This window comes from Bradyrhizobium sp. Kon10, from assembly GCF_055807395.1.
In genome coordinates this window covers 1-113,369 of record NZ_JBVVOZ010000019.1, presented here as the reverse complement: position 1 = coordinate 113,369, position 113,369 = coordinate 1, and the positions used below count along the sequence as shown (strand labels likewise).

General features: G+C 64.2%; 101 protein-coding genes (1 of these 101 running past the window's edge). 46 read left to right on the top strand and 55 right to left on the bottom strand.

The genetic code is table 11. The features are described from left to right. Positions 1-1,101, top strand: partial view of an acyl-CoA dehydrogenase family protein gene (locus AC0L2O_RS24555; RefSeq protein WP_473371509.1) — the 3' portion only. 117 nt of this gene lie to the left of the window's left edge; only the last 1,101 of its 1,218 coding nucleotides appear in the window; the start codon falls outside the window, past its left edge; it ends in the stop codon at positions 1,099-1,101. A 10-nt stretch (positions 1,102-1,111) separates the two neighbouring features. Here AC0L2O_RS24555 and AC0L2O_RS24550 read toward each other — a convergent pair whose 3' ends face one another. The 3 genes from AC0L2O_RS24550 to AC0L2O_RS24540 all read right to left on the bottom strand — a co-directional run bounded on the left by AC0L2O_RS24550 (position 1,112) and on the right by AC0L2O_RS24540 (position 2,840). After that, positions 1,112-1,318, bottom strand: a complete 207-nt coding sequence (locus AC0L2O_RS24550; RefSeq protein WP_369725266.1) for a hypothetical protein — start codon at positions 1,316-1,318, stop codon at positions 1,112-1,114. A 368-nt stretch (positions 1,319-1,686) separates the two neighbouring features. Beyond that, entirely contained in the window at positions 1,687-2,370 is a 684-nt protein-coding gene (locus AC0L2O_RS24545; RefSeq protein WP_473371508.1) for a hemerythrin domain-containing protein, read from the bottom strand. Positions 2,371-2,477: 107 nt separating this feature from the next. Beyond that, positions 2,478-2,840 (bottom strand): hypothetical protein, encoded by a 363-nt coding sequence (locus tag AC0L2O_RS24540; protein ID WP_369725263.1) that lies wholly within the window; start codon positions 2,838-2,840, stop codon positions 2,478-2,480. A 148-nt stretch (positions 2,841-2,988) separates the two neighbouring features. On the opposite strand from AC0L2O_RS24540, the gene AC0L2O_RS24535 reads away from it, so the two are divergent. Further along, complete coding sequence (locus tag AC0L2O_RS24535) at positions 2,989-4,500, top strand: hypothetical protein (RefSeq protein WP_473371507.1); 1,512 nt, start codon at positions 2,989-2,991, stop codon at positions 4,498-4,500. A gap of 78 nt (positions 4,501-4,578) precedes the next feature. Here AC0L2O_RS24535 and AC0L2O_RS24530 read toward each other — a convergent pair whose 3' ends face one another. Continuing rightward, positions 4,579-6,318 (bottom strand): methyl-accepting chemotaxis protein, encoded by a 1,740-nt coding sequence (locus AC0L2O_RS24530; RefSeq protein ID WP_473371506.1) that lies wholly within the window; start codon positions 6,316-6,318, stop codon positions 4,579-4,581. Positions 6,319-6,632: 314 nt separating this feature from the next. Here AC0L2O_RS24530 and AC0L2O_RS24525 point away from each other — a divergent pair, with 314 nt between their 5' ends. The 4 genes from AC0L2O_RS24525 (at position 6,633) to AC0L2O_RS24510 (ending at position 13,139) form a co-directional block, all read left to right on the top strand. Further along, positions 6,633-8,015 (top strand): ethanolamine ammonia-lyase subunit EutB, encoded by a 1,383-nt coding sequence (locus AC0L2O_RS24525; protein ID WP_473371518.1) that lies wholly within the window; start codon positions 6,633-6,635, stop codon positions 8,013-8,015. A gap of 181 nt (positions 8,016-8,196) precedes the next feature. Next, positions 8,197-9,783: a B12-binding domain-containing radical SAM protein gene (locus AC0L2O_RS24520; protein ID WP_409189523.1), complete on the top strand. Its 1,587-nt coding sequence runs from the start codon at positions 8,197-8,199 to the stop codon at positions 9,781-9,783. Then, positions 9,780-10,565 (top strand): ethanolamine ammonia-lyase subunit EutC, encoded by a 786-nt coding sequence (gene eutC / locus AC0L2O_RS24515; protein WP_473371505.1) that lies wholly within the window; start codon positions 9,780-9,782, stop codon positions 10,563-10,565. Before AC0L2O_RS24520 ends, eutC begins: the two co-directional genes overlap by 4 nt. Positions 10,566-10,772: 207 nt before the next feature. Further along, entirely contained in the window at positions 10,773-13,139 is a 2,367-nt protein-coding gene (locus AC0L2O_RS24510; RefSeq protein WP_473371504.1) for an efflux RND transporter permease subunit, read from the top strand. Between the two features lie 27 nt (positions 13,140-13,166). On the opposite strand, the gene AC0L2O_RS24505 is transcribed toward AC0L2O_RS24510, so the two are convergent. Together AC0L2O_RS24505 and AC0L2O_RS24500 are read right to left on the bottom strand one after the other, a co-directional pair. Further along, positions 13,167-14,009, bottom strand: coding sequence for a hypothetical protein (locus AC0L2O_RS24505; protein ID WP_473371503.1), 843 nt, complete (start codon positions 14,007-14,009; stop codon positions 13,167-13,169). A 64-nt stretch (positions 14,010-14,073) separates the two neighbouring features. Continuing rightward, positions 14,074-14,571, bottom strand: a complete 498-nt coding sequence (locus AC0L2O_RS24500; protein ID WP_369726477.1) for a hypothetical protein — start codon at positions 14,569-14,571, stop codon at positions 14,074-14,076. A gap of 462 nt (positions 14,572-15,033) precedes the next feature. Between AC0L2O_RS24500 and AC0L2O_RS24495 the strand changes: the two genes are divergently transcribed. The 7 genes from AC0L2O_RS24495 to AC0L2O_RS24465 all read left to right on the top strand — a co-directional run bounded on the left by AC0L2O_RS24495 (position 15,034) and on the right by AC0L2O_RS24465 (position 21,625). Further along, positions 15,034-15,267, top strand: a complete 234-nt coding sequence (locus tag AC0L2O_RS24495; RefSeq protein WP_148743383.1) for a hypothetical protein — start codon at positions 15,034-15,036, stop codon at positions 15,265-15,267. Positions 15,268-15,461: 194 nt separating this feature from the next. Next, positions 15,462-16,346 carry a squalene synthase HpnC gene (gene hpnC / locus AC0L2O_RS24490; RefSeq protein WP_473371502.1) on the top strand — a complete coding sequence of 295 codons (885 nt, stop codon included), beginning with the start codon at positions 15,462-15,464 and terminating at the stop codon, positions 16,344-16,346. Further along, positions 16,336-17,175, top strand: a complete 840-nt coding sequence (gene hpnD, locus AC0L2O_RS24485; protein WP_473371501.1) for a presqualene diphosphate synthase HpnD — start codon at positions 16,336-16,338, stop codon at positions 17,173-17,175. Before hpnC ends, hpnD begins: the two co-directional genes overlap by 11 nt. Continuing rightward, positions 17,175-18,431, top strand: a complete 1,257-nt coding sequence (gene hpnE, locus AC0L2O_RS24480) for a hydroxysqualene dehydroxylase HpnE (RefSeq protein WP_473371500.1) — start codon at positions 17,175-17,177, stop codon at positions 18,429-18,431. The genes hpnD and hpnE overlap by 1 nt, the downstream gene beginning before the upstream one ends. A 64-nt stretch (positions 18,432-18,495) precedes the next feature. Further along, the gene (gene shc, locus AC0L2O_RS24475; RefSeq protein ID WP_473371499.1) at positions 18,496-20,448 is read left to right on the top strand and encodes a squalene--hopene cyclase; all 1,953 of its coding nucleotides are present in this window, start codon (positions 18,496-18,498) and stop codon (positions 20,446-20,448) included. Then, the gene (locus AC0L2O_RS24470) at positions 20,445-21,194 is read left to right on the top strand and encodes a phosphorylase (RefSeq protein WP_369725251.1); all 750 of its coding nucleotides are present in this window, start codon (positions 20,445-20,447) and stop codon (positions 21,192-21,194) included. Before shc ends, AC0L2O_RS24470 begins: the two co-directional genes overlap by 4 nt. 155 nt (positions 21,195-21,349) lie before the next feature. Then, the gene (locus AC0L2O_RS24465) at positions 21,350-21,625 is read left to right on the top strand and encodes an AbrB/MazE/SpoVT family DNA-binding domain-containing protein (RefSeq protein WP_473371498.1); all 276 of its coding nucleotides are present in this window, start codon (positions 21,350-21,352) and stop codon (positions 21,623-21,625) included. 235 nt (positions 21,626-21,860) lie between these two features. Here AC0L2O_RS24465 and AC0L2O_RS24460 read toward each other — a convergent pair whose 3' ends face one another. The 4 genes from AC0L2O_RS24460 to ispH form a co-directional block, all read right to left on the bottom strand. Beyond that, entirely contained in the window at positions 21,861-22,391 is a 531-nt protein-coding gene (locus tag AC0L2O_RS24460; protein WP_473371497.1) for an REP-associated tyrosine transposase, read from the bottom strand. Between the two features lie 126 nt (positions 22,392-22,517). Then, positions 22,518-23,585: a DUF4062 domain-containing protein gene (locus tag AC0L2O_RS24455; RefSeq protein ID WP_473371496.1), complete on the bottom strand. Its 1,068-nt coding sequence runs from the start codon at positions 23,583-23,585 to the stop codon at positions 22,518-22,520. 486 nt (positions 23,586-24,071) lie between these two features. Then, positions 24,072-25,232: an adenosyl-hopene transferase HpnH gene (hpnH, locus tag AC0L2O_RS24450; protein WP_409189518.1), complete on the bottom strand. Its 1,161-nt coding sequence runs from the start codon at positions 25,230-25,232 to the stop codon at positions 24,072-24,074. 36 nt (positions 25,233-25,268) lie between these two features. After that, positions 25,269-26,195, bottom strand: coding sequence for a 4-hydroxy-3-methylbut-2-enyl diphosphate reductase (ispH, locus tag AC0L2O_RS24445; protein ID WP_473371495.1), 927 nt, complete (start codon positions 26,193-26,195; stop codon positions 25,269-25,271). Positions 26,196-26,656: 461 nt separating this feature from the next. On the opposite strand from ispH, the gene hpnN reads away from it, so the two are divergent. After that, positions 26,657-29,245 (top strand): hopanoid transporter HpnN, encoded by a 2,589-nt coding sequence (gene hpnN, locus AC0L2O_RS24440; RefSeq protein ID WP_473371494.1) that lies wholly within the window; start codon positions 26,657-26,659, stop codon positions 29,243-29,245. Here the strand turns inward: hpnN and AC0L2O_RS24435 are convergent. Then, positions 29,213-29,836 carry a DUF2147 domain-containing protein gene (locus AC0L2O_RS24435; RefSeq protein WP_409189517.1) on the bottom strand — a complete coding sequence of 208 codons (624 nt, stop codon included), beginning with the start codon at positions 29,834-29,836 and terminating at the stop codon, positions 29,213-29,215. The genes hpnN and AC0L2O_RS24435 overlap by 33 nt on opposite strands. Positions 29,837-29,978: 142 nt before the next feature. Between AC0L2O_RS24435 and hpnO the strand changes: the two genes are divergently transcribed. Then, positions 29,979-31,370 (top strand): aminobacteriohopanetriol synthase HpnO, encoded by a 1,392-nt coding sequence (gene hpnO, locus AC0L2O_RS24430; RefSeq protein ID WP_369725241.1) that lies wholly within the window; start codon positions 29,979-29,981, stop codon positions 31,368-31,370. A gap of 65 nt (positions 31,371-31,435) precedes the next feature. On the opposite strand, the gene AC0L2O_RS24425 is transcribed toward hpnO, so the two are convergent. The 5 genes from AC0L2O_RS24425 to AC0L2O_RS24405 all read right to left on the bottom strand — a co-directional run bounded on the left by AC0L2O_RS24425 (position 31,436) and on the right by AC0L2O_RS24405 (position 35,997). Then, positions 31,436-32,200 carry an anti-sigma factor family protein gene (locus AC0L2O_RS24425; RefSeq protein WP_473371493.1) on the bottom strand — a complete coding sequence of 255 codons (765 nt, stop codon included), beginning with the start codon at positions 32,198-32,200 and terminating at the stop codon, positions 31,436-31,438. Then, positions 32,197-32,745 carry a sigma-70 family RNA polymerase sigma factor gene (locus tag AC0L2O_RS24420; RefSeq protein ID WP_473371492.1) on the bottom strand — a complete coding sequence of 183 codons (549 nt, stop codon included), beginning with the start codon at positions 32,743-32,745 and terminating at the stop codon, positions 32,197-32,199. Before AC0L2O_RS24420 ends, AC0L2O_RS24425 begins: the two co-directional genes overlap by 4 nt. A gap of 139 nt (positions 32,746-32,884) precedes the next feature. Further along, the gene (locus tag AC0L2O_RS24415; RefSeq protein WP_369725237.1) at positions 32,885-33,223 is read right to left on the bottom strand and encodes a cupredoxin domain-containing protein; all 339 of its coding nucleotides are present in this window, start codon (positions 33,221-33,223) and stop codon (positions 32,885-32,887) included. 24 nt (positions 33,224-33,247) lie between these two features. After that, entirely contained in the window at positions 33,248-34,192 is a 945-nt protein-coding gene (locus tag AC0L2O_RS24410; protein WP_409189513.1) for a metallophosphoesterase family protein, read from the bottom strand. Between the two features lie 185 nt (positions 34,193-34,377). After that, the gene (locus tag AC0L2O_RS24405; protein WP_473371491.1) at positions 34,378-35,997 is read right to left on the bottom strand and encodes a GMC family oxidoreductase; all 1,620 of its coding nucleotides are present in this window, start codon (positions 35,995-35,997) and stop codon (positions 34,378-34,380) included. A gap of 175 nt (positions 35,998-36,172) precedes the next feature. On the opposite strand from AC0L2O_RS24405, the gene AC0L2O_RS24400 reads away from it, so the two are divergent. Both AC0L2O_RS24400 and AC0L2O_RS24395 read left to right on the top strand, forming a co-directional pair. Continuing rightward, positions 36,173-37,342 carry a M20 aminoacylase family protein gene (locus AC0L2O_RS24400; RefSeq protein WP_473371490.1) on the top strand — a complete coding sequence of 390 codons (1,170 nt, stop codon included), beginning with the start codon at positions 36,173-36,175 and terminating at the stop codon, positions 37,340-37,342. Positions 37,343-37,661: 319 nt separating this feature from the next. Beyond that, positions 37,662-38,834, top strand: a complete 1,173-nt coding sequence (locus AC0L2O_RS24395) for a M20 aminoacylase family protein (RefSeq protein ID WP_473371489.1) — start codon at positions 37,662-37,664, stop codon at positions 38,832-38,834. Between the two features lie 77 nt (positions 38,835-38,911). Here the strand turns inward: AC0L2O_RS24395 and AC0L2O_RS24390 are convergent, their stop codons facing one another. Both AC0L2O_RS24390 and AC0L2O_RS24385 read right to left on the bottom strand, forming a co-directional pair. Beyond that, a complete protein-coding gene (locus AC0L2O_RS24390) occupies positions 38,912-40,534 on the bottom strand; it encodes an inorganic phosphate transporter (RefSeq protein ID WP_473371488.1) in 1,623 nt (540 codons plus the stop codon). 125 nt (positions 40,535-40,659) lie between these two features. Further along, entirely contained in the window at positions 40,660-42,057 is a 1,398-nt protein-coding gene (locus tag AC0L2O_RS24385) for a UdgX family uracil-DNA binding protein (protein WP_473371487.1), read from the bottom strand. Positions 42,058-42,223: 166 nt separating this feature from the next. On the opposite strand from AC0L2O_RS24385, the gene AC0L2O_RS24380 reads away from it, so the two are divergent. From AC0L2O_RS24380 to AC0L2O_RS24370, 3 genes are read left to right on the top strand one after another with little or no spacing between them, the layout of a single operon-like run. Further along, the gene (locus AC0L2O_RS24380; RefSeq protein ID WP_369725226.1) at positions 42,224-43,015 is read left to right on the top strand and encodes an ImuA family protein; all 792 of its coding nucleotides are present in this window, start codon (positions 42,224-42,226) and stop codon (positions 43,013-43,015) included. After that, complete coding sequence (locus tag AC0L2O_RS24375) at positions 42,909-44,492, top strand: Y-family DNA polymerase (RefSeq protein ID WP_473371486.1); 1,584 nt, start codon at positions 42,909-42,911, stop codon at positions 44,490-44,492. Before AC0L2O_RS24380 ends, AC0L2O_RS24375 begins: the two co-directional genes overlap by 107 nt. Further along, positions 44,489-47,947 (top strand): error-prone DNA polymerase, encoded by a 3,459-nt coding sequence (locus tag AC0L2O_RS24370; protein ID WP_473371485.1) that lies wholly within the window; start codon positions 44,489-44,491, stop codon positions 47,945-47,947. Before AC0L2O_RS24375 ends, AC0L2O_RS24370 begins: the two co-directional genes overlap by 4 nt. A 168-nt stretch (positions 47,948-48,115) precedes the next feature. On the opposite strand, the gene AC0L2O_RS24365 is transcribed toward AC0L2O_RS24370, so the two are convergent. Then, positions 48,116-48,886 carry an SDR family NAD(P)-dependent oxidoreductase gene (locus AC0L2O_RS24365; RefSeq protein WP_473371484.1) on the bottom strand — a complete coding sequence of 257 codons (771 nt, stop codon included), beginning with the start codon at positions 48,884-48,886 and terminating at the stop codon, positions 48,116-48,118. A gap of 60 nt (positions 48,887-48,946) precedes the next feature. After that, positions 48,947-49,234 (bottom strand): hypothetical protein, encoded by a 288-nt coding sequence (locus AC0L2O_RS24360; RefSeq protein ID WP_369725220.1) that lies wholly within the window; start codon positions 49,232-49,234, stop codon positions 48,947-48,949. A gap of 147 nt (positions 49,235-49,381) precedes the next feature. Between AC0L2O_RS24360 and AC0L2O_RS24355 the strand changes: the two genes are divergently transcribed. From AC0L2O_RS24355 to AC0L2O_RS24345, 3 genes are all read left to right on the top strand, one after another. Continuing rightward, positions 49,382-50,782: a CoA transferase gene (locus AC0L2O_RS24355; RefSeq protein ID WP_473371483.1), complete on the top strand. Its 1,401-nt coding sequence runs from the start codon at positions 49,382-49,384 to the stop codon at positions 50,780-50,782. Between the two features lie 145 nt (positions 50,783-50,927). Further along, entirely contained in the window at positions 50,928-52,172 is a 1,245-nt protein-coding gene (locus AC0L2O_RS24350; protein WP_473371482.1) for an efflux RND transporter periplasmic adaptor subunit, read from the top strand. Between the two features lie 30 nt (positions 52,173-52,202). After that, positions 52,203-55,319 (top strand): efflux RND transporter permease subunit, encoded by a 3,117-nt coding sequence (locus tag AC0L2O_RS24345; protein WP_473371481.1) that lies wholly within the window; start codon positions 52,203-52,205, stop codon positions 55,317-55,319. Positions 55,320-55,324: 5 nt separating this feature from the next. On the opposite strand, the gene AC0L2O_RS24340 is transcribed toward AC0L2O_RS24345, so the two are convergent. The 5 genes from AC0L2O_RS24340 to AC0L2O_RS24320 form a co-directional block, all read right to left on the bottom strand. Beyond that, the gene (locus AC0L2O_RS24340; RefSeq protein ID WP_473371480.1) at positions 55,325-56,287 is read right to left on the bottom strand and encodes an amidohydrolase family protein; all 963 of its coding nucleotides are present in this window, start codon (positions 56,285-56,287) and stop codon (positions 55,325-55,327) included. 51 nt (positions 56,288-56,338) lie between these two features. After that, positions 56,339-56,896 (bottom strand): P-loop NTPase family protein, encoded by a 558-nt coding sequence (locus AC0L2O_RS24335; RefSeq protein ID WP_473371479.1) that lies wholly within the window; start codon positions 56,894-56,896, stop codon positions 56,339-56,341. Positions 56,897-56,967: 71 nt separating this feature from the next. Beyond that, complete coding sequence (locus AC0L2O_RS24330) at positions 56,968-57,318, bottom strand: addiction module antidote protein (protein ID WP_369725212.1); 351 nt, start codon at positions 57,316-57,318, stop codon at positions 56,968-56,970. Next, on the bottom strand, positions 57,318-57,608 hold the full coding sequence (locus AC0L2O_RS24325) for a type II toxin-antitoxin system RelE/ParE family toxin (protein ID WP_369725211.1): 291 nt from the start codon (positions 57,606-57,608) through the stop codon (positions 57,318-57,320). The genes AC0L2O_RS24330 and AC0L2O_RS24325 overlap by 1 nt, the downstream gene beginning before the upstream one ends. Before the next feature lie 107 nt (positions 57,609-57,715). Continuing rightward, on the bottom strand, positions 57,716-59,146 hold the full coding sequence (locus AC0L2O_RS24320) for a TolC family outer membrane protein (RefSeq protein ID WP_473371478.1): 1,431 nt from the start codon (positions 59,144-59,146) through the stop codon (positions 57,716-57,718). A gap of 217 nt (positions 59,147-59,363) precedes the next feature. Between AC0L2O_RS24320 and AC0L2O_RS24315 the strand changes: the two genes are divergently transcribed. Next, positions 59,364-61,220, top strand: a complete 1,857-nt coding sequence (locus AC0L2O_RS24315) for an acetyl-CoA hydrolase/transferase C-terminal domain-containing protein (protein ID WP_473371517.1) — start codon at positions 59,364-59,366, stop codon at positions 61,218-61,220. 57 nt (positions 61,221-61,277) lie between these two features. Here AC0L2O_RS24315 and AC0L2O_RS24310 read toward each other — a convergent pair whose 3' ends face one another. After that, a complete protein-coding gene (locus AC0L2O_RS24310) occupies positions 61,278-62,057 on the bottom strand; it encodes an enoyl-CoA hydratase (RefSeq protein WP_369725207.1) in 780 nt (259 codons plus the stop codon). Positions 62,058-62,155: 98 nt separating this feature from the next. Beyond that, positions 62,156-62,821, bottom strand: a complete 666-nt coding sequence (locus tag AC0L2O_RS24305) for a hypothetical protein (protein WP_473371477.1) — start codon at positions 62,819-62,821, stop codon at positions 62,156-62,158. Positions 62,822-63,108: 287 nt separating this feature from the next. Between AC0L2O_RS24305 and AC0L2O_RS24300 the strand changes: the two genes are divergently transcribed. Together AC0L2O_RS24300 and AC0L2O_RS24295 are read left to right on the top strand one after the other, a co-directional pair. Further along, positions 63,109-63,654: a sigma-70 family RNA polymerase sigma factor gene (locus tag AC0L2O_RS24300; protein ID WP_473371476.1), complete on the top strand. Its 546-nt coding sequence runs from the start codon at positions 63,109-63,111 to the stop codon at positions 63,652-63,654. Positions 63,655-63,656: 2 nt separating this feature from the next. Further along, positions 63,657-64,295: an NrsF family protein gene (locus tag AC0L2O_RS24295; protein WP_409189498.1), complete on the top strand. Its 639-nt coding sequence runs from the start codon at positions 63,657-63,659 to the stop codon at positions 64,293-64,295. Here the strand turns inward: AC0L2O_RS24295 and AC0L2O_RS24290 are convergent. Both AC0L2O_RS24290 and AC0L2O_RS24285 read right to left on the bottom strand, forming a co-directional pair. Continuing rightward, positions 64,292-65,395 (bottom strand): DUF2336 domain-containing protein, encoded by a 1,104-nt coding sequence (locus AC0L2O_RS24290; RefSeq protein ID WP_369725201.1) that lies wholly within the window; start codon positions 65,393-65,395, stop codon positions 64,292-64,294. The genes AC0L2O_RS24295 and AC0L2O_RS24290 overlap by 4 nt on opposite strands. A gap of 63 nt (positions 65,396-65,458) precedes the next feature. Next, on the bottom strand, positions 65,459-66,616 hold the full coding sequence (locus tag AC0L2O_RS24285; RefSeq protein ID WP_473371475.1) for a GGDEF domain-containing protein: 1,158 nt from the start codon (positions 66,614-66,616) through the stop codon (positions 65,459-65,461). A gap of 451 nt (positions 66,617-67,067) precedes the next feature. On the opposite strand from AC0L2O_RS24285, the gene AC0L2O_RS24280 reads away from it, so the two are divergent. The 4 genes from AC0L2O_RS24280 (at position 67,068) to AC0L2O_RS24265 (ending at position 71,180) form a co-directional block, all read left to right on the top strand. Next, positions 67,068-67,637 (top strand): sigma-70 family RNA polymerase sigma factor, encoded by a 570-nt coding sequence (locus AC0L2O_RS24280; protein WP_369725197.1) that lies wholly within the window; start codon positions 67,068-67,070, stop codon positions 67,635-67,637. Then, positions 67,634-68,329 carry a hypothetical protein gene (locus AC0L2O_RS24275; protein WP_473371474.1) on the top strand — a complete coding sequence of 232 codons (696 nt, stop codon included), beginning with the start codon at positions 67,634-67,636 and terminating at the stop codon, positions 68,327-68,329. The genes AC0L2O_RS24280 and AC0L2O_RS24275 overlap by 4 nt, the downstream gene beginning before the upstream one ends. 16 nt (positions 68,330-68,345) lie before the next feature. After that, a complete protein-coding gene (locus AC0L2O_RS24270) occupies positions 68,346-70,103 on the top strand; it encodes a S8 family serine peptidase (protein ID WP_473371473.1) in 1,758 nt (585 codons plus the stop codon). A 480-nt stretch (positions 70,104-70,583) separates the two neighbouring features. Beyond that, positions 70,584-71,180, top strand: coding sequence for a TIGR03809 family protein (locus AC0L2O_RS24265; RefSeq protein WP_473371472.1), 597 nt, complete (start codon positions 70,584-70,586; stop codon positions 71,178-71,180). Between the two features lie 21 nt (positions 71,181-71,201). Here AC0L2O_RS24265 and AC0L2O_RS24260 read toward each other — a convergent pair whose 3' ends face one another. The 14 genes from AC0L2O_RS24260 to AC0L2O_RS24195 form a co-directional block, all read right to left on the bottom strand. Then, the gene (locus AC0L2O_RS24260; RefSeq protein ID WP_473371471.1) at positions 71,202-72,572 is read right to left on the bottom strand and encodes a TIGR03808 family TAT-translocated repetitive protein; all 1,371 of its coding nucleotides are present in this window, start codon (positions 72,570-72,572) and stop codon (positions 71,202-71,204) included. Between the two features lie 203 nt (positions 72,573-72,775). Next, positions 72,776-73,432 (bottom strand): pyroglutamyl-peptidase I, encoded by a 657-nt coding sequence (locus AC0L2O_RS24255; RefSeq protein ID WP_473371470.1) that lies wholly within the window; start codon positions 73,430-73,432, stop codon positions 72,776-72,778. Further along, complete coding sequence (meaB, locus tag AC0L2O_RS24250; protein ID WP_473371469.1) at positions 73,429-74,418, bottom strand: methylmalonyl Co-A mutase-associated GTPase MeaB; 990 nt, start codon at positions 74,416-74,418, stop codon at positions 73,429-73,431. Before meaB ends, AC0L2O_RS24255 begins: the two co-directional genes overlap by 4 nt. Positions 74,419-74,552: 134 nt before the next feature. After that, entirely contained in the window at positions 74,553-75,539 is a 987-nt protein-coding gene (locus AC0L2O_RS24245) for a Bug family tripartite tricarboxylate transporter substrate binding protein (protein WP_473371468.1), read from the bottom strand. A 130-nt stretch (positions 75,540-75,669) separates the two neighbouring features. Beyond that, positions 75,670-76,446, bottom strand: coding sequence for an RsiV family protein (locus AC0L2O_RS24240; RefSeq protein ID WP_473371516.1), 777 nt, complete (start codon positions 76,444-76,446; stop codon positions 75,670-75,672). Positions 76,447-76,516: 70 nt separating this feature from the next. Continuing rightward, the gene (gene scpA / locus AC0L2O_RS24235; RefSeq protein WP_473371467.1) at positions 76,517-78,673 is read right to left on the bottom strand and encodes a methylmalonyl-CoA mutase; all 2,157 of its coding nucleotides are present in this window, start codon (positions 78,671-78,673) and stop codon (positions 76,517-76,519) included. Then, positions 78,670-78,897 carry a hypothetical protein gene (locus AC0L2O_RS24230; RefSeq protein WP_369725188.1) on the bottom strand — a complete coding sequence of 76 codons (228 nt, stop codon included), beginning with the start codon at positions 78,895-78,897 and terminating at the stop codon, positions 78,670-78,672. The genes scpA and AC0L2O_RS24230 overlap by 4 nt, the downstream gene beginning before the upstream one ends. Then, positions 78,890-79,354, bottom strand: coding sequence for a GFA family protein (locus AC0L2O_RS24225; protein WP_473371466.1), 465 nt, complete (start codon positions 79,352-79,354; stop codon positions 78,890-78,892). The genes AC0L2O_RS24230 and AC0L2O_RS24225 overlap by 8 nt, the downstream gene beginning before the upstream one ends. Beyond that, positions 79,351-81,222, bottom strand: coding sequence for a methylmalonyl-CoA mutase family protein (locus AC0L2O_RS24220; protein WP_473371465.1), 1,872 nt, complete (start codon positions 81,220-81,222; stop codon positions 79,351-79,353). The genes AC0L2O_RS24225 and AC0L2O_RS24220 overlap by 4 nt, the downstream gene beginning before the upstream one ends. Positions 81,223-81,303: 81 nt before the next feature. Next, positions 81,304-81,795 carry a 2-amino-4-hydroxy-6-hydroxymethyldihydropteridine diphosphokinase gene (folK, locus tag AC0L2O_RS24215; RefSeq protein ID WP_409189488.1) on the bottom strand — a complete coding sequence of 164 codons (492 nt, stop codon included), beginning with the start codon at positions 81,793-81,795 and terminating at the stop codon, positions 81,304-81,306. A 1-nt stretch (position 81,796) separates the two neighbouring features. Further along, the gene (gene folB / locus AC0L2O_RS24210; RefSeq protein WP_369725180.1) at positions 81,797-82,165 is read right to left on the bottom strand and encodes a dihydroneopterin aldolase; all 369 of its coding nucleotides are present in this window, start codon (positions 82,163-82,165) and stop codon (positions 81,797-81,799) included. Continuing rightward, the gene (folP, locus tag AC0L2O_RS24205) at positions 82,162-83,022 is read right to left on the bottom strand and encodes a dihydropteroate synthase (RefSeq protein ID WP_473371464.1); all 861 of its coding nucleotides are present in this window, start codon (positions 83,020-83,022) and stop codon (positions 82,162-82,164) included. Before folP ends, folB begins: the two co-directional genes overlap by 4 nt. Before the next feature lie 201 nt (positions 83,023-83,223). Then, the gene (locus AC0L2O_RS24200; protein ID WP_369725177.1) at positions 83,224-83,631 is read right to left on the bottom strand and encodes a DUF4332 domain-containing protein; all 408 of its coding nucleotides are present in this window, start codon (positions 83,629-83,631) and stop codon (positions 83,224-83,226) included. Between the two features lie 26 nt (positions 83,632-83,657). Further along, positions 83,658-84,023, bottom strand: coding sequence for a DUF2267 domain-containing protein (locus AC0L2O_RS24195; RefSeq protein WP_473371463.1), 366 nt, complete (start codon positions 84,021-84,023; stop codon positions 83,658-83,660). Positions 84,024-84,376: 353 nt separating this feature from the next. On the opposite strand from AC0L2O_RS24195, the gene AC0L2O_RS24190 reads away from it, so the two are divergent. The 3 genes from AC0L2O_RS24190 (at position 84,377) to AC0L2O_RS24180 (ending at position 88,960) form a co-directional block, all read left to right on the top strand. Then, on the top strand, positions 84,377-85,999 hold the full coding sequence (locus AC0L2O_RS24190) for a helicase HerA-like domain-containing protein (protein ID WP_473371462.1): 1,623 nt from the start codon (positions 84,377-84,379) through the stop codon (positions 85,997-85,999). Between the two features lie 277 nt (positions 86,000-86,276). After that, complete coding sequence (locus AC0L2O_RS24185) at positions 86,277-87,506, top strand: glycosyltransferase family 87 protein (protein ID WP_473371515.1); 1,230 nt, start codon at positions 86,277-86,279, stop codon at positions 87,504-87,506. Between the two features lie 59 nt (positions 87,507-87,565). After that, a complete protein-coding gene (locus AC0L2O_RS24180) occupies positions 87,566-88,960 on the top strand; it encodes a M20/M25/M40 family metallo-hydrolase (RefSeq protein WP_473371461.1) in 1,395 nt (464 codons plus the stop codon). A 180-nt stretch (positions 88,961-89,140) separates the two neighbouring features. Here the strand turns inward: AC0L2O_RS24180 and AC0L2O_RS24175 are convergent, their stop codons facing one another. Together AC0L2O_RS24175 and AC0L2O_RS24170 are read right to left on the bottom strand one after the other, a co-directional pair. Continuing rightward, positions 89,141-89,920, bottom strand: a complete 780-nt coding sequence (locus AC0L2O_RS24175) for a class II aldolase/adducin family protein (RefSeq protein WP_369725170.1) — start codon at positions 89,918-89,920, stop codon at positions 89,141-89,143. A 181-nt stretch (positions 89,921-90,101) separates the two neighbouring features. After that, on the bottom strand, positions 90,102-91,751 hold the full coding sequence (locus tag AC0L2O_RS24170; protein ID WP_473371460.1) for an ArnT family glycosyltransferase: 1,650 nt from the start codon (positions 91,749-91,751) through the stop codon (positions 90,102-90,104). Between the two features lie 309 nt (positions 91,752-92,060). On the opposite strand from AC0L2O_RS24170, the gene AC0L2O_RS24165 reads away from it, so the two are divergent. Next, on the top strand, positions 92,061-92,930 hold the full coding sequence (locus tag AC0L2O_RS24165; RefSeq protein WP_473371459.1) for a DUF308 domain-containing protein: 870 nt from the start codon (positions 92,061-92,063) through the stop codon (positions 92,928-92,930). A gap of 161 nt (positions 92,931-93,091) precedes the next feature. Then, positions 93,092-93,508: a Ros/MucR family transcriptional regulator gene (locus AC0L2O_RS24160; protein ID WP_409189480.1), complete on the top strand. Its 417-nt coding sequence runs from the start codon at positions 93,092-93,094 to the stop codon at positions 93,506-93,508. Positions 93,509-93,637: 129 nt separating this feature from the next. Here AC0L2O_RS24160 and AC0L2O_RS24155 read toward each other — a convergent pair whose 3' ends face one another. Together AC0L2O_RS24155 and AC0L2O_RS24150 are read right to left on the bottom strand one after the other, a co-directional pair. Continuing rightward, positions 93,638-94,066 carry a SufE family protein gene (locus AC0L2O_RS24155; protein ID WP_473371458.1) on the bottom strand — a complete coding sequence of 143 codons (429 nt, stop codon included), beginning with the start codon at positions 94,064-94,066 and terminating at the stop codon, positions 93,638-93,640. Between the two features lie 68 nt (positions 94,067-94,134). Next, on the bottom strand, positions 94,135-94,557 hold the full coding sequence (locus AC0L2O_RS24150; protein WP_369725133.1) for a DUF5330 domain-containing protein: 423 nt from the start codon (positions 94,555-94,557) through the stop codon (positions 94,135-94,137). Positions 94,558-94,943: 386 nt separating this feature from the next. Here AC0L2O_RS24150 and AC0L2O_RS24145 point away from each other — a divergent pair, with 386 nt between their 5' ends. The 3 genes from AC0L2O_RS24145 (at position 94,944) to AC0L2O_RS24135 (ending at position 97,902) form a co-directional block, all read left to right on the top strand. Further along, complete coding sequence (locus tag AC0L2O_RS24145; RefSeq protein ID WP_473371457.1) at positions 94,944-96,794, top strand: PAS domain-containing sensor histidine kinase; 1,851 nt, start codon at positions 94,944-94,946, stop codon at positions 96,792-96,794. After that, positions 96,787-97,485, top strand: coding sequence for a peptidoglycan-binding domain-containing protein (locus AC0L2O_RS24140; protein ID WP_473371456.1), 699 nt, complete (start codon positions 96,787-96,789; stop codon positions 97,483-97,485). The genes AC0L2O_RS24145 and AC0L2O_RS24140 overlap by 8 nt, the downstream gene beginning before the upstream one ends. A 72-nt stretch (positions 97,486-97,557) precedes the next feature. Continuing rightward, positions 97,558-97,902 carry a DUF1491 family protein gene (locus AC0L2O_RS24135; RefSeq protein ID WP_473371455.1) on the top strand — a complete coding sequence of 115 codons (345 nt, stop codon included), beginning with the start codon at positions 97,558-97,560 and terminating at the stop codon, positions 97,900-97,902. Between the two features lie 140 nt (positions 97,903-98,042). Here AC0L2O_RS24135 and AC0L2O_RS24130 read toward each other — a convergent pair whose 3' ends face one another. After that, a complete protein-coding gene (locus tag AC0L2O_RS24130) occupies positions 98,043-99,020 on the bottom strand; it encodes a DUF2336 domain-containing protein (protein WP_473371454.1) in 978 nt (325 codons plus the stop codon). 253 nt (positions 99,021-99,273) lie between these two features. Here AC0L2O_RS24130 and AC0L2O_RS24125 point away from each other — a divergent pair, with 253 nt between their 5' ends. From AC0L2O_RS24125 to AC0L2O_RS24115, 3 genes are all read left to right on the top strand, one after another. Continuing rightward, positions 99,274-99,462 (top strand): hypothetical protein, encoded by a 189-nt coding sequence (locus tag AC0L2O_RS24125; RefSeq protein WP_369725125.1) that lies wholly within the window; start codon positions 99,274-99,276, stop codon positions 99,460-99,462. A 15-nt stretch (positions 99,463-99,477) separates the two neighbouring features. Next, entirely contained in the window at positions 99,478-100,239 is a 762-nt protein-coding gene (locus AC0L2O_RS24120) for a hypothetical protein (RefSeq protein WP_473371453.1), read from the top strand. Positions 100,240-100,436: 197 nt separating this feature from the next. Beyond that, a complete protein-coding gene (locus AC0L2O_RS24115; RefSeq protein WP_473371452.1) occupies positions 100,437-100,835 on the top strand; it encodes a VOC family protein in 399 nt (132 codons plus the stop codon). 209 nt (positions 100,836-101,044) lie between these two features. Here the strand turns inward: AC0L2O_RS24115 and AC0L2O_RS24110 are convergent, their stop codons facing one another. From AC0L2O_RS24110 to AC0L2O_RS24100, 3 genes are read right to left on the bottom strand one after another with little or no spacing between them, the layout of a single operon-like run. Beyond that, positions 101,045-102,115: an ABC transporter substrate-binding protein gene (locus AC0L2O_RS24110; RefSeq protein WP_473371451.1), complete on the bottom strand. Its 1,071-nt coding sequence runs from the start codon at positions 102,113-102,115 to the stop codon at positions 101,045-101,047. Between the two features lie 56 nt (positions 102,116-102,171). Further along, complete coding sequence (locus AC0L2O_RS24105; protein ID WP_473371450.1) at positions 102,172-103,554, bottom strand: sensor histidine kinase; 1,383 nt, start codon at positions 103,552-103,554, stop codon at positions 102,172-102,174. Next, positions 103,529-104,218 (bottom strand): response regulator transcription factor, encoded by a 690-nt coding sequence (locus tag AC0L2O_RS24100; protein ID WP_369725115.1) that lies wholly within the window; start codon positions 104,216-104,218, stop codon positions 103,529-103,531. The genes AC0L2O_RS24105 and AC0L2O_RS24100 overlap by 26 nt, the downstream gene beginning before the upstream one ends. A gap of 417 nt (positions 104,219-104,635) precedes the next feature. Here AC0L2O_RS24100 and AC0L2O_RS24095 point away from each other — a divergent pair, with 417 nt between their 5' ends. After that, complete coding sequence (locus tag AC0L2O_RS24095; protein WP_473371449.1) at positions 104,636-106,162, top strand: porin; 1,527 nt, start codon at positions 104,636-104,638, stop codon at positions 106,160-106,162. A gap of 363 nt (positions 106,163-106,525) precedes the next feature. Then, on the top strand, positions 106,526-107,851 hold the full coding sequence (locus AC0L2O_RS24090; protein ID WP_409192929.1) for a 2-hydroxycarboxylate transporter family protein: 1,326 nt from the start codon (positions 106,526-106,528) through the stop codon (positions 107,849-107,851). A gap of 68 nt (positions 107,852-107,919) precedes the next feature. Here the strand turns inward: AC0L2O_RS24090 and arsC are convergent, their stop codons facing one another. The 4 genes from arsC to AC0L2O_RS24070 all read right to left on the bottom strand — a co-directional run bounded on the left by arsC (position 107,920) and on the right by AC0L2O_RS24070 (position 110,705). Next, positions 107,920-108,321, bottom strand: a complete 402-nt coding sequence (gene arsC / locus AC0L2O_RS24085; RefSeq protein WP_409189472.1) for an arsenate reductase (glutaredoxin) — start codon at positions 108,319-108,321, stop codon at positions 107,920-107,922. Further along, entirely contained in the window at positions 108,318-109,019 is a 702-nt protein-coding gene (locus AC0L2O_RS24080) for an aquaporin (protein WP_473371448.1), read from the bottom strand. The genes arsC and AC0L2O_RS24080 overlap by 4 nt, the downstream gene beginning before the upstream one ends. A gap of 69 nt (positions 109,020-109,088) precedes the next feature. Then, on the bottom strand, positions 109,089-109,451 hold the full coding sequence (locus tag AC0L2O_RS24075; RefSeq protein ID WP_473371447.1) for an ArsR/SmtB family transcription factor: 363 nt from the start codon (positions 109,449-109,451) through the stop codon (positions 109,089-109,091). Between the two features lie 141 nt (positions 109,452-109,592). Beyond that, a complete protein-coding gene (locus AC0L2O_RS24070) occupies positions 109,593-110,705 on the bottom strand; it encodes a Cj0069 family protein (RefSeq protein ID WP_473371446.1) in 1,113 nt (370 codons plus the stop codon). A 455-nt stretch (positions 110,706-111,160) separates the two neighbouring features. Here AC0L2O_RS24070 and AC0L2O_RS24065 point away from each other — a divergent pair, with 455 nt between their 5' ends. The 3 genes from AC0L2O_RS24065 to AC0L2O_RS24055 all read left to right on the top strand — a co-directional run. Beyond that, positions 111,161-112,099 carry a DUF1259 domain-containing protein gene (locus AC0L2O_RS24065; RefSeq protein ID WP_473371445.1) on the top strand — a complete coding sequence of 313 codons (939 nt, stop codon included), beginning with the start codon at positions 111,161-111,163 and terminating at the stop codon, positions 112,097-112,099. Positions 112,100-112,282: 183 nt separating this feature from the next. Next, complete coding sequence (locus AC0L2O_RS24060; protein ID WP_473371444.1) at positions 112,283-112,576, top strand: hypothetical protein; 294 nt, start codon at positions 112,283-112,285, stop codon at positions 112,574-112,576. Between the two features lie 179 nt (positions 112,577-112,755). Then, a partial coding sequence (locus AC0L2O_RS24055) for an ATP-dependent metallopeptidase FtsH/Yme1/Tma family protein (RefSeq protein ID WP_473371443.1) occupies positions 112,756-113,369 on the top strand: 614 nt, incomplete at its 3' end.

Genomic DNA, 113,369 nt, shown 5'->3' with positions numbered 1-113,369 from the left:
TTGCGCTACAAGACGCCAGCCGTTTTGCAGGACCTGAAGCGGCTGGCGCGGGAGCAGGGGCTGTGGAACCTCTTTCTCTCCGGCGAGCACGGTCCGGGCCTCACCAATCTCGAATACGCCCCGGTGAAGGAGATCATGGGCCGCATCCTCTGGGCGCCCGAGGTGTTCAACTGCTCGGCACCCGATGTCGGCAACATGGAGGTGCTCGCGAACTACGGCACGCCGGCGCAGCAGGAGCGCTGGCTGAAGCCGCTCCTGGAGGGGCGCATCCGCTCCGGTTTCTCGATGACGGAGCCGCAGGTCGCCTCCAGCGATGCCACCAACATCCAGTGCGAGATCAAGCGCGACGGCGGCGACTACGTCGTCAATGGCCGCAAATGGTTCACCTCCGGTGCGATGAACGAGGATTGCGAGATCCTGATCGTGATGGGCAAGACCGCGCCCGACGATCCCGACCGCCATCGCCAGCAATCCATGATCCTGGTGCCCAGGAATACGTCGGGCGTGCGCATCGTCCGCGACATGCTGACTTACGGCTATGACGACGCGCCGGTCGGTCACCCCGAGATCGTCTATGACAACGTCCGCGTGCCCTCGGAGAACATTTTGCTTGGCGAAGGCCGCGGCTTCGAGATTGCGCAGGGACGGCTCGGCCCCGGCCGCATCCACCATTGCATGCGGCTGATCGGCTGCGCCCAGCGTGCGCTGGAATTGATGTGCCGGCGCGCGGTCTCACGCACGGCGTTCGGTAAGCCGCTGGCCGAGCAGGGCTCGGTGCGCGAGGACATCGCACATTCGTTCTGCGAGATCGCCCAGGCGCGGCTGTTGACACTGCAAGCCGCCGACAGGATGGACCGCGAGGGCAACAAGGCCGCGCGCGACCTGATCGCAGCCGCCAAGATCGTGGTGCCCAGCATGGCCGCCCGCGTCATCGACCGCGCCATCCAGATCCACGGCGCCGCCGGCGTCTCGCAGGACACGTTCCTGGCGCGGGCCTATGTCTACGCCCGCTTCATCCGCATCGGCGACGGCCCCGACCAAGTGCATCTGGCTGCGGTCGGCAAGGAGCTGATCAAGCGCGGCGGGGTGATGGCGGGATAGGGCTGCAGGATCACTGGGAGTACGAGAGCTGATCTTCCGTCACCACGCGCTCGACATTGCCCGTTTTGCTCCTGATGCGGTAGCGAAGACGACCGTCGGCCTCGATCGGCATGCATTGAACGATGGTATAGATCACCGGCTGATCAGTCTCGGCACGGCCTTGTGGACCTTGGCGGAGGTGCTGGACGTCTTCATTCAGCTTGTAGGCATATGACATGTGTCTACCTTCGAATTGTCGGTTGCTCTGGCATGACCGTGCGCGATGCACTGCATCCTCCCGGTAAAGCCAACCTGACGAAACCGGGGCGCTGCTTGTTTGGCGCATGGGTGCCTCAATTGCGGCAAGAGATCCAGCTATGATTCGCTCCGGTCATCCAGCGTTCGTCGGCGCGTCCAGCGATCCATCAGAACTCACGCCTCGGATCTGCCGGCGATGGGGGTGCAAGGGCGCTTGGTTCCCCATACTGGGCGCCCTTGTGCTGTGACTCAAGCTCCGCGCCAGACGTGTAGCACGCCTTCGCGACAGCCGCCGACGAAATAATCGAATAAATCCGGTCGCAGGAGGAAGGTGGCTGGAGATCCCGGCTATTGGCGCGGCGTGAATTGGTCCAGGTCGTGAATGCCGATCTGCTGCTCCAGCTGGGCAACGCGGGCCACCATTTTCTCGAAACCGTCTTCCCCGAACAGTTCGTGTTCCTTTTTCTCGAAATCCTCCCCCATCGCGTCGTATTCATTGGAGGACACGACGTCCTTCAGCTTCGGGAAGAGATCGGTGTCCTCGCGGGCCGCGTGCGGCCGATACATCGTGACGAAGGATTGGATCGACCCGACGAGCTGTTTGCGGGCGTCGGCATCGCTCCGGCTCGACGGCGCGAGTTTCAGGATCGTGTTCGTGACCATTCGGCCCGCTTCGTGCTGGCGCAGCAACGTGTCCACCAGATCAGTCATCTTCCCGGCCTTCTTGAAGCGCGGGAAGACGTGCTCTTCCTCCGATTTCTCATGGTAGTTATTGATGAAATCGCGAACGATCTCGGCTGACTGCGTGATCAGGGCGGGATCGAAATCCTCGTTGGACGAGAACTTTCGGAGTCCGGCTTCGTAGACCAGCAGCACGCGGTCGAGCACGCCGTGTTCGCGCATCAAGTCCTCGGGAGGCGTGACCTCCTCGTCCTTTTTCCCCGTGACCATCTCCTTCAGCTTCTCGCCGACTCCGCTCTGTTGGGCGAGAGCCGGCGTCGCGATGACCGCCGGAGCGGCGAGGACCGCCAATGATCCACCAAGCAGGAGCAGCTGGCGCTTGCTGGGCATCACTATTGTCATGGTGAATATTCCTGTGAACCGAGGGCCTCGCAGCTTGCGCCGCGGCGTCGCGAGGATCAGCGCCAGGCCTTTTCGTTCTTCTGTTCGTAATCCTTGAACGCCTTCTCGAGGCCGCCCAAAACCTCTGCGGATGTTTCGAACATCGCCTTCAACTGTGGTTCGTCGACTTTTTGAATGTCCTCGCGCAGATGGTTCCGGATATCCTGGAGCGCCTTCTGCATCTTCTGCGTATGGTGTCGGGGATCGCGATCTGCCGCACTTGCCATGTTCAGTCTCCTCGCTGGCAACATTGCTTCGTCGGACCAGCAGCGTCCGGCAAGACGGCGCGTTAACGGTCGGGGGAAAACGTCGTTCCAATCACGAATCCGGCAGTAGCCGGTCCGGCGCAGACGGAGCTGGCGCTGATAGAGCGGCGGCAAGTCCACCGCTTTGGCCCTGAAACACCATTGTTTCCGATCATTGTAGTACAATAGTAACGACCGCTGATTGAGAGTGGAGCTCCCTGCGCTTTTGGAAGTTCGCGCACGATGAAGGCCAACAGGTCGCTTCGGCTCGAGGAGAGAACTTTTGCCGACGTCAGAAAAGGCCGTCATCCCCCAGGGTGTGCCTGGAAGCGGTTGGGGCATGAATCAGCGTTGGATCATCGTGGCCGCGATCCTCCTGACGGCCTTGCTTGTTCAAATACCCTCCGTTCTCAACCCGGATTTGAGCTGCCTGCTTTCTGAAGGAGAGCAAATCCTGGATGGCCGAAAGTTGGGTGTCGACCTCTTCGAGCTGAATCCGCCGCTGTCGATCTACCTCTACATGCCGGCAGCCCTGCTTGCGCGATTGACCGGCATTGCGCCCGAGATCATCGTGATCGTCCTGGTGATGATCGAGATCATCGGCTCGCTATTTTTGATCGATCGCGCCGCCGCGGCGGCGAAGTTGGGAGCCGGAGAGCGAACTATTTCGACGTGCGTGCTCGCTTTTCTGTTCGCGGTGCTTCCGAACGCCGTATTCGGGCAACGTGAACATATAGCCGTCATTGCACTCACTCCCTTTGTAGCCATCACTGCAATTCGCTGGCGCGGCCTTTCGCCCGGAGCGGTTGCGATCCTGGCAGGACTGGGTGGCGGGCTGGCCATGTGCATCAAGCCCCAGCTTGCTCTGGTGGCAGGCCTTCCGATCATCCTTGGCATCATCCACCAACGTTCTCTCAGGCTGTTGTTCACCCCTGAAGCGTGTGCAGCCGCCGCTATGGTCATCGGCTATGGGGCGGTGGTCGCTCTCGTGTTTCCCGGCTATCTGTTTACCTTTGCGCCGATGGTCGCTGCCACCTATCTTCCAATGAGGAAGAATTTGGCTGGTCTGCTTCCTTTCCCGATCGTTGTGATCACTGCTTCCATTGTGTTTCTGCGCCAAGTCACTCCGCAAGGCCTCAAAATAGGCAGCGACGCAACCCCGTGGCTGGCCGCAGCCGTCGGCGGCGCCGCGAGTTTCCTTCTTCAAGGCAAGGGCTGGACTTACACGCTGTACGCGCTTTGCTTGTTTGCGATTGCTGCGCCCTTGCTACATGTTCGCACAAGGAATCTGCCAGTGTCGGTCAAGATCGGCGGCTTTGCTGGCGTGGTGCTCATCGGGCTCTGTTTGTCCTTGTCGCTCCGAGAGTTTCCGCCGCTGGAGCAGCGTATCCAGTCACATGCAAAGCATCCGCGGCTGCTCACGATTACCGATCACCTCGCTTTAGGGCATCCGCTCGTCCGTCAAATCGGTGGGACTTGGGTGGGCAGTTCGTGTGCCCAGGCGCTGACGGCCGGTGCGATTTTGGCCGAGAACAGCTCACAGCCAACCCAAGCAGAGCGAGCAAAACTGGACGGCATCATGGATTTCGAGCGGCGGCAGTTGTTGGCAGACCTGCGAAACGCTCGCCCAGACGTGATTCTGGTGGATACCTATTTGCAGAGTTCGGTCCCGTTCGATTGGTTGGCTTGGGCCAATTCGGATCCCGAACTCCAAACGGAGTTGCATCGTTACCGTGAAGTCGAGGATGTTGGCCGCGTTCGAATATTTGTCGATCAATCGAGGTCGGAGCGTTAATCGACTCTCGTCGAAAGCGCTTTCGAGCTCTTTCGTCGAAGCGTGACCGCCGCCGGCCTTGCGGGTGGGCGCGCGCCCTTATCCGGCCTTGGCGAGGCGGCTGTCCGCCGACCCCGACCGCAGATTCTGGAAGAACGTTTCCACCTCGCGCGACAGCCTCTCCGCCGTGGCGGTCAGGCTGCTCGCCGCCGTCAGCACGGAGGAGGCCGCCGTGTCGGTCTCGCCGATGGCATCGCGCAGCGACGTGATGTTGGCGACCAGCGTCTCGTTGCCCTGGGCCGCGGATTGCGCATTCGACGAGATCTCGCGCGTGGCGGCGTCCTGCTGGCCGATCGCGCCGGCGATCGCCGCGGTGACGTCGTTGATCTCGCGCACCGCGCCGCCGATCTCGCGCACGGCATCGACCGCGTTGCGAGTGGAGGTCTGGATCATCGAGACGTTCTCGCCGATCTCGGCGGTCGCTTTCGCAGTCTGACCCGCCAGCGCCTTCACTTCATGGGCGACGACGGCAAAGCCGCGGCCGGCGTCACCGGCGCGCGCGGCTTCGATGGTGGCGTTGAGCGCGAGCAGATTGGTCTGCTCGGCGATCGCCTGGATCAGATTGAGCACCCCGTCAATGCGCTGCGTGGCGGCCGCAAGGCTCTCGATCTCGGAGATCGACTTCTCGGTGCGCTGGCCGGTGTGCTCGACTGCGGTTGCGCTCTGCCGCACCTGGCGGCCGATTTCCACCACCGATGCCGACAATTCCTCGGCGGCGCCCGCCACCGCCGTGACATTATGGGAGGCCTGTTCGGTGGCGTTCGCCGCCGTGCCGGCGCGGCTGCTGGCGTCCGCGGTGACGCGCGTGATGGTCTGCGCGGTCTCGCGCATGACGGTGGCGTTATCCGTGAGGCCGCGCATCACCGCACTGATGGCCTCGCGAAACGCCTCCACGGATTGTTCGATGTGGCGGGCGCGTTCCTCGCGCGCGGCGGAATCCTGCGAAACCTGCGAGGCGAGATTGCGGTTGCGTTCCATCGCTTCCTGGAAGACCTGGATCGCGCGGGCCAGCGCGCCAATCTCGTCGGCACGGCCACTGTGCGGCACCACGACGTTCTCGGCGCCATCGGCGACCTGCTTGATGGTTGCGGTGATCGCGGCGAGCGGCCGCGCGATCGAGCGGGCAATGATGATGATGCCGATGACGACGAGTGCCAGTGCCAGGCCGCCGAGGCAGGTCAGCACCAGCGACAGCAAGCGGTTGGTCTCGGTCTGCTGCGCGATCTGCCTGGCGCGCTCGGCATAGACCTTGGAGAGCGCCTCGAGATCCTTGTTCAGCGCCGAGCGAACGGCGCGATTGGCGTCGTTGTCGCCCCATTCGCGGCCCGCGGCCGCGTTGATCTCGATGCCGCGGCGGACCAACTCCTTGCGGAACTCGACGAACTGCTCGATGCGCTTCTTGAAGGTGGCGAACTGCTCGGCATCGTCGGTTTTGACGATGGTTTCCCAGCGCTTCACGACGTCGAGGATCTGCCCGTTGAACTTGAGCAGGCCTTCGCCGTACTTCTTCACGACGGCCGGCTCCGTCGACATGTAGACGCCGCGCGACTCCATCACGACCGCATAGACCAGCGAGTTGACGCGCTCGACGTTCAGCGCCGCCGCATTCGCCGTCTCGATCGCGGCGGTCAGCTCAGCGCCGCGGCGGCTGTTGTAGTCCGACAGCATCGCGATCGCCGCAGTCAGCAGTGCGAACAACGCGAAGATCGCGTAGAGCTTGTTGGCAAGCGTGAGCCGGCCTGCCAGGCCGGCGGCATTCCCAGTTTGGTCGATTGTCATGATGTTCAGGCCCGAATGGCCGGGAGCGGCCGGTGCGCGCGGTCGTATCAAATTCATGCAAAACTATGCAGAATGAAGATGGACGCAGTGTTAACGCGCAAGTTCGGGGTGCACGCTCCCGCTCCAGCCAAACATGAGTGGTCTCAGTGATTTGGAGCGATCCTATCGCTTTCCGGCAGGCGGCCCCGAGGATCTCACGGCCTGCCCCAAACATCTGGGTGCACCGAGGCGGCCAAGTGCGTATTCCCTGACGTCACGCCGCCTTCAAGCTAATCTGAAGTCGGCCATTGACCGACCAGCCTGCGGAGGTGCCTTTGGTCTACCGCCACACCATCGACGCCACGAGCTATACCTTTTCCGACCTGCGCGACCTCCTTGCCAAGGCGACGCCGCCGCGCTCCGGCGACCGGCTGGCCGCAATCGCCGCCGGTAGCGCCGCGCAGATGATCGCAGCGCGGATGGCGCTCGCCGAGGTTCCGCTTCGGCAATTCCTCCAGGAAGCCGTCATCCCCTATGAGGCCGACGAGGTCACCCGTCTCATCATCGACAGCCATGACGCAAGCGCCTTCGCGCCGGTCGCCTCGCTGACGGTCGGCGGCTTTCGCGACTGGCTGCTGTCGGACGCCGCGACGCCCGAAATCCTGCGCAAGCTGGCGCCAGGCGTCACCCCGGAAATGGCGGCCGCGGTGTCAAAGCTGATGCGCAACCAGGACCTGATTCTGGCCGCGCGGAAATGCGAGGTCGTAACCGCCTTCCGCAACACCATCGGGCTGAAGGGACGGATGAGCACGCGGCTCCAGCCCAACCATCCCTTCGACGACGCCAGGGGCGTCACTGCCTCGATCCTCGACGGCCTCCTGCTTGGTGCCGGCGATGCCTGCATCGGCATCAATCCCGCGAGCGACGACCCGGCCGTGATCGCGCAATTGCTGCGGCTGCTCGACGAGGTCATCGCGCGACTGAAAATTCCGACCCAGGGCTGCGTCCTGACCCATGTGACGACGACGCTGTCGCTGATCGGGCAGGGCGTGCCGGTCGACCTGGTGTTCCAGTCGGTCGCCGGCTCTGAGGCCGCCAACCGCAGTTTCGGCATCGACCTCGCCTTGCTGAAGGAAGCGCAGCAGGCCGGGCTGTCGCAAAAGCGCGGCATGGTCGGGCAGAACGTGATGTATTTCGAGACGGGGCAGGGCTCGGCGCTGTCGGCCAACGCTCATCATGGCGTGGACCAGCAGACCTGCGAGGCCCGCGCCTATGCGGTCGCCCGGACCTTTGCTCCTTTGTTGGTCAACAGCGTGGTCGGCTTCATCGGCCCGGAATATCTCTATGACGGCAAGGAGATCATTCGGGCCGGGCTCGAGGATCATTTCTGCGGCAAGCTGCTCGGCCTGCCGCTCGGGGTTGATATCTGCTACACCAACCATGCCGAGGCGGACCAGGACGACATGGATAGTCTGCTGACGCTGCTCGCGGCCGCCGGCGTCACCTTCATCATGGGGGTGCCGGGCGCCGACGACGTCATGCTGAACTACCAGTCGACCTCCTTCCATGACGCGCTCTATGTCCGCGAGGTCTTCGGTGCGGCCCGCGCGCCGGAGTTCGACGACTGGCTGGTGCAAACGGGCATTGCGGGGGCCGATTTCCGGCTTGCCGGCGATGCAGGCCTGTTGCCCGATTTTGCCTCACGGCTGATCGCATGAAGGGCAGAGGCCGGACAGCCCCGCGAAAACTTCCACCCGCCGCTGTGAACCGGGGAAACCATTGGCACGTCTCACGAATTAGTTCGTCGCCACAATATTGAGGAAATTCAGTCCCAGCGTTACGTTATATGTCTGGTGATCTCGTCAGTACCGTTCGTAGAACGTGGTTGGGGAAAGTTCGATGCGCGCTGAAAGCAACGGAACGAGCCGGCATGTCCTCTGCGTCTTCCCGCGCTACACATCCTCGTTCGGTACGTTCGAGCATTCCTATCCGTTGACCGACGGTGTCCGCGCCTTCATGCCGCCGCAGGGGCTGTTGCTGCTCGCCGCCTATCTGCCGAAGGAATGGCAGGTGAAGTTCGTCGACGAGAACCTCCGGCCCACGACACAAGACGAGTTCGAATGGGCGGAAGTTGTCTTCGTCAGCGGCATGCACATCCAGCGCCAGCAGATGAATGACATCTGCCGCCGCGCCCATGAATTCGATCTGCCGGTCGCCCTCGGCGGCCCGTCGGTCAGCGCGTGTCCGGACTATTATCCATCCTTCGACTATCTCCATGTCGGGGAACTCGGCGACGCCACCAACGAGCTGATCGAGATTTTGGCGCGCGACACCTCGCGTCCTGACGAGCAGGTGGTGCTGACCACCAAAGACCGGATTCCGATGACGGAGTTTCCGATTCCGGCCTACGAGCTTGCCGACGTGAAGAAATACTTCCTCGGCAGCATCCAGTATTCCAGCGGCTGTCCCTACCAATGCGAGTTCTGCGACATCCCCGGCCTCTACGGCCGCAACCCGCGCCTCAAGTCGCCGGAGCAGATCATCGCCGAGCTCGACCGCCTGCGCGAATGCGGGATGACCGACACGGTCTATTTCGTCGACGACAATTTCATCGGCAACCGCAAGGCCGCGATGGACCTGTTGCCGCATTTGATCGAATGGCAGAAGCGGACCGGCTATGTCGTGCGGCTCGCCTGCGAGGCGACGCTCAACATCGCCAAGCGCCCCGAGATCCTCGAAAAGATGCGCGAGGCCTATTTCATCACCATCTTCTGCGGCATCGAGACGCCGGATCCCGACGCGCTGAAGGCGATGCACAAGGACCACAATATGATGGTCCCGATCCTCGAGGGCGTCCGCACCATCAACTCCTACGGCATGGAGGTGGTGTCCGGCATCATTATGGGCCTCGACACCGACAAGGCGAACACGTCGGAAGCGCTGCTCGCCTTTGTCGAGGAGTCGCGGATTCCGCTGCTCACCATCAATCTGCTTCAGGCGCTGCCGAAGACCCCGTTATGGGACCGGCTGGAGCGCGAGGGTCGCCTGGTCGAAGACGACGCCCGCGATTCCAACGTCGACTTCCTGTTGCCCTATGACGAGGTCGTGGCATCCTGGAAGCACGCCATGGGCGTCGCTTACGAACCGGCTAAGGTCTACGCGCGCTTCCAGTATCAATGCGACCACGTCTATGTGCACCGCCTCAAGATGCCGGTGCCGGACGAGATGAAGACCTGGCCCAACATCCGGCGCGGGCTGGTGATGCTGCGCAACATCTTCTGGAAGGTCGGCGTGCTCGGCAATTACAGGCGCGTGTTCTGGAAGTTCGCGCTGGGGCGGATCCGGCGCGGCGACCTCGAAGGCCTGATCGGGTGCACCCTGATTGCGCATCATCTCATCACCTTTGCGCGCGCGGCCTCCAGCGGTGAGACCAATGCATCGAACTATTCGCTGCGATTGCGCGAGGCTGCCGTTCCGGCCGAATGACCGACAAGCCCGTTCCGGCTCGCCCGACCCTCGACCTGCGCTCGTTCACGCCTGCGCGGGTCGCGCTCGGGCGCAGCGGCGCCAGCCTGCCGACCAAGGCGCTGCTCGATTTCACGCTGGACCATGCCCGCGCCCGGGATGCCGTGCACGCCGCCTTTGATTCGCCGCGGCTCGCCAGCGGGCTCGGCGAACTCGGCCTTGCCGTCACGGAGGTGAGGAGCCGGGCGGCCGACCGCGGGGATTATCTGCGGCGGCCGGATCTGGGGCGGCAGCTCGATCCGGGATCCGCCGAGACCCTGGCGCAACGCGCCAGCGGGCCCGGCCAGCTCGTGATCGTCATCGGCGACGGATTGTCGGCGGCGGCGGTCCATGTGCACGCGGTTGCGCTGGTCAAGAGCCTCTCGGCTCTGCTTGCAGCCGACAATGGTGTCGCGATCGGACATGTCGTGGTCGCCTCAGGCGCGCGCGTCGCGCTCGGCGACGAGATTGGCGCCATTCTCGGCGCGCGCATGGTGGTGATGCTGATCGGCGAGCGGCCAGGCCTGTCCGCGCCCGACAGTCTCGGCGCCTACCTCACTTTTGCGCCGAAGCCGGGCTTGACCGATGCCGCGCGCAACTGCGTCTCGAACGTCCACCACGCCGGGTTGAGCTATGACGAGGCGGCCTTCAAGATCGCCTGGCTGGTCCGCGAGGGACTGGCGCGGGAAATCACCGGCGTCGCGCTCAAGGACGAGAGCGCGGACCGGGCGCCGCGTCGAATCGGCAAAGCGGCGGCGGGATGAGCAGCATCGAGGTCGGAAATCGCCGCATCTTGATGTGTTTGATGACGCTTCGCCTGCTTGCGAGGGGGGCTATTGACCTGCTAAACCCCTGACGGCGATTTTCCGCGTATTTTCAAAGGGCAAGCCTCCCCATTTGTATGGCGTTTTCAAGCCGTTCGCGGGGCGCAATAAGCTCACTGACCGAACCGATTAGGAACTGGACAAGGCATGCTCGAAAAGCACCGCGAGAGTGAGGTTCATGTCGACAAGGTCGAGCAGGGGCCCACGTCCTCCATCGCCTTCGGGCTGGAGCGCATCGGGCTGGTCGCGGTCCGGGCGCCGATCGTCTCCTGCGTCATCCTGCTCGCGCTGATCGTCGGCGCCATCTTCGGGATCGAGCGGATCAAGATTGACGATTCGCTGTCGCAGCTCTTCCGCTCCAATTCCCGTGAATTCCACCAGTACGAAGAGGTCACGAAGAAGTTCCCGGCGGAAGAATTCGACGTTCTCGTCGTGGTCGAGGGCAAGAACCTGCTGGCGCGCAACAACCTCGAGAAGCTGCGCGACTTCGTCACCGATCTGCAACTGGTCGAGGGCACCCGCGGCCTGGTCTCGCTGTTCTCCGCGCGCCAGGCGCCGGCGCCCGGCAAGCTGCCGGCGGCGTTGTTCCCGAGCGAGCTGCCCGAGGGCGCGGCCTATGACAAGTTCATCGAGACCGTCAAATCCAACGAGATCATCCGCGGCAAGCTGCTGTCGGAGGACGGCACGCTCGCGCTGATCGTGCTCTCGCTCGATCCGGAGGTGGTCGCCTCCAGCAAGCTCACCAAGACCGTGGGCGACATTCGCGCGTTGATGAAGGAGGATCTCGGCGACACCGGGCTCAGCGTGCAGCTCTCCGGCGTGCCGGTGATGCAGCTCGAGATCCGCAACGCCGTCGAGCGCGACGGCCTCACCTACAACATCCTCGGCATCCTAGCCGGTTGCATCATCGCCATCATCTTCTTCCGGAAAATCTCCTTCATGGTGGTGGCGGCGTTCCCGCCGATGATCGCGATCCTGCTGGCGCTCGGCGCGCTCGGCTGGGCCAATTTCAATCTCAACATGTTCCTGAACGTGATGACGCCGCTCATCATGGTCATCAGCTTCTCGGACTCGATGCAGCTTACCTTCGCCGCACGCGACCGGCTGATTGCGGGGCAGGACAAGTTCACCGCGTTCAAGAACGCGGTGCTCGTGGTCGGCCCGGCCTGCGTGCTGACGCACGGCACCGCCGGCATTTCCTTCATCGCGCTGCAGTTCTCCGATTCCGACCTGATCCGCAAGTTTGGCGAGGCGGGCCTGGCCGCCACCATCATCGCGCTGGTCGCGGTGTTGTCGCTGGTGCCCGTGTTCGGCGTGCTGTTGGTGCGCAACGAGAATGTCTTTGCGACCAAGTTCCAGAGCGCGGATGCCGGCGTCCAGGCGCTGCGCAATTTCTGCTACTGGATCGCGGTGCGGATGGTGGGCCGCCCCGGCCTGTTCAGCCTGATCGCGGTGGTGTTCGTCGCCAGCCTCGGCGTCGTCTACGCCCATCTTCAGCCGCGCTACCGGCTCGCGGACCAGGTGCCGGACAAGCGCCAGGCCGTGGCCGCGAGCAACCGGCTCGACGCCAAATTGACCGGCGCCAATCCGGTCAACGTCCTGATCCAGTTCCCGAAGGGTGAATCGCTCTACTCTCCGGAGACCCTGCAAACCATCGCGGACGTTCACGCGACCGTGGAGAAGACCGCCGGCGTCGGCAACGTCTGGTCGCTCGAAACCCTGCGCCGCTGGCTTGCGGAAAAGGCCGGCAGCGGCGACGTCGCGACGCTGAAGGAATATGTCAACCTCATTCCGGAGCATCTGGTGCGGCGCTTCATCGATGCCGACCAGGATGCCGTCGTGGTCGCAGGCCGCGTGCCGGATATCGACTCCAGCCAGCTGTTGCCGGTGGTGGACAAGCTCGATGCCGAGCTCGATGCCGTTCGCAAGAAACATCCCGGCTATGAAGTCGCGGTCACCGGTCTGGCGGCCATTGCCGCGCGCAATTCGGCCGGCATGATCGAAAAGCTCAACCGCGGCCTCACCGTCGAATTCGCGCTGGTCGCGATCTTCATCGGGCTGGCGTTCCGCTCCTGGGTCGTGATGTTCGCCTGCATCCTGCCGGGCATCTTCCCGGTGGTGATGTCGGGGACGGTGCTGTGGGCGATGGGCGAGGGGCTGCAATTCGCCAGCGTCGTGGCGCTGACGGTTTCGTTCGGCCTCGGCCTGAGCGCGACCATCCACTTCCTCAACCGCCTCAGGCTGGAGAGCAAGCCCGGCGTCGGCTCGGCGCTCGCGGTGGAGCGCGCGACCGTGCTGGTCGGCCCGGCGTTGATCCTGACCACGCTGGTGCTGGCGTGCGGCCTCGTGGTCACTGTGTTCTCAGACCTGCCTTCGCTTCGGCTGTTCGGTTGGCTCAGTGCCTTCTCGATGGTGGCGGCGCTCGTCGCCGACCTCTTCATCCTGCGCCCGACGGCGATGTGGCTGATCAACCTGCACGCCAGGCTTCAGGGCCCGGACAAGCCCGCGATCTGAGCGGGGCGGCTTAAGCCGCCTCGTTTCTCACGCCTCGACGTGGACGATCCCGTGGGGATTGAATTTGAAGTCGTCCTCGGCGTAGTCCGATTGGCGTGAGAGGCTGAGCCTGCGATCAGCGAGCGTCGCATCGATGCCGCGCTCGCTCATTGCGCCGGCGATCTCGTCGATCAGACGCGCCGCATCGCGGTCGCTGCCGCGGGATTTTGCGACATAGATCTCCGGAAGTCCGACGAGATGAAAGCCGACGCTTTCGTGGTAGGCCGCGCCGTCGACCGGACGCTTGGCAAAGGCGAGGCGGCAGGTCCGACTCATGGCGGCCGTCACGGCGAGGCCGTGGTTCGTCGTCGCCGCTGCCTTGCATTCGCCGGCGAGTTGGATCCATCGCTTCAATCCGTGGGCAACGCCGGCGCTTTCGCCTTTCACGGCGGTGGCGCCGGCCTCGATCATCTCTTCGACGATGCGCAGGGCCGCCGCCGAATAGGCGACCGCCTTGTGCTGCTCCATCGGCGGGCTCAGCACGTAGAGCACAGCCTTGTGGTTGGCGACGGCGGCTTCGTCGGCGGCGGACCACGCATTGGGAAACACGCGATCCCAGCAGACCGCGAACGATCGCTCCATGTGCGGATCGGGTTGGGCTTGCGAATAAGTGCGGTCGATCTCGAAGCCGAAATCGGCGATCGTCCTTGCGACCGCCTTTGACGGTTGCAGCAGGCCTTCATCCTTGCCGAGGAAGCAGAGTACGTGGCGCGGCTTCACCGACGAAGGCTGCATGTCGGCTTCTCGTTGCGAATGTTGATCGTTGGCCCAGGCGCGATTGGCCGCGAACAGCCCGAATCCCCAAAGCAGATGTCTTCGAATCTGGTCCATGTCAGCAAAAAGCCCCCGGCTCGCGAGAACCGGGGGCCATGATCCCTTCCGGTCGGGAACGGCCTCAGCTCTTCGTCATGGTGATGTTGACGCCGCGGATCTCGCCCTTGGAGGAGATCTGCACCGTCTGCTTGGTGCCGTTGGTGCGCAGCGTCAGGTTGGCGGCAAAGCCGTTGGCCTCGACGAACACGTCGATCTGGCCGCCGCCGGCGGTGCCCTGGAGATTGCCGAAGATGTTGCGACTGGCCTCGCTCCAATTGCCGGAGATGCGGTCGCCCTGGCTGGTCACGTCGCTGGTGAGGTCGAACTTGTAGCTGTCGGACGCGCAGTGCAGGGCCTGCTTCAGGTTAAGGCCGGTGCCGCCGACCTTGTAGTCGGCCTTGCAGCGGATGTGCTCGGTGGAGCCGTCGGACAGCGCCACCGTGCCGGTGCCGGTCCACGCACCGTCGAAACCGGCAAACGGTCCGGACGACTGGGCCTGGCTTGCCGCCACCGAGAACAGCAGCGTAGCCCCAATGCCGGCCGCCTTGATCGCCTGTCCGGATCGCCCAAAAAATATCATCATGAATATCCCGTTTTGGAACGACGTCCGCCTAATGTCAGGACGTCTCGCCACATCGAAAGTTTAGTGTTCCGAGCCTGAGTCAGGTTCAAAGCCTCGCCGTCCACGATGTCGGGCACGCAAAGCGCTCTCGCGACCGTCAGCCCCCGGATTTCCTCGTGTTTCCGCGTATTTCTGGCGGAAACGGCGGGTCGGACAGATGCAGCTCTGCAACAGCTGCCGAGTAAAACGCGAGGTGCCGGGATTATGTCGTCGTATCAACCGCTTACATCTGCCAAATGAAGCTCGGGGGAAGCCCTGATTTGGTAGAGGTGGTGCCAATTTGGCCGCATTTACCAGCGCTTGTGCCACCTCCGGTGCCGCTGTTTCCGCGGCAACTTGCCATCAGAACAATCCGATCCCGTCGTCCGCCTTGTGCTGTCCCGGATCGGTGCGATTCTGCCGTCAGAATGAAGGAATACAATGCGTAAGCTTCTCGTCGCTCTCACCCTGCTGTCGGCATCCCTTTCTACGGCTGCATTCGCCCAGCAGGGGCGTGGCACGGATTCTGAGCAGAAGGCCTGCACGCGCGATGTGCAGAAGTTCTGCCGTCCGGTCATCGACCAGGGCGATTTCACCGTCCTGGCCTGCCTCAAGGAGAACCGGGCCAAGATCTCGCAGGCCTGCGACCAGGTCCTGAAGAACCACAACCAGTAAGCTCGGCCGCTGGCCGACAAAAGCGGGTCCGGGGTCACCTTTTCAGGCCCGGATCCGCCAGGGGCAGCTATCGTGCGACAGGATTGGTTTTGCGGCCGTATTCCCCTATATGGGGGCCGCGGCGGGCACTGCCGACGCGAGCCCGTGCGGGCCAAAAAAGCCTTCCTGTCCAAACGATTGTTGACCAGCCCTCGATGACCTCTGCGAGCGAATTGCGATCCGGCAAGGGTGAGCGCGACGAGAATTTTCCCGTCGCGTCCTGGATCATTCATCCGCGTCATCGCGCGCTGATCCTGGCCTATTACAATTTCGTCCGCACCGCCGACGATATCGCCGACCACGCGACCTTGCCGCCCGATGAGAAGCTCGCTTACCTCGACCTGTTCGAGGCGGAACTGCTCGGCAAGGGCGACACCCAGGCCGAAGCGGTCACCTTGCGGCGTGCGCTCGCCGAGCGCGGCATGGCGCCGCGCCATGCGCTGGACGTGCTGGTCGCGTTCCGCATGGACGTGACCAAGCTGCGCTACGAGACCTGGGAAGAGGTGATCCACTATTGCCGCTATTCGGCGATGCCGGTCGGCCGCTTCATGCTCGACGTCCATGGCGAGAGCACCTCGACCTGGGCCGCCTCGGATGCGCTTTGCGCGGGCCTCCAGATCAACAACCACCTCCAGGATTGCGGCAAGGATTTTCGCGAGCTCAATCGCGTCTATCTGCCGCGTGACGCGCTGGCCGCGAGCGGCGCCTCGGTCGAGCAGCTCGGGCTCGCCTCCTCGCCGCCGGCGATGCTGGCCTGTCTTCAGGCGCTCGCCGCGCGCAACGAAGCCCTGCTCGAGCAGGGCAAGTCGTTGAGCGCGGAGATCCGGGATGTCCGTCTCGGCATCGATGTCGCGGTGATCCAGGCCTATGCCGATCGGATCGTGCGCCTGTTGAAGGTGCGCGATCCCCTGCGCGAGCGGGTGCATCTCAACAAGTTCGAGCTGCTCACCTTCAGCGTCGCCGGGATGATCGGCGAGCTTGGCCGCCGCGCCATCGGCCGCAAAGCCATCTCCAGACCGGGGACTGCGCATGACGCTTGAGGCGACCACGCCCGGCGCCAATTATGGCTCGACCGCATCCGGCAGCTCCTTCTATGCCGCGATGCGCATCCTGCCGCGCGCCCAGCGCGAGGCGATGTTCCAGATCTACAGCTTCTGCCGCCAGGTCGACGACATCGCCGATTCCGACGGCCCGCGCGACGAGCGGCTCGCCGCGCTCCAGGTGTGGCGCAACGACATCGATGCGCTCTATCAGGGCCATCCGCCGGAGCGCCTGAAGGACTATGTCGCGTCGGTGAAGACGTTCGGGTTGAAGCGCGAGGACTTCCTCGCGATCGTCGACGGCATGGAAATGGACGTGCCGCAGGACATCCGCGCGCCCGACATGGCGACACTGGATCTTTATTGCGATCGTGTCGCGAGCGCGGTGGGGCGGCTGTCGGTGCGGGTGTTCGGTCTGCCCGAGGAGGACGGCATCCTGCTTGCCCATCATCTCGGCCGCGCGCTGCAGCTCACCAACATCCTGCGCGACATCGACGAGGACGCCGGCCTCGGCCGGCTCTACCTGCCGCGCGAGGCGCTGCTGCATGCCGGAATCACCTCGAACGATCCGAACCGCGTGATCGCCGAGCGCGCGCTGCCGAAGGTGTGCCTGCCGCTGGCGCAGCGCGCGAAAGCGCATTTCGAGCAGTCGGACGAGATCATGAAACGCAACAGGCGCCGCGCGGTGCGTGCGCCGCGGATCATGTCGAAATACTATCACGCCATTCTGGACCTCCTGATCGCGCGCGGCTTCAGCGCGCCGCGCGAGCCGGTGCGTGTGTCCAAGGTCACACGCTTCGTGATCCTGTTCCGCTACGCTTTCATCTGATGCAAAACACAGCTCACATCATCGGCGCCGGAATTTCCGGCCTCTCCGCCGCCGTGCGGCTCGCCAATGCCGGCTTCAAAGTCGCCGTGCACGAGGCGACGCAGCAGGCCGGCGGCCGCTGCCGTTCCTATTTCGACGGCGCCACCAATCTGACCATCGACAACGGCAATCATTTGCTGCTGTCGGGCAACAGCCACGCGCGCGCCTATGCGCGCTCGATCGGCACCGAGGCGGGCCTGGTCGGGCCGGAGCGTGCGCAGTTTCCGTTCGTCGACATCAAGACCGGGCAGCGCTGGCAGATCGATCTCGGCGATGGCCGGCTGCCGACCTGGGTGCTCGACGAGAGCCGTCGCGTCCCCGACACCGGCCTGACGGACTACCTCAAGCTGGCGCCGCTGATCTGGGCGCGGGAACAGACGCTGGTCGGCAAGTCGATTCCCTGCGAAGGCACGCTGTATCACCGCTTGGTGCAGCCGCTGCTGCTCGCAGCGCTCAACGTCGATCCGCCCGAGGGTTCGGCCGGGCTTGCCGGTGCGATCGTGCGCGAGACGCTGCTGGCGGGCGGCCAGGCCTGTCGTCCGCTGATCGCGCGCGACGGCCTCAGCGCCGTGCTGATCGAGCCCGCGGTGAAATTCCTCGCCGAGCGCGGCCACTCCGTGCTGCTCGGCCATGAGCTGCGCTCCTTTGTCAGCAATGATGGCAAGGTCGGCGCGCTGAATTTCGGCGGCGACGACGTGATCCAGCTCGGTGCAGGCGATATGGTCGTGATGGCGGTGCCGCCGCGCGCGGCTGCGAGCCTGTTGCCGGGCCTGAAGACGCCGACCGAATTCCGCGCCATCGTCAACGCGCATTTCCGCATTGAGCCGCCGCCGGGCTCGGCGCCGATCCTGGGTGTGATCGGCGGGACCGTCGAATGGCTGTTCGCGTTTCCGAACCGGCTGTCGGTGACCATCAGCAATGGCGATCGCCTGGTCGACATGCCGCGCGAGGAGCTCGCGCAGGCGATCTGGAACGACGTCTGCACGGTAGGCGGCGTCTCGGGCGAGCTGCCCCCGTGGCAGATCGTGCGCGAGCGCCGCGCCACGTTTGCCGCTACGCCCGCGCAGAATGCCCTGCGTCCGGGGCCGGTCACCACGCTGAAAAACCTGTTTCTCGCCGGCGATTGGACTGCTACGGGATTGCCTGCAACGATCGAGGGATCGGTCCGGTCCGGTGATCGCGCCGCCGATCTGGTTTTGGCCGCGAAAGGATCCTGACAAGCGGCCCCGACGGGCATTTGTGCCGGTCAATTGCAATCAACTATCGGAGTAATCGAGCGAGATGGATTCCGTGAACGCGACTGCCCGCGAAGCTTTGGAATCGAGCATTGCGTCAGCCACGCAAGGCGTCCTCGGCTTTCAGCTATCCGACGGCCATTGGGTGTTCGAGCTCGAGGCCGACTGCACCATTCCGGCCGAATACGTCCTGCTGCGCCACTATCTGGCCGAGCCGGTCGATGCCGTGCTCGAAGCCAAGATCGCCAATTATCTCCGCCGCGTTCAGGGCGCGCACGGCGGCTGGCCGCTGGTGCATGACGGCGCGTTCGACATGAGCGCCAGCGTGAAGGCCTATTTCGCGCTCAAGATGATCGGCGACTCCGTCGACGCGCCGCACATGGTGCGCGCGCGCGAGGCGATCCACGCCCACGGCGGCGCCATCAACAGCAACGTCTTCACGCGTTTCCTGCTCGCAAGCTTCGGCGTCACCACCTGGCGCGCGGTGCCGGTGCTGCCGATCGAGATCGTGCTGCTGCCGTTCTGGTCGCCGTTCCATCTCAACAAGATCTCTTACTGGGCGCGCACCACCATGGTGCCGCTGATGGTGATCGCCGCGCTGAAGCCGCTGGCGAAGAATCCGAAGGGCGTCGGCATCGACGAGCTGTTCCTGCAGGATCCGCGCTCGATTGGCATGACCGCGAAGGCGCCGCACCAGAGCATGGCGTGGTTCCTGCTGTTCCGCGCGCTCGACGGCATCCTGCGGGTGATCGAGCCGATGTTTCCGAACAGCCTGCGGAAGCGCGCCATCGATGCTGCGCTCGCCTTCATCGAGCCGCGGCTCAACGGCGATGACGGCATGGGCGCGATTTATCCGCCGATGGCCAACATCGTCATGATGTACGACGCGCTCGGCAAGGACGAGAATTATCCGCCGCGCGCGGTGACGCGGCGAGGCATCGACAAGCTTCTGGTGATCGGCGAGGAGGAGGCCTATTGCCAGCCCTGCGTCTCGCCGGTGTGGGATACGACGCTGACGGCGCATGCGCTGATCGAGGCCGGCAACGCGCAGGCCGTGCCGGCCGCCAAGCGCGGCCTCGACTGGCTGATCCCGAAGCAGGAGCTCGAGGTCAAGGGCGACTGGGCCGTGAAACGGCCCGACGTGCGCCCGGGCGGCTGGGCCTTCCAGTACAACAACGCCTATTATCCCGATCTCGACGACACCGCGGTGGTGGTGATGTCGATGGACCGCATGCGCCGGGAGCACGGCGCGACCAACTATGATCTGGCGATCGAGCGGGCCCGGGAATGGATCGAGGGCATGCAGAGCGACGACGGCGGCTGGGCTGCCTTCGACGTCAACAACCTCGAATATTACCTGAACAACATTCCGTTCTCCGACCATGGCGCGCTGCTCGATCCGCCGACCGAGGACGTCACCGCCCGCTGCGTCTCGATGCTCGCGCAGCTTGGCGAGACCGCGCAGACCAGCAAGCACGTCGCCGACGGGGTCGCCTATTTGCGCAAGACCCAGCACAAGGAGGGCTCCTGGTACGGCCGCTGGGGCATGAACTTCATCTATGGAACTTGGTCGGTGCTCTGCGCCCTGAATATGGCCGGGGTTCCCCACACCGATCCGATGATGCGCAGGGCGGCGGCCTGGCTCGCCTCGATCCAGAACAAGGACGGCGGCTGGGGCGAGGACGCCGTCAGCTACCGGCTGGACTACAAGGGCTGGGAGGCGGCGCCCTCGACCGCCTCGCAAACGGCATGGGCCTTGCTTGCCTTGATGGCCGCAGGCGAGGTTGATCACCCGGCCGTCGCCCGCGGCGTGGAGTACCTGATTGCAACACAGAACGAAAAAGGCCTGTGGGACGAGCAGCGCTACACCGCGACAGGCTTCCCCCGGGTGTTCTATCTGCGGTATCACGGTTACCCGAAGTTCTTTCCGCTGTGGGCGTTGGCGCGGTATCGGAACTTGCGGGACACCAACAGCAGGGTGGTAGGGGTCGGAATGTGACTTTGGGGACGGGGGACTATTTGACCGTGGGCAATGCCATTGACCCGCGGCCGGTATTGATCGTGACCGGACTGGTTCAGGAGGCCCGCATCGCGGCCGGGCCCGGAATGGCGGTGATCTGCTCGTCCAGCAGCCCGACCCAGTTGCGGGCGCTTCTGACCGTGGTGGATCCCGAGACGATTCGCGGCGTCATCTCGTTCGGCGTGGCCGGCGGGCTCGACCCGACGCTGCGCTCCGGCGACGTCGTGGTGGCGACCGAAGTGCTCGCGGGCGATGCCCGCTGGGCCGCCGGCCTGTCGCTCGGCGACGACCTCATCGACAAGCTGACCTCCGGCCGCCGCCGCGTGGTGCGCGGCAGCCTCGCCGGCGCCGAAGAGGTGGTCACGGGCAGCACCGGCAAGGCGGCGCTGCATTCGGAGACCGGAGCCTCGGCCGTCGACATGGAGAGCCACATCGCGGCCGCCTACGCCAGTGAAGCCGGCTTGCCGTTCGCCGCGGTCCGCGTCATCAGCGACCCCGCCCATCGCGCGCTGCCCGCGCTCGCCCGTTCCGCGATCAAGCCGAACGGCCAGATCGACCTCGCCGCCGTCCTGCGCGGCATCGTGCGCAATCCGACGGCGCTACATGGACTGGTCTCGACCGGCCTCGACTTCAACCGCGCGCTGCGCTCCTTGCGCGGCTGCCGCGACTTTTTGATCGGGACGGAGCTTGGGGACAGCGAAGCGCTGGTGGCGGAGACGGTTTGAGGCGGGGACGGAGAGCTGACCAACAAAAGGCCCGGTCGCGATTGCGGTCGGGCCTTTTCTTTTGATCTGCACGGTCGTCATGGCCACCGAATGAGCTTGAGTTTAAGCTCAAAGCTATCGATCTTACCTTCGTCTTACGTCAGGAAGGTCAGGCCATGGCCGGCGCGGAAAAGCTCACCACCATTGTTTCCACCAAGGGACAGGTCATCCTGCCGAGCGCTATTCGCCAGCGGCGCGAATGGAGGACGGGAACGCGGCTTACCGTAGAGGACACTCCGGAGGGCGTATTGTTGAAGCCGGCGCCGGCCTTTGCCAAGACGCGGCCGGAGGACGTGTTCGGCGTCTTGGCACACCGCGGCAAGCCGAAAACGCTGGAAGAGATGGATGCCAGCGTTCTTGCCGAGGCCAGGCGGCGGCATGATCGCGATTGATACCGACTTAATCGTCCGCTATCTGACCGCGGACCACGCGACGCAATCCGCAACTGCCCGTGCCTTGATCGACAGTGCGTGTAGCTCGGATGGAGCCCAGCCGTAGGGCGGATTAGCGTTAGCGTAATCCGCCACTTCACTCCGCGAACATCAACGGGTCTCACGACGAGTAACGGCTTCCGTCTTTGCTATCGGCTCGGGCCGACAAATCCCGTGATCCGCGCACAACCGTCTCTTATCGCTCGCCAAAGTCGCCGTCAGATCCGCAATCGCCAGCCCAATCCAGCGGAAACATCCCGGCGCGAACGTCGCGATGAAATGACGAGTGCGCCCAATCGCAGACGCGATTGACCAGACCGTGCTTCACCGGGTTGATGTAGCAATACTCGACGTGACGGGCATAGTCGGCGTCGTCGCGGATCAGGTGTTCCCAGAAGCGCCGCTGCCAGATGCCGCGTTCGTGGCGTTCGATCCTGACGGAGCTGAGGCGCTCATGTTTTGGCAGCGCACGTGCGAAGCGGCTCTTGATGAGCCGCCAGCGAGTCGAGAAATCCGCATCGCCCGGCGGCAGCGTCCAGATCGCGTGCAGGTGATCCGGCAGCACCACAAACGCATCGATCGTGAAGGGACGACCTTGCCGCGTGCGGCCGACCGCATCACGCAGGTCGTCGATATGGTCGACGAGCAGTGTTTGCCGGCGTTCCAGCAGATTGACGGTAAAGAACCAGGAGCCGCCGGGAACGAATGCGCGACGATAGTTGGGCATGGTAGGTACAATAGCGTAGGCGACGGCGCAGTTGTAGTTTGTCGTGGCGGATTACGCTGACCCTAATCCGCCCTACGAGCTACAAGCGTGGCCGGCTAAATATTTCGGCCAAGGAAAGGCCGACGCTTAGGTGTCGAGGAAGTCCCACTCATCGCCCAGGACCCAATTCAGCGCGGACAGCTTTCCGTTCACCATGCCCCAATCGAACGTATCCCAGCCAAGGTTTTTCTTTCCATGTTTGCGCTCAATGCGGCGGGCGGCCTTGCGCGCGGTCGCAAATATGGTCGCTTGGCCCTTCGTGAGCTTGTCCTCACCGCTTGCGAGCTTTTCTAACCAAATCTGGTGACGGTTCCACCAGACCTTCTCCCAAAAATCCTCGCGCGCGGCTAACAGGTCTTTGTCATTTCGCCGCAGGATCATGTGCCACGGTTCGCCATCTGGATCCTCGTCATTCGGCAGCTCTTCAACCTTGTCGCCGTTCTTGAGATAAATAATCGGGTGTCCATTGGGACCAACTTCGCCCGGCTTCACGGGATCGCTGGTTTGAGCCTTGGTCCGGGTAGGTCCCATCATTTGCTCTCGGAATTTTGCGAAATCCTCTGGCGCAATGTTCTCCTGCTTGTGCAGCTTGAACAATTCAGTCAAGCGCTTTGCCTGGTCGAGCCTGTCTCGCTTCGGGCGGGTTGTTTTCAGCTCGCGCACCTGATCGGTGAGGTGACGCATGAGTTGGTCGCGCAATGCTTGGAGCGTGGGAAACTCTCCCGTCAGAGCACTCTTAAGGGTCTGCTTTTTGAATCCTTTCAACTTGGCGTGCTGCTTGGCATCGATCTTGGTCGGATCGATCGGCCGGCGTGAGAAATAGAGCAACGCTGGTTTTGATGTGGCAACGAACTGGTCGATCTCTTCCAGAGTGCCTGACTCTGCGACCCCAGTGTTGGTGCCCAGCCGAGTCCAAAACATCCCAAGCAGGATGTCGCACTTCGACACGAGCTGGTCGTTGATTGCCTGTTGCGGGCGGACACCAACCTGCGGCCGGGCATGTGTCTCCCACCGGATCGGCAGCAAAACCACACTCTTGGCAGCGGCGTGCTGAGCATTCCATTCGTTTATGACCGCGGTCGCAGCATCCCGCTCCTCCGAGAGGTCGGACGGCGACGCAATGAGAACACGGAAGGTCTGGGCAGTGAACGGCATGGCACGCCTGCGGAATCGGTCAAAACGGTAGCCTAGGAGGGTTCCCAAAGACCGCAAAGCAGAAAGCTACATTTGCAGGCTTCGACTCCATCACGCACAAGGCGGCATTCCCGACTGCGGTGGACGACGGCGATATTTTGGTCATGGCGATCTGTGCTCCGATACGAAAAAACCCGCGGCGGATTGCTCCGCGCGGGTGTTACGAACTTTCAATGTTGCCGTTCTGCCAGTGTTTTGCCCGACGTGTCAAAGGCGCACGCGCGCATCCGCTTCGCGTCGCCCGCCGAGGCGCGTTAGTCCAATGATTTCAGTGTCCCGGCTACTGTGCATGGGGTTGTTTTTCACCTTTTGCGGCAGGAGCGAATCGAGGGAGCGAGCGCGGCCCGCGCACTCCCTCTATTCTCCGCCAGGGGCTTGAGCTGAACAAAAGAACAGGCCCGGTCGCGATGGCGACCGGGCCTGTTTCGTTGGTAGCTGCGTGCGCGCTTACGCGGCAGTCGAAGCCTTCGGCGCGGCCTTCGCCTGCGCAGCCAGCGCCTCGTCCTTGCGGATCTCCGACAGGTGCTTCTGCACTTCCGCCGAGAAGATGTACTGCGCTGGACGCTGCTTGCTCATGTCGATCTCGGGTGCCATCGGGCCCGTGGTGCGGATGCCGCGCAGCGACACCCACATCGCCTTCAGCGGGTTGTTCAGCGCAGCGGTCGCCGCCGTCGGCTCGTAGCCGCAATGCGCCATGCAGTCGGCGCACTTCTCGTACTTGCCGGTGCCGTAGGTCTCCCAGTCGGTGGTGTCCATCAGCTCCTTGAAGGTTTTTGCGTAGCCTTCACCGAGCAGGTAGCAGGGCTTCTGCCAGCCGAAGATGTTGCGCGCGGGCATGCCCCACGGCGTGCACTCGTATTCCTGGTTGCCGGCGAGGAAGTCGAGGAACAGGCCGGAATGCATGAAATTCCACTTCTTGCCCTTGCCCATCGCAAAGACGTCGCGGAACAGCTTCTTGGTCTTGGTGCGGTTGAGGAAGTGCTCCTGGTCCGGCGCACGCTCATAGGCATAGCCCGGCGACATCGAGACGCCGACACCGAGCTCGACGGTGAGGTCGAGGAACTTTGCGATCTCCTCGGCCGGATGGCCATCGAAGATGGTGGCGTTGACGTTGACGGTGAAGCCGCGCGCCTTGGCCGCCTTGATCGCGGAGACGGCGCGGTCGAACACGCCCTTCTGCGACACGGCCTTGTCGTGATGCTCCTTCAGGCCGTCGAGATGGACGGAGAAGAACAGGTAGGGCGAGGGCTCGAACAGGTCGAGCTTCTTCTCGAGCAGCAGCGCGTTGGTGCAGAGCGAGACGAACTTCTTGCGCGCCACCAGGCCGCGCACGATCTCGCCGATCTCCTTGTGGATCAGCGGCTCGCCGCCGGGGATCGCCACCATCGGGGCGCCGCACTCGTCAGCCGCGTCCCAGCACTCCTGCGCGGTCATGCGGCGGTTGAGGATCGCATCGGGATAATCGATCTTGCCGCAGCCGACGCAGGCGAGGTTGCAGCGGAACAGGGGCTCCAGCATCAGCACGAGAGGATAGCGTTTGCGGCCAAGCAGTTTCTGCTTGAGCAAATAACCGCCGATACGCAGTTCCTTGAAGAAGGGGATAGCCATTACACGTTTCTTTCTGGGCTTTGAAATTCGGATAGGTCAGCTCGCAGCCAGTTCGGCCGGAAGCCGGAATTCGATGTTTTCCTCGCGGCCGGGGAGCACCGAAACCGTCACCGGTCCGATCCGCCGCAGCGCTTCGATCACGTCATCCACCAGCACCTCGGGCGCCGAGGCGCCGGCCGTAAGGCCGACGGTCCTGGCACCTTTCAACCACTCCGGATTGAGCTCGCGGCCATCGGCGATCAGATAACTCGCGACGCCGGCCTCGGTGCCGATTTCGCGGAGCCTGTTCGAGTTCGAGCTATTGGCAGCGCCCACCACCAAGATCACGTCGACCAGCTTGCTCAGGTCCCTTACCGCAGATTGGCGGTTCTGTGTCGCATAGCAGATATCCCGGATGTCGGGGCCTTGACTATCTGTAAATCTGGCCTGAAGGGCCCCGATGACGTCCCGGGTGTCGTCGACCGACAGCGTGGTCTGGGTGATGTAGGCCACTGGCGTATCTACCGGCAATGTCAGGGCGTTAACCTCCTCGACGCTCTGGACCAGCAGCACGGGGCCGGGAACCTGGCCCATGGTGCCCTCGACCTCGGGGTGGCCGGCATGGCCGATCAGGACCAGGGTACGGCCCTTGGTGATGTAGCGCTTCCCCTGATTGTGAACCTTCGTGACCAGCGGGCAGGTGGCATTGAGCACCGGAAGGTCGCGGGCGGCGGCCTCTTCCTCGACGCGACGGGCCACGCCATGGGCGCTGAAAACGGTCACGGCCTTCGGCGGAACCTCGGACAGCTCCTCGACGAAGATCGCGCCCTTGTTCTTGAGGCTCTCGACCACGTACTTGTTGTGCACGATCTCGTGGCGCACGTAGACCGGCGGGCCATACTTCTCCAGGGCCCGTTCCACGATCTCGATCGCACGCACCACGCCCGCGCAAAAGCCGCGCGGCTGCGCTAGATAAACTTCCATCGGACGTCCATCAGGCAAGTTGCACCAATCCCGCTCAATTGTGCCCGGCGGCACCTAGATACTGCCCGCACTGCAATATCCGCACCATTGCTCTCGCGACCGCGGTAACGGCCCACCGAGGCTCCCGCGCATGCTGGGCCTTTGTGTCAAAAAATCGGCAATAAGGGAAGGTGGGGAACCCTGGGTTCCCGGCAACGCTCATCCCAATGGGACCGCCGCGGTACTATAATGCAGCGATTGGCGTCGGCAAGATTGCACCTTTTGTGCTCACCGCTTCGCCACTTTACCGCCTCAACTCCCCGGCTATACCGGCCGCCCCGGATGATTTTGCCATCGTCTCCCGGCGTTGACGTCGAACCTTGTTCCCGCCGGAACCACTCAAAACAGCAATAGGTTTCGCCCCGGAACTCCGATACACAGCGGGCGTTTTCGGCAAGCTGTTAACACCAGAAAGAAAAGACGTGCTGCAAAGCGTAGTCGTAGTCATCGTCAGGGCCTGTACCCGGTTTGCCTCCCTCGTCGTCGTTCTCGGGCTCCTGCTGGCAGTCGGGGCGGGCTATTACACATCCCGGCACTTCGCCATCAACACCGACATCAATTCGCTGATTGCCCAAAATCTGGACTGGCGCCAGCGCGACCAGCAGTTTGATCGGGCCTTCGACCGCGACGCGACGATTCTCGCGGTGGTCGAGGCAAAGACGCCCGAGATGACGACTGCGGCTGCGGACGCGCTCTATGCCAAGCTGAAGGGCGACAAGACCAACTTCCAGTCGATCCAGCAGCTTGGTACTGGCGAGTTCTTCGAGAAGAACGGCCTGTTGTTCCTGCCGACCGAGGAAGTCGCCAAGATCACCAACCAGTTCGAATCCGCGGCCCCCCTGATCGAGATTATGGCCGGCGATCCCTCGATCCGCGGCCTGACCGGCGCGCTGGAGACCGGGCTTGCCGGCGTCAAGCGCGGCCAGGTCAAGCTCGACAACACCGAGCGGCCGTTCAACCAGATCGCCCAGACCGTCGAGACCGTGCTCAACAAGGGCAACGCGAGCTTCTCCTGGCGCGAGCTCGTCAGCGACCAGCCGCTGCCGGATTCGGACAAGCGCGCCTTCATCGAGTTCAAGCCGATCCTCGACTACAACGCGCTGGAGCCCGGCAAGGCCGCCACCGACGCGATCCGCAAGGCCGCCGCCGATCTGGATTTCGCGACCGAATACCAGGCGCGGGTGCGGCTGACCGGCCCTGTCCCGATCGCCAACGAGGAATACGCCACCGTCCAGGAAGGCGCCATCGTCAACGGCATCGGCACTGTGCTGGTCGTGCTGGTCATTCTGTGGCTGGCGCTGCATTCGGCGAAGATCATCTTCGCGGTGTTCGTCAATCTCTTCGTCGGCCTTGCGCTCACGACCGCGGCCGGCCTGATGATGGTGGGCTCGTTCAACCTGCTGTCGATCGCGTTCGCCGTGTTGTTCGTGGGACTGGGCGTCGATTTCGGCATCCAGTACAGCGTCCGCTACCGGTCGGAGCGCTACAAGCACGACGATCTCTCGGGCGCGCTTGTGCTTGCCGCGAAGCGCTCCGCGGTGCCGCTGTCGCTTGCTGCGATGGCGACCGCCGCCGGCTTCCTCTGCTTCCTGCCGACCGACTACAAGGGCATCTCCGAACTCGGCCAGATCGCCGGCGTTGGCATGCTGGTGGCGTTCTTCTCGAGCATCACCGTACTTCCGGCGATGTTGAAGCTGCTGAACCCGCCCGGCGAGATGGAGCCCGTCGGCTATGCCTTCCTGGCGCCGCTCGATCGCTTCCTGGAGAAGCACCGCGTGCTGGTCGTGGGCGGCACGCTGCTGCTGGCGCTTGCCGGCCTGCCGCTGCTCTACTTCTTGAAGTTCGACTTCAACCCGATGAACCTGCGCAACCCGAAGGCGGAATCGATCGCGACCTTCCTCGATCTGCGCAAGGATCCCAACACCGGCGCCAACGCCATCAACGTGATGACCACGTCCGAGGAGCAGGCGAAGCAGGTCGAGGCCAGGCTGGAGAAGGTGCCGGAAGTGCTGCGGGTGATGTCGCTCGACAGCTTCGTGCCGGAGGACCAGCAACCAAAGCTGAAGCTGATTGCGCAGGGCGCCAAGGTGCTGAACCCCGCGCTCAACCCGGATCAGATCGACGCGGCGCCATCCGACCAGGAAAACGTCGAGGCGCTGAAATCCTCGGTCGACAATCTGCGCAGGACCGCCGGTGATGGCAAGGGCCCGGGCGCAGTCGCCTCGCGCCGGCTCGCCGACGCACTCGAGAAGCTCGCCAATGCCGACGAGACCACGCGCAACAAGGCGCAGGACGTCTTCGTCACACCGATGAAGATCGTGTTCGATCAGCTCCGGAAGGCGATGCAGGCCGAGCCGGTCACTTTGAAGTCATTGCCGCCTGATCTCGTGAACGCCTGGAAGAGCAAGGACGGCATCATCCGCGTCGAGGCGCAGCCCAAGGGTGATCCCAACGACAACGATACGCTGCGCAAGTTCGCCGCAGCGGTACTTGCCGCCGAGCCGACTGCGATCGGCGGACCGGTCTCGATCCTGAAGTCCGGCGACACCGTGGTGAACGCGTTCATTCACGCCGGCATCTACGCGCTGCTGGTGATCGGCCTGTTGCTGTGGGCCACGTTGCGGCGGATCACCGACGTGCTGATGACGCTGGTACCGCTTCTGGTTGCGGGCGCGGTGACGCTCGAGATTTGCGTGCTGATCGGCCTGCCGCTGAACTTCGCCAACATCGTCGCCTTCCCGCTGCTGCTCGGCGTTGGCGTCGCCTTCAAGATCTATTATGTCGTGGCCTGGCGCTCCGGCAGGACAAACCTGCTTCAGACCAGCCTGACGCGCGCGATCTTTTTCAGCGCAATGACGACGGCGACCGCCTTCGGCAGCCTTTGGCTGTCGAGCCATCCCGGCACGTCCAGCATGGGCAAGCTGCTGGCGCTGTCGCTGGTGACGACGCTCGCCGCTGTGCTGCTGTTCCAGCCGGCTCTAATGGGCAAACCCCGCAATCTCAGGGAGTAGGCAGATGTCGCCGACGGGGTCGGCGGCAGTCTTCTGACCGGGCTTGGCCGCGGCAGCGGTTTTCTGAGCTCCGGTCGCCGGAGCTGCGGACCCGGTCGGGGCGGCCTTGGACGCCGTGCCGGTGGTTTTTGGCGCACCCTTGGCCATGGCATTGGCAGGGCTCGAGGGGATCGGCGGCCCGACTCGGGTCCAGGTCTCCCCGCCGCACAGGAAGCCCATCACGCAGCCCTTGATCTCGAGCTGGTCGGTTCCAGCCGGAGTGATGGTCGCGCTGTAGAGCTGCCCGTCCTTCGCGTTGTAGACTTGTCCTTCCCATTGATCGACGCCGGGCTTCTTCTTCATGTCGATCAGGGTGGCCATGCCCAGCGTCGGCCTGTTCTTTTTTGACACATCCGGGTTGTTCTCGTCTCGGCCGCCGGGCTGCTTTTCCCAGGAAACGGCGCCCCACATGCTGCCGCCGCACTGCGCGACGCGAATGTTCGCGACGCCATCGGCGACCCGCCAGTCGCCGGTCGGATCGGCGGCGAGCGCGGGAGTGAGGCAGGTGTAACCACCAGCCAGTATAATTCCGGTGTAAATGGCCAAACGCATGAGTGTTCCTTGGCAGTGCAACATGGTCTAAAGCTGTGCTTGCGAAGATGGTCCGAAAAAGGGCAAAAGGCCGCACAGATCCTTTTCTGTTTACTGACCGTTTTCAGTTGACGAAGCGGCCCTCAACCGAAGTATGTAGCGGATGAACAGTCCAAATCCAGACATGTCTCAGCTATTCGCGGACCGCCAGGCCCAGCGTAGCTCCCTGCATAATCGTTATCTGAACGAGCAGTTCGTCCGGGTTCTCAAGACCATCGGCTACGATGTCGGCTTCCAGAAGGGGCAGGGGCAGTACCTTTTCGATCGCGACGGCGCGCGCTATCTCGACCTTTTGTCCGGTTTTGGCGTGTTCGCGATCGGGCGCAATCATCCGGTGATGCGCGACGCCCTGAAAAGCGTGCTCGATGCCGATCTGCCCAACCTGGTCCAGTTCGACGTCTCGGTGCTCGCCGGCGTGCTCGCCGAGCGGCTTTTGAAATATGTTCCCTATCTCGACAAGGTGTTCTTCGCCAATTCCGGCGCCGAATGCGTCGAGGCGGCAATCAAGTTCGCGCGCGGCGCGACTGGCCGCCCGGGTATCGTCTATTGCGCCCACGGCTATCATGGCCTGACCTATGGCGCGCTGTCGCTGACGGGCGATTCGAACTTCCGCACCGGCTTCGAGCCGCTGCTGCCGGGGTGCACCTCGGTCCCGTTCAACGATCTCGCCGCGCTCGAAAAAGCGCTGGCCTCGCGCGAGGTCGCAGCCTTCGTCGTCGAACCGATTCAGGGCAAGGGCGTCAACATGCCCTCCGACGAGTTCCTGCCGGGGGCGGCTGCGCTCTGCAAGAAGTACGGCACGCTGTTCGTTGCTGACGAGATCCAGACCGGCATGGGCCGCACCGGCCGCTTCCTCGCGGTCGAGCACTGGAACGTCGAGCCCGACATGGTGCTGCTGTCGAAGTCGCTGTCGGGCGGCCACGTGCCGGTCGGCGCCGTGCTGACGCGCAAGAGCATCTTCGACAAAATTTTCAACCAGATGGACCGCGCGGTGGTGCACGGTTCGACGTTCTCCAAGAACGATCTCGCGATGGCCGCGGGCATTGCCACGCTTGATGTCATGGAATCCGAGAAGCTGATCGAGTCCGCCGCGAAGCGCGGCGCCGAGCTTCGACTCGCGCTGACGCGCATGGTGCCCGGCTACGAACTGTTGAAGGAAGTGCGCGGCAAGGGCCTGATGATCGGCATCGAGTTCGGCCCGCCGAAATCGCTGCGTCTGCGGGCCTCCTGGAACGTGCTGGAGGCCGCCAACAAGGGCCTGTTCTGCCAGCTGATCACCGTGCCGCTATTCAAGGACCACAAGGTCCTGACCCAGGTGGCAGGCCATGGCAGCCACACCATCAAGCTGTTGCCGCCGCTCACCATCACCGAAGAAGACTGCAACTGGATCGAGCGCGCCTTCGACGACGTCATCGCCGGCAGCCACAAGGTCCCGGGCGCGATCTGGTCGCTCGGCAAGACGCTGGTGGACAACGCGGTGCGGCGGTCGGCGTAATCACTTGCTGAGACGCTTCGGCAATCGTCGCTTCGCTCCTCGCAATGACGGTGTGGGGTTAGCGTCTACCCCTCCGTATTCGCCTTCATCGCCGCCTCGAACTTGTCGACGAACTCGGCGAGCTCGTCGCCGCCGATGTCGCTGACGGCCCAGAAATTCAGGCCGCGCTCGCCCCAGCGGCGGCAGTTGAAGCCCTGCATGGTCTGCGTCTTCGGCGGCCGATGCTCGGTGCTCGCGGTCTGCGACACGAACAGATTGATGATGTGCTGCCGGCGCCGGTAGACCACCGCACCGATCGCGCGTGCATCGACATAGTCGAGCCGGCCGCCGACCAGCGTGAAGCCTTGCGCGGTGAGATCGATCACGGGCGGGGCGACGTCGAGCTTGCCGTTGAACCACGGTTTCACGGTGTGCTGATCGGTCGAGACCACGTCGATGAGGTGGCCCGCCTGAAGCGAGCGCAGATGGGCGGAGACGACTTCCGAGAGGATGCGTTGCTGGTCGTCCTGGCGCAGCACGACAGCAACGACGCCGGAGGCGGCGAGCGCGGAGACCGCAGACCCCATCGCGAAGCCGCGCAGCACGGAGCGGCGGCTGGGCTGGCGCTGTGGTTGCGGCAGCGACGCCTCGATGCGGGCGCGCAGGCCCACCGGTGCCGTATAGCGCAGCTTGGAATCGGCAAGCATACGCTGCATTTCGCGTTGTGCAGCGAATTCGGCCGTGCAGGACGCGCAGCTTGCAATGTGTGCCTCGACCTCGCGCGCGTGTCCGGCATCGAGCTCGTTGTCGAGCAGGGCGTGAAGCAGGATCTTTGCTTCGTCGCAGGTCATTTCGAGTGCTCCTCTTCCGCCGTCCAGGCTGCGCGCAGCATCGCGCGCGCGCGTGCGAGGCGGGACATCACGGTGCCGACGGGGGCGCCGACGGCCTCGGCTATTTCACGGTAGGACAGGTTGTTGATCTCCCGCAGCACGAAGGTTTCCCTGAACGGTTCGGCGAGCGCGTCGATCAGCTTGCGAATGGCCCCGGCGTCGCGGCTGCGCAGCACTTCGGTTTCCGGGCTCGCCTCGGTCTCCTGCCAGATCGGGGTCTGGTCGGCCGTGCCGGGCGTGTCCTCGATTCCGGCGTGCGAATGCGCGCGTCTTGCATATTCGGCGTTACAGACATTGCGCAGGATCGCGAACAGCCACGGCTTCATCGCGGGGCCGCGATAGCTGTCAAAGTGCTTCAGTGCGCGCAAATAGCACTCCTGCACCGCATCCTCGGCATCGGAGGCGTCGCGCAGCAGATAGCGTGCGAGCGTGTAAACGTCGTCGAGATAGGGCAACGCCGCCTCGCGGAAGCGCTGTGCCTTCTGAAAATCGTCGCTGACGGGCATCGCCTCTCGCTTTGCCTCTTGCTGCGTTTCGTACTGGGTCTCTTCCTTCGCAGCGTCTTTGGATTGGAGCGAAGCCGCGCGAGCCCGGCCGGGGTGGGACCACCGGCCGGGCAGAATAGAGATGCCTTGGTTCGAGACGTTACTCAACCTTGATCATCCCCGTCATGTGCGGGTGCAGCGAACAAAAATACTTGTAGTCGCCCGCATTGGTGAAGGTGAACGAGAACTTGTCGTCGGTATCCAGGGTCTTGGACCTGAACTTGCCGGCCGATACCACGGTATGGGGAATGTCGTCCCGGTTGGTCCAGGTCACCGTCGTGCCGACCTTGATCTTGAGCTCGGCCGGCTGGAAGACGAAATTGTCGATATGGATTTCCATATTGTCGTCGGCACGGGCATTTGTGACGGGCAGCAGGATAGCCGCGGCCAAAGCGAGGCCGAAGTCGACGGCGAAGTCGCGGCGATTGAGTCTCTTCATTGTCAGCTTCCGTTCGAACTTGGATCAACCCTGGAGCGGCGTGTCGATGATGGCGAGCCGCTGCTCGTTCTGCTTGAAGTTGACGCTGGCGACCCCGAGCATCGATCGGAGCTTGGCGTCCTCGACCTTCATTGGTCCGGGCGAGGGCGCGGCGCCCGGCGCCGGTTGCGGGAAGGCGGTGGAGCGCGCGGTGTGGAAGGTGACGTTTCCCTCGACCTTCTGCATCACCTGGTGAATGTGGCCGTTCAGCACGGTGACCGAGCCAAAGCCCTTGACGTATTCGAGCGCGCGGCCGCCGTCCTCGGTGCCCCAGCCCCATTCCGGATAGACGGTCCAGAGCGGGATGTGCGCAAACAATACGACAGGCGTGGATTTCGACTTGCCGCGGAGATCGTCCTCGAGCCAGGCAAGCTGCTCAGCGCCGAGATTGCCGAGACCGCCGGCCTTGAGGTCGACGACGTTGACCAGGCCGATGAAGTGCACACCGCCGGCGTCGAAGGAGTACCAGCCCGCACCCTTGGTGCCGCGGCCGTAGCGCTCGCGATAGAACTTCACCTCTTCGTCGAGGAAATCATGCTCGCCGGGGACGTAGTGCACGTCCAGCTTGGACTGCGAGATGATGCGGTCGGCATTGTCGAACTCGGCGGCCTTGGACAGATGGGTGATGTCGCCGGTATGGATCATGAACGACGGCTTGGCCGGCATTGCATTGATCTTGTTGACGGCCTCCTCAAGCGTGCCCAGCGCGTTGGGGTTAGCCGGCTTGTCGAAGCCGACATGGCTGTCGCTGATCTGGAGGAAGGTCATGCCGGGCGCGGCCGCGGTGGCGGCTTGCGCAGAATCGATGATGCCGAGCGAGCGCGGCACGCCGCCCGTGACGGTCCAGAGCACCCCGGTGCCGGCCCAGGTCATGCATTCGAGCACCTTGCGGCGGCTGACGCCGTCTTCGCCGTGATCGTGTCCGCTCATCGCGCATTTCCTCCGGCCCGGAATTGGGCGTCGGGGAAGTGACCGGGGGAGCAGCGGGTTTATTCCCGGATGCGATGACGATTTCGTGAGCCGGCTGGATGCGCAGCCTGTATGGAGCGTAGCGGAATATGGGATCTATCGTGCGTCCTCTCCCGGATTTCGCCACGCCCGCCCGGGCTACGCATTCATTTCGCATCCTCCAAGATCATCGCCGCGCCCTTCTCGGCGATCATCGCGGTCGGCGTGTTGGTGTTACCTGAGGTGATGGTCGGCATGATCGAGGCGTCGACGATGCGCAGACTGCTCAAGCCGTAGAAGCGCAGGCGCTCGTCAACCACGGCCATCGGATCATTCGGCGCGCCCATCTTCGCAGTGCCGACGGGATGGAAGATGGTGGTGCCGATATCACCGGCGGCTTTGGCGAGCGAGGCATCGTCGTCGCCGACGGAGGGGCCGGGCAGATATTCGCTCGGCCTGTACTTGGCCAGCGCCTTCTGTTGCATCAACCGCCGCGTGGTGCGGATGGCGTCGGCGCCGACCTGGCGGTCGTCGTCGGTCGACAGATAGTTCGGCGCGATGATCGGCTTTTCGTCAGGTGTCGCCGAGCGCAGCCGCACGGTGCCGCGCGAGGTCGGCTGAAGGTTGCAGGCGCTGACGGTGATGGCGGGGAAGCGGTGCAGGGGATCGCCGAACTTGTCGAGCGACAGCGGCTGCACGTGAAACTGGATGTTGGCGCGCGCGCGCGTCGCATCGGAGCGCGTGAAGATGCCGAGCTGCGAGGGCGCCATCGTCAAGGGTCCGCGGCGGCGGAAGGCGTAATCGAGGCCCATCAGGCCACGGCGGACCAGATTGTAATAGGTCTCGTTCAGCGTGCGCACGCCCTCGACCTTGTAGATCGCACGCTGCTGGAGATGGTCCTGCAGATTGCGGCCGACGCCGGGCTTGTCCATCACGACGTCGATGCCGAGCGGCGACAGCCAGTCGGTAGGACCGATGCCCGAGCGATGCAGCACCTGGACCGAGCCGATCGAGCCCGCCGAGAGAACCACCTCGCGCCTCGCGCGGGCTTCGATGATCTCGCCGTTCTGGATGAACCGCACGCCCAGGGCGCGGCCCTGCTCGACAACGAGACGGTCGACCAGCACGTGCTTCTCGAGCCGCAGATTGGGGCGGTTCAGTGCGGGCTTGAGGAAGCCGCGCGCCGACGACCAGCGCCGGCCGCGCTTCTGGTTGACGTGGAAATAGCTCGTGCCTTCGTTGTCGCCGGTGTTGAAATCCGGGATGCGCTTGATGCCCATCTCCTCGGCGGCGTCGCCGACGGCATCGAGAACGTCCCACGACAGTCGCGGCGCCTCGATGCGCCAACCGCCGCCGGCACCGTGATGCTCGCTCGCGCCGAGGAAGTGGTCTTCGAGCCGCTTGAACAACGGCAGCACGTCGTCATAGCCCCAGCCGGTCATCCCAAGCTGGCGCCAATGATCGTAATCGGCGGCCTGTCCGCGCATCGAGATCATGGCGTTGATCGCCGAACAGCCGCCGATCACCTTGCCGCGGGGATAAGCGAGCGCGCGACCGTTCAGGCCCGGCTCGGGCTCGGTCTTGAACATCCAATCCGAGCGCGGGTTGCCGATCGCAAAGAGATAGCCGACGGGGATATGGAACCAGATCCAGTTGTCGTCACCGCCGGCCTCCAGGATCAGCACGCGATTGCCGGGATCGGCCGAGAGCCGGTTGGCGACGATGCAACCCGCCGTGCCGGCTCCGACGACAATGTAATCATACTCACCTTCGAGCCGTCTTGGCATTTTGCGTCACCCGGATGGTCACCTCACGTGCTGTCCTAATAGGCAGAGGCGGCGGACCGGGACAAGCCCGGCCATGTCTGGAGGGCAGGGCCAGGTCCGGCCTGTGGGAGTTGGGTGGACTGCCGCTTGCATGCTAGACGGTCCTCTGTTCCCAACAAAAGCTTGAGATCCCTCCATGCCCATCGTGAACCGCGTCGCCGACCTTCAACCCGACATCCAGGCTTGGCGGCGCGACATCCACCAGCACCCCGAGCTGCTGTACGACGTCCACCGCACCGCAGCATTCGTCGCGGATCGCCTCCGCGAATTCGGCTGCGACGAGGTCGTGACCGGGGTCGGCCAGACCGGCGTGGTCGGCGTGATCAAGGGCAACAAGCCGGCCGGCGAGGGGCTCAAGGTGATCGGTCTGCGCGCCGACATGGACGCGCTGCCTGTCGAGGAACAGACCAACCTGCCTTACGCCTCCAAGATTCCGGGCAAGATGCATGCCTGCGGCCATGACGGACACACCGCGATGCTGCTGGGCGCCGCGCGCTACCTTGCCGAGACCCGCAACTTCGCCGGCGATGCGATCGTGATCTTCCAGCCGGCCGAGGAAGGTGGCGCCGGCGGTGCGGCCATGGTCAGGGACGGCATGATGGAGCGCTTCGGCATCGAGCAGGTCTACGGCATGCACAACGGGCCCGGAATTCCGGTCGGCTCGTTCGCGATCCGGCCGGGTCCGATCATGGCGGCGACAGACGAGGTCGACATCATGATCGAGGGCCTCGGTGGCCACGCCGCGCGCCCGCACAAATGCGTGGATTCCGTGCTGGTCGGCGCGCAGCTCATCACGGCATTGCAGTCGATCGTCGCGCGCAGCATCGATCCGCTCGAATCGGCCGTGATCTCGATCTGCGAATTCCATGCTGGCAACGCCCGCAACGTCATTCCGCAAACTGCTACGCTGAGGGGGACCATCCGCACGCTGTCTCCGGAGGTGCGCAAGCTCGTCGAGAAGCGCGTGCGCGAGGTGGTGGCGGGCGTGGCGCAGATCACCGGCGCGAAGATCGATCTGCAGTACAAGAACAATTATCCGGTGGTGGTCAACCACGCTGCGGAGACCGATGTCGCGACGCGCATTGCGAAGCAGGTCGCGGGCGACGCCAACGTCCTTGAGATGCCGCCGCTGATGGGCGGCGAGGATTTTGCGTACATGCTGGAAGCACGCCCCGGCGCTTTCATCTTCTGCGGTAACGGCGACAGCGCCGGCCTGCATCACCCCGCCTACAACTTCGACGACGAGGCCATCGTCTTCGGCACGTCCTACTGGGTCAAGCTGGTCGAGGAGCAGCTCGCTGCGTGAGCTAATCCCACTTTCCATCCCTTGGTCATGCCGGGGCTTGCCCAGGGCATTTCTTGATCCATCATTTCCAGGGACCGCGTAAAGCATCGAACGCCAATGTGCAGCATCTGGAATCTCAGGATTCCGGATGTGGCGCTCGCGCCGTGCCGAAACGACGGTGCAAATTCAGTGACACTTATTCAAAATTGACACTGTCAAGATTTGGCTTGACGAGCCCCGCGTTCGGCCCCTAGGTATCTTTACGATGTAAAGATTTGTTCGGTTTGACCCGCTCTTGCCTGCTCCACAGGGCCTGCCAACTAGGATCCCAAGAACTACCATGCCCATCGTGAATCGTGTCGTCGACATTCAACCCGACATCCAGACCTGGCGGCGGGACATCCACCAACATCCCGAGCTGCTGTACGAAGTTCACCGTACGGCAGCATTCGTGGCGGATCGCCTGCGCGAATTCGGCTGCGACGCGGTCGTGACCGGCATCGGCCGGACCGGCGTCGTCGGCCTGATCAAGGGCGTGCAGCCCACGAGCGGCGATCTCAAGGTGATCGGTCTGCGTGCCGACATGGACGCGCTGCCGATCGAGGAGCAGACCAACCTGCCTTACGCCTCGGTCAATCCGGGTATGATGCACGCCTGCGGCCATGACGGCCACACCGCGATGCTGCTGGGTGCAGCCCGTTACCTCGCCGAGACCCGCAACTTCGCCGGCGATGCGGTCGTGATCTTTCAGCCGGCCGAGGAGGGCGGTGCCGGCGGCGCGGCCATGGTCAAGGATGGGCTGATGGAGCGTTTCGCTATCGATCAGGTCTACGGCATGCACAACGGCCCCGGCATTCCGATCGGCTCGTTCGCGATCCGGCAGGGCCCGATCATGGCGGCAACCGATGCGGTCGACATCAAGATCGAGGGCCTCGGCGGCCACGCGGCGCGTCCGCACAAATGCGTTGATTCCGTTCTGGTCGGTGCGCAGTTGATCACCGCGCTGCAGTCGATCGTCGCGCGGAGCGTGGATCCGCTGGACTCTGCCGTGATCTCGATCTGCGAATTCCACGCCGGCAATACCCGCAACGTCATTCCACAAACGGCGGAGTTGAAAGGCACGATTCGCGCGCTGACGGCGGAAGCGCGCAAGCTCGCGGAGAAGCGCGTGCGCGAAGTCGTGGCCGGCGTGGCCCAGATCACCGGCGCCAAGATCGACCTGTCCTACAAGAACAGTTATCCCGTGACCAACAACCACGCGGCGCAGACCGAGGTGGCGCGGCGGATCGCCAAGCAGATCGCCGGCGACGGCAATGTGTACGAGATGCCGCCGCAAATGGCCGGCGAGGACTTCGCCTATATGCTGGAAGCGCGGCCCGGCGCCCTCATCTTCTGCGGTAACGGCGACAGCGCCAGCCTGCATCACCCCGCCTACAATTTCGACGACGAGGCGATCGTCTTCGGCACATCCTACTGGGTCAAGCTGGTCGAGGAGCAGCTGGCCGCCTCGTGAGGCCACGATGTCGTAACACGGAAGAAAAGGGCTCGCGCGTGGCGCGGGCCCTTTGACGTCAGTGAGCCAGCGATCTCTCAGAAGACGTGAGAGAAGAAATAATAGAGCGAGCCCGAGATGATCATCGCGGCCGGCAGCGTCAGCACCCAGGCCATTGCGATGTTGCGGATCGTGGACCATTGCAGGCCCGAGCCATTGGCGGCCATCGTGCCGGCGATGCCTGAAGACAGCACGTGGGTGGTCGAGACCGGCAGGCCGTAAATGTCGGCGGCGGCGATGGTGGCAGCCGCTGTGATCTCGGCGCAGGCACCTTGGGCGTAGGTCAGGTGCGTCTTGCCGATCTTCTCGCCGACCGTGACCACGATGCGCTTCCAGCCGACCATGGTGCCCAGCCCAAGCGCGATGGCGACCACGATCTTCACCCAGCCGGGGATGAACTTCGTGGCGCTGTCGAGCGAGCCCTTGTAGGCGTTGAGCACGGCGACGTCGTCGGCGTTAAGCTCGGCTTCCTTGTCCTTCATCAGGAATCGGAGCGCTTCCGAGGCGAGGTACATGTCGTTGCGCGTGTTGCCGACGAGTTCGGCCGGCACCTTAGCGAGCGAGCCGTAGGTGGTCACCTGCTTGGCGATGTCGCGCACCAGCACGGCAAGCGAGGGGAAGGTACCGCCGTTGACTTCGCGGGTCGCGACGTAGCTGGTCACCGCGGGGCGCGGATTGCCGAGCACGCTGTAACCGGCAGCCTTGCCCTCGATGATCTTGCCGGCCGAGTCCGAGTTCTTGACGAAGTGCTCGATCTCGCTCGCGGGCATGGCGCGGTTGAGCGCATAGGCGGTCGGCACGGTGCCGATCAGGATCAGCATGATCAGGCCCATGCCCTTCTGGCCGTCGTTGGAGCCGTGGAAGAAGCTCACCAGCGTGCAGGTGAGGATCAGGATGCCGCGGATCCACCACGGCGGCGGCTGGTCGCCCTTCGGCTCGCCGAACAGAGCGGGCGTGGCGCGCAGCAGCACGCTTCGCAGGATGTAGAGCAGGACCGCGGCGAGCGCGAAGCCGAACAACGGCGACAGCAGCAGCGCCTTGCCGATATTGGTGGCCTGGGACCAGTCGACACCCGAGGTGCCGCTGCGGCCGTGCAGGACCGCATTCATGATGCCAACGCCCATGATCGAGCCGATCAGCGTGTGCGAGCTCGAGGCCGGCAGGCCGAAATACCAGGTACCGACATTCCAGATGATCGCGGCGATCAGCAGCGCGAACACCATGGCGAAACCAGCGCTGGAGCCGACCTGAAGGATCAATTCCACTGGCAGCAGCGAGACGATCCCGAACGCGACGGCACCCGACGAGAGCAGCACGCCGAAAAGGTTGAACATGCCGGACCAGATCACGGCGATGTTGGCGGGCAGGGAGCGCGTGTAGATCACGGTGGCGACCGCATTGGCGGTGTCGTGGAAGCCGTTCACGAACTCGAAGCCGAGCGCGATCAGCAGCGCGATGAAGAGCATGAGGAAGGGAGCGATGCTCTTGATTTGCGTGCCGGTCGCATCGACGTCGGTCCAGATGCTGTAGGCAACGAAGAGCAGTGCGGTGGCGATGACCCCCATATAGATGATGCCGGTCAGCGGGTGGAATCCGCCTTCAAGGTCCGGGCCCTCACGCAAGGCCGGCTCGATCGAGCCGGGTAAAGCAACGTCACTCATCGGAATTCTCCTGTCCCAATGCGCCGACTTTGCGCGCGCCATGTGACAGGCAGTTGAAATGGGCCGGCATGCAGTTGAAATGGCGGGACTACTCCACCGCTTGTTGCCGGGGATGACAGCCCGTGTCAGGCGGCGTGGGCGGATTTCCGCTGCAAGGCGGCGGCGATCTTCAGATCGTCGACAAAACGCCGATATTCCAGCGCCTTGGCCTCGGGATCGGGCAGCCGCAACAGGTAGGACGGATGAACCGTCACCAGCGCCTTGCGGCCGTCGGGAAGGTCGATCAGCCGGCCGCGGTTTTTGCCGATCGGGGTGATCTTGCCGAACACGCTTTGCGCGGCGGTCGCACCCATCGCGACGATGAGATCGGGCTGGATGACGGAGACCTCCCGCTCATACCATTGCCGGCACGCCCGGATCTCCGGCGTGTTCGGCTTTTGATGCAGGCGAATTTTTCCGCGCGGCACGAATTTGAAGTGTTTCACCGCGTTGGTGACATAGACCTTCTTGCGGTTCACGCCGGCCTCCTCCAGCGCGCGGTCGAGCATCTGGCCGGCGGGGCCGACGAAGGGATGGCCGGCGAGGTCTTCCTTGTCGCCGGGCTGTTCCCCGACCAGCATGATGTTGGCGGACTTCGGGCCTTCGCCGAACACGGTCTGGGTCGCGTCCTTGTAGAGATGGCAGGCGCGGCAGTGGGCGGCTTCCTCGCGGAGCGCTTCGAGATCGTCGGCGGCGGTCTTGCGTTTCATCGGAGTCTCCGGCCGCGGGTTCATCCTTCCGCCGGTCCAGCGTTCGGCATCGGCAAGCAGAGGTTCAAGTATCGAAGCTTCCGACAGGTTCCTCCGGTACTTCTGCGGCGCTTCGGGCGTGATCGGGTGGTCATGCCGAAAGTGGCGGCGCCAGGTTTCCTCCAACCGGTTTGGAGCCGGCATCTCCTTCTGGCTGATCCCAGGCGTGAACGAGATCGCGTGGCCGTCCCAATGGGCGCAAATGTCGGGCGTGAGGATGGACCAGGGCATGTCGGCATAACGGCGCGCGAAAAACGGCGCGGCGAATGCCACGATGTGATGTTCCGGCTCGAACCAGGCGGCATAATGCGCCTTCTGCTCGCGTCCGATCTCGCGGAAACGGACGAGATCGCGCATCCGCTGTACATCGCGCTGCACGGCGCCTGCCATCACGGTTGCTTCTGCCACGTCGGGATCGGTCATTGTTGCCAGCAGGTCGTGATCGGCTTTCAGCCGCCAGAGCAGGCGATAGAGCAGCGCAAAACGTGCGCTGTCCCGATGCAGGATCGCGACGCGGGCAAGCTCGACAAAATTGGCCGGAACGTTGAACGTGCCTTCGGTCTCGACGGGCGGAAGGCTTGGCGCTTCGGACAGGCCAGGGGGCACCAGGTCTTTCGCCTGGCCCTGCACGCTCCACGTCACTTCCATCGGCGTGATGTGATGTAGCGCAAGCGCGCGTGCCGCCTTGCGCCAGCCGTCAAAGTCAGTCTCGCTGTCGAGGGCAATCAGGTACATGACACTTGAATCCTCTTGATTCCGCTCATGAATCTACAGGCGCGCCAATTCGATTGACTCTCATGCGCCCGTTAGCTTTATATTAGAACATATCATGAACAAATGAGCCAGCTGCTGGTTCTCTTTTTGAGAGCCACCGGCAATCACCTCTGAAGGAGCGGCGAGCATGAGCGGCGCACGTAGCAGCGCGCTTGCGACCTTGCGCGGCCAGATCGAGCGCATCGAGACGGCGGAGGTCGTGCATCATCGCGATCGCGTCGCGCTCGGCCACGACGGGGCCGACACCGCACTGATGGGCGGGCTCGCGCGCGCGACAATCCACGAGGTGTTTTGCGAGGGCCGCCAGGGCGCCGCCGCGACGGGTTTTGTGAGCGGGCTTGCGGGTCGCGTGACGGCGCGCAAACCGCTTTTGTGGGTGCGGCAGGATTTTTCGGAAACTGAAACCGGCGCGCTGTCGATGAGCGGGCTTGCCGAGCTCGGTCTCGATCCGCGCCGCGTGGTGCTGGTGCGTGCGGCTGACGTGGAGAGTGCGTTACGCACCTCGGCCGACGCGCTTGCCTGCGATGCGCTGGGGGCGGTCGTGCTCGAGCTCTGGGGTGAGACCAGACAGTTCGATCTCGTGGCGAGCCGCAAGCTGACGCTGGCCGCGCAAGCTTCCGGCGTCACCGGCCTGCTGCTGCGGATGGCCGCGCAGCCGCTGCCTTCGACTGCGGAGACGCGATGGATGCTGCGCGCGGCGCATTCGCCGCCGGGGACGACATGGAGTGCCTGGGGCGCGCCGCGCTTCGATGCCGAGCTCTTGCGCAATCGTCATGGCCCGTGCGGCCGCTGGATCATGGAATGGAAGTGTGATGAGTGCCAGTTCTCTGAACCATCGTCGTATCCTCAGTCTGTGGCTGCCGCGCCTGCCTATCGACAGGATCAAGCGGTTCTTGCCGAGCAGCGGCGCGCAGGGTGAACCAAACATCGTTGTCATCAAGGACAACAATGCGCTGGTGATCCACGCGCTCGACGACGCGGCATCGCGTTTGGGGCTGCATGTCGGCCAGCCCCTGGCCAATGCCCGGGCGATGTGCCCGGACTTGAAAGTGTTCGACGCCGACGTCGTGGCCGATGCGAAGACGCTCAGCGACATCGCCGACTGGTGCGATCGCTTCACCCCGCTGGTGGCGCTCGATCCGCCGCACGGGCTGTTCCTGGACATCACCGGTTGCGCGCATCTGTTCGGTGGCGAAGCTGCGCTGTTGCAGACGCTGGTTCGAGCGCTGGCTCGTCAGGATTTTGCCGTCAGCGCGGCGATCGCCGGAACCTCGGTCTGTGCGCGCACGCTGACGCGCCAGGCTTCAGGCGCCATCGTCGCCGATGGCGGGGAGGCGGAAGCGGTCAACCGGCTTCCGGTGTCCGCGCTTGGCGCGGGTGAGGCCATCACCACCGGCCTGCGCCGTGCCGGCTTGAAAACCATCGGCGATGTTGCCTCTCGCGCGCCGCACGAGATCACGGCGCGGTTCGGCGCCCGGTTTTCCACACTGCTTGCGCATGCGCTGGGACAGGGCGATGCCCCGATCAGCCCGCGCAAACCGCTGCCTGATTATATCGTGGAAAAACGTTTTGCCGAGCCGATTGCGACCGACACCATGATCGCGATGACGCTGTCGCGCCTGGCGGACACGCTTGTTACGTCCATGGAGAAGCAGGGCAAGGGCGCGCGGAGGTTGGAGGCCGCGTTCTTCCGCACCGACGGCGTGGTGCGCGCGATCATGGTCGAGACCGGACGGCCGGTCACCCAAAGCAAGGTCGTCGATCGGCTGTTCCGCGAGCGTCTCGACGCGCTCGCCGACCCCCTCGATCCCGGCTTCGGCTTCGACATGGTGCGGTTGTCGGCGAGCCGCACCGAAATCGTGGTGCAGGAGCAGCGCGATCTCGATGCTCACGTCCACGACAATGACGAGCTGGCGGCACTGGTCGACCGCATTGCCGCGCGCATCGGCGGAAAGCGCGTTGTCGTGCACCTGCCGCAGAACACCCATATTCCGGAGTATGCCGTGCTGGCCGCGCCGGCGCAGCATCATCTTGCCGCCGCCATGCAGGCCGAATGGCCGTCGCGCACCGCGAGCGAGCCGCCGCTGCGGCCCTTGCGGCTGTTTGAAAAACCGGAGCAGGTTACGGTGCCGTTCGCGACCGTGCCCGACGGCCCGCCGCATCAATTCACCTGGCGGCGCGCGCAGCATGCCGTGGTGCGGGTGGAAGGGCCCGAGCGTATCGCCATGGAATGGTGGCGGCAGGACGGCAGGCAACTGACGCGGGATTATTTCCGCATCGAGAATGCCGAAGGCCTGCGCTTCTGGATGTTTCGCGATGGTCTCTACGACGAGCTGATTGACGACGAGGGCAAGTCCATTCCCGCCAAATGGTATGTGCACGGTCTCTTCGCATGACGACATCAGCCTATGCCGAGATCGGCATCACCACCAACTTCTCGTTCCTGCGCGGCGGATCGGACCCGCGCGCCTATGTGCATCAGGCTAGCATTTTGGGCATCCCCGCGATCGGGATTGCCGATCACAACACGCTGGCCGGTGTCGTGCGCGCCTACAACGAGCTCGACAACACCGAGGTGTTGCACAAGCCAAAACTCCTGATCGGCGCGCGCATCGTCTTCATCGACGGCACACCCGACATTTTCGTCTATCCGCGCGATCGCGCCGCATACGGCCGGTTGTGCCAGCTCCTCACCAAAGGCAAGCGCGGCGACGAGATCACGCGGATTGAGAAGGGTGAATGCCATCTCACTCTCGCCGATCTCCTTGCGTTTGCCGAAGGCCAGCTCCTGGTCCTGACGCTGCCGCATCGCTTTGACCAAGCGCAAGCGCTGGATATTCTCGCAAAACTCAGGGCAAGCCGCGCCGAGGGCGTGTGGCTGGCGGCGAGCCTGATCTATCGCGGCGACGACCGGCGCCGCCTGGCGCAGCTCGATGATCTCGCGACGATAGCAAAGGTGCCCCTGCTCGCGACCAACGAGGTGCTCTATCACCATCCGGCCCGCCGTCACCTGCAGGACGTGCTGACCTGCATCCGGGAAAAGACCACGATCGAGGCGGTCGGGAGAAGGCTCGAAGCCAATGCCGAACGGTTTTTGAAACCTCCCAGAGAAATGGCGCGGTTGTTCCGCGATTTTCCCGAGGCGATCGCGGAGACCATGCGCTTTGCCGATCGCATTGAGTTCTCGCTCGACCAGCTCAAATACCAGTATCCGGATGAGCCGGTGCCGCCCGGCAAGACCGCGCAGGGCCATCTGGAAGATCTGACCTGGGCCGGCGTGCAGACCTATTTCAACGGCAACATCGACGACAAGCTTCGCGCGACTCTCAAGAAAGAGCTCGCCTTGATCGCCGAGCTGAAATACGCGCACTACTTCCTCACCGTGCACGACATCGTGCGTTACGCGCGCAGCCAGAATATCTTGTGCCAGGGGCGCGGATCGGCGGCGAATTCGGCCGTCTGCTACGTGCTCGGCATCACTTCGGTCGACCCGACCAAGGTCGATCTGCTGTTCGAGCGCTTCATCTCCAAGGAGCGGCTGGAGCCGCCGGATATCGACGTCGATTTCGAGCATTCGCGGCGCGAGGAGGTGATGCAATATGTCTATCGCTGCTACGGCCGCCACCGCGCTGCGATCATCGCCACCGTCATCCATTACCGCCCGCGCAGCGCCATTCGCGACGTCGGCAAGGCACTCGGACTGACCGAGGACGTCACCGCCGCGCTCGCCGACACCGTCTGGGGCAGCTGGGGCAAGGGCCTCAACGACATGCAGGTCAAGCAGGCCGGGCTCGATCCCCAGAATCCCATGATCAACCTTGCGGTCGAGCTTGCGACCGAACTGATCGAATTCCCGCGCCATCTCTCCCAGCATGTCGGCGGCTATGTGCTCACGCAAGACCGGCTCGACACCTATGTGCCGATCGGCAATGCCGCGATGGATGATCGCACCTTCATCGAATGGGACAAGGACGACGTCGACGCGCTCAACATGATGAAGGTCGACGTGCTGGCGCTCGGCATGCTGACCTGCATCCGCAAATGCTTTGATCTGATCGATCAGCACAAGGGTGAGCGCTGGGTTTTGGCGAGCGTCCCGCAGGACGATCCCAAGGTCTACGACATGCTGTGCCTCGGGGAATCGCTTGGTGTGTTTCAGGTCGAGAGCCGCGCGCAGATGAACATGCTGCCGCGTCTGAAGCCGCGGGAGTTCTATGATCTCGTGATCGAGGTCGCGATCGTGCGCCCCGGTCCGATCCAGGGCGACATGGTCCATCCTTACCTTCGCCGGCGAAACGGCCTGGAAAAAGTAAGCTATCCATCCCCGTCGCCGCAGCATGGCGACAAGGACGAGCTTTACAAGGTGCTGCACAAAACCCTCGGCGTGCCCCTGTTCCAGGAACAGGCGATGCGTATCGCGATCGAGGCCGCGAAATTCACTTCCGAGGAAGCCAACGGCCTGCGCCGCTCGATGGCGACGTTCCGCAATGTCGGCACCATCGGCACATACGAGGACAAGCTGATCGGCAACATGGTCGCGCGGGGCTACGATCCCGAATTCGCCAAAGGTTGTTTCGAACAGATCAAGGGTTTTGGCAGCTACGGCTTCCCGGAAAGCCATGCCGCCAGCTTCGCGCAGCTCGTCTACATCTCGTCCTGGCTGAAGCACTACCATCCCGACGCGTTCTGCTGCGGCCTGCTGAACTCGCAGCCGATGGGCTTCTATGCGCCGGCACAGATCGTCAGCGACGCGCGCAAGAACGGCGTCGAGGTGCGCGACATCGACGTGTCCTACAGCTTTGCGCAGAACACGCTGGAAGAGGGGAGCGGCAAATACTGCGCCGTGCGACTGGGCTTTCGCCAGATCGACGGCTTCCACTGGCGCGACGAGGATGAGGAGAGATTAAAAATTATCCAGTCGTCATTCCGGGCCATGCGTAGCGCGAGCCCGGAATCCATTAGGCCGCATACGCCTGGGGGAGGAATGGATTCCGGGCTCGCGCCAAATGGCGCGCCCCGGAATGACGGCGGAGAGTTGGACTGGGCCGACCGCATCGTCGCCGCCCGCAATCGCCGGAGCTTCACCTCACTCGAAGACTTCGCCCGCGACACCGGCCTGCCCAAGCGCGCGTTGATCCTGCTGGCGGACGCCGACGCCTTCCGCTCGCTCGGGCTCGACCGCCGCGAGGCGCTGTGGCAGGTGCGGCGCCTGCCCGACGACGTGCCGCTGCCGTTGTTCGAGGCGGCCACTGCGCGCGAGCAGCCGGACGAGCACGCAAAGCCATTGCCGGTAATGCCGCGCGCCGAGCAGGTGGTCGCGGATTATCAGACCATCCGGCTCTCGCTGAAGGGCCACCCGATGGAATTTCTGCGCGAGATGTTTTCGCGCGAACGAATCGTCGCCTGCAAGGATATCAATCATGAGAACGATCGGCACCGCGTCCGCTGCGCCGGCGTGGTGCTGGTGCGGCAGCGGCCGGGCAGTGCCAGCGGCGTGGTGTTCATGACGCTGGAGGACGAAACCGGCATCGCCAATGTCGTGGTGTGGCCGAAGATCATGGAGCAGTACCGCAAGGAGGTGATGGGCGCGCGCCTCGTCCTGGTCGAAGGCTATATCCAGAGCAGCCCCGAAAAGGTGACGCATCTGATCGCCCAGCGCATGGTCGACCGTTCGCACGATCTGATCGGCCTTGCCAACGACGCCCTCAGCCGCAAGCACCCGGTGCCATCAGGCGCCGCCCTGATCGAGCCGCTCAACGACGACCGTCGCGCCCATCCCGACGCCCCCGCGCAAAAAATCCGCCACCCCCGCAACGTCCGCGTCCTGCCGCCGTCGCGGGATTTTCATTGAAGGCCGTTGTTGTGTCCGCGCCGTCATTGCGAGGAGCTCTTGCGACGAAGCAATCCAGCTGCCTTCGCAGAAACAGTCTGGATTGCCTCGCTGCGCTCGCAATGACGAGCTTGTTGCAATGACTGGGCGCCACACTCTCGCCGGAGCGGGCTTCGAGAACGTAGCCCTCTAAAAATTCACCCGGTTTGAGATCGCGCCATCCACGACGAGATTGGAGCCCGTGGTGAACGACGACACCGGACTTGCCAGAAACACCGCGGCACTTGCGATTTCCTGTGGCGTGGCCATGCGACCCGTCGGATTTCGGCTGATCGCATCCTCGTAGCGCTTGGGCATGTTCTGTTCGATCGTGTTCCAGACGCCGCCCTTGAAATAGACCGTGCCGGGCGAGACCACGTTGACGCGGATCTTCTTCTTCGCATATTGCCGCGCCAGTCCCTTGGCCATGTGGATCAGCGCCGCCTTGATCGGGCCATAGGAGCTCGCCAGATCGGCCTGCGCCGCCGAAATCGAGGAGATGATGACGAAGGCCGCGTCACCGCTCGTCTCACCGCTGGCTTCGAGGAACGGCCGTGCGGCGTCGAACGCATGTACGGCGCCGAGCAGGTCAAGCCGGAAATTCTGCTCCCACGATGCAGCATCGTGGCCTTGCGCCATGGCGCCGGCGTTGGAAAACAGCATATCGATGCCGCCAAGCTCTTTCGCTGCAGCCTCGATCCAGGACTTCAGCGCCGCGCCGTCAGTGACGTCGACCGGGCTGCCGGCCGCGCGAATGCCGCCGGCCTTCAACTCCGCGACGGTCGCGGCAACCTGATCCACATTGCGTGCGCACAGCGCGACGTTGGTGCCTTCACCGGCGAGCGTTGCCGCAATCGCCCGACCGATGCCGCGCGTGCCGCCGAGCACGACAGCGTTCTTTCCTTTGAGACCGAGATCCATGGTTGGCTCCTTTTTGTTGGTCGGAGGAAGTGTAGCCGCTCCAGGAGATACGCAGAAGCCTTACTCCGGCGCAGCGCCGACCGGCGGGCCGCCGGGTGGGCGGTGCAGGAAGGTCAGCGACGCATAGGCGCCGACCCAGGAGCCGATCGCCGCGAAAGCGACATAGAAGGCGTTTTCGGTGTAGCTGATCACGGCATAGGAGGAGAGCAGATACCAGATCGCGCTCCAGCTCGCCGCCGGCACGCGCTTGCGCGCGACCACGGCCGAGGTGAACATCACATAGACCGCGTCGGTGGCCGCCGTTGCGATGAGCACGGCGCCTGCGGTGAGGGGATCGATGGCGGCCATGACATTCCCTTTTGTGCTAGTGGATAGGCGCGAGAAGCTACAGCATGATCCGGACGCTTGCGCAGCGTTTTTTCCTCGCGACAAATGCGGAACGCGTTTGCGCGGAGATCATGCTCAAACAATAACCCGAAACGGAGAGAAGCGGACATGCAAAGCCCAACCGGCGTTCTCAACGATCTCTGGAGCTCGGTTGGCGGCGATGCGGCCGCACTCGAGCGCGTGCGGCTGACCGGCGAAGAGCCGCAGATTCCATCCTCGTTTCGCGTCGCTGTCGCCGGACAAACGACGATCGCGGCCGCCGGCCTTGCCGCCGCCGAGATATGGAAGCTGCGAGGCGGCGAGGCACAGGACGTTCATGTGGATATGCGCCACGCCGTCGTCGAATGCCGCTCCGAACGATATCTTCGCCTCGACGACAAGCCGCCGCCCCCGGCCTGGGACGCCATTGCCGGCGTCTACAGGACCGGCGACAACCGTTTCGTCCGCTGCCACACCAATTTCAAGCATCATCGCGACGCCGTCTGCAAGGTGCTGGCTTGCGAGCCCGAGCGCGAGAAGGTGCAGGCCGCATTGATGCAATGGAAGGGCGAGGACTTCGAGACCGCGGCCTATGCCGCCGGCGGGGTCGTTGCCCTGATGCGCAGCTATGACGAATGGTCGGCGCTGCCGCAGGCGCGCGCGTTGGCGGAGCTGCCGCTGATAGCGATCGAGAAGATCGGCGATGCCCCGCCAAAGCCGTGGCCGAAAGGCGATCGTCCGCTGGCCGGTCTGCGCGTGCTCGATCTCTCCCGCGTCATCGCGGGCCCCGTCGCCGGCCGCACCCTCGCGGCGCATGGCGCCGATGTGCTGCTGATCTCCGGACCCGAGCTGCCGGCCATTCCCTGGCTCACCATCGACACCGGCCGCGGCAAGCTCACCACCTTCATCGAGCTCAAGAGCGAGCCGGGACGGACGCAATTGCGCGAGCTGTTAGAGGGCGCCGATATATTCTCGCAAGGCTATCGTCCGCGCGCGCTCGCAGCCCTCGGCTTTTCGCCGGAGGACGCAGCCAGCATCAATCCCGGCATCGTCTATGTGACGCTGTCGGCTTACGGCCACGCCGGCCCCTGGGCCGAGCGGCGCGGCTTCGATTCGCTGGTGCAGACCACGACCGGCTTCAACCACGCCGAGGGACAGGCCGCCGGCATCGACGCGCCGAAGGAATTGCCGGCGCAGATGCTCGACCACGCCACCGGATATCTGATGGGATTTGGCGCGATGATGGCCAAGGCGCGGCAGGCTCGCGAAGGCGGCAGCTGGCACGTACGCGTGTCGCTGGCACAGACCGGGCGCTGGCTGTGGAATCTCGGCCGGCTCGCGCACGGCCTGAACACCCCGGATATTGCGGGCGAGACCGTACATGCACCGTTCATGGAAACGGTGTCATCTGGCTTTGGCACGCTGACGGCGGTGCGCCATTCTGCCGTGCTGTCGGCAACGCCGGCACGATGGAGCCGTCCGGCGATGCCGCTCGGCAGCCATCCGCCGCAATGGCCGTCACGAAGCTGACGTGAAGCTGACGCGTTGCAGAATTTTAACGCAAACCGAAAGACGCTCCCCGTTTTTTAGGTTGTTTGAAATCTCAATTCGGCACTATTAGCGCGACCGATGAGGCAGTCGTTTGCCGAGATCGTCGCAGACTTGACCGGGCCCCATGGTAGTTAAAAATACCAAGCGATTTCAGTTGTTTACAAAACAACGGATGATCACATCCGTAGTTTTACTGGCGCTTGCCGGGGCCGGCGCCTACGGCTTCCTCTCTGCCGGCGCGAAGGACAAGAGCCACTCCGAAGTCTCCAGCCAGTCGCGCCGGAATGCGCAGAATTTCACGCCCACACCGTCGGAATGGGCGACGCTGACCATCGAGCCGGTCAAGAGCAAAGCCTTCAGGGCCGAATATGTCACCGAAGGCAAGGTCGCGGTCGACGAGGACCGCTCGACGCCGGTGTTCTCGCCCTATGCGGGCCGGGTGACCAAGCTGCTCGCCAAGCCGGGCGAGAGCCTGACGCAAGGTCAGCCGCTGTTCACGATCGAGGCCGCCGACACCGTGCAGGCCCAGAACGATTTCATCGCGGCGATGACGTCGCAGAACAAGGCGAAGTCGGCGGTCGATCTTGCCGACATCCAGTTCAAGCGCGCCAAGGACCTCTATGAGGGCCACGCCGTCCCGCTGAAAGACTATCAGCAGGCGGAGGCGACCCAGGTCCAGGCGCAGAACGACATGCGCTCCTCGGTGACGGCGCTGGAAGCCGCGCGCAACAAGCTGCGCATCCTCGGCTTCACCGACGAGACCATCAAGACGTTCCAGGACAAGGGCGTCATCAACCCGGAGATCACGATCTATTCGCCGATCGTCGGCACGGTCGTGCAGCGCAAGATCGGCCCCGGCCAGTACGTCAATTCCGGCGCCAGCGATCCGGTGTTCGTGATCGGCGATCTCTCCACGGTCTGGCTCACCGCCTTCGTGCGCGAGAGCGACGCCGCTTCCGTCAGCGTCGGGCAGGAGATCAGCGTCAATGTCATGGCACTGCCGGGCCGCCCGCTGACCGCCAAGATCAATTACGTCGCCACCGCGATCGATCCCAACACCCGCCGCCTCCTGGTTCGCGCCACCATCGACAACAAGGACGGCCTGCTCAAGCCGGAAATGTTCGCAAATGTCACGATCTATTCGGCCGGCGATCGCGCGGCACCTGCGGTGCCGAAGCAGGCGCTGATCTATGAAGGAGACCAGGTCCGCATCTGGGTCGCGCGCGAGGACAAATCGGTCGAGCTGCGCCAGATCAAGATCGGCCTCGTCAATGGCAACCTCGTCGAGGTGACCAGCAATCTGAAACCCGGCGAGCAGGTCGTCACCAAAGGCAGCCTGTTCATCGACCGCGCGGCGTCCGGTAGCTGATCGACGACCCAAGAAACTGCGAAGACCCGAATGGATCGTCTCGTCGCCCTTGCCGTCAGCCGGCGCTACCTGATGCTCGGCCTATTCGTCGCCGTGCTCATCGGTGGCCTGATTGCGTTCAACCAGCTCAACATCGAGGCCTATCCGGATCCGACCCCGCCGATGGTCGACATCGTGACGCAGAGCCCCGGCCTCTCGGCGGAAGAGATCGAGCGCTATATCACAATTCCGATCGAGACCCAGGTCGCAGGCCTGAAGAACCTCACGACCATCCGCACGATCTCGCTCTACGGCCTCTCCGACGTCAAGCTCCAGTTCTCCTTCGCCTACACTTATGACGAGGCATTGCAGCAGGTCTTGAACCGCCTGGCGCAGCTCGCGCCGCTGCCGGGCAACGTGCAGCCGCAGATCTCGCCGCTGAGCCCGATTGGCGAAATCTTCCGCTATCGCCTGATCGGCCCGCCGAACTACAGCGTGCTCGACCTCAAAACCATCCAGGACTGGATCCTCCAGCGCCGCTTCCGCTCCGTGCCCGGCGTGATCGACGTCACCGGATGGGGCGGCAAGAGCAAGACCTACGAGCTCCAGGTCGACTTCAACAAGCTGGTCGCCAACGGCCTGACGCTGCCGCAATTGTTGCAAGCGGTCAGCAATTCCAACGTCAATGTCGGCGGCAACACCGTCAATATCGGCCAGCAATCCGCCGTGGTGCGCGGCGTCGGCCTGATCCGCTCGATCGACGACCTCGCCAACACCATGGTGGCGCAGTCCGGTGGCAATCCGGTGCTGGTGAAGGATGTCGCGACCGTCACCGTCGGCCAGAAGCCGCGGCTCGGCATCGCCGGCCTCGACGATGCCGACGATATCGTGCAGGGCATCGTGCTGATGCGCCGCGGCGAGCAGAGCACGCCGACCATCAATCGCGTCGAGCAGCTCGTCGCTGACATCAACAACTCGTCCATCCTGCCGCCAGGCGTGCGCATCGAACGCATCTATGACCGCAAGGACCTGATCGACCTCACCACCCACACCGTGCTGCATAACATGGTCGTCGGCATTCTGCTGATCGTGCTGTTGCAGTGGATTTTCCTCGGTGACCTCCGCAGTGCGCTGATCGTCGGCGCCACGATTCCGTTCGCGCTTTTCTTCGCCGTGATCATCCTGGTGCTGCGCGGGGAATCGGCCAACCTGCTGTCGGTCGGCGCCATCGATTTCGGCTTGATCGTGGACGCCACCGTCATCATGGTGGAAGCCATCTTCCGCCGCCTGACCCAGACCACGCCGCCGGCGGAATCCGAGCAGATGTCGCCCGACACGCTGTTCGGCATGAAGAGCCATGCCATCCTTAGCGCCGCGGCCGACGTGTCGCGCTCGATCTTCTTTGCCGCCGCGATCATCATCGCGGCGTTCCTGCCGCTGTTCACGCTGTCCGGAGTCGAGGGCAATATTTTCGGACCGATGGCGCGCACCTATGCTTACGCGCTCGCCGGCGGCCTGCTTGCGACCTTCACCGTCACCCCGGCGCTGTCCGCGATCATCCTGCCCGCGCATGTCGAGGAGACCGAGACCAGGGTGATGCTGATCCTGCACCGGATCTACATGCCGGTGCTGAATTGGGCGGTCGCCAACCGCAACATCATGCTCGGCGGCGCGGTCGGCCTCGTCCTGATGACGGTTGCGCTCAGCCGGCTGCTCGGTCTCGAATTCCTGCCCAAGCTGGAAGAGGGCAATCTCTGGATCCGCGCGACGCTGCCGCCGACCATCTCGCTCCAGGAAGGCAACACCTACGTCAACGAGATGCGCAAGGTGATCCGCGCCCGGCCCGAGGTCGAATCCGTGGTGTCGCAGCATGGCCGTCCCGACGACGGCACCGACGCGGCCGGCTTCTTCAACGCCGAGTTCTTCGCGCCGCTGAAGCCCGCGAGTGAGTGGCCCGGCACGCGTGACAAGGAAGAGCTGACCGCGCAGTTGCTCAAGCAGCTCGACGACCGCTTCCCCGGCGTCGAATTCAACTTCTCGCAATATCTCCAGGACAACGTTTCCGAAGCCGTCTCCGGCGTGAAGGGCGAGAACTCGATCAAGCTGTTCGGCAGCGATCTCCAGGCGCTTACCGACACCGCCAACAAGATCAAGTCGGTGCTGGCGACCGTGCAAGGCATCACCGATCTTGCGGTGTTCACCTCGCTTGGGCAGCCGACGGTCCAGATCGACATCGACCGCGCCAAGGCCGCGCGCTACGGGCTCGCGCCCGGCGACATCAACGCGACGATCAAGGTCGCGATCGGCGGCGACACCGCCGGCGATCTCTACGAGCCCGGCTCCGACCGCCATTTCCCGATCATCGTCCGGCTCGCGCCGGAATACCGCAGGAGCGCCGAGGCGATCCAGAACTTGCGGATCGGCGCGCCCGGACCGAACGGAACCGTCACGCAGATTCCGTTGAGCGAGGTCGCCACCATCAGCCTCGTCTCGGGTGCCGCCTACATCTATCGCGAGCAGCAGGAGCGCTATTTGCCGATCAAGTTCTCGGTGCGCGAGCGCGACCTCGGCAGCGCCATCCGCGAGGCGCAGCAGAAGATCGCCGAGCAGGTGCAGTTGCCGCCCGGCTCGCACATGGAATGGGTCGGTGAGTTCGGCAATCTCCAGGACGCGATCCGCCGCCTCTCGATCGTGGTGCCGATCTCGCTGGCGCTGATCGGCATTCTGCTCTGGTTCAATTTCGGCTCGATGACCGACACACTGCTCGCCATGAGCGTCATTCCAATGGCGATCTTCGGCGGCGTGCTCGGGCTGTTGATCACCGGCACCGCGTTCAGCGTTTCGGCGGCGATCGGCTTCATCGCGCTGTTCGGCATCGCCGTGATGGACGGCATCATCATCCTGTCGCAGTTCAATCAGTTGATCGACGAGGGCATGGATCGCGTGAGCGCGGTGATACGCACCGGCGAATTGCAGCTCCGCCCGGTGCTGATGACCTGCGTCGTCGCAGGCGTCGGCCTGCTGCCGGCCGCGCTGTCGGGAGGGATCGGCTCGCAGGTGCAGAAGCCGCTCGCGGTCGTGGTCGTCACCGGCATGATGCTGGCGCCGGTCGTGATCCTGGTGACGCTGCCGGTGCTGATCTCGTTCTTCTCGCGCCGCGCGCGATAAGACCGTCAGAACCCGTAGAGCCGCGCCGGATTGTCGACCAGGATTTTCTTGCGCATGTCCGCATCCGGCGCCCACACCGGAAGCTGGTTGAGCAGGCGGCCGTCGTCGATCGGATAGAACGGCGCGATGTCGGTGGCTTTCCGTCCCTCGACATGGCTTGAATCCGGATGCGGCCAGTCGGTGCCCCAGACGATGCGGTCCGGGTTCGCCGCGATCAGCGCCCGCGCATAGGGCACCATGTCCTGATAGTCCGGGGCGAGCTTGGACGAGCGATAGGCGCCGGAAATCTTGACATAGGCCTTGCCGGATTTGACCAGTTCGATCAGGTCCGCGAAGCCCGGCTGCTCGAGCCCGAGCGAGGCTTCGAGACCGCCAAAGTGATCGAACACCGCCGGCACCGGGGCGGCCAGCACGAGGTCCTTGATCGCGGTGATCATCGGCAGCGTGGTGTAGAGCTGGACGTGGCAGCCGCGCGCCTTCATGCGCGCGACCGCTGCGCTGAAGCGAGCACGTCCGACATCGGGATCGCTGATGCCGCCGGTCGCGAGATTGATCCGGATGCCGCGAAAACCTTCCTGCTGCATCGTATCGAGCTGGGCTTCGGTGGTCTTGTCGTCGATCACGGCCACCCCGCGCGCGCTCGTGCCGCGGGCCTTCATGCCGAACAGGGTGGAGGAATTGTCGGTGCCATAGACGCTCGGCGTCACGATGACCACGCGCTCGATATGCAGCGCCTTGTGCAGCGCGGCCATCTCCTCGGGAGAGGCGGGCCCGGGCGTGTAAACGCGCCCTGCGAAGAACGGGAATCTCTCGGGATCGCCGTGGATATGGGTGTGGCAGTCGCAGGCATAGGCCGGAACGTCGAAATTGACCGGCGTCGCGGGCTGCGACGCGCGGGCGTTGGCTCTGTTGGTCATGGCTACTCCGGCGGCAAGGGAGGCAAGCAGAACGCCGCGCCGATTGAGCATGGTTTCTCTCCCTGCTTTTGTTTTGGAAGCGGGCAGCGCGAGAGTATCACATCAGCCGGACAGCTGCTGTGCGTCACTGCATAGCTGCTCGACAAGCTCCGCAAGCGGGCGTGAGCCGTCGACGCGCACGACCGGGCAGGGCAGGCCCGCGAGCCACGCTTCATGTTTTGCGAAACTGCGGCCTTCGCGATCGCCGGCTTCGTAGTGCGAGGCCCATTCGATGAACGACTCAGTCTCATGATGTCGCCAGCCGCCCGGCGCGACGGCATCGGCGCCGAAATGCGTGGCCTCGCGGGCGCGCAGACGCCTCAACCGGATTTCACGCGGCGTGGTCACGTAGATGACGAGATCGAACAACGGGATGAGCTCGTCACCCCAGCCGGTCACGGTCCCGCTCAGCACCCAGTCGGGGCGCGGCAGGAAGATCTCGCGCATGAGACGCAGCCGATCTGCGGCTGGGCGTGTGGTCTGATAGGGCGGCGCGGTCGGCAGCCAGAAATAATCGTCGCTGTCGTGATGCGGCAGCGCAAGTCGGCCGGCGAGCGCACGACCGAGCGACGTCACGCCGGAGCCTGACGCGCCCATCAGATGAATGCGGCGACTTTTCATGTCGTATCCAGAGACTGCCTGATCCGGTTTGGCGCTGACAGCGATCACGACGTTGCACGCGCCGAGCTCCCTCACGCGGCGCGGCGGCGCTTTGAGATCCGTCCGCTGGTCGCGGGTTGGGCTGACAATGTCAGGCCCAACGCTCCGAGAATGCGCATCACCGTGCCGAACTCGGGATTGCCGGTTTCCCCGAGTGCTTTGTACAAGCTTTCGCGGTTCAAGCCGGCTTTCTTTGCGATCGCGCTCATGCCGCGCGCACGTGCGACGAGCCCAAGCGCGTCACGCACGAAATCTGCGTCGCCGGTTTCTAGCGCGGCCGCGATATAGGCGGCCTGACGCTCTTCGGTGTTGAGATAGTCGGCGGCGTCGAAGCGCGTCGTCTTGGATGCCGCTTTGACTGTCGTTTTTGTTGCCCTTGGCATCACAATGTCTCCGCTAGTTGCTGGGCTAGCTTGATGTCTTGTCGCTGCGTGCGCTTGTCGCCGCCACTTAGCAGGATCACAACCTGCGCTCCACGCTGCACATAGTAGATCCGGTAGCCCGGGCCGTAGTCGATGCGCATTTCCCGGACGTTCCGGCCAACGCTTTTGCTGTCGCCAGGATTGCCCATCTCCATGCGGCGAATGCGGACAGTGATCCGGGCAGCAGCACTCGCGTCCTTGAGGCGGTTCAGCCACTCCGAAAACTGCTCGGTTTGCCTCACCTCGATCATGAGGCGACAACTGTAGTCCATGGGCTACAGAATGTCAAAGAACTCCAAACCGGCGCAAGCGGCCGGCGGGCGGTGCAGCGAGCTTGGAGGCGGTGCTTCGCGGACGACTACTGCCCAGACGGCGTGCGCAGGCCGTGCCAGGCGTCGCGGACCTGATGGTAGTGCACCTCTGGCAGATAGTCCGGCGTGTTCAGGCTGAGCGTCTTGACGTCGAGATGGCCGACTGCGCTGAGCAGCGTGTAGGAGGCGATGACGCGGTCGCGGCTGGCGCCGATCAGGCGGGCCTTGGCCTGGATCAGATCGGCCTGCGAGTTCAGCACGTCGACCGTCGTGCGTTGTCCGCCGGCGGCTTCGCGCTGTACGCCCTGGAGCGCGACCGTCGCCGCCTTCACCTCGGACTCCGAGGCCGAAACCGCGATCTTGGCGCCTTCATTGGCCACCCATGCGCTGATGGCCGCCGTGCGCGCCTGGTTGCGCACCTGGTCGAGTACGAGCCGGCTCTGCGCCGTGACTTCCTTGGCCTGGCGGGTTTGCGAGGCGGCCTGGCCGCCGTCATAGATCGGAACGGTGACGTTGGCGACGATCGAGGCCTGGTCTTCGGCGAAGGTGCCGAGCGTCGGGTCGTTGTTGCGGCTCTTGCTGGCGCTGCCCTGGACGCTGGCGCTCGGCAGCAGCGCGCCTTCGGCAACGCGGATGTTGGTGGAGGCGACGTCGACGTCGAAGCCCGCGGCCATCACGGCCGGGTGTTCGCGGATCGCCATGGTCATCGCATCCTCGCGGCTGCGCGGCAGGTAGCGGTCCACCACCTCGGCGGCCCGAAGCGCCGAGGGTGCATTGCCGATCACCTGGGCGTAGGTCGCCTGGCTCACCGCAAGCGCGACTTCGGCGGCGTTGAGATCGGCAAGGCCCCGACTGAGGCGCGCTTCGGCCTGGGCGGTATCGGTCGGCGTGACGTCGCCGGCATTGAGGCGGCGCTGGGTGACGGACAGCGTCTCGCGCAGGAAGGCGACGTTGGAGCGCTGGGCCTCGACCAGGGACTGGTTGGCGAGCACGTTGGTGTAAGCGGTGACCGCATCGAGCAGCACACCCTGACCGACATTGCGCAGCGCCTCGCGGCCCGACTGCACCTGGAGTTCCGCAGCCCGCACGCTGTTGGCGGTCCTGAAACCGTTGAACAGCGTCTGCGTCACGGTGACGCCGATGACCCACGGCTTCAGATTCGCAGTCTGGATGGTGTTATCCGGCAGCAAATTGCGCACCGCTTGCAGTCCGGCGCTGAGGCTCGCCACGATCTGCGGCCGGTAGCCGGCCAGTGCCTGCGGTACGTTCTCGTCGGTAGCGCGCTGCCGCGCACGCTCGGCATTGAGCTGTGGATTGGTTTGGTAGGCCTTGGCCAGAGCTTCGGGCAGGGCCTCCGCCCAAGCCGCGGTGGGCAGTGCGCAGCAAAACGCCAGCGTCGTCCATGCCGCGAGGACAGGACCCACGCCCGATCGACGTCGCGTCGTCACGCGACCAGCTCTGGCGGTACGCCCAATCATGTAATCCCGCAAAATCCCGGCTGTCCGCCCCCGCCGACGGCGCCTCTTACCTGTTTAACCAGCGCCGGTCCCGCAGGCAAACTGCCGCGGGCGAAACCCCCATGAAATCCGTGCTTGTTGCAGGTGCGTCACACACCAACCCCTTCCCAAATGCGCTATAGAATCGCGCAGTCCCATTCTGTCAGGTGCCTGTCATGCGGTCCGGACCCCACGGATGATGCCGAAACTCTTCTCCGACCCCGATGCGCTTGCGGAGGAGATCATTCGCGACGTCGGCCGCGATCTGGTGGTCGGTCTCCCACTTGGCCTTGGCAAGGCCAATCATGTCGTCAACGCCCTCTTTGCGCGGGCCTGCGCCGATCCTGACATCAAGCTGACACTGCTCTCGGCGCTGACATTGGAAAAGCCGAGACCCACTGGCCTGATTGAGCATCGCTTCATCACGCCCGTGATCGAGCGGCTGTTCGGCTTGTATCCCGATCTAGCCTACGCCAGTGCGCTGCGCGAGGGCCGGCTGCCATCCAACATCAACGTCGTCGAATTTTTCTTTCTAGCGGGACGCTGGCTGCACGTGCCGGTCGCGCAGCAGAACTATATCTCGGCCAATTATACCCACGCGGCCGGTTACCTGCTGGCGCGCGGCCTCAACGTGGTGACGCAACTGGTGGCGAAACGCGTCGTTGACGGTGCGCCGCGCTACAGCCTGTCCTGCAACACGGACACGACGCTGGACGTATTGCGCGAGCGGCGCGCCGGACGTGCGTCGTTCAAGCTCATAGCACAGGTGAATTCCGAGCTACCGTTCATGCCGGGCGCGGGCGATCTTCCGGCCGACGAGTTCAGCGCGGTGCTGGAGAGTGCGGCGACGGACTTCCCCCTGTTCGCGCCACCGTCGGAGCCGATCTCCGACGCCAAATACGCCATCGGCCTGAACGCGGCATCGCTGGTCCGCGACGGCGGCACGCTCCAGATCGGCATCGGGCAGATCGGCGACGCACTGGCGCAGGGCCTGATCCTGCGCCATCGCGACAGCGGAGCTTTTCATGACGTCATAACCCGGCTGTCACCGGCGCGACCGGCTGTGGCGCAGGAAGCCGGCAGCTTCGAGACCGGCCTCTATGGCGTCAGCGAGATGCTGACAGAGGCGTTCATCGGCCTGATCGACGCCGGTATTCTCAGACGCGCCGTCGACGGTGTGGTGCTGCACGGCGCCTTCTTTCTCGGTCCAAGATCCTTCTATCGCGCGTTGCGCGAGATGCCGCCGGACCAGATCGCGCGGATCCAGATGATGCCGGTGTCGTTCACCAACGAGCTCTATGGCGAGGAGGAGCAAAAGCGCCTTGCCCGGGTCGATGCTCGCTTCATCAACAACACGATGATGGCGACGCTGCTGGGCGCGGCTGTCTCCGATGGCCTCGACGACGGGCAGGTGGTGAGCGGCGTCGGCGGGCAGTACAATTTTGTGGCGCAGGCTTTCGCGCTTAAGGGGGCGCGATCGGTCCTGACGCTCGAGGCGACGCGGCAAGCCGGCCGAGAGCTGAAATCCAACATCCTCTGGCGCTACGGGCACGAGACCATCCCGCGGCATCTGCGTGATGTCCTGGTCACCGAGTATGGCGTTGCCGATCTCAGGGGACAGTCGGATGCCGACGTGATCGCGAGCATGCTGACGATTGCGGATTCACGCTTCCAGGACGAGTTGGCGCGGGTCGCGAAGGACGCTGGCAAATTGCCGCGCGGCTATGAGATCCCGTCCGCTCACCGCGACAACCATCCCGAGCGAATCGCGGCTGCGCTCAAGCCTGCGCGCGACGCCGGGCTGCTGCCGCGGTTTCCGTTCGGCTGCGATTTCACCGAGGTCGAGCAACGCCTCATCCCGGCGCTGGAGATTCTGCAAGGCGCACAACGATCGCCGCGGGCGCTCGCAGGCTTGCTGTGGCAGGGGCTGATACGAACGCCCGACACTGCCGACGCGGCCTGCCTCGCACGACTCGGCCTCGATCAGCCCAAGACCTGGAGCGAGCGCTTCTATCGCGCGTTGGTCAGCGCGGCCCTCGCGCAGAGCCGCAGCTAAGTGTCGTCCCGGCCGAGTGCGCAATTGCGCACTCGGCCGGGACGACCGAAGAGAACCCTACCGGTTCTTGTTCACCGGCTTGCGCTTCTCGATGAAGGCGGCCATGCCCTCGGAGCGGTCTTCGAGCGCGAAGGTCGCGTGAAACAGGTTGCGCTCGACGCTCATGCCCTCGGCGAGGGTGGTTTCGAAAGCGCGGTTGACCGCCTCCTTGGCCATTGCGGCCGCGGGCTGCGACATCGCGGCGATTTTCTCGGCCGCCGCCATCACCTCGTCCATCAGCTTGTCGGCCGGCACGATGCGGCTGACCAGGCCGCTTCGCTCGGCTTCGGCTGCATCCATCATGCGGCCGGTGAGGCAGAGATCCATCGCCTTGGACTTGCCGATCGCGCGGGTCAGGCGCTGGGTGCCGCCGATGCCGGGGATGGTGCCGAGCGTGATCTCGGGCTGACCGAATTTGGCGGTGTCGGCAGCGATGATGAAATCGCACATCATCGCGAGCTCGCAGCCGCCGCCGAGCGCATAGCCCGCGACCGCGGCAATGGTCGGCTTGCGGCAGCGCGCGACCCGGTCGCCGCCGATCGCGGCAAAATCCTCGGAAAACATGTCGATAAAGCCTTTCGGCTGCATCTCCTTGATATCAGCGCCGGCCGCGAAGGCCTTCTCGCTGCCGGTCACGACGATGCAGCCGATGGCGTCATCGGCCTCGAGATCGTCGACGGCGGCCGCGATCTCGCGGAAAACCCCGAAGGAGAGCGCGTTGAGCAGCTTCGGCCGGTTCAGCTTGATGATGCCGACCGCGCCTTTGCTCTCGACGATGATGTGTTCGAACGTGCTCATGCTCCACCCACGCTTTTGATTGAGCGGGCAATTTGCCCGCTGGCGCGGTGGGCTTCAAGGGGGCCGGGGCGCCGGAGATATGCGCGCCCCGGGACCTGTCAGGCCATGAACATGCGCGCGGCAGAGGCCAACGTCAGCAGCGTGCCGACGCCGATGAAGATCTTGCCGATCAGGGAGCTCTGGTCCCAGGCCGAGTTCGGCTGGCTGCTCGCCATCACCGGCGCCGGACGCGGCTGTGCGTCGGTTGCGGCGATCACCGCTTTCTGCGCGGACGGGTTGTCCTGTTGCAGGGCGCGATCGATATCGTTGAGCTGGTCGGGCGGGACGACTTGGTTCTCGGCGCCCGGGGCGGCGGCGGTATTATCGGCGGCTGCCTGGACATTGTCGTTGGCGCGGCCCGTCATCGCGGAGGCTGCGGCCGAAGTCGGCGTGTCGGCGGTGGCGAGCTGCGCATTGGCGTTGGCCACGTCCGGCGGCATCTGGCTCGAGATCGGGACGTCATTGCCGGCCTTGGCCTCGTCGGTCTGCGGTGCGGCGTCCTTCTTGTCCGCTTTGTCGTCGGAGGATTTCTGCGCCGTCTTGGTGCCGGTGTGGCGGTGAGACGTGTGGCGCCGCTGGCTCGACTTGTCCGCTTCGGCCTGCTTGCTCGTGCTGTCCGGTTTCGAGCTTGCGCTCGAGCTCGGCGCGGCCTGTGCGGCGCCTCCGAGCAGCAGGAATAGTCCGGCCAGAACAATCGATGCCGCGCGCCCGCTGGCTTTCATCATGTTGACGATCTCCCCAATTCACCCATCCCGAAGCGAACAGAGACCCCGGCGCATGACGACAACGGGGCAAAAAATGGGAATCTTCGGGCTAGACCGGGCAAAAACGCGGCAAACCCGATCGCCGACCGGCAGCCGGGTGCAGCGCGCACCGATCGGTGTTATGAGCCCCACTCGGGTTTTTGCGGCCGCATGGGATGCCGGGCCTGCCGTGATCACGATCTCGTGATCACGGCAGGTGCCGGCGTAACAAACTGAAAGAGCGGCCGAATTGCATGATGAGGGCGCGCGTGCGCGGACGTGAGGACGAATGGACCGGCCTGATGCGGTCGGCCATGGCAGGCGATGATGCGGCGTATCATCGCTTGTTGAAGGCGGTCACGCCGGTGCTGCGCGCCGCCGCGAGGCGGGGTCTGGCGCGGGCCGGGCAGCCTCCCGATCAAGCCGAGGATATCGTGCAGGAGATTTTGTTGGCGGTGCATCTGAAGCGGCACACCTGGGACAGCGAAGCGCCCTTCGCGCCGTGGTTGTTCGCGATCGGCCGCAACAAGCTGATCGATGCGCTCAGGCGGCGCGGCAGGCGCGTTTTCGTCAATATCGACGATTTCGCCGAAACGCTGCCGGGCGAGACTCCGCAGGAGACGGCCTCTGCGGGCGAAGTTGCAGCGCAGCTTAACGCCCTGCCGCAGCGCCAGCGCGACGTGTTGCAGTCGATCGCGGTCGACAGCAGTTCGATCAAGGATACGGCGTCGAAGTTTTCGATGAGCGAAGGTGCGGTGCGGGTCGCGCTGCATCGGGGGCTTGCGGCCCTCACGGCCAAACTACGGGACCACTAGTCATGGATACCGACCAACTCATCCGCACGCTTGCGGCCGACAACCCTCACCGCGCCCCCCGCGTCGGCGCGATGTTGACCTTGGCGCTCCTGGTGGCGGCACCCTTGTCGATCCTGATCTTCGCGACCTTCCTCGGCGTGCGGCCCGACGTCATGAGCGCCATGCACAACCCGTTCTTCGACATGAAGTTCGCCGTGACGCTGTCGCTTGCGATCCCCGCCATCATCATCAGCCTGCATCTGTCGCGGCCGGAAGCCTTGATGCGCGGCTGGGGCTGGCTCCTGCTGCTCCCCGTCGGGCTGCTTGCGGTCGCGATCGGCAGCGAGGCGATGATGGCGCCGGCCATGCCAATGACGATGCGGCTCGTGGGCAAGAACTCGCGGTGGTGCCTGTCGGCGATCCCGGCGATGTCGCTGCCGCTGCTCGCGGGCGCGCTGTTCGGCCTCCGCCACGGCGCGCCGTCGCGGCCCGCTCTCGCCGGTGCGCTCGCCGGCCTGTTGTCGGCCGGGCTCGCCGCGACCCTCTACGCCTCGCATTGCACGGACGATTCGCCGTTGTTCGTCGCCACCTGGTACACGATCGCGACCGCGATCGTGACGGCGATCGGCGCTGCGGTCGGCTCCAGGGTGTTGCGGTACTAGGCCGCCGGCGTCGCACCGTGCTGCATGCGGTGGAAGCGCAGCACCTGTTGTGCGGTCGAGCTGCGCAGGGCTTCATAGGCGTCGCGCACCGTCAGCATGTCCGTATGCGAGCCGCCGGAGAGCTTTTCACGCATCGCGATGATCGCGCGCACGCTCGACCACGACATGCCGGCGACCTTGGCGAGGATCATGACGCCCTCGGTGCGGCTCTCGATCATCATGTTCTCCGCCACCTCGACCGAGACGCCTGCGAGCGCCGCGAGCCCCGCATTGGTCTCGTCGAACTTGCCCTGTTCGGCGAACGTCGCGACCTGGAATTCGTTGAGGCGTCCGTCGTTATAAAGCGATTTCACCAGGGCGCGCGCCATCTCGGTCTGCCTGGTCATGTTGGCGGCGCGGATCCGCTGGGCCGCCTCCTGGACCGCGCTCGATACCTCCTCAGCGAGCTCCGGATGGGCGGCTTCGAGCTTCTTGCGCACGCTCGACGAGGCCTTCGCGACCAGCTTCAGATAGTGATGACGCGGCAGGTCGGGGCGCAGGCCGATGCAGGTGGCAAGGTCGTCGTCGCGCTCGGCGCGGGTGACGAGATCGATGAGGGTTCCTTCCGAGAGCTGTGCGCCCGGATTTGCAGCCGTCGATTGCACCACCTCGCCGTTGCCGCGCGTGACCAATACGTCCGTCAGCGCTTCCGAAAGCACCCGCCGCTGTGAGATCGCTTTGAGATGCGCCTGGCTCTTGCTGCGCGCGATCTCGATCAGGGTGGTCTCGTCCAGCCGCTCCGACTTCGACAGCACGGGGCCTGCGACCTCGATGAAATCGTCAAGCGCGAGCGTGCGGATAATCTGGGGCGGCGCGGCTCCGATCGATGCAAGCCGCTCGGCGAGCAGAGCCCTTGCCGAGGTCTCGATCTGCACGATCAGGCACTGAAAGACGTCGTCGAACACTTTGGTGTGCTCGTCGGAATAATCCACCGCGTTGTTGATGAAGAGATCGGTGACGCGGCGCAGCGTTTCGACCCGGCGCGCAACGGTGCCGTGCGAGAGCGCGGCCTGCAATTCGTCGAGCAGATTCTCGGTTGTCACGGCGGATCTGGATGTCATAGCCCTGTCCTGGAGCGTTCGGTCCGGCCGCAGCTTCTGGCGCGCCGACAGCAAATGGATTGATCAATTCGTGGCAATGCGGTTGCGCCCAAGCGCCTTGGCGGAATAGAGCGCGCTGTCGGCGCGCGCGAGAAACGTGTCGGCAGTATCGTTGTCGCGCAGCGTCACGACCCCGGCGGAAATGGTCACGCGCAAGCCGAGGGAGAAGGCGCTCCAGTCGAGCTCGGCGACGATGCCGCGCAGGCGTTCGAGCATGCGCGATGCGGCGTCGCCTTGAGTGCCGGGTAGCAGCAGCAAAAACTCTTCGCCGCCGTAGCGGCCGAAACGGTCGTCGGGACGGATATTGGCGAAGATGGTGATGGCGAAGGTGCGCAGCACCTCGTCGCCGACGGGATGGCCGTGAGCGTCGTTGATGCGCTTGAACCAGTCGAGGTCGATCAGCGCGATGGCGCACGGCGCCGCCGCCTGCCGGGAGTGTTCGATCTCGGCGTCGAGAAGCCGCATGATACAGCCCCGGTTGTAGGTGCCGGTCAGCTCGTCGAGCTCGGCGAGCTCCTCGATGCGCCGATAGGCTTCCTTCAGCTCGATGCTGCGCTGGTACAGGATCTTGCGCAACGTGGCGCCGAACAGGCCGAGGAAGGCGCACTGGCCGATCACCAGCGCGAAGCACAGCATCGAGGCGGTGCGCTGGAGCCTGGTCGCGACGGGCATGCCGATCGGCAGGTCGGAGGCGAGGAATACGGCCGCGAGCGCGCTGGTCGCGATCGCGCAAGTGAGCATTGCCTGGGTCGAGGTCATGCGCAGCGTGCCGAACGCGAAGATCAGGAACAGCACGCTGATGAAGGCAATCCCGATCGTCGGCACCGAGACCAGGAATATGAATTGCAGCGCCATATGCGCCGAGATCTGGAATACGGTGAGATAGTGGTCTTTGTGCCTGTCACCGACGCCAGCCTCCGACATCACGACGAAGATGCCGATGATCAGGAGGCCGCCGACCCAGAACAGCGACGGAACGTTCATGTGAACGGCACCGTCATAGGCGTAGAGCAGCAGCACAGAAGCGCCGAGCGAATAGCTCACGACCTGGCCGAGATACATCTGGCGGCGCTGCCGGATCCGGCGCGCCACCACCTGCGGCGCCGCCGCCTCGTGCATCAGAACGAGATCCGCGGCTTCAGCGGCATTCCTCTCCGGAAATGACGTCGCGGCCGTGCTCATGGTCCCGCCAATGGTGGATGTCAGCGGAAAAAATCTACGTGGCAAGCCTTTAGGTTTGGTATCCTTTCGCACCGAATCCCCCGGTGGGCGGCGCGGGTGAGGGCTTTGCGCGGCGCGGAATTTTGCGGCCAGTTAGGTATCGCGGCCGATATGGCGGACCAAACCCGGCTTCGTGCGACATAAGCTGCACAGGGCTGTGTTATGGATCGGCATCGATCGGGCCATTTGCGCCCGCCAACGAGACCCGCAGGAAAATGGCATCCGCAGGAAAGTGTTCCGTATTATGTTACCGTTCTGGAACGAGGCGGCTGGTCGCCGGGTGGGACAAGGAAAATGCGCGTATGTGGGGTAGATCACACAGATCCCCGTATGAGTGCGGTAGCTTGAAGAATTTCGCGCGTGCCGTCGAACCGTCCGCCGCGTCGCCCCGACCTACTTTGCGAGACGGCCTTTGAGCGTGACACAGGCGGCTACGGACGAGGTCCTGATCGCCAGGATCGCCCAAGGCGACCGGCTCGCCATGCAGGTGCTGTACGGGCGGCACCATGTCAGGGTGTATCGCTTCGGCCTCAGGCTCGTTCGCAACGAGCAGGCGGCGGAAGACCTCATCAGCGAGGTGTTTCTCGACGTTTGGCGCCAAGCCGGCAAGTTCGAGGGCCGATCCGCCGTTTCCACCTGGCTGCTGGCAATCACCCGATTCAAGGCCCTGTCTGCGCTTCGGCGCAGGAAGGATTTTGAGTTGGACGACGAGGCCGCCAATGCGATCGAGGATTCGTCCGACAATCCAGAAACGGCGGTGCAGAAGAAGGATACCAGTGAAGCGTTGCGGGAGTGTCTGACGGGCCTCTCGCCGGACCATCGGGAAATCATCGATCTGGTCTACTACCACGAGAAGTCCGTGGAAGAGGTGGCCGAAATCGTTGGCATACCCGAGAACACTGTGAAGACGCGCTTGTTCTATGCGCGCAAGAAATTGGCCGAACTGCTGAAGGCAGCCGGCATTGAGCGAGGCTGGCCATGATGGCATTGAGCAAGAAGATGCTGGAGCGAGAGCCCAGTGAGATCGAGATGCTGCTGCCGTGGCACGCCGCCGGTACGCTGAACGCGCGCGATGCCCGCCGCGTCGAGGAAGCGCTCGCCAGCGATCCGGAGCTTGCCAGACAGTATGCCGCCATCCGCGGCGAGTACGAAGAGACCATCCATCTGAACGAGAGCTTGGGCGCTCCCTCGGCGCGCGCGATGCAAAAACTGTTCGCGGCGATCGATGCCGAGCCTGCGCGGGCCACCGGCTCGCTGCCGCTGTCGGCCCGCATCTCCAGCTTTTTCGCGAGCCTGTCGCCGCGCACGCTGGCCTGGTCGGCGAGCCTTGGCGCCATCGCGCTCCTGCTCCAGGCGGGCATCATCGGCGCAGTGCTGATGAAGACGCAGACCGCGACGTTCCAGACCGCCTCGCTCTCGACCAGCGCGCCGATCACGCGCGAGCTTGGGGCGACCGCCGCGCCTGCGCGGGCGCTGGTGCGCTTCACGCCGGAGGCGCGCGTTGCCGACGTCACCTCGCTGCTCGACAGCTACCAGGCCTCGATCATTGGCGATGCCAAGGGCGGCATGTTCCGCCTCCAGTTCGACAGGGCGATGAGCCGGGACGAGCTCGCCACGCTGCTCGGCAAGATGCAGCGCGAGAAGTTCGTCAACCTCGCCGTAGCGGCGCCTTGAACGCGCCGCTAAACCGATGACGCGCAAGTCCGAGAATGGGGTAAGAGCCGCGGCCTATGCTTCCTCGGCCGGAGCGGCGCTCCTGCTCGCCGCCTGTCTCGGTATCGAGGTCGCGCACGCCCAGGCGATCATGCGCACGCCCACGATCAGTGTTCCCTCCCGCATTCCGACCGTCTCTCCGAGTGTCGGCGCGCGCGTCAGCCCCGGCGTAGCCGCCAGGGTCAGTCCCGGCGTAGCCACCAGGGTCGGCCCCGGCGTGGCCGCGAGGGTCGGCGGCGGCGACCACGGTCCTCACCTGATCACCACCGCCCCACGGATCTCGGCGCGAATGGCGCCCATCTCCGTGCTGCCCTACGCCCACTACTCGCCGAACCTCTATCCGACTTGCAGCGCGGCCTATCGTGGTGCCGACGGCGAATGTCTTGGGCAGGCGAACGCGGATGGCGACGGCTCCGGCAAATCGGCCGGGAAGAGCGCCGGCAGCGGACGTCGCAATACCACGGCGGTCGCCGCAAATCTGCGCAGCTTCGCCAATGAATTGGTGGCCGAGATCGACAGCGCATTGTCGCCGACGGAAGCCGACGAGCTTGCGCGCCGGCACGGCCTTGCGCGCATTGCATCCGAGAATGTCCCGCTGATCGGAGCCACGATCGGCCTGTTCCGCATCACCGACGGCCGGCCCTACGAGACGGTTCGGCGCGAATTTGCCGCCGACGGCAGCGTACGCTCGGTCCAGCAAAACTTCCGTTACGTGCTCCAGGACCAGAAGTCGACGGTGCCGACCGAGGGCGATCCCGCGCAATACGCGCTGGGAAAGCTGCGCCTGCCGCAGGCGCACACCCTGGCGCACGGCGCCAATGTCACCGTCGCGGTGATTGATTCCGGGATCGACGGCAAACATCCCGAGCTCGCCGATTCTATCGCCGACAATTTCGACGCGCTCGGCAGCACCGAGGGTCCGCACATCCACGGTACCGGCATTGCGGGCGCCATCGTCGCGCATGCCCGGCTGATGGGCAGCGCGCCCGAGGCGCGCATCATCGCCATCCGCGCCTTCGGCGGCACCACCGGCGTCGCCGAGAGCTCGTCCTATGTCATCCTGCGCTCACTGAACTACGCCGCCGAGCACGGGGCGCAGATCGTCAATATGAGCTTTGCCGGCCCCAGGGACGCCGTGATCGAGCGCGCCATCGCTGCGACCGCCGCGCGGGGCCTGGTGCTGGTCGCGGCCGCCGGCAATGCCGGCGCGAAATCGCCGCCGCTCTATCCCGCAGCCAATCCCAACGTGATCGCGGTCAGCGCGACCGACCAGCAGGACAAGCTGTTCACCGCCTCCAACCGCGGCAATTACGTTGCGCTGGCCGCGCCCGGCGTCGACATCTTCCTGCCGGCGCCGGACGGCAAATACCAGATGACCTCGGGGACCTCGTTCTCGGCGGCCTATGTCTCCGGCGTCGCTGCGCTGCTGCTTGAGCGCGACTACGCGCTGAAGCCGGAAGCGCTGCGGATGACGCTGGCGAAGACCGCGCGCGATCTCGGTTCACCCGGGCGTGACGATCTCTTCGGCGACGGCGAGGCCGATGCGTTTGCCGCCGTCATGGCCGTTCCGGCCGACAGCGCGACGCCGGTTGCGGCTGCGTCCGGTACAACAAAACGTGAAGATGTCGACAAGCGTCGCGACGAGCCCGGCATCCGCGCAATCGACCAACCCTCGTTGTCGAGTGCAGGCGATAAATCCGCGATTTCTCAGGCGGATAGGCCGGCGACGCGATAGCGCCTGCGGCAAACTTGCACGCGACGCGAAGCTCAAAAAATCCGACGCCGCGTTGAACGTTCAACCCTCTGCCAACGACCTAAATATGTGGGAGCGGTCATCCCTCCCCATCAGTCATATTAGGCGCGAGCGCCCATCCACCCCAAGCGCCCATATGGCTCGACCCGTCCGGTTGTCCCCCCGGACGGGTCTTTTCTTTTGGGGTGTCTCATTTCTTGAAGTACGTGCGAAATCAGCTTGCGGTCGAGACATCGCCGCTGGCGCATGGCCGCTCGGCCGTGCTGCCGCAGGCGCGCTATGCTTGTGCGAAGCTTGACTCCAAAACCCCTTGAAACTCCGCACGACTACGGTGATCGACGATGAAATCGGTGTCGTTGCTGGACAAGTCAAAACTTTTCCACAAAATATTCATGTCGCGTCTAAATTGATTCGTGCGCGTTGCGTCCCCGCGTCCGTATTTTTCTCCTCACGGGCTGGTTCATGACACATCGCCAAGAATTTGGTCGCGCCGCGGCTTGCGACCCTGACATTGCGGCGCGCTGGTGCGCGCTCGCCGAACAGCGGCTGGAACATCTCTCCGAGATGTTCGAGACCGGCCGTTGGCGCCGCTATCACTCGGAGCTCGCATTCCTTGAAAACATCCAGGAGGCCAAGCGCGCGGTTCAGACCTGGCGCGCACTTGCGAATGGTGGGGACGTCGCTGCGGCTGCCGCGAGCGTAACCTCCACATTCGGGTGGTCGCCAGCGACCATGCCGCGCGTGTTTCCGCGCGAGCAGGCCCAGACCGTGCAGCCGAAGTCCGTGCACATCGCGCCCGAGACCTCCGTTCCGGTCAGGCTCGAGCCGGAGCCGGACGTGCTGGCCGAAATCGTCGAGGCGCCGATAGCGCCGGTCGCCCCGACCGCTCCGATAGTGCCTGCGGCTCTGACCGCGCCGGTGGCGTCGATCGCGTCGTTCTTGCAAACCTTCACGCGGCCGGCCGATGAAACCGTCCCGGCCCCCGAGCGCACGGTCGAATTCACCTTCAGCCTCGACGGCATCGAGGCGAAGTACCCACTGCTGCGGAATACATTCTGACGCGCGGGCGGGGCGTCCCGCCTACTGCCGCACCGCATTCCCGCCGACCACCACCTGCGCGAACTTCTGCGCGCCGTCGGCTGACAGATCGGCGGTCACGGCACGCGCATGGTTCAGCCCGACCACGGCCCCACGGGGGGTTTCCGAGATCATGTTGTTGTTGACGAGCGCAGTCCCCGCGCCAGGCACGACCGAGACGCCGACGCCGGCGAGCGCCTTGCGGATCACATTGCCTGAGATCACGACGTCGCGCAGGTATTTGCCCCAGCCGGCGACGATGCCGTAGGACGGCGCGTTCTCGATCACATTGCCGGTCACCGAGCTATCCGCCTCGATGTAGATGCCGATACCGGCATCGTCATCCGGCGCGGTGCCGATCGGCCGCTTCGGGATCAGATTGCGGATGATGTTGCCCTGGACCACCGCGATGCGGCCGCCTTCGTTGAAATTGCAGACGGAGACGCCGACGGCGGCGCCATCCACGATGTTGTTGGCGATCACCGCGGCCTCGAATGAAAACTCGGAATAGAGCGCGACCTCGCGCACGTCGCTCACACTGTTGCCGGTGATGTGGATGTTGGAGGCCGAATTGCCGCGCACCGCGGAATAATCGCAATTCCGGATGCGATTGCCGCGCACGATCACATTGCCGGCGCGGAATGCGTTGATCGCATTGCCATACTGGCCGGAGCCGCCGGGGCCGGCCTTGATGTCCTCGATGCGGTTGTCGACGACCAGCGTGCCGTCATCGCCGATGGCGGTGCGCAGGATCTCGATGCCGTTGTCGTTGGTGCCTGCAATGGTATTGCGCGCGACGCTGAGGCCCCTGGCGTCGAACGAGACCACCGCCGACACCGCGATGTTGGCGAAAATGTTGCCGGAGATGTCGCCGGACACCTGCTCGAGCCAGATGCCGCTGCCGCCGGATCCCGTGATCTCGCAATCGGTGATGCGGACGTCGCGGCCTCCGAGCACATGGATCAGCCCGCGCCGCGTCGGCAGCGGAATGCCGCTCCCGTCGAAGCTGATGCCTGTGAGGCCGACCGCATCGGAGCTCTCGCTCTGGATCGCCGAGGCGCCGCCGGTGAAAATCAACTTGGTGGCACCGCGCACGCCGATCAGTTGCGCGCCGTTGGCAAGACGCAGCAATCCGCTGCGGTAGACCCCCGGCGGCAGGGCCAGCGGCATCCCCGCCCGCGCGGCCTCGTCGATGGCGCGCTGGAGCACGCGGGTCTGATCCTCGCTGCTGCCGGGCCGTACGCCATATTGGGTCGCATCGCGACCAAGCAGCGATGTCAGCGGCGCTGCGCGTGCGGCGTCGGCCGGCATGGCCAGCGCACCGGCAATGCCTGCAGTCGAAGCTCCGATGAGATGACGACGATTGAGGTTCATGACGCGTCCTTGCGCGGACGCGGGCCGTGTCCGCGATGGATTAGGTAGCGCAGCGCGGCCGGTGCGGTGAGGATTGTTCGCGGTAGGGTTAAATGTTTACCGCAAAGACGGTGCTGTAGGGTGGGAGAGCGAAAGCGTGCCCACCACTTTCACCGCAGATCGGATCGAGATGGTGGGCACGCCGCAAGTGCGCCTTTGCCACGCTAAGAGGCTTGCGCGTTCCTCGCCTTCCGCGCCAATTGCACCATCTCCATCAGCATGGCTTCGCCAGCGTCCACGAGTTCCTCCAGCGTGATCCGGGCTGCGCCCTTGCGCCGGACCGCGCCGCTTCGCGCAAGCAGCGGAATGTGAATGAACGCCGCCAGCTGCGGTCTGCCGCTCCTCACGTTCTCGATCGCGCGCCAGCTCAGATAATTGCAGAGATAGGCTCCCGCATCGCGAGAGGGGCGCGCATCGGCGCCGGTGAGGCGCGCGGCGCGCAGCAGGCGCGCGGTGTGCGGGCCGAACATCATCGCATCCGCATCGGTGGCGATGCCGCGCTTGCTCGCGCGGGTGTTGGCGGCGTCGGGCCAGAGCATGGTGACGGCATTGCGCGCGCGGGTCTCGATGCGCAGGTAGGAGGTCCGCGCCGCGAGGCCGAACATCAGCAGCGCGTCCGGCTTCTGCGCAGCCAGCACCTCCGGCAATTGCCGATCGACCGCGGCATAGGTCACCGGAAAGATGTGGCTCGCGATCTCGACGTCGTGCAATGCCGGGCGGCGCAGCCGTGCCAGCCGCGCGACCAGTGGCTGCGTCGGATTATGCGGCGCGCCCGGAAACGGTCCGAAGCCGGTGAGGAGAACGCGGAGTTTGTCGCTCATTGCAGCAACTCCATGATCTGCTCGGCAGCAAGCGCCGGTGTGAGATGGCCGTCGGCGACTTCGGCCTCGATCTTCCGGACCTTGGTCCGGACCGGGGCCTCGCTGCGCAGCCGTGAAAGCATGCGGCTCTCCAGCATCGACCACATCCATTTCACCTGCTGCTCGCGCCGGCGCGCCGCGAACTCGCCGGACGCGTTCATCGCGGTGCGGTGATCGAGGATCTTTTGCCAGAGCTTTGTGATGCCGTCGCCCGTCAGCGCCGAATAGGTCTCGACCGGCGGATGCCAGTGCTCGGAGCGCGGCGTCAGGATATGCAGCGCCCCGCGATAATCGGCGGCGGTGATGTTGGCGCGCTTGAGATTGTCGCCGTCGGCCTTGTTGATCGCAATCATGTCGGCGAGCTCGACCAGGCCCTTCTTGATGCCTTGCAGCTCGTCGCCGCCACCCGGCAGCATCAGCGCCAGGAAGAAATCGGTCATGTCGCTGACCGCTGTTTCGGATTGGCCGATGCCGACAGTCTCGACCAGCACGACGTCGAAACCGGCGGCCTCGCACAGCAGCATCGCCTCGCGCGTCTTCGCGGCGACACCGCCAAGCGTACCGGAGGCCGGCGAGGGGCGGATGAAGGCCTCGTCGGATGCCGAGAGCCGCGCCATCCGCGTCTTGTCGCCGAGGATCGAGCCGCCGCTGCGCGCCGAGGACGGATCGACGGCGAGCACGGCGACCTTGTGACCGCGTTCAATGAGATACATGCCGAGCGCGTCGATGGTGGTGGATTTGCCGACGCCGGGTGAGCCGGTAATGCCGACGCGAACCGCCCTGCCGGTCTCGGGCAACAGCATCTGCACCAGTTCGCGCGCGAGCGCCTGGTGATCGCCGCGCCGGCTTTCGACCAGCGTAATGGCCCGCGCCAGCGCCGCGCGGCTGCCGCCACGGAGGTCGCGGGCGAGGGATTTGACGTCCAGGGAAGCCTTCTTCTCAACCATGCCCTGCTTTACAACGGCCGAGGGAAGCAGGCGAGGGCCCTCAGCTCAAAGCCTGTTGCCGCAGGTCGCGCGCCCAAGGATGAGCCGTCAAATCAGGCCTTCCGATTCAAGCCGCCTAGTTCAAGCCCTCTGATTCAAGCCTTGGCAAAACCGGCAGCCTTCATGGCCTGCCCCATCTGAGCATCGGCCTGGTCCATGAAGGTTGCGAACTGGCTGGCATCGCGCCAAACGGTGCCGAAGCCGCGGCTGGTCATGAACTCTTTGAAGGCGTGGGAGTCGTACACCTTTTTCAAGGCCGCGCTCAGCCGGGTGGCGACCGCCGGGGCCAGGCCTCTCGGCGCGCCGATGCCGCGCCACGAGCTGGTGGAATAGTCGACGCCGAGCGCCTCTTTCAGCGTCGGGACGTCCGGGAAGATTGGATTACGTTGGGGCGCCATGATCGCGAGGCTCCGCGCCTGACCGGCCTCGATCGTGGCCCGCGCCTCCGGCACCGAGCAGGTGGTGAGATCGAGGCTGCCGGCGGCGAGATCCTGCATGGCCGGTGCTGCGCCATTCGACGCCGACCACGAGACCTGGTTCGCCGGCAATCCCATCGCGCGCATCCAGCCCACGAGCGCGAGATGCCAGATGCCGCCTTGCCCCGTGCCCGATGCCTTGAACTTTCCCGGGGGCGCCGCCCTGATGGCGTCCATCAGCTCCCGCAGCGTCTTGTATGGCGAGGAGGTGGAAACCTGGATGCCAGGCGGGTCTTCGTTCATCAGCGCCAGCGCCGTGAAGTTCCGCGGCGTCAGATGGGTCAGGGCCTGCCAATGCAGCATCGAGATTTCGACGGTCAGCATGCCGATCGTGTAGCCGTCGGGCGGCGCGGTCGCGATCTCGGCATGACCAACGACGCCGGAGCCGCCGGTGCGGTTGACCACGTTGAAGGGCTGGCCGAGTTCCTGTTCCAGGAGCGTTGCGACGATGTGCGCGGTCGCATCTGTTCCGCCGCCGGCGCCCCAAGGCACGATCAAGCTCACCGGCCGCGCCGGATAGACTTGCGCGCTCGCTGGGTTGAGAAGAGCTGAAGCGGCCATGGCCACAGTAGAGGCCGCAAAGCTGCGGCGCGTGATTCCTGACATGGATGTTCCCGGCGGCGCCCTCGGGAATCGGGCTCTTGCTGATGTGACATTCTATGCGGCTTTGCGCCGGTGTCGCAAGCAGCAGCACCACGGCGCTGTGCGCAAACGGTCTGCTTCGAGCCTACGGCAATCACTGCGCTTCCTTCGCGTCGCCCTTGGGCCGCGCACCGGCGAAGATGCGTGCGCCTTCCGCCGTGACAAAGGGCTTCAACGCTTCCCACGGCACGAAAGCGACATATTCGCCCTCGGCGTAGGGCCCGACCGCATAGGGTGGATAGTGGAAGGTGAGGCCGGAACTCTTGCCCGCTTCGGTTGAAGGCGCGAGCGTCACCGCGCCAATCTTGAGCAGGCTCGGCTCGACGCCCTTGAACCATTCGTCGGTCGCGGTCTCGCTGGTCTGGCGCTTCTTCTTCTCGACCCTGAGCGAGGCGATCACGGCCTTCACCATCGCCTTCATGGTCGAACCATTATCTGCGGTCTCGGTGAAGAACGGGCGGATCGAGATACGCTTGTTCTCGGCCTTGTCCCACAGGATCGTGTTCACGTCGGAATTGGGATGGGCGCCGTGGGTGTCCATGTAGTCGTCGCGCAGGATGCTGACATAGCGGTCGGCAACGACGGAGCGGGTCGAATATTTGCGCTCGAAATCCCAACGGCCATTCTCGAAGAACTGCGGATCCTGCCTGCGCGTGGCGGCGGCGTCGGCCGCGTTCTTGTCCAGCCATTTTTTGCCGTCGGCGAGGCAATCCGCCGCCAGCGCCGCGTCCGCCTTGATCTTGTCGTCGAGGAACACGCGGGCCTCGATGTTTTTGTTCTTGATGGCCGCGTCGGGCTTTGGATCGGCGGCGAGCGAAGGAAACGCTATTCCGATCGCGGTGACCGCCGAGAGGATCGCAATCGTACGCAGAAGTCCCGCGCGCGCCGTTGCACGATGGTATCTCACATCAATCTCCAATGAATGTCGGAAGGCGGCGGAATTACTCTGCCGCCTCGCTATGCCCGAGCCGGGCATTCAGCTTGCGGATCAGCTCTTCGGCCGCGTCCGCGATCACCGTGCCCGGCGGGAAAATCGCTTCGGCGCCGGCCGCATAGAGTGCGTTGTAATCCTGCGGCGGCACCACGCCACCGACGATGATCATGATGTCGTCGCGGCCCTGCTTCTTCAGCGCGGCTTTCAATTCCGGCACGGCAGTGAGGTGCGCGGCTGCGAGCGAGGACACGCCGAGGATGTGCACGTCGTTCTCGACCGCTTGTCGCGCGGCCTCGTCGGCGGTGGCAAACAGCGGCCCGATGTCGACGTCGAAGCCGATATCGGCGAACGCCGAGGCAATCACCTTCTGGCCGCGGTCGTGGCCGTCCTGGCCGATTTTTGCGACCAGGATGCGCGGGCGGCGGCCTTCCGCCTCCTCGAAGGCATCGATCAGCGCCTGAACCTTCTCGACCCGGTTGCCCATGGTGGACGCCTCCCGCTTGTAGACGCCGGTGATGGATTTGATCTCGGCGCGGTGCCGGCCGAACACCTTTTCCAGCGCGTCCGAGATTTCGCCGACGGTCGCCTTCGCCCGCGCCGCGTCGATCGCGAGCGCGAGCAGATTGCCGTTGCCTTCCCCGGCCGAGCGCGTCAGCGCCGCGAGCGCGGCATCGACGTCCTTCTGGTTGCGCTCGGACTTCAGCCGCATCAGCTTGTCGATCTGCAGGCGGCGCACATTGGTGTTGTCGACCTTGAGGATGTCGATCGGGGCTTCGTCGGTCGGCTTGTACTTGTTGACGCCGATCACAGCCTGCTTGCCGGTATCGATGCGGGCCTGCGTCTTGGCGGAGGCCTCCTCGATGCGCAGCTTCGGCACGCCGGCCTCGATGGCTTTCGCCATTCCGCCGAGTTCCTCGACCTCCTGGATGTGGCCCCACGCCTTTGCAGCGAGATCGCGGGTCAGCCGCTCGACGTAATACGAGCCGCCCCAGGGGTCGATGATGCGAGTGGTGCCGCTCTCTTGCTGCAGGAACAGCTGCGTGTTGCGGGCAATGCGCGCCGAGAAGTCGGTCGGCAACGCCAGCGCTTCGTCGAGTGCGTTGGTGTGCAGCGATTGCGTATGGCCCTGCGTCGCTGCCATCGCCTCCACCGTCGTGCGCATCACGTTGTTGAACACATCCTGCGCGGTCAGCGACCAGCCCGAGGTCTGGCAATGCGTGCGCAGCGACAGCGAGCGCGGGTCTTTTGGGTTGAACGGCTTCAAGAGCTTCGCCCACAGCAGCCGCGCGGCCCGCATCTTGGCGACTTCCATGAAGAAGTTCATGCCGATCGCCCAAAAGAACGACAGCCGCGGTGCGAAGCGGTCGACGTCGAGCCCGGCGGCAAGGCCGGCGCGCAGATATTCGACGCCGTCGGCGAGCGTGTAGGCGAGCTCGAGGTCCTGCGTCGCGCCGGCCTCCTGCATGTGATAGCCGGAGATCGAGATCGAATTGTACTTCGGCATCTTTTGCGAGGTATAGGCAAAGATATCCGAGATGATCCGCATCGACGGCGCGGGCGGATAGATATAGGTGTTGCGCACCATGAACTCTTTCAGGATGTCGTTCTGAATGGTGCCTGAGAGTTTTTCCGGCGGCACGCCCTGTTCGCCCGCGGCCGCGACGAACAGCGCGAGGATCGGCAGCACCGCGCCGTTCATGGTCATGGACACGCTCATCTGGTCGAGTGGAATCCCCGCAAACAGCGTGCGCATGTCGTAGATGGAATCGATGGCAACGCCGGCCATGCCGACGTCGCCGCCGACGCGCGGATGGTCGCTGTCATAGCCGCGATGGGTGGCGAGATCGAAGGCGACCGAGAGCCCCTTCTGTCCGGCCGCGAGGTTGCGGCGGTAGAACGCGTTGGAATCCTCCGCCGTGGAGAAGCCGGCATATTGCCGGACGGTCCAGGGCTGGTTGACATACATGGTCGGGTAGGGGCCACGCAGGTAAGGCGCGATGCCCGGATAGGTCTCGAGGAAATCGAGCCCGGCAAGATCGGCCTCGCCATACGCAGGCTTCACCAGAATGCCCTCTGGCGTGAGCCACGGCTCGGCGCTGCCGGCTGGCCCGGCGCTGGCGATGCGCTCGAAGGCGACATCTGCGAAATTGGGAATGCGGCTCATTCCTTGGAATCCTCAAACCTGCGATTGCGCTCGACTAGTCTCTGCACATTTTCCTTGTAGACGGGATCATCCATGCGGCTCTTCGTCATCGCACCAGTCCCGAGCCAGAGCAGCCGCGCGAGTCTGACATCCCACTCGATCAACGCATGCAACAACCTTCCGAGCGCCCGCAGCATGTTATAGCCTATCATAGTCGCAGCCTCGACGCGTTGGGCCTCAATCATGATCCGGATGCTGATGGCTGACGATCGTCGCCATCTTCTCCGGTCCGTAATTCTGCTGCGTGGTCTGGCTCGGCAGGTTCGAGATTCCGACCACCCAGCCGAGGCGGGATTCGGTTCCGTATTGCCGCGTCGGCACCAGCCGGTCAGGCCTGTCGAAGGCGCCGGTCATGATCTCGATCCGCTCGCCGTCGATGCGGCCGAAGCTGAGCGGCGTGCCGCAGGCCGCGCAATAGCCGCGCTCCGCGATCGAAGAGGATCGGAACAACGACGGCTGCCCTTTGGTCCAGGCGAAATCCGTCCGGTTGATGTCGGCGAAGGAGGCGAACGGCGAGCCGGTCGCCTTCTGGCACATCCGGCAGTGACAGATCGAAACTTTGTTCGGTGTTGCCGTCAGCACAAAGCGCACAGCGCCGCATTGGCAGCCGCCGGTGAGAACGGGTTTTGCGGTTTCCGTCATGGCTGCTCCATCCGTCGATAGGCGTCCTGCAAGGTTGCAAGCGCATCAACGCCGGCAAAGACAAAGCCCGTGACGCCGGCGGCCCGCAGCGCCGCTTCGGCCTCGCCCGGGCGGCCCGCCAGATAGATATGCCGCGCGCCGGCGGATTGCAGGGCCTTCGCAGCAGCTTCGGCGTGTTCCGTATAGACCTTGTCGCTGGAACAAAGGCAGGCGAACTCGGCACCGGAGGCCTTGAAGGCGGCCGCGAGCTTGGCGGGATCGACAAAACCCTCGCCGTCCACGGCCTGGATGCCGCCGGTCTCGAACAAGCTCTTTGCAAAGGTCGCGCGCGCCGTGAAATCGGCCGGCGTGCCCAAGTTGGCCAGAAACACTTTTGGCCTGGCGCCGCGCGCCTTCAAAGCCGCGTCGGATTTGTCGCGCAAGGCCTCGAACGGTTGGGCCAGCCGGATCGGCGGAAGCGCATCGAATTTGTATTTTGGCTCGCCGTAAGCCGCCAGCGCGATCGGCGTCGCCATCAGCACCGCCGTCTCGCGCTCGTTCAGGTTTGGAAACTCGCTGGCGCCGGTCAGCACTTCGCGGCGCTTTGCTATGTTGGCGTCACGCGCTCTCCGCGTGGCCGCGACCTTGCTCTGGAACAGGCCCTGCTGAAGTGCAGCGAAAGCGCCGCCGGCTGTCTCGCTCTCCTGGAACAGCGCCCAGGCCGCGTCGCACAGCTGCGCGGTCAGCGTCTCGATGCCGCCCGCGCCTGCCGCGGGATCGCTGACCTTAGCGAGGTTGCTCTCTTCCAGAAGCACGGCTTGCGTGTTGCGCGCCACGCGCCGCGCGAACGGATCGGGAAGCCCGAGCGCCAGCGTATGCGGCAGCACGGTGATGGCATCGGCCCCGGCGAGCCCCGCCGCAAAGGTCGCCATGGTCGCGCGCAGCATGTTCACATAGGGGTCGCGCTGCGTTAGCATGCGCCAGGCGGTATCGGCGGCGATGAACAGCGGTTTTGGTGTCAGTCCGCACGCCGTCTCGATGCGCGCCCAGAGCAGCCGCAGTGCGCGGAATTTCGCCATGGTCAGGAACTGATCGGCGTCCGCAGACAGCCGCGCATAGACCATGCCTTGCGCCTGCTCGAGCGGAATCCCGACAGCTTCGATGGCGCGCAAATAGGCCACGCCGCAGGCGAGCACGAAAGCCAGCTCCTGCACTTCCGATCCGCCGGCATCATGAATCACGCGCCCGTCGCTTGCCGCGAACGGTCTCCTGAAGCCGAGCGCGGCGAGCCCCTTGATGGCGCCGCTGACCGCGGGAGCGATCTCCTCCCAGCTATAGGGGCTGTGGCCCCACACCGCGCAGGCCCCGAGCGGATCGAGCCCGAAGCGGATGTCGCAGGCAGAGGGATCGAGACCGTTGCTCTTCACATATTCCGCGATATGGATCGCGGCCATCCGCGATTGCGGGCCGACCTGGAGCTCGATGCCGATTCCCGCATCGAGATGAATGTCCCTCAACGCCTTTGCGACCGCATCGGCCGTCGGTTCCAGGCCAAAGCCGTGGCTGCCATTGCCGCCAGCGAACACCAGCGCGAGCCCCGTGGCGCCGTTCTCCAGATCCTGCAGAGCCTGGGCGTTTGCAGCGACCGCATCAGGATGGTCGATCCGCTGCATGATCTGCCATGGCGCGGCCGCGGGCCGTCCTGCCACCGGCGCGACGCCTTTGGCGCGCGAATAGAGCGGCTCAATCTTGAGGCCGTCATAGGTCTTGCCGACCAGCTTCTCGAACGGCGCGCCCTTCAGCACGCCGTCGACCAGCTTGCGCCAGTCTTCGAGCGTTGCCTTGGGAAAATCGGCCGCCAACGGCAGGTCGTCAGTCACGGAGGTCATGCGGCGAAAGGCTCCCGAACGGCTTGTTGTTCGGCGGCGAAATTGCCACGGCCGGCCGTCCCTGCAAACGGTTGTTTTTGGTTAGCCGGTATTGGGAAGCCGCTCAATCCCTTGCGTCGAGACGCTGGCGAGCCCGTCGCCAACCCGAATGCCGCCAATCACGCGGTCCGGTGCGATCTCGGCGAGCGGCACCAGCACGAAGGGACGCTCAAACAGGCGCGGATGCGGCAAGGTCAGGTCAGGCTTCCGCAAGCCGACATCGTCATAGGCGATCATGTCGAGATCGAGCGTGCGCGGTCCCCAGCGCCGCTCTTTGTCGCGCGTGCGGCCGAATTTCTGCTCGACCTTCTGCATCACGAACAACAGCGCGTGCGGATCGAGGCTGGTCTCGATCTCGATGCAGGCGTTGATGAAGGGATCCTGGTCCTCGTCGCCCCAGGGCGGCGTCCTGTAATCCGATGAGCGCGCGATCAGCGAAGCCTGCGCCATGCCGCAGATATGGGAGACTGCCTTGCCAAACGTCGCGCGGACATCGCCGACATTGCCGCCCAGCGCAATGAGGACGCTCGCCATGTCAGGGATGCCGCGAGCGCGTCAGCACGATGCCGACATCGTCGAAGATCGCCGCGATCGGCGCATGCGGCTTGTGCACGGTGACCTTCACCGCGCGGATGCGCGGGAAGTGCGACAGGATGGCGTCCGCGACCGCGCCGGCCGCGCGCTCCAGCAGCTTGTAGTTGGTGTTCTTGAACGCCGCCGTGGTGGTCGCCACGACGTCGGCGTAGGAGACCGTGTCGGCAAGCCGGTCGCTGCGCGAAGGCTCCGACAGCTCCGTGTAGAGTTCGAGATCGATGACAAAACGCTGGCCGACTTCGGTCTCGTGCTCCATCACGCCATGGCGGGCATGGATCGACAGGCCGGTCACGAAGATCGTATCGGTCATTGCTGGCTCTCGATTGCGTTGGCGACCCGCAGCGCCTGCAAGGTCTCGGCGACGTCATGGGTCCGGATGATTTTTGCACCGCGCTGCGCGGCGATGAGGTGCGCGGCGATCGAGCCGGCCAGCCGTTCTCTCGGCTCTGACGGCGACACCGACGCGATGAAGCGCTTGCGCGAGGCGCCGACCAGCATCGGCAGGCCGAAGATCTCGAATTCGCGCAGCCGCGCCAGCGCAATCATGCTCTGCTCGGCGGTCTTGCCGAAGCCGATGCCGGGATCGAGCACGATTTTCTCCCGCGCGATGCCGGCCTGTGCCGCGATATCGAGCGAGCGCTGAAAGAATGCTTTCATGTCCGCGATGATGTCGACGGCAGGATCGGCGCTGTCACGGTTGTGCATGACGATGACTGGGACGCCTTTATCAGCCACCAGCGGCGCCATTGCGGCGTCGCGTTGCAGTCCCCAGACGTCGTTGGCGATCGCCGCGCCCTGGTCGAGTGCGAACGCCACCACCTCGGCCTTCATGCTGTCGATCGACACCGGCACGCCGAGCGCGACAATCTCGGCCAGCACCGGTTTCAGCCGGGCGAGCTCGTCCGCCGCCGTGACCGGCCGGGCGCCCTTGTAGGGCCGGGTGGACTCGGCGCCGATATCGATGATGTCGACGCCGGCAGCGATCATCGCCTGCGCCCGCACCAGCGCCTGATCGGGCGCGATGAACTCGCCGCCGTCCGAGAACGAATCCGGGGTGACGTTGAGCACCCCCATCACCGCCGGAATCGGCCGGCCCAGGAGCGTCCGCAGCACGTCAGGCCCGGCCGAGCCGGCCGGCGGGACGGATGGGGAGGGCGAGGCGTTCATGCGGCAGGCTTTGCGCGGTCGGGGAGGGGGAGTCAAGACGGGATGCGGCTGCGGATCTTGTCTTCATAGCCTGGATGGAGCGCAGCGAAATCCGGGACCGGCATCGCCCGGCTCTCGAACAACCCCGGATTGCGCTGCGCTCCATCCGGGCTACGGACTTTATCGCGGTCACCCTGTCAGGATGATGGAGAAAGTGAGGGCTTAATACGTAATCTTCGGCGCGAGCTTCTTCGCCTTGGCGATGATGTCGCCGACCGATTTTTCCGAGGGCAGGATGCGGACGAGTTTCCTCTTCTCGTTCGCCTCCCGCATGCTCTGGGCGAGCCGCGCGGGATTGCGATAGGAAAGTTCGCGCACGGTCGTGACGCCGGCGGCACGGACCAGGCCGACCTTGGCCCTGCCCATGCCGGGAATGCGCATGTAGTCGGAGACGTTGGCCCATTCCAGCAGTTGCTGCTCGCTGATGCCGGTCTTGGCCGACAGCGTCTTGCGGCCCTTGGCGGTGCTCGCGGCTTCCAGCAGTGCGCTGGTGGTGCGAATACCCTGGGCCTTCAGCTTGTTTGCGGCAAAGGCCGGCAGGCCCTCAATCTCGGAGATGGGATATGTCATGATACTCAGTATGAAGTGCGAAAGCCTCAGGCGAACTGGCTGAGGCCCGGCGTCCCCGCGATGATCTTGCCCATCTGATCCGCTCCGATTTTGTCTCGGCCGAACCGGAAAAGTTCACGGGCAATGGTTTGAATGTCGGACATGCCAAGTCCCAGGCCCATCAGGCGCGTGCCGACGGCCATCAGTCCGCCGCCCATCAGCCGCGACAGTCCGCCGCCGCTCCTGGAGGCCTCGATGGCAGCATCTGCACCGGGGATATGGTCGATCAGAGCCTGGACGCTGTCGGAAGGACCTTCGCTGCGGAGGAAACCCAGGATAATGCCGACGGTCTTTTCAGCGACAGCACTATCTATGCTGGCGTTTGTCGCCAGCCGCCCGATCAGCTCGTCCATATGGCCGCCCCTCAGCCGGTTCACATGCCGGAGTATTGTTTTCGACAAACGATCTTGAGCCGGTGCGATGTGAAATACAAGCGATGAACGCACGCGGTGTCCGATTCATCTTCAATCGCGCGAAAAGTGTTGCAGCGATGCAAGAGCGGAGAAGGAAACGAATGAAAATTTGCCGCGGTGCGAATGTATCGCTGCGACTTTTGGCGGATAGTCTCGCGTCCGTGCTCCGAGAATGTGACATGTCCGGGGCGTCTTGAACGGTTTCAATCGGCGCACGACATGCGTTAAACTACGGAACTGGTTCGCTTGAATTTCAATACGCGAAACAAGCAGAAAAATAGATAGAGACAGTGATGACGCCACAGGACAACACGCTCGGCGATACCGACGACAAGATCTTCGTCGGCAAGGGAGACGAGCAGGCCTGGCTGACGCTGGCGCTCGCCAATCGCCACGGCCTCGTCACCGGTGCAACCGGAACCGGCAAGACGGTGTCGTTGCAAGTGATGGCGGAAGGATTCGCCCGCGCCGGTGTCCCGGTGTTCGCTGCCGACATCAAGGGCGATCTCTCCGGCATCTCGCAGGTTGGGGAGGCCAAGGATTTCATTGTCAAGCGTGCAAGCGAGATGGCGCTGAAATTCCAGCCCGACCAGTTCTCGACGGTGTTTTGGGACGTGTTCGGCGAGCAGGGTCATCCGGTGCGGGCCACCGTCACCGAGATGGGGCCGCTGCTGCTCGCGCGTATGCTCGATTTGAACGACGTGCAGGAAGGCGTGCTCAACGTCGCCTTCCGCGTCGCCGACGACAACGGTCTTGCCCTGATCGACATGAAGGATCTGCGGGCGTTGCTCGATGCCATCGTGCCCGACAGTGGCAAGAAGGGGCCGGACGCGGCAGAAGATCCGCTGGCATCGATCCGGAAAGCTGCCCAGGGTTTTGGCAACGTCACCAAGGCCACCGTCGGCACCATTCAGCGCCAGCTCCTGGTGCTGGAGAACCAGGGCGGCACAAAGTTCTTCGGCGAGCCCGCGTTGACGCTGAAGGACTTCATGAAGACCGACCGCGACGGCCGCGGCATGGTCAACATCCTCGTCGCCGACAAGCTGATGCAGAGCCCGCGGCTTTACGCCACCTTCCTGCTCTGGATGCTGTCAGAATTGTTCGAGGAGCTGCCCGAGGTCGGCGATCCGGCAAAGCCAAAACTGGTGTTCTTCTTCGACGAGGCGCATCTGCTGTTCAACGATGCGCCGAAAGCGCTGATGGACAAGATCGAGCAGGTGGTCCGCCTGATCCGCTCCAAGGGCGTCGGCGTCTATTTCGTCACCCAAAACCCGATCGACGTGCCCGACCGCGTGCTCGGCCAGATGGGCAACCGGGTGCAGCATGCGCTGCGCGCCTTCACCCCGCGCGATCAGAAGGCTGTCGCCGCCGCGGCCCAGACCTTCCGGCCCAACCCGAAGCTGGATACCGCCAAGGTGATCATGGAGCTCGGCAAGGGCGAGGCGCTGGTGTCCTTCCTCGAAGGCAACGGCACGCCGGCGATGGTCGAGCGGGTGATGATCCGCCCGCCATCGGCCCGCATCGGGCCGATCACGCCGGAGGAGCGCAAGGCGATCATGGATGCGAGCCCGGTCAAGGGCAAATACGACACCGCGATTGATTCCGAGTCCGCCTACGAGATTATCCAGAAGCGCATCGCCGGCACGGCGGCGCCGGCCGACGGCGCCGCGGGCGGGAGCGGTGGCGGCATCCTCGGCCAGATCGGCTCGATCGTCGGCACCATCTTCGGCACCAACACCGGACGCAATCGGCTGACGACCGGCCAGCGCATCGCGCGCGACGTCACGCGCACGGTCACCGGCAAGGTGGTCGGCGGCGTCGTGGCCGATCTCGGTAAATCGGTCGGTGGCCAGCTTGGCGGCTCGGTCGGCCGCGCGCTGGTCCGCGGCGCGCTCGGTGGACTGCTGCGAAGGTAGGCAGAATGACGCGTTTGGGGCCATCCATCCCCGACCTCGCTCCGCTTCTGTCTGCGGAGCTTCAGCGAAGGCAGATGCGCAGGAGCTGGAGTTCGCGGCAGCTACAAAATCGGGTGAAGGGGGCTCTCCAAGCCTCCGCCGGTCTGCTAGGTGCTAGGTTCCCCAGACTGGACCGCATGTGACCTTGCCCAACTCCTCACCCAACCCCGGCGCGCTCAGACCCCTCTCGCTGCGCGCGCCGCTCGATCTCCTCTTCCTGCTCTGCTGCGTCATCCTCATGGCCGATGTCCTCGGTCCCGAGATCTTCGGCCACGGCAAGTCCAAGGATTACGGTCTGTGGTACTGGGCCGGGCAGCAGGTCTTGCAGGGCAGGCCGCTCTATCCCAGCGATGTCGGCGAATATTTCGAGTTCATCTATCCGCCGCTGCCGGCGATTCTGCTCGCGATCCCGAGCTGGTTCGGCAAGATCCCGCTCTACGTCGTGCTGTCGATCCTGAATATGGTGGCGTGGTGGTACACGGGGATCCTATCCAATGCGATGACCGGATCGGACCGCAGACCGGGCCCCTGGCTGGAAGCGCTGCCGGCCCTCGTGACCGTGACCTTCGTGTTCGACATGTTCGACCTCGGCCAGCCGAACCTCGTGCTGCTTGCGATGATGCTCTCCGGCTTCTGGAGTTTGCAGCGTCGGTGGTCCTGGCTCGCAGGCTTCATGTTTGCGCTCGCCACCGCCATCAAGGTGTTTCCCATCGCGGTGCTGCCCTATCTGGTGTGGCGGCGGCAGTGGGCAGCCGTCCTCAGCGTGGCCGCCTTCATCGGCATCCTTCTCTACGTCGTACCCGCGCCCATTCGCGGCTTCGAGCGCAACGCGGCCGAGCTGAAGACCTGGTACCAGGGCATGATCGGATCGAGCTCGGAGAAGGGCTTCGGACAGCGCGACGAGCAGAACTGGTCATGGGTCAACCAGTCCGTCATCGCCGTGACGCACCGGCTGGTCCGGCCGTTGAACTACAATCAGGACGATCCCAACAAGCCGCCGCGCACGATGAATGTCATCGACGTCGACTACAAGACGGCGAACTGGATCGTGCTCGCGGTGTCGGCCTTGCTCGGGCTTGGCTTCGTCGCGGTGATGCCGCAGCAAGCGCGGCGAACGGCGCGATCTGACGCCGAGGAGCTCGGCATTCTGTTCTGCCTGATGACGGTGGCCTCGCCGTTGGCGCGGCAATACTACTTCATGTGGCTGTTCTTCCCGCTGACGGTGCTGACGCATCGCGCCGCCTTCGACGAACGGGCCAAGGTCCGGTTGGGAACCTGGCTTGCCCTCGGCGCCGCCGGCATTCTCATGCTGCTGTCGCTGCCGCCGTTTCCCAACGTCATCCAGGCCTGGGGCAATAATCTCATGGCCACGGCGGTCCTCGCAGGTAGCCTCGCCTGGCACATCCGGCATCCGCCGGTTGCGGCTGGCTCCGACGCCGCGGCGAAGCTAAAACTCAAGGCGTCTTGAAACTCAAGCCATCCTGGAACTTAAAGCCCTCTTGAGACCAACAGTCAGGGAATACGACCATGGCCAATGCTCAGCTTCAATCCGTGCTCGACCATATCGACAAGGAGTTCGATAACAGCCTGGAGCGTCTGTTCTCGTTGTTGCGGATCAAGTCGATTTCCGCCGATCCCGCTTTCGCTGCCGACTGCAAGGCGGCCGCCGAGCACCTCGCCAAGGACATCGCGAGCCTCGGCGTCGCGACCGAGGTGAGGCCGACCGCCGGCCATCCTGCCGTCGTCGGAAAGAGCAAGACGGGCGGACGACCGCACGTGCTGTTCTACGGCCACTACGACGTGCAGCCGGTTGATCCGCTCGATCTCTGGCATCGCCCGCCGTTCGAGCCTGTCGTCACCGATCACGCCGACGGCCGCAAGATCATCGTCGCGCGTGGCGCCGAGGACGACAAGGGCCAGGTGATGACCTTCGTCGAGGCCTGCCGTGCCTGGAAGGCGGTGACGGGCTCGCTGCCGATCGACGTCACCTTCCTGATCGAAGGCGAGGAGGAAGTCGGCTCAAAGAATTTCGTGCCGTTCGTCGAAGCCAACAAGGACGAGTTCAAGGCCGACTACGTGCTGGTCTGCGACACCGGCATGTGGGACCGCGACACGCCGGCGATCACGACGTCGCTGCGCGGCCTCCTCTACGAAGAGGTGAAGATTACCGCCGCCAATCGCGACCTGCATTCCGGCGTGTTCGGCGGCACCGCGATGAACCCGATCCGGGTGTTGACCAAAATTCTCGGCGGGCTGTTCGACGATGACAACCACATCACCATTCCAGGGTTCTATGACGGCGTGAAGGACGCACCGCCGGAGATCCTGGCGCAGTGGAAGAAGCTCGACTTCACGCCGGAGACGTTCCTCAACCCGGTCGGGCTGTCGATTCCGGCCGGCGAGAAGGGCCGGCTCCTGGTCGAGCAGGCCTCCACGCGTCCGACCTGCGACGTCAACGGCATCTGGGGCGGCTATATCGGCGAAGGCTCAAAGACGGTGATCCCGTCGCACGCCTCGGCCAAGGTCTCATTCCGCCTGGTCCAGGGACAGGATCCCGCCAAGATCCGCAAGGCGTTTCGCGATTACGTGTCGGCGCGGATACCCGGGGACTGCAAGGTCGAGTTCGGCGACCATTCCGCCGGGCCCGCCATCGCGCTCGACTGGAACATGAAGCCGCTCGCCGCCGCCAAGACCGCGCTGACCGAGGAATGGGGCAAGGAGACCGTGCTGATGGGCTCGGGCGCCTCGATCCCGATCGTCGCCGACTTCAAGCGCGCGCTTGGCCTCGATTCGCTGCTGGTCGGCTTCGGGCTCGACGACGACAACATCCATTCGCCGAACGAGAAGTACGATCTCAAGAGCTTCCAGAAGGGCATTCGCTCCTGGGCCCGCATCTTGGCGGCATTGGCCGAGGTGAAGTAGAGGCACTCTGCTGCAGGGTGGGCAAAGGCGCGCTCTTCACGCGCCGTGCCCACCATCCATCTGAGGCTTCTTCGCAATGACGGCAGCACCAAACAAAAACGCCGCCCGGAATTGGGCGGCGTTTCATTCCAAAACGTGCAGAGGGTGTTGAGACCTACCCTACACGAAATCCCGGAAAACTCAAGATCGGTAACCCGGCAGCTCGCGATCGAGCTTGCGCAGCAGCGGCGGCCACACCAGGTTGGTGGCGCGCAGCTCGGCGCGGTCGCGGTTGGCGAGCAGCTCGGTGTTCTTGTCGATCGCGATGTCGTCGACGGGATAGACCGGCGTGCCCAGCGCGCGCGTGCGCACCTGCATCGAGCAGGCGCGCTCGAGGTGATACATGCGCTCGAACGCGGAGGCGACCGAACGGCCGACCGTCAGCGTGCCATGGTTGCGCAGCAGCATGTGATTATGGTCGCCGAGGTCGTTCTGAAGCCGCGGCCGCTCTTCGTGATCGAGCGCAATGCCTTCATAGTCGTGATAGGCGAGGTCGTGGGTGACGAGCTGCGCGGTCTGGTTCAGCGGCAACAGGCCTTCGGCGCTGCTCGAGACCGCGGTGCCGTCGAGCGTGTGGAGATGCAGCACGCAGATCGCGTCCTCGCGCACCTCGTGGATCGCCGAGTGAATGGTAAAGCCGGCCGGGTTGATGCTGTACTCGCTCTCGCTGAGCTGGTTGCCGTGAAGATCGACCTTCACCAGGCTCGATGCCGTGATCTCGTCGAACATCAGCCCGTAGGGGTTGATGAGGAAGTGATGGTCGGGGCCGGGCACGCGCGCGGAGATGTGGGTGTCGACCAGATCATCCCAGCCATAGAGCGCGACCAGGCGATAGCAGGCGGCGAGATTGACCCGTTGCTGCCACTCGGCCTCCGTCATGTTCGACGGCACTTCCTTCAGGCGGGCTTCCGCTGGTGACATGGCAAATTTCTCCGAACCTCGTTGTCGCGGGGAGGGAGCCTAGTCTTGGGTGAGGTCGGCGGCAAGGCGGTCAAATCGCAGCAGCCAAGCGTAGCCCGCATGGAGCGAAGCGGAATGCGGGAGGCTTCACCAAAGGTCTCGGATTTCGCTTCGCTCCATGCGGGCTACAAGGAGAACAATCCTACGGCGCCGGGATCGACAGCAGGCTGGAAATGCTGCGGCCGCGGATGTCGTAGACGCGGGCGAACACCACGTCGTCGCGCTTGATCTCGACGAGCACCGGCGCGGTGAGGCCCTTGCAGTAGAATTCGCCGAGCGTCATCGCGAAATCCGCTGCATTGGAATCCCAGCCGATGGTGAAGTCGGGGCCGAGCGCGACCTGGGCCGGACGCTGCGGACCGCAGACCGCGACCTTCCATTTGCGATTGCGCGGCGGCACTTCCTGGCGCTCGATCAGCTGCTCGCGCAGTTCGTCGGAGGCCTGCTTCAGCGCGAGGCCCCAATAGTCCAGCATGAAGCGGTCGTCGGCGGCACGCACCGTGCCGGCGATATGGTTGAAGTGGGTGTATTGATACGGATGCAGCCGGATCATTTCAGCCAGCGGCAGCGCCAAGCCGAAGCAGAAGGTGGCAAGCACGACCGGTTGCCAGGCGCGATGATTGGCGCGCAGGCGTTCCATGGCCCAGGCAAACGCAACGCCGCCGAGCACCGCCATCGGCGGAATGACGAAGACGAAATGGCGGATGCCGTTGTAGAGCGCGGGCCGCTTCACCATCGCGATCGCGAGCGGCAGGGTCGCCGCCAGCGTCAGCATGAGGAGGATGGTCTTGCGGCGGGCGGGAACCTCGCGGCGCGGCAGCAGGGCGAAGGTGCCGATCACGGCGCCAGCCGTGAGCACCAGCATCACTTCGGGCAGCTGAAGCGCGAACAGCGTCGGCAGGTACGACCAGGGCATATCCGGCACGGACACGATGGCGCCGTCGAACATCTCCTTCCACGGCTTTTCGAAAAAGTGCGAGAAGTAGGTCAAAGCCTCGAACGGATTACCGGGCTGCATGATCGACCAGGGCCAGATCAGGCCCATCACGAGATAGCCGAGCAGAAGCCCGGGCAGCAGCACATAGACGACATGGGCGAAACGACGCACCGCCTCGCGGACGCCCTCGTTGCGCAGTTCCTCCAGGAACAGCGGCACGAAGCCGACCATGGCGTAGACCAGCGCGAGCCCACCGAGAATGCGCGAACCGATCGACAGCCCGGCGCCCAGGCCGACGATCAGGATCGTGCGCGGCGAGGGTTTTGGATATTCTTCCATAAGCCGGACCAAGCCCAGCATCAGGATGATCATCGCCACCGCGAAAGGCGCATCCTTCGGGTTCATGAACATGTGGCCGTAGAAGATCGGGCAGAGCGCGAGCAGCAAGAGTGAGGCGAGCCCGGCAAGCGGTCCGGCGATGCGGCGGCCGAGCCGCCATGTCACCGCAAGCCCGATCACGCCGACAATCGCGCCGAGCAGACGGCGCGTCTCGAACAGCTCGAGCGGGAGCACCTTATGCAGCAGGGCCGCGATCATATCGAAGCCGCCGCCATACATGTAAAGGTTGGCGAAGGAGAGCGCGGCGGTGTCCCTGAAGCCGGAACCGAACATGCGCAGCAGCAGGTCGGCGTATTCGGCGTGGGTGTAATCGTCCCAGCCGAGCCCGTAGTCGCGGAAGGTCAGGCCTGCGATGACGGCGACCGCAGCCAGCACCAGCATGGCGAGGTCGTCGCAAGTCCGTTCAACCGAGCGCCCGAGAGGCGTGTCGATCGACGAAGTCATGATGGATGTCATGGCTATTGGTGACCCGGAATGCCCTCTCGGCCCCGCTGGTGCGCGCGGGCCTCAACCCCGGAATCCCTATAGCGCAGTTCCACTACCAAGTAATTGGGCATTATGGCTAAATTCCTGATGCGACGCAGCAATTCCAGAACTTGGGGTCCATGACAGTTAGCGGGCGGGAGCTGAAGGGAATGTGAATAAGTCTCTGATATCCCTCTCTTAGGAACAGCGCCCGCAATTGGCCGTTGGCGAGGAACCCAGTATGACGGTATCGTGGCGTAACGGGTGTTGCGCGTGGATGCGCGGCCGGGGGTGAGTTCGATGATGTTGGCATTGCTGATCGCAGGGATCTTCGCCGTGGTGGCGGGTCTCGTTGCGGTCCTTTTTGGCTACACCATCAGGGATTTCAGCCTCGGCAGTACGCTCATAATCTCCGGCACGATCGGCGTCTGCTCCGGATTGTTACTGGCCGGCCTCTATGTCGTGGCCGCGGAACTGAAGGGAATTGCTCGGCGACTGGCCGGATCGATGGTGGCGTCCGAGGTTCGGGTGAGGCCCGTGCTGCCGCCAGGCATTGCGGCGCCCGCTGCGCCTGCAGCTGCGACTGAGCCCGCTCCGGCGATGAGGGCCGAGCCGCCGCCAACGCCCGCCGCGCCGCCCTGGCAGGGCGAAGCGCCCGCGCGCGACCGCCCGCGCCTCGAAACGCCGCAAGCACCGGAACCACCGGAACCACCGGAAACGCCTCCGCCGGCGGCTCCGGAAGCACCGCGCCGGCGCAACCTGCTGTTCGCCTCGAGCTCGCGCAAGGAGCGCGAGCGTGCCGAGGCGAAGACTGCCGAGGGGCCGCCGCCACTTCACGCCGAGCCCGCGATGCCTGCTGCGCCCGACGCACCGCCTGCGAGCTTCGACGACGCCTGGCCCAAGCCGGACCGGATGCGACCGCCCGACCCAGCCGTGGCGCGCCGCCCGCCGCCGCGCCCACCGTCGAGCTTCGAGCCCGCCGCACCTCAGCCTGCACCCGAAGCCCCGCCTGCCGAGCAGCCGCCGGTCACGGTGCTCAAATCCGGCGTGGTCGACGGCATGGCCTATTCACTCTATTCCGATGGTTCGATCGAGGCGCAGATGCCGGAGGGCCTGATGCGCTTTGCCTCGATTGACGAACTACGCGCCCATCTCGACCAGCGGTCTTGAAGACTGGCGCAATCAAGTCATACGTCACCGTTGTTGTCGCGACGCTAGTAATCGGCTCATCTTGGCCAGTCGTCGCATTTCAGCCAACGTATTGTTGACACAAAATACTTCACCGTCGCCAATGCCATGCGACGGAGCCAAATTGGAAAGAGGTCGCGCCCATGTCGGACGCCGCGGGCAAGAATTTCATCGAGCTGACGGCGAGCATCGTCTCGGCCTATCTCAGCAACAACCCGACGCCGGCCGCCGAGATTCCGAACCTGATCAGCCAGGTCCATGGCGCCTTGACGCGGGTGTCGGCGGGCCGGGTCGAGGCGCCCCTCGAGCCGGCAAAACCCGCGGTCTCGCTGAAGAAGTCGATCGCGCCAGATTATCTGGTGTGCCTGGAGGACGGCAAGCGCTTCAAGTCGCTGAAGCGCCATCTGCGCACCCAGTACAACATGACGCCCGAGCAATATCGCGAGAAATGGAGCCTGCCGGCCGACTATCCCATGGTCGCCCCGAATTATGCGGTGGCGCGCTCGCAACTGGCGAAGAAAATGGGATTGGGACAGCAGCAGCGGAAGAAGGGAAAGTAGAGCCGCTTGCTCCGCCCTCGTCCTGAGGAGCCCGCAACGTGGGCGTCTCGAAGGATGGCTGCGCGCGAGAGCGGGGCTTTCATGGTTCGAGACGCGCGTTTCGCGCTCCTCACCATGAGGGTCTTTCTCTCACGAAGCTTCCGCGAGCGCCTCTTTTGCGTCCGTCTTGATGCGTTCGACCATCGAGCGCAGGCCATTGGAGCGCTGCGGCGTCAGATGGTCGCGAAAGCCGAACTCGTCGAACACGGCGATCGCGTCGGTGGCCAGGATCTCCTGCGACGTACGGCCGGAATAGAGCGAGAGCACGATCGCGACCAGCCCGCGCACGATGTGGGCGTCGCTGTCACCAAGGTACTTCACGCGCGGTGCGTCGCCGCTGCGATCGATTTGCTTGGAGAGCCAGACCTGGCTGACGCAGCCATTCACCTTGTTCGCGGCGGAGTGTTCCGCCTCGGGCATCGGTTCAAGGGTTCGGCCGAGCTCGATGACGTACCGGTAGCGGTCGTCCCAGTCTTCGAGAAGCTCAAAATTGTCCCTAATCTGGTCAATCGTTGTCATTGATGGCCCGTGTTCCCGTTCAGGCCAATATAGGGACGCGAAGCCCTAAAATCGATAGGATTTCAGCCCTAATTCGCGATTTGCGGGCCGTGCCACTCCAGCGCGAGGTCGTCCTGGGTCAGGGTGTCGCGCGGCGCCTCGCTTGTGGCGGTGTCACCTTCACCGGCGTCGATCGAGCCGGTGTGATCGGGCGCCTTCTTCCCGTTCTTCTCGTTGGTGATCTGCTCTTTCTTGTCGTTGATGATCTGATAGATCTTCTTTGCGCCGTCCTGGGCGCGCTGTCCGATGATGGTCGCGGCCTGTCCGCCGACCTCGCAGGCCGTCGGCTGGCGCTTGCAGAATTGAGTCATGTCGGACACGGCCGCGGTCGCGGCCTGCACCGCGTCGGCAGCGCCGATCTGCGGCATCTTGTCCGATTCGGGCGTCTTGTCCCGCGGCAGGAGCACCAGCACCAGCCCGAGCCAGAATGTGATGCGAAGCAGAAAGCGCATCTTGCGACCTGTATGTTAGATCCCGCCGCGGCGATTTGCGCGAGGTGTCGGACCTAGCAACTCTCGATAAATCGCAAGTGATTGCCTTCCGCTTAATTCGCGGAAAATTGACGCAAAAAACTTGCGGAACGGAGTTCTCGTAAATTTTCGATTGACGCCAGCGCCCGTGATGTTCCGTCCCCGCGCATCCACCAATTCGAAACCATGAAAGGGAAGTCGAAACGCTGTGTTCACCATCCCCGATGATGACATTGCCAAATCGCCTAAAAATGTCCGCGATAACGCGGTGTCCGGCAGCAGGCCGGATCGCCTTAGCACTCGTTTAAGGTCGCTCTGACACGTTGGCTCAACGATAAGGAGGCGTTCCGGCACGTCTTCAACGACGAATGAGCCGAAGCGCGAGACCCGTGACAGTTTTGAGTATCATCCGCGATTGTCTCGATGCGCTGCTGCATCCCTCCGCGCGTTACGATGCGCTGACGCGAGCACGCCATCGTGCCTTCATGGCGCCGCGGCTTCTGGGAAGCCTGGCTGCGTTCGCCGCATTTCCGGTCTATCTCGCCATGCGCGGCGCGCCGAGCGCGATCGAGGTCGCCGCCTTCGCGTGGCTGATCGCGCCGATCCTGCTGTCCTGGTTCTTGTCCCGCACCGGACGTTTCGAAGGCGCGCATGTGCTGTCGTCGCTGGCGCTGGCCGGCCTGATCATGGCTGTAGCGGCGACGACCGGCGGCATCGAATCATTCGCGGCGATCTGGCTTGTCGTGGTTCCGCTGGAGGCCGCGCTGTCGGCCTCGCGCCGCGTCGCGGCGTTCGCCTCGCTGCTCGCGTTGTCCTGCGCCGGCACATTGATCCTCGTCGGCCAGCTCGGCTGGCTGCCGCCCGAAGACATCGGCGCCGCGCCTCGCGGCGTGCTGACGGCGTTCGGCGTCGCCTCGGCGACGCTCTACGCTGCGGGGCTCGCCTTCGGCGCGGAATCGCTCGCACGCACCGGCATGACGCTGCTGTCGCGCGAGGAAGAGCGCTACCGCCTGCTGGCGCGCAACATGAGCGACGTCATTTCCCGGCATCAGCGCAACGGCGCGGTACAGTTCATCTCGCCGGCGGTGGAGGCCATGCTCGGCATGCCCGTGGCGCGATTGCTCGGCCATGGCCTGTTCGATCGTGTCCATGTCGCCGATCGCCCGGCCTATCTCACTGCGCTCTCGGACGCTGCGCGCGGAGATGTGCGCAGCGTCGAGTGCCGGCTGCGGCAGGAGAGGGCCGGCTCCGAGCGGGGGCAGATTGATTTCATCTGGGTCGAGATGCGTTGCCGTCCGCTCGACCACGATCAGCTGCGCGATGCCACCGCCGATGCCGAGGTGGTGGCCGTGATGCGCGACATCACCGATCGCAAGCTTGCCGAGCAGGCGCTCGATCAGGCCCGAAGCGCGGCGGAAGCCGCCGACGCCACCAAGACGCGTTTCCTCGCCACCATGAGCCACGAGTTGCGCACGCCGCTCAACGCCATCATCGGCTTCTCCGAGATGATCGCGCAGGAGCAGGCCTTGATGCTGGGCGCGGCCCAGCGCAAGGAATATGCCGAGCTCATCAATACCTCCGGCCAGCATCTGTTGTCGGTCGTCAACGGCATCCTCGACATGTCCAAGATGGAATCGGGCAATTTCGAGATTGCATCGGAACCGTTCGCGCCGCGCGCGGCGCTGATGCACTGCTGCAATCTGCTTGCGCTGAAGGCGCGGGAGAACGGTGTCGATCTCATCACCGATGCGCCGCAGGATCTGCCCGTCATGACCGGCGATCCGCGTGCATTCAAGCAGATCGTGCTCAACCTCGTCGCCAATGCCGTCAAGTTCACCGAGCGCGGCGGCCAGGTCAACGTATCAGCGGCCGCGTCCGGATCGCAGCTCGTGCTGCGCATCAGCGACACCGGCGTCGGCATCGCGCCGGACGATCTCAAGCGTATCGGCTCGCCGTTCTTCCAGGCCGGCAAGACCTACCAGCGCCGTCACGAAGGCACCGGCCTCGGACTTTCGATCGTGAAGAGTCTCGTGGCGTTGCATCTCGGCGAAATGACGGTACAAAGCAAACTCGGCGAGGGCACCGCCGTCACGGTCAAGCTGCCGCTCGTCTACACGCCGCCGCAAGTCGCGCCGGCGGAGAGCAACATCGCGACGCTGACGCCGGTGCCGCGTCATGAAGTTCAGGACCAACCTGCTCTGGTGAAGAAAAGTGCCTAGGAAGCCTGCAAAGGATCAAGCCGCTCCGCGCCGCCGTGGCGCCAAGGCCGCGGTCGCGGATGTCGAGACCGAGCGCAATCTGGTGCTGCGCGTTCTCTTGCACAGTCCCAAGGACACGTTGGCCGGGCTTGTCGCCGTCGCGGCGATTGGCGCGATCGTCGCCAATGCGCTGTTCCTCCAGACCGGCCGACATCCGGCGCCGATGTTCGGCACCGTGATCAATCTTCCCGCGCCGTCGTCCGTGCCGCTGTCGAACCCGATGCCGCGCCCGCGGCCTGTTGGTGCCGACACGTCGCCGCTCGAGCCGAGGGCGACCGAGTTTCGCGTCGAACCGAAACCGGCCGAAAAGATGCCGGAGAAGCCTGCGGAGACAACGGCATCGACGCCGCGTGCAGGCGATCCCATGACCAATCTGGTCATCAAGGCCACGACGCCGCCCGCCGTTGCCATCGCACGTCCGCCGTCTCCGATCCCGGTACAGCAAAGCCCGGCGGCACGTCGCCTTGCCGGCGTGCAGCGCGCGCTGTCCGAATACGGCTACGGGAATTTGAAGATCACGGGCACGATGAGCGGGGAGACCCAGTCGGCGATCCAGACCTTCGAGCGCCAGCACAAAATGCAGGTCACGGGCCAGGTCTCCGAGCGCCTGCTGCGCGAACTCGGCGCCGCGATCGGCCATCCCGTCGAATAACCCTCACGCTTGTGCCAAGGCTTTGAGCTTGCAGGCTGGTGCTGAATGCATCGCTGGCCTATCGTGCGATTCATGCGATTGAAATCCAATATATGGGTCGCCGCTTACCTGCGCCGGTGTCAGGCCGAGGGCGTGTTCGGCGCCGTGCGCCGGCGCGGCGCGGAGGAGGCGGGCGCGGTGTTCGTCAAGGTCGCGCTGCTCGACGGCAACGCGATGCTGTACGTGCCGGCGCCGCAGACCGTATATGACGACGACCGGCCGGTGGATCGGTTCTTCGTGCCGCTTGCGCCGCAGCCGATGCCGGAGCCTGCCGTCGAGGAGCGACTGAGCAAGGAAATCCGCTTCGATCCGGACGCCTGGATCGTCGAGACCGAAGACCGCGCGGGGCGGCATTTCCTGGAGCTGGCGAAGACCTGACCCCCACCGTCATTGCGAGCGCAGCGAAGCAATCCAGAATCTTTCGGCGGAGGGACTCTGGATTGCTTCGTCGCAAGGGCTCCTCGCAATGACGAGGTTGCGGCGCGACGCCTGAATGTCACTGGCAGTGCAGGCGGGTGTCAGCGCTCCGAGGATCCGTCGGTGCCGGTCCGCACCGCAGGCGCGGAGCCCGGCTGCACGCCCGGCCGCGATTGGCTGGATGCGCCGCGCGCGCGCTGGCGTTCATTGTCGTGCAACGACGATTGGTACTTGGCGCGGGTGACGGCGAGTGTGGAGCCGCGCCAGGCCGCCAGCATCACCAGCGCGGAGCGGTCGCTGAGGCGGTCATAGAGCCGCGACAGCCGGTAGACCGCGTCCACGGACGTGCCGATCTCCGGCTTGAAGAACAGCAAGATGCGCTGGAAGTTGGGGCTCGGCATGTCGAGCGCGCGCGCGGCCACCGCGAGCGCCTCGCCGCCGGTATCGTCGACGATCTGCGCCGCCACGCGCGAGGGCAGGATCAGGCTGTCGCCGAGCTCGAGGGTAAAATTCTCGATGTCGCCCGCGAACGCCGCCATCTCCAGGATCTGGATCGCGCGCCGGGCGCGGACCGTCGGAATGCGCGGCGCGGCCTTGAGCGGCGTCTGCGCCAGATTGTGCAGGATCAACGCGCGCTCGGGCGCGGTTGCCTGGAAGAACATGTCGTGGACCTCGGCCGCGTCCTTTGGCTGCATCGCCATGTTCGAGGTCATGCGCTGCTCGGCGTCGGTTGGGGTGCGGGCGGGGGAGGGTTCCGGCGGCGGAGCCGGAATTTCGCGCGCCAGCGGAATCCTGCGGCCTTCCGGTGCGGCCATCAGCCCGAGCTTCTCCATGACCGGCGCGGGCGTGGCGGGATAGATCGCGAGCCGCGCCTTGACGGCTGCGCGCGTCGCATCGTCGACCTGGTCGATCAGCCGTGTGGCGAGTTCGACGAATTGCCGCTGCTCGTCCTCGTTATGGGTGCTCGCCTGGACATAAAGGTCGGTCAACACGCGCAGCAGCGTCGGACGAACATCGACACCCTCGCGGCGGGAGAGGGACATCAGCCCGTCAAATCCGGGAAACAGCGACTTGGTCATGGAGGCGTACGCAACTCGGAAAAGACTGTTGCCTCAGCCTATCAGGGCTTCCTTTAAAGGCTCGTTAAGGAAAACGAGGTGTGAAGCGGGCCGTTCAATTTCGACCGTTCTCGTGCCGCAACGGGACTTCCATCGGCGTTCCGTGCAGTTACGGTTCGCTACGCTCGTTTACACCCCGTTAACCATGAACTGATCTTAATGCTCCCCATGTTGCAGCGGCGCGTTTGATCGCGCGGCAATTGAGAGAGCTGACATGGGGACCATCATTGAATTTCCGGCCGGTCGCCGGGTGGGCTCGTCGGGGGACGTCGCACCGCGCACGGACATGGGAACGATTTTGATCCTTCCCGTCATCCGCATCGAGCGCGAGGCGGATGAAACCAGCGGCGATCACGGACCGGAAGCAGGTACCGCGCCGGGGCGCCGTCGTCGTCGACGTTAAGTTCCGGCTACTATAATGCCGGAATCCATCCGCCAGATCCGCACCGTCGTATCCGCCGTCCTGCTCGCAGCCGTAGGCGCGGCGCTCGGCGCTTGCAGCGGCGGGGATTTCGGCCGCACCCGCGCCGACATGCGCAGCGATGACATGCATCGCTGGCTCGGCGCCGAGGTCACTTCCAGCGTCGGTCTGAGGCCGTCCCAATTCCAGCTCACCGACGAAGAGCGTCAGCTTCGCGATCTCGCCTATCCCATCATCGAGCCGCCGCTGTCGCGGCCGGCCTGGAAAAGCGTGTTCGGCGACTACAAGGCGTTGCCGTCGCCGTGGCGGCAGAAGGTCGTGTTCGATCGCACCATGTATGGGCGCACGCTGATCGACGAGCCGCATCGCTCGCACTCCTCACGTTATGCGCAGCTGATCGAGGACGTGCGCAACGACATCACCCGGTTCGAGCCGTTCTTCGGATCCGCGATCCGCGTCATCGATCTCGACAGGAAGCGCGATGCCAGCATGGCGCGCGTCTCCGAGCTGTCGCCGAGAGAGAAGGCGGATGCGGTCGAGCGCATGCAGGAGAACTCGCTGATCATCCAGTGGGTGCAGCAATCGCTCGAGCAGCGCGTCTCGTCCTATCGATGGGCACTGGAACGGCTGGTGATCCAGGCGCCGGACGGCATGGCCGCCGATGCCGATCGCCTGATCGGCGAACTCGCAGCCCAGACCGCCAACCCGCCGGTCGCCGCGCAGCCGATGTACCAGCGCCCGGTCAGCGTCCGCGGCTGATTTGCGCGGCCGCGCGAGCGGCCGTCGCCGCCTGCCTCTGCACCGTGGACTCTCCTGCCGAAGCACGCCCGAGATCGTCAGGACGACGATCATGTCTGCACGCCGATGTGACTCCTGCTGACAGAACGCTGTCAGCAGGGCGGCGTTACCAGCCGATCGTCGTTGCCGAGAGCGACGGACCGTCCAGGAGATGAACTATGAAATTTGCTTCGATTCGGCTGATCGCTGCTGACCTCAAGTCCCTCGTCGGGTTTTACGAGAACGTCATGGGTCAAACGGCCGAATGGCTGGCGCCTGTCTTTGCCGAGATCGTCACGCCGTCGGGAACGCTCGCTTTCAGCAGCGTGGAGACGGTGGCGCTGTTCAAGGAGGGCAGCGCTGAGCCGGCGGCCAATCGCACCGCGATCATCGAGTTCCAGGTCGACGACGTCGAAACCGAGTTTGCAAGATTGAAAGATCAAGTGGAGGTCGTGCACGGGCCGAAGATGATGCCCTGGGGGAATTGCGCGGCTCAGTTCCGCGATCCCGAAGGGACGCTCGTCGGCCTCTACACCCCCGTCACCGAAGCTGCCAGGAAGCGATTCGAAGGACGATGACACGACAGGCCGGGGACGCTTTTTCGCGAACCGTTCCCGCCCGGCCATCGCAGCGCCAGAACGTTGCCCTCGCGCGATCCCGTCGATTATGGGAACTGCCGGTGAGGCGGGCGCTGATCGCGCGGTGACCACGCTCCGGATCGTGCGAACGCGCCTTGCCGATGTTGCGCGCTCAGGCCATCGCACCGGGTGCGAGAGGCCCAGCGGCGTCAAGGCACGCCGCTCTGCGGCGATACGATCCGCTGCCAGGTCTTGACGAATTGCTCGCGCTTGACTGCATCGAGATAGGTCAGCGCCGGAAGCCCTAGCGTCGGGAAATTGAGCACGCCCGGCTTCTCCGCGAGATACCGCGCTTTCATCTGCTCGCGGTCGGCTCCGAGGCCGGCAATCGAGAGGCCGAAGGCATCCGACACGACTGCCTGGCCGGCCTCGGAGAGTGCATATTCAACGAATGTCCGGGCAAGAGCCGCATGCTGTGCCTTGCGCGGGATCACGATGGTGCGGGACACGGCCACGACATAGTCCTCCGGCAGCACGATGCCGAGGTTTCGTTGTACCTCCGCCTGGCGCAGCGCATAGGAGCCCAGCACATCATAGGCGATGACGGCCTCGCCGCGGCTGACCGAATCCAGCATATCCTGCGTACAGCAATAGAGCCGCGCCTCGGTGACGCCGAGCGCGTGCGCCAGGCGCCAGAAGTTCGCCGAAAGCATCGATTCAGTCGTTGCAAACAGGTAGCCGACGCCGCTGACGTCGATGTCGTAAGTCGCGATCTTGCGACGAAAGCGCTCTGGTGCAACCTCCAGCAGCCGGATCAGATCCTGATGCGACTTCGGCACCTCGGCGCGCTCAATGGCGTCCTTGTTGTAGACAATGACGGCCGGTTCAAGCGTGAACCCGAAGATCTCATCGCGCCAAATGGCCCAGTCCGGCAGCCCGCGGGCTGCGATCGAGGCCTTCTGGACGTGTCCGTCATTGGCGAGCTTGACCTGAAGGTCCATCGCCGAGCTGATCAGAAGGTCCGCCGCGGGCTTGTCGTCGGCTGCCGTCAGAGCTTCCTGATAGAGCGGGACGGTCTCGTACAGGCGATAGCGAATCTCGATGTCGGGATGCGTCTTTTGAAAGCCTTCAATGACCGGGCCCATCGCCACGACGTCCGCCGTCCCGTGAATGAGCAGCGTTCCTGAGGCCGGCGAGGGCGCCGAAAAGATTTTCAGCTCGTGCGTGGATTTTGACTGGTCGGCCAAGCAGAGCGCATTGACGAAGAGAAGAAGCGCCATGACCACGCCTAGCGACAATGCCGCGCGCCGTATTGCTGCTCCCTTACGAAAAGCCATCATGACCTCCTCGGCAAGGTTACCCTGACGAGGAGCCCGCCCCCCGGGCGATCGAGCAGGCACAGATCGCCACCGGCCGCAGCAGCAGCGCTCTTCGCGATGTTGAGCCCGAGGCCGGTCCCGGCGGCGCTCGCGCCGCTCGACCCGCGGCGAAAGCGTTCGAGCACGATCGGCTTCTCATCGTTGGGAATGCCGGGTCCACGGTCGGCCACCTCGAATTCAACGGTCGATCCATCGGGCGACGTGCGTAGATCAACGTCGATCATGCTTTCCGGCGCGTATTTCAACGCGTTGTCCAGAAGATTGTCGATCAACTCGCGGAAGGCCAGCGGCGCTCCGCGAACCGGAAAGTCCTCATGGGTCGTGGATAGGTCGGTCAGCCGGCAGCGCCGCATGTCGCCGCTCGGAAGCCGCTCGACCGCTTGCAGGTAAAGCTCGAGAAAATCGCAAGCAGGATTGGCCGAGGTCTCGATATGATGGGCGATGGCCGCTTCCGCCAGCAGCTGATTGACGATGCGCGTGGCATCGACAGCGTTGGCATGAATGCGATGCACATAGCTGTGCACGACAGTAGCATCCCGCTCGGATGCAGCGACTTCGGCGAGCGCTCGGATCGAAGCGAGCGGCGTCCGTATCTCGTGCGTGGTATCCACGGCGACCCGGCGCAAGGTGCTGAGGACACCATCGAGCCGCTGCATGAAGATGTTCAGGCTCGACACCAGCGAGCTCACCTCACGCGGCACCGATGTCTGAATCGGGTTGAGGTCGGTCGGCGATCGCCTGATCAGCTCGCTCTCGAGCGCGACCAGCGGCGCCCAGGCTCGCTTCAGGCCAGTCGAGATCAACAGGCAGATCACGAGACCCGCCAGCGCCATCGGCGCGAGTGAATTCTTCACGATGAGGGCGGCGAGCTCCGTACGGGCCTCTCGTGTCTCCGCGACCGTGATGCTGACCCAGCCGGACTTCTCGCCAAAGTCGATGTAACGCTGGACGCTGCCAATCCTCACGGGATCGTCGGTATAGATAGCGTCCTCGAAATGCGGTTTGTGATCTAGTGTCGGCGTCGGTTCGGGCAGGTTGGGGTAGCCGGTGATCAGTGAGTGGTCGGGCGCCCGCACTGCATAGAACGCCCGCGTCTCGCGCGATGCACCCAAGATCTCCAGCGAAGCGAGCGGCAGCTCCAGCGTGAGATGCCCGTCCTCGACCCGGATGTTGTCCGCAATTGAAAGCGCGGCGGCCGCAAGCACGCGGTCGAACGCGGTGTCGGCAGCATCGAGCGAGAAGTTGCGGATGTAGCAGAACAGCCCGACACCGAGGACCGCCAGTAGCGAGATAGCACCGAAAACGATATCGCGCTTAATTGATCTTTGACGGCTGCGCATCGTCGATCCTCGCGACATAGCCGGTGCCCCATATCGTCTCGATCCGCAACGAGGAGGATTTCAGTCGCCGCCGGATTCGGGAGATGTAGAGCTCGAGCGCGTTCGGGTTGACGGCATTCTCGTATCCGAACAATTGGTCCATCAGGCGCTCGCGCGGGACAACCTGTCCGACGTTCAGCGCAAGCAGCTCGAGCAGGCGAAATTCGCGCCGCGTGAATTCGACATTGCGGCCGGCCGCGACGATTGACTGCGCGGCGATGTCGATCGTGATGTCGCCGAGTTCGATCCGGCTGGTCGGTGTGCCGCTGTGTCGGCGTACGACCGCCCGCATCCGCGCCTCGAGCTCGCGAAGGTCGAAGGGCTTGACGAGGTAATCGTCGGCGCCGATGTCGAGCAGGTCGATCTTGTCGCCGATCTCGCTGCGCGCGGTGATGACGAGCACCGGCGTATTTATCCGCCGGCCGCGCAGGAGCTTGAGCACGTCGGAGCCATCCATGCCAGGCAGCGAGAGGTCCAGAATGATGAGATCGAACGGATCTTCCTGAACACGCTGCGAGGCAAGGCCGCCGTCGGTCAGCCATTCGACCGCATGCCCCTGATCGCGAAGGCGCGCAGCGATAGCCGCGCCCAGATCGACCGTGTCTTCGATCAGAAGAGCACGCATGAAATCCTGTGCATAGGCTGTATCCCCCTTGAGAAAACGCGTCTCCGAAATCGGCACCGGATGTCGCCTGATGCCGATCATCCGCATGGTCGGGAACGTCGATCAGCTTGAGCGCCGAACTTGTCATTGCCCGGGGCGCCATTGCTGTTGGCGCACGTTATTTGTTGCGACGAGTATTTCAGGATGAAGCGCGCGGTCAAGGGTTTGGCTTTGGGGGGCCCGTAACGCTACGGGCTTTCCGCTCAATCCCACGGATTGTGCATGTGCGAACGAACCGATATGCACGTCTTGCTGTGATGAAGTTGCAACGGTGAGGACCTCTTGCAGAGGAGTTCTTCGTCCCGCGCCAGATGACAGGGTTTTGACAGCAGTCACCGCCAATTTTCCCCCGCTTACAAAATCTCTTTGGGGGGCGACATGAAATTGACGACGCAACTGCGCCAACACTGGCTGTCCGGCGGAGCCAGACTGGATCACCACAAAACGGGGCTTGGTCCGATTGCCCGCTATGCGCTGATCGGGGCGGCCATCTCCGCGATCGGGCTTGCGACGGTGCCCGCGAAAGCGGACGACCTCAGCGAATTGAAGGCCGAGATCAGGGCGTTGAACAAGCGCCTGTCGGACATGGAAGAACAGAAGACCAAGGTCAAGGCGCTGAATGACCGGCTCAAGCAGGTCGAGAAGAAGGAGGAGGCGAGGGCGGACGCGCCGCTGCCGGCCGCCGGACCGATCCCGACCAAGGCCGGTCCCTGGGAAAGCCTCAAGACCGGCCAGCCCGTGCACATCATCGAAACCCAGAACACAGACGTGCTGCTTTACGGCGTCATCGAGCCGACGGTGGGCTACGTAACCAATGTCGACAAGGCCGGACGTTCGACGGTCGGCCTCAATACGTCGTGGTTCAGCGGCAACCGGTGGGGCATCTTCATCACCCAGAAGGTCTTCCCTGAATACGGCTTCAATCTGCTGGCGCGGATGGAAAGCGAGTTCGAACTGCCCAGCGGCAACATGGACACGCCCGGCGTCTTGTTCAATCGCGACGCCTGGGTGGGCTTCGAAAGCCCGACCCTGGGTAAGTTCAGCGTCGGACGCCAGAATACGCTGCCGCGTGACGTTGCAAACATCTGGGGTGATCCCTACGGCGCCTCTGCCCTCAGCACCAACGAAGGCGGCTTCACCAACGTCAATAACTTCAAGCAGCTCATCTTCTACACCAGCGGCGGCAACGGCGCCGGTGGACAGGGCGATACCCGATACGATCAGGGCCTGGTCTGGAAGAAGGTGTTCGACAACGGCCTCTACCTCGGCGCGGCCTATAATTTCAGCGACGGCAACGGTCCCGGCGGTCCGAATGGCAGCGGCCCAATCCCCGGAGCTGGTCTGGACAAGGGCAGCAGCGCTGCTGTGGCGGCCGGCTACAACGCCGGACAATTCCACGTGTCGGGCTTTTACACCGAGTCCAACGTGCTCGAGATTCCGACGATCGGCACAACCAATGTCGGTCATACCCACCAGTCGTGGGGCCTCGGTGGCAACTGGGACGGCGGCTTGCTTCGCCTGAATGCGGGCTACATCCGCTACACCGCGGACCAGGGCGCGATACTCGGCACGCGCAACGACGACGTTGTCACCGTCTCGGCCAAGGTAACGCCCTCGAAATTGTACGACGTCGAGGTCGGTTGGCAGGACTTCTTCGCCCACAATGCCGCGATCAGTGCAGCCGGCTACACGCTGGTGCCGTTCAAGGATGCGACCGGCGCGGTCGCGACCGGGACCGGTACGCGCATGACGACCTACGCCTCGTTCATGTACCACCCGATCCCGAACATCGACGTCTACATTGCCGGCGATCACTTGAAGACGACGGGCGGATACAGCGCGAGCCAGGCCCATCTGCACGATTCAGCGGACGAGGTCGTGACCGGCGTTCGCTACAAGTGGTAGGCGAAGGGAGCGTGACCCGGAAAAATGCGCAGCGGTTTTCCGAAAAGATCATGCTCCAGCAATAGCCTAAAGCGCGATGGCGATTTTTCCCAATCTCATCGCGCTTTAGCGCCAGCAAACAGCGGACGGTCGAAGTCTCCGACCGTCCGCGACCGATGATCCTGCCGGCGAGATCATATGCGCACGGTGCCGCAGAAGATGCCAGAGAGATGCCCCTCGCTTGGTCATCTTGAGCCGAAGTGTCCAGCCCTTTCGGCTCACGGCACGGGACGCGGCAATGAAGAGAAAATAAAGTTGATGGAACGGGAGAACGCCATGTCAGACACCATTCAGGCCAACGCCGCCACCTATCGCGCACCCGCGATGACGTCTGGTTCAACATCGTTCTGGCCGACCGGCTGGTGGCGTCTGATGGATTACAAGATCGGCATTATCTCGCTGCCGATCTACGCCATCCTCGTCGTGCTGCTCGGCATTCTGACGCAGCAGGGCCAGATCAAGCCGGACGCACCGACCATGATCGCGGTGCTGGTTCTCGGCGGCTTCACCTGTGCCGAGATCGGTAGGCGCTTGCCGATCCTTCGCAACATCGGCGCGGCGGCGATCTTCGCGACCTTCATTCCGTCCGCGCTGGTCTATTACAAGCTGATCCCGGCGCCGATCGAGAAGTCGATCATTGACTTCACCAAGTTCACGAACTTCCTCTATGTCTACATCGCGGCCATCATCGTCGGCAGCATCCTGGGGATGGACCGCAACGTCCTGGTCAAGGGCTTTCTGAAAATATTCGTGCCACTCGGCGTCGGATCAATCGCGGCGGCGGCTGTCGGAACCGCTGTCGGCATGATGCTCGGACTTGGCGCCTACAAGACCTTCTTCTTCATCGTGGTGCCGATCATGGCGGGCGGTGTCGGCGAGGGCGCGATCCCGCTCTCGATCGGCTATGCGGCCATACTCGGCCAACCGCAGGGTGACTTCTTCGCCCAGGTGCTTCCGCCGGTGATGCTGGGTAGCCTGACCGCGATCCTGTTCTCCGGCACGCTCAACTACGTCGGCAAGAAATATCCGCATCTCACCGGTAACGGGCGGCTCCAGCCGCCGGGCGATGGCGCACTCGATCTGGGCGCCACGGAGCAGCAGGAGGACAATTCATCCTCATCCGACATCAATGCGATTGCCGCTGCCGGACTGACCGCGATCGTGCTCTATCTCATGGGTGTGATGCTGTTTCATCTGATCGGCCTGCCGGCACCGGTTGCGATGTTGTTCCTTGCGGTCGCCGCCAAGCTTGGCAGCGCGGTGTCGCCGCGATTGCAGTCGGGCGGGCTGGTCGTCTACCGGTTTGTCCGGATCGGCATGACCTATCCCTTGCTGTTTGCGATCGGCGTCTCGCTGACCCCCTGGGAGAAGCTGATGGCAGCCTTCACGGTCGCCAATCTCGTGACAATCATAGCGACCGTCTTCACGCTCATGGCCACAGGCGCCGTCATCGGCCGGCTCATGAACATGTATCCGATCGAGACCGCGATCGTGAACGCCTGTCATTCCGGCCAGGGTGGCACCGGTGACGTCGCCATTCTGACCGCGGCGGAACGCATGGAGCTGATGCCGTTCGCCCAGATCGCCACGCGCATCGGCGGCGCGATCACCGTGACCGCCGTTCTGGTGCTGTTGCGGTGGATTGCCTGAGCCGCGAGCCCCCTTGCTGTTGGAAGCTAGTCCTTGCGTCTGCCGAAGGCGGTGCTTCCGACGCAATCCTACCTGGCTTCGACGACCTCGCCATCCTCCTTGACGAACCGGCCGACGGGACCATCCAGGAGATCGACGACGGCCTCGGACGGCCGGCATAGTCGCGTGCCCTTTGGTGTCACCACGATCGGACGGTTGATGAGAATGGGATGCGCCATCATCAAGTCGAGGAGTTCATCGTCGCTCCATCTGGGGTCGTCGAGGCCGAGCGCCTTGTAGGGTGTGCCCTTCTCGCGCAGCAATGCGCGGACCGGGATGCCCATCGCTGCGATCAGTTGCTGGAGCGTTTCGCGCGTGGGCGGCGTCTTGAGGTATTCGATGACGACGGGCTCGGCGCCGCTCTGCCGGATCATGGCGAGGGTGTTGCGCGAGGTCCCGCAATCGGGGTTGTGATAGATCGTGACGGTCATCGGAATGTCTCCGCGATTGGGACGGGGCCGCGGGCCATGGGGCGTCCGAGCAGCCAATTCATAAACAGCATGCCGGCGAACGCTCCGCAGAGCTCCGCAAGGATGAATCCGGGCAAGTCAGTCGGGCGAATTCCGGCGAAAGTGTTTGTCAGGGATCTTGCGATTGCGACGGCCGGATTGGCAAACGAGGTCGAGGCTGTGAACCAATAAGCGGCTGTGATGTAGAGGCCGACCAGCCAGGGAACGGCCGTCCTCTGAAAGCGGATGCCGGCCAGGATGGTCGCGACTAGCCCAAACGCCGCGACCGCTTCGGCGAACCATTGTGCGCCTCCGGTCCGAACCTTGGTCGAGAACTCGATCAACGGCAGTCCGAACATCAGATGCGCGGCCATTGTCCCCGCGATGCCTCCGGCGATCTGCGCGATCACGTAAAGCACCGCCTCGTTCACTGGTAGCTCGCGCTGGCCGGTGAAGACGAGGGTGACCGCCGGGTTGAAATGCGCTCCGGAGATCGGACCGAGCACGGTGATCAGGACGACCAGAATGGCCCCGGTCGGCAAGGTGTTGCACAGAAGAGCGAGAGCAATGTCCTTGGTCAGCGTTTCGGCCATGATGCCGGAGCCGACGACGGTGGCGACGAGAATGGCTGTGCCGAGCGCTTCGGCAGCCAAGCGCCGTGAAAGGTCGAACGTGTCCATCAGCGGGCCTTCGTCATCTGCTGTCCCGGCCGGATTCCGGTGCGCAGGAGCAGGACATTGTAGATTTGATCAGGCACGGATTCGTCCCTTTCGCTTTGGGGCGCAACAGGCTTGCAGGCTTTCGACGACCGGTTCGCAAACGTCCGGCCGGCCGCCGCAGCAATCCCGAAGGAGGAAGACGGCAACGTCCCGGAATTCGGAGAGGTTGGCGCGGTAGACGATCGAACGGCTGCGCCGCTCGGAGATCACGAGACGCGCGCGCGTCAAGATCGACAGATGGGCCGAAAGCGTGTTCGCCGGGACTTCCAACTGGCGTGCAAGCTCGCCGGCCGCAAGGCCGTCGGGCTCGTGCCTGACCAGCATCCGGAAGGCCTCCAGACGAGTCGATTGGGCCAGCGCCGCGAGCTTGAGGACAGCTTCGTCTGTTTCCATATATCCAGATATATGGAAATATCGTGGTGGGGTCAATCCAATCCGGAATCCGGAGAGCCGCGCTGGGCGGCCGGCATCGCGTTGGTCCGTTTGCGCTGTTGTGGGCGCGGCTGAGCAGTTACCGAGCCGCGCGACGTGACGCTACGCGCTCCCGGTGCTCCTGTCCGCCGAACCGGCCGTTTGCGTCTGCGAGAGCCGGTGCTTCACCGTCCGCGCGATTGCAGCCGGGGCTTCTTCGGGGATCGCGAAGCAGGAACTCGCGTTGATTTCGCACAGGACATAAGTGTCGGCCCCCGCCGCATCCCTTGGCCCATACAGGAAGTCCGCGTCCCAGATCACCGGGAGCGACCGCTCGTCGATGTCCAGCGTCGTCATCATTCCCGGAGTCCAGTCGTCCTCCATCTGCCTTCGCAGCGTCTGGAATTGCGGAGCATCCGGTCCGTGCATGATGCGTGGGCCCGGCTGCGCCTCGGGCGAGTCCACGCCTTGGGGCGGTGGGGGAATCAGCGCCTTGATCAGCTGATGCCCAAAGCCGGCGACCTTCGATCCACTCATATAGCAGCGGATCATCCCGTCGGGCAGGCGCGGTTGAAACGCCTGATCGATGATGCAGCCGCCCCAGCCGAAATAGGGCTCGCATCGCGCGAGGAAAGTGTCGAGCAGCATGTCCTCGGGCAGGCTCCCGCGCTGCGCATGCTGCACCCGAATCATGCCGTCCGCGCTGGAGAGAGACTCGACCTTCCAGACGCCCTGGCCACCATTGCCGCGATTTTGCTTCAGCACGCGCGGGCCGTGCGCGCGAAGGCGCGACGGGAATTCGGCGCGGAACGATGCCGCGCTGTCATAGCGATGCGTGTCCGCGCCCCAGCCGAGATGACGCGTGCGGTAGAGCACCTCCTTCACGCCCATCTTCAGGATCACGTCCGGATGCGCGCTCACCCATGGTCCTTGCGCAGCAACCTCGCGAAGTAGGGGATCGAGCTCGACACGCGTCTTGCCCTGGTGGATCGGATCGACCCAGACAAGCACGCCGTCGGCGGCGAGCAGCTGCTGCCGGACCGCCTCAGTGAAGCTTTCGTCATAGATCACCGGCCGGGCTTCGATGCCAATCGCGGCGAGTGCTTCGAAAACGCGGACGAAGCGGCTGTTCTGCGGTGTCGCGTCCCGGCGCGCGGCGGCATCTCCGCGTGAGAGGATGGCGACGCTATGTTGGATGGAAGAGTGTTGGAGTGAAGAGTGTCGTTCGGTGTCCATGCGCAAGCTCCACGAGTGGCGTGCTGCGCAGAGCTTGGACCGAAGCCTCACGGGGAGTCTGCTTTGTCCCCATGCGAAAGATAGTAACGAGACCGGCGGCGAGTTTCAAGACGGGCCGGCGCGGTTCCACCAGAGCGGTGAACTCTTCGTGAGGCCGGCCGGCGGCTTCGGTGGCCGCGCGAGCCACAGGCCGGTTGACAGCTTCCGCCCTCGGGTTTTTATTTCGGGTTCGGGGATGTGCGATCTCCCCGCGAGGCGACATGCCGAAGCATCGCGTCCTGATCAACAAGGGCGCAGCATGTCATCTTACATCTCCGATTTCAGCGACAGATTGTCTCGACTTTTCGGCACGGCGCCCGCCGGTCGCATCGCTGTGCTGCGCCTCCAAGGCATCGGTGGGGCAAGATCGCGAAACCGACTTCACCTGGGGTAGGGACACGACCAGGAGAACGAACATGCGAAAGACAATCTCGGCATTGGTAGGCATCGGCGCGTGCTTCTGCGCGACCAGCGCAGGCGTTCAGGTGGTGGATTGGCGAGCCTTCGCCGAACTCTTCGTCGCGACCGCTCACGCGCAAGATGCCGACTGGCAGAAGGTCGACGAGACGCTGGGCCGAAAGGCGGCGGTCAGCGGCGACGTGCATCGTTACGGCTTTCCCCGCACCGACCTCACGGTGACGCTTGATGGCGTGACCATCAAACCGGCACTCGCGCTTGGCGGCTGGGTCGCATTCAAGCCCGCGCATGGCGGCGCCATGGCGATGGGCGACCTGGTGCTGCTCGAATCCGAAATCAACCCGGTCATGGCGAAGATGATCGCGGGCGGGCTCGAGATCACCGCCGTTCACAATCATCTGCTCGGCGCCAATCCGGCGACCTTCTACATGCACGTGGCCGGGCACGGCGACCCGATCAAGATCGCGACCGCCATCCGGGATGGGCTTGCCGAAAGCAAGACGCCGCTGTCGGCGGCGGCGGCCCCTCCGCCGGCTGTCGATCTCGACACGGCGCAACTCGACCAGATCATCGGCGTCAAGGGGCAGGCCAACGGCGGGGTCTATCAGTTCAACGTTCCGCGCCGCGATCCGGTGAGCGAGCAAGGGATGCAGTTGAGCCCAGCCGCTCCGCTCGGCGTTGCGACTGGCATCAACTTTCAACCGACCGGCGGCGGCAAGGCGGCCATCACCGGCGATTTCGTCATGACCAGCGACGAGGTGAACCCCGTGATCAAGGCGCTGCGATCGCACGGCATCAACGTGACGGCACTCCATAGCCACATGCTGGACGAACAGCCGCGCCTGTTCTTCATGCACTTCTGGGCCAACGACGACGCGATCAAGCTCGCCAACGGCTTGCGTGCCGCGCTCGACAAGACGGCCAGCACGAAGGGGTGACGCCGAACGGGGATGCAATATTCGAGGCCCTCGGGTATGGCGACTGCCCAGCTCTTGCTTGGACTTGAACTCGCCTCGGCCGGTTCTAACTTGAACACTCAAGCCGGACAGTGTTCGGCGACACGGAACCATAAGAGGGAAAGCATCGCGCGCATGGCGCGGAAAACTGGTTGAGGAAATGACATGAGAAAGCTTGCTCTTGCAATTGCCGCCGCAGCAACGCTCCTCATCGGATCGGTTGCGCCGGCTTCGGCCCAATGGCGACATCATGACTGGGGCGGCCCCGGAATTGGCCCCGGGCTTGCTCTCGGGCTGTTTGCGGGAACATTGGCCGCCGCGGCCGCGCCGCCGGTCTATGCCGCACCCCCGGTCTATGTTGAACCGGTCTATGGCCCGCCACCCTATTACGTCGGTCCGCAATATCGGGTGGTCCGCTACTATCCGCCGGTCTATCCCGCCTGGTCCGGCTGGTGGTGAAAGAATGGCCCGGTTTTCAACCGGGCCTTTTTGCGTCACAGGCCGCTTCGCACCGCGCAAGCGGGTGACGCGCGTTCCAGCGCGTTCCGGCGCGGCTCATCGCGCCCCGTGAAACCAAGCTCGCTGTCTCTGGTTGTTCCCGGGGCTTGCGCTGCGGCGCCGGCAACTCGAGCTTTGGCATGACCAAGAACACCCGCTTCAACGTGGCGTATGCCGTCTTCGCGATCTTCGCGCTGTTCTTCATCCAGTACGTCATCGTTACGGCGAACAGGATCGCCGTGATCCCCTACAGCCAGTACCAGCAGTTGCTTCGTGACGGCAAAGTCGACAGTGTCGGCGTTTCCGATCGCACCGTGCAGGGCACCCTGAAGGACCCGTTGCCCGGCGGACAGAAGCAATTCGTGACCACGCGGGTCGACCAGGACACCGCTCAGGAGCTTGAAAAATATCACGTCCGCTTCACTGGGCAGATCGAGAGCACCTTCTTTCGCGACTTGCTCTCGTGGATCATGCCGGTGCTGCTGTTCTTCGGCATCTGGTGGTACATCGGCCAGCGCCTCGCACAGGGCGGTGGTCTCGGCGGCGGGCTGATGCAGATCGGCAAGAGCAAGGCCAAGATCTATGTCGAGGCCAATACCGGGATCACCTTCGCCGATGTCGCCGGCGTCGATGAAGCCAAGGACGAGCTTCGCGAGGTCGTGGACTTCTTGAAGAATCCCACCGATTACGGACGGCTTGGCGGCCGCATGCCGAAAGGCGTGCTGCTGGTCGGGCCGCCCGGCACCGGCAAGAC

Bases quoted from the DNA above. Each gene is read 5' to 3' on its own strand.
- AC0L2O_RS24510 (WP_473371504.1), top strand. From the start codon at position 10,773: ATGCTCGAAAAGCACCGCGAGAGTGAGGTTCATGTCGACAAGGTCGAG.
- AC0L2O_RS24165 (WP_473371459.1), top strand. From the start codon at position 92,061: ATGATGTTGGCATTGCTGATCGCAGGGATCTTCGCCGTGGTGGCGGGT.
- shc (WP_473371499.1), top strand. From the start codon at position 18,496: ATGGATTCCGTGAACGCGACTGCCCGCGAAGCTTTGGAATCGAGCATT.
- AC0L2O_RS24530 (WP_473371506.1), bottom strand. From the start codon at position 6,318: ATGACAATCGACCAAACTGGGAATGCCGCCGGCCTGGCAGGCCGGCTC.
- folB (WP_369725180.1), bottom strand. From the start codon at position 82,165: ATGACCGATACGATCTTCGTGACCGGCCTGTCGATCCATGCCCGCCAT.
- AC0L2O_RS24260 (WP_473371471.1), bottom strand. From the start codon at position 72,572: ATGAACCTCAATCGTCGTCATCTCATCGGAGCTTCGACTGCAGGCATT.
- AC0L2O_RS24175 (WP_369725170.1), bottom strand. From the start codon at position 89,920: ATGTCACCAGCGGAAGCCCGCCTGAAGGAAGTGCCGTCGAACATGACG.
- AC0L2O_RS24355 (WP_473371483.1), top strand. From the start codon at position 49,382: ATGCAAAGCCCAACCGGCGTTCTCAACGATCTCTGGAGCTCGGTTGGC.
- AC0L2O_RS24500 (WP_369726477.1), bottom strand. From the start codon at position 14,571: ATGATATTTTTTGGGCGATCCGGACAGGCGATCAAGGCGGCCGGCATT.
- AC0L2O_RS24180 (WP_473371461.1), top strand. From the start codon at position 87,566: ATGGCCAATGCTCAGCTTCAATCCGTGCTCGACCATATCGACAAGGAG.
- meaB (WP_473371469.1), bottom strand. From the start codon at position 74,418: ATGGTTGAGAAGAAGGCTTCCCTGGACGTCAAATCCCTCGCCCGCGAC.
- folP (WP_473371464.1), bottom strand. From the start codon at position 83,022: ATGAACGCCTCGCCCTCCCCATCCGTCCCGCCGGCCGGCTCGGCCGGG.
- AC0L2O_RS24405 (WP_473371491.1), bottom strand. From the start codon at position 35,997: ATGCCAAGACGGCTCGAAGGTGAGTATGATTACATTGTCGTCGGAGCC.
- AC0L2O_RS24185 (WP_473371515.1), top strand. From the start codon at position 86,277: ATGGCCGATGTCCTCGGTCCCGAGATCTTCGGCCACGGCAAGTCCAAG.
- AC0L2O_RS24170 (WP_473371460.1), bottom strand. From the start codon at position 91,751: ATGACATCCATCATGACTTCGTCGATCGACACGCCTCTCGGGCGCTCG.
- AC0L2O_RS24340 (WP_473371480.1), bottom strand. From the start codon at position 56,287: ATGCTCAATCGGCGCGGCGTTCTGCTTGCCTCCCTTGCCGCCGGAGTA.
- AC0L2O_RS24505 (WP_473371503.1), bottom strand. From the start codon at position 14,009: ATGGACCAGATTCGAAGACATCTGCTTTGGGGATTCGGGCTGTTCGCG.
- scpA (WP_473371467.1), bottom strand. From the start codon at position 78,673: ATGAGCCGCATTCCCAATTTCGCAGATGTCGCCTTCGAGCGCATCGCC.
- AC0L2O_RS24070 (WP_473371446.1), bottom strand. From the start codon at position 110,705: ATGGACACCGAACGACACTCTTCACTCCAACACTCTTCCATCCAACAT.
- AC0L2O_RS24365 (WP_473371484.1), bottom strand. From the start codon at position 48,886: ATGGATCTCGGTCTCAAAGGAAAGAACGCTGTCGTGCTCGGCGGCACG.
- AC0L2O_RS24460 (WP_473371497.1), bottom strand. From the start codon at position 22,391: ATGCCCAACTATCGTCGCGCATTCGTTCCCGGCGGCTCCTGGTTCTTT.
- AC0L2O_RS24425 (WP_473371493.1), bottom strand. From the start codon at position 32,200: ATGACCTGCGACGAAGCAAAGATCCTGCTTCACGCCCTGCTCGACAAC.
- AC0L2O_RS24385 (WP_473371487.1), bottom strand. From the start codon at position 42,057: ATGTACCTGATTGCCCTCGACAGCGAGACTGACTTTGACGGCTGGCGC.
- AC0L2O_RS24220 (WP_473371465.1), bottom strand. From the start codon at position 81,222: ATGACCTCCGTGACTGACGACCTGCCGTTGGCGGCCGATTTTCCCAAG.
- AC0L2O_RS24065 (WP_473371445.1), top strand. From the start codon at position 111,161: ATGCGAAAGACAATCTCGGCATTGGTAGGCATCGGCGCGTGCTTCTGC.
- hpnO (WP_369725241.1), top strand. From the start codon at position 29,979: ATGAACAGTCCAAATCCAGACATGTCTCAGCTATTCGCGGACCGCCAG.
- AC0L2O_RS24115 (WP_473371452.1), top strand. From the start codon at position 100,437: ATGAAATTTGCTTCGATTCGGCTGATCGCTGCTGACCTCAAGTCCCTC.
- ispH (WP_473371495.1), bottom strand. From the start codon at position 26,195: ATGGAAGTTTATCTAGCGCAGCCGCGCGGCTTTTGCGCGGGCGTGGTG.
- AC0L2O_RS24495 (WP_148743383.1), top strand. From the start codon at position 15,034: ATGCGTAAGCTTCTCGTCGCTCTCACCCTGCTGTCGGCATCCCTTTCT.
- arsC (WP_409189472.1), bottom strand. From the start codon at position 108,321: ATGACCGTCACGATCTATCACAACCCCGATTGCGGGACCTCGCGCAAC.
- AC0L2O_RS24325 (WP_369725211.1), bottom strand. From the start codon at position 57,608: ATGATCGAGGTGAGGCAAACCGAGCAGTTTTCGGAGTGGCTGAACCGC.
- AC0L2O_RS24190 (WP_473371462.1), top strand. From the start codon at position 84,377: ATGACGCCACAGGACAACACGCTCGGCGATACCGACGACAAGATCTTC.
- AC0L2O_RS24350 (WP_473371482.1), top strand. From the start codon at position 50,928: ATGGTAGTTAAAAATACCAAGCGATTTCAGTTGTTTACAAAACAACGG.
- hpnE (WP_473371500.1), top strand. From the start codon at position 17,175: ATGCAAAACACAGCTCACATCATCGGCGCCGGAATTTCCGGCCTCTCC.
- AC0L2O_RS24090 (WP_409192929.1), top strand. From the start codon at position 106,526: ATGACGTCTGGTTCAACATCGTTCTGGCCGACCGGCTGGTGGCGTCTG.
- AC0L2O_RS24060 (WP_473371444.1), top strand. From the start codon at position 112,283: ATGAGAAAGCTTGCTCTTGCAATTGCCGCCGCAGCAACGCTCCTCATC.
- AC0L2O_RS24310 (WP_369725207.1), bottom strand. From the start codon at position 62,057: ATGAGCACGTTCGAACACATCATCGTCGAGAGCAAAGGCGCGGTCGGC.
- AC0L2O_RS24380 (WP_369725226.1), top strand. From the start codon at position 42,224: ATGAGCGGCGCACGTAGCAGCGCGCTTGCGACCTTGCGCGGCCAGATC.
- AC0L2O_RS24225 (WP_473371466.1), bottom strand. From the start codon at position 79,354: ATGACGGAAACCGCAAAACCCGTTCTCACCGGCGGCTGCCAATGCGGC.
- AC0L2O_RS24395 (WP_473371489.1), top strand. From the start codon at position 37,662: ATGCCCATCGTGAATCGTGTCGTCGACATTCAACCCGACATCCAGACC.
- eutC (WP_473371505.1), top strand. From the start codon at position 9,780: ATGACCGACAAGCCCGTTCCGGCTCGCCCGACCCTCGACCTGCGCTCG.
- AC0L2O_RS24465 (WP_473371498.1), top strand. From the start codon at position 21,350: ATGGCCGGCGCGGAAAAGCTCACCACCATTGTTTCCACCAAGGGACAG.
- AC0L2O_RS24160 (WP_409189480.1), top strand. From the start codon at position 93,092: ATGTCGGACGCCGCGGGCAAGAATTTCATCGAGCTGACGGCGAGCATC.
- AC0L2O_RS24360 (WP_369725220.1), bottom strand. From the start codon at position 49,234: ATGGCCGCCATCGATCCCCTCACCGCAGGCGCCGTGCTCATCGCAACG.
- AC0L2O_RS24245 (WP_473371468.1), bottom strand. From the start codon at position 75,539: ATGTCAGGAATCACGCGCCGCAGCTTTGCGGCCTCTACTGTGGCCATG.
- hpnH (WP_409189518.1), bottom strand. From the start codon at position 25,232: ATGGCTATCCCCTTCTTCAAGGAACTGCGTATCGGCGGTTATTTGCTC.
- folK (WP_409189488.1), bottom strand. From the start codon at position 81,795: ATGGCGAGCGTCCTCATTGCGCTGGGCGGCAATGTCGGCGATGTCCGC.
- AC0L2O_RS24120 (WP_473371453.1), top strand. From the start codon at position 99,478: ATGCCGGAATCCATCCGCCAGATCCGCACCGTCGTATCCGCCGTCCTG.
- AC0L2O_RS24315 (WP_473371517.1), top strand. From the start codon at position 59,364: ATGCCGAAACTCTTCTCCGACCCCGATGCGCTTGCGGAGGAGATCATT.
- AC0L2O_RS24335 (WP_473371479.1), bottom strand. From the start codon at position 56,896: ATGAAAAGTCGCCGCATTCATCTGATGGGCGCGTCAGGCTCCGGCGTG.
- AC0L2O_RS24345 (WP_473371481.1), top strand. From the start codon at position 52,203: ATGGATCGTCTCGTCGCCCTTGCCGTCAGCCGGCGCTACCTGATGCTC.
- AC0L2O_RS24285 (WP_473371475.1), bottom strand. From the start codon at position 66,616: ATGAGCACGGCCGCGACGTCATTTCCGGAGAGGAATGCCGCTGAAGCC.
- AC0L2O_RS24270 (WP_473371473.1), top strand. From the start codon at position 68,346: ATGACGCGCAAGTCCGAGAATGGGGTAAGAGCCGCGGCCTATGCTTCC.
- AC0L2O_RS24095 (WP_473371449.1), top strand. From the start codon at position 104,636: ATGAAATTGACGACGCAACTGCGCCAACACTGGCTGTCCGGCGGAGCC.
- AC0L2O_RS24550 (WP_369725266.1), bottom strand. From the start codon at position 1,318: ATGTCATATGCCTACAAGCTGAATGAAGACGTCCAGCACCTCCGCCAA.
- hpnD (WP_473371501.1), top strand. From the start codon at position 16,336: ATGACGCTTGAGGCGACCACGCCCGGCGCCAATTATGGCTCGACCGCA.
- hpnC (WP_473371502.1), top strand. From the start codon at position 15,462: ATGACCTCTGCGAGCGAATTGCGATCCGGCAAGGGTGAGCGCGACGAG.
- AC0L2O_RS24130 (WP_473371454.1), bottom strand. From the start codon at position 99,020: ATGACCAAGTCGCTGTTTCCCGGATTTGACGGGCTGATGTCCCTCTCC.
- AC0L2O_RS24435 (WP_409189517.1), bottom strand. From the start codon at position 29,836: ATGCGTTTGGCCATTTACACCGGAATTATACTGGCTGGTGGTTACACC.
- AC0L2O_RS24290 (WP_369725201.1), bottom strand. From the start codon at position 65,395: ATGACATCCAGATCCGCCGTGACAACCGAGAATCTGCTCGACGAATTG.
- AC0L2O_RS24155 (WP_473371458.1), bottom strand. From the start codon at position 94,066: ATGACAACGATTGACCAGATTAGGGACAATTTTGAGCTTCTCGAAGAC.
- AC0L2O_RS24110 (WP_473371451.1), bottom strand. From the start codon at position 102,115: ATGGCGCTTCTTCTCTTCGTCAATGCGCTCTGCTTGGCCGACCAGTCA.
- AC0L2O_RS24255 (WP_473371470.1), bottom strand. From the start codon at position 73,432: ATGAGCGACAAACTCCGCGTTCTCCTCACCGGCTTCGGACCGTTTCCG.
- AC0L2O_RS24200 (WP_369725177.1), bottom strand. From the start codon at position 83,631: ATGACATATCCCATCTCCGAGATTGAGGGCCTGCCGGCCTTTGCCGCA.
- AC0L2O_RS24100 (WP_369725115.1), bottom strand. From the start codon at position 104,218: ATGCGTGCTCTTCTGATCGAAGACACGGTCGATCTGGGCGCGGCTATC.
- AC0L2O_RS24415 (WP_369725237.1), bottom strand. From the start codon at position 33,223: ATGAAGAGACTCAATCGCCGCGACTTCGCCGTCGACTTCGGCCTCGCT.
- AC0L2O_RS24370 (WP_473371485.1), top strand. From the start codon at position 44,489: ATGACGACATCAGCCTATGCCGAGATCGGCATCACCACCAACTTCTCG.
- AC0L2O_RS24080 (WP_473371448.1), bottom strand. From the start codon at position 109,019: ATGGACACGTTCGACCTTTCACGGCGCTTGGCTGCCGAAGCGCTCGGC.
- AC0L2O_RS24390 (WP_473371488.1), bottom strand. From the start codon at position 40,534: ATGAGTGACGTTGCTTTACCCGGCTCGATCGAGCCGGCCTTGCGTGAG.
- AC0L2O_RS24145 (WP_473371457.1), top strand. From the start codon at position 94,944: ATGAGCCGAAGCGCGAGACCCGTGACAGTTTTGAGTATCATCCGCGAT.
- AC0L2O_RS24420 (WP_473371492.1), bottom strand. From the start codon at position 32,745: ATGCCCGTCAGCGACGATTTTCAGAAGGCACAGCGCTTCCGCGAGGCG.
- AC0L2O_RS24075 (WP_473371447.1), bottom strand. From the start codon at position 109,451: ATGGAAACAGACGAAGCTGTCCTCAAGCTCGCGGCGCTGGCCCAATCG.
- AC0L2O_RS24305 (WP_473371477.1), bottom strand. From the start codon at position 62,821: ATGATGAAAGCCAGCGGGCGCGCGGCATCGATTGTTCTGGCCGGACTA.
- AC0L2O_RS24520 (WP_409189523.1), top strand. From the start codon at position 8,197: ATGCGCGCTGAAAGCAACGGAACGAGCCGGCATGTCCTCTGCGTCTTC.
- AC0L2O_RS24150 (WP_369725133.1), bottom strand. From the start codon at position 94,557: ATGCGCTTTCTGCTTCGCATCACATTCTGGCTCGGGCTGGTGCTGGTG.
- AC0L2O_RS24195 (WP_473371463.1), bottom strand. From the start codon at position 84,023: ATGGACGAGCTGATCGGGCGGCTGGCGACAAACGCCAGCATAGATAGT.
- AC0L2O_RS24330 (WP_369725212.1), bottom strand. From the start codon at position 57,318: ATGCCAAGGGCAACAAAAACGACAGTCAAAGCGGCATCCAAGACGACG.
- AC0L2O_RS24295 (WP_409189498.1), top strand. From the start codon at position 63,657: ATGGATACCGACCAACTCATCCGCACGCTTGCGGCCGACAACCCTCAC.
- AC0L2O_RS24265 (WP_473371472.1), top strand. From the start codon at position 70,584: ATGACACATCGCCAAGAATTTGGTCGCGCCGCGGCTTGCGACCCTGAC.
- AC0L2O_RS24275 (WP_473371474.1), top strand. From the start codon at position 67,634: ATGATGGCATTGAGCAAGAAGATGCTGGAGCGAGAGCCCAGTGAGATC.
- AC0L2O_RS24230 (WP_369725188.1), bottom strand. From the start codon at position 78,897: ATGATTGAGGCCCAACGCGTCGAGGCTGCGACTATGATAGGCTATAAC.
- AC0L2O_RS24105 (WP_473371450.1), bottom strand. From the start codon at position 103,554: ATGCGCAGCCGTCAAAGATCAATTAAGCGCGATATCGTTTTCGGTGCT.
- AC0L2O_RS24410 (WP_409189513.1), bottom strand. From the start codon at position 34,192: ATGAGCGGACACGATCACGGCGAAGACGGCGTCAGCCGCCGCAAGGTG.
- AC0L2O_RS24455 (WP_473371496.1), bottom strand. From the start codon at position 23,585: ATGCCGTTCACTGCCCAGACCTTCCGTGTTCTCATTGCGTCGCCGTCC.
- AC0L2O_RS24400 (WP_473371490.1), top strand. From the start codon at position 36,173: ATGCCCATCGTGAACCGCGTCGCCGACCTTCAACCCGACATCCAGGCT.
- AC0L2O_RS24320 (WP_473371478.1), bottom strand. From the start codon at position 59,146: ATGATTGGGCGTACCGCCAGAGCTGGTCGCGTGACGACGCGACGTCGA.
- AC0L2O_RS24125 (WP_369725125.1), top strand. From the start codon at position 99,274: ATGGGGACCATCATTGAATTTCCGGCCGGTCGCCGGGTGGGCTCGTCG.
- AC0L2O_RS24375 (WP_473371486.1), top strand. From the start codon at position 42,909: ATGAGTGCCAGTTCTCTGAACCATCGTCGTATCCTCAGTCTGTGGCTG.
- AC0L2O_RS24135 (WP_473371455.1), top strand. From the start codon at position 97,558: ATGCGATTGAAATCCAATATATGGGTCGCCGCTTACCTGCGCCGGTGT.